A 115,343-nucleotide genomic window follows, 5' to 3' on the forward strand; every position below is an offset into this window, starting at 1 on the left:
TCAGGTCATTACGCCGCCTTTCGTTTTCCTCAAGAGCTTGCGATACCGATCGAGATTTTTCTCTAAGTTGAGCAAGTTTTTCTTCCTCAACAGAAATTTGATCAGTCAGTATTGAAATTGACTTAAGAATATTGAGGTCGTTTTCTTGAGTTATTCCCGGCTTATTTCTCGCTTCATTGAGTTCATTAATCCGGCGGTTCAGGCTGGTTACACTTTTTTCCTGTTCTGTAATCAACCTTTTTTGTTCTTCCAGTGCGGCGACAGTCTGACTACGGTTGCTGTCCAACTCAGGAAGAGACATTTTCGATGTCTTCTCTTTGATCTCGTCAATCTGGTTTGCATATTCGCGGGCAGATTGTCGGGCCTGTTCCTGATTCTGGTACATGGTGTACCAGGCACCAGCGCCCAGCATCAGTAATCCAGGTAGACCACCAACCAGTGAAAGCAGCCCTGTTGCTCCACTTTTGACAAGTCCCATCACAGAGGTCGCAGAGTTAAGAGCCTGCTGTGATGCAGTAACAGCACGGTTAGACTGAACCAGCGCGGCATTTGCCGTGATCATCGCCCGTCTTTTCGCAATAGCGTTCTGCGTTGCTGTTGCCTCTGCATTGGTGTTACGTGCAAGTTCAAGCTCTGTCTGGGCCAGTTGGTAAGATCGTTCTGCTGCAATTGCATCTGCTGCGGCTTTTCGCTGAGACTGTGTTGCTGAACTGGCGCGGGCGGCAGCCAGCGCAATCTCATTTTTACGTACATCGATCAGTTGTGCTGTTTGCCCACTGAGATCACCGAACATACCACCAAGATACCTTGCCCCGCCAATAGCGGCCAGAGCACCAGCGGCAGCAGCTACGGTGTTAATATTATCTGAAATGGTATTGAGAACACCGGTCAGTGCGCTTGTCGCACCGGTCGCTTCATTCGCACCGCCAACCCATGCCATGAAGGCATTTTCAATTTTTGTTGATGCTGCCGCCACTGTCTGCGGCATAGCACTGTATTCTTCGCGAAGTGATCCAAGCTGGCTGATTAGAGCAGGCACCACCTTATCAGCGGTTAATTGCCCCTGATCAGCCATCGCTTTAAGGTCTTTCCTGGCTACTCCCATCCCGGAGGCAAGGGCACGTATTACACGATCGCCATTTTCATTGACAGAGTTAAACTCTTCTCCACGGAGGACGCCTTGCGCCAGCGCCTGGCTGAACTGGGTGATTACTGAACTGGCTTCAGATGTGCTGGCACCAGATAGCTTAAGTCCTGTTGAAATAGCTTCGGTTACTTTCAGAACCGCTTCTGAACTGTAACCATATTCACGCATAGAAGCCGCCGAACGAGCAAACAGGCTGGCGTTATCTGAAAATGCAGTGCCGGTTCGCTGGCTGATATCCATCAGTGCACGCTGTGATTCTTTAAAATCATCAGTCGATTGCGATGCTTGCTTTAACCTGGCATTAACTGAACTCCATTCATCCGCCAGAGAAATCAGGTGGCCAGTGGCATATGCGCCTGCAAAAGCACCAGCCAGACCCATTGCAGAGGCTTTTGCTGTATTAAGTTGACTGGTTACCTCGGCAAGCGCCTTCTGTGTCTCTCTCGATGCTGCCGCAGCCTGGCGACCGCCATTCTGCATAGTGCGGTAATAATCCTGCCCCGTACGAGATGCCCGCGCGATCTCCGTCTGGAAAGACTGAGAGTTAGCCGAAATTTTAATAATAAGTTCGCGGAGAGTCGCCATATTTCACCCAATAAAAAACCCGCCTTTTTAGGCGGGTGTCTTTAATTCGAGAGTTTACTTAAAAAGCTGTAGGTGAGAATCTGAAATCGCCGTTAGCCCCGTATCCAACCCGGTATATTAGTACCTTATCTTTTACTACTTCAGCCCCCACCTCAACCATGCCACCAGCACACCAGCCATGAGGTGTTGCACTTAAAACATGCCGACCTGGATTTGGGTAGAAGATCACTTTTTCCCTTGAATCAATATCTGCAATTGGATTGCCATCAATATAAATACTGATAAGGCACGCACTACCCATTAGTCCGGAATCTCTTTTGACGATAACTGTCCCGGTATCAGCAGAATTTTTAACGATTTTTTTATCCCAAATTCTGTCAGCAGAAACACTTCTTGCTTGTTCTGTAGAAACGGGCTGCGTAGAACATCCAGATAATAGAGCGATAGCAACAACCAGAAGTAATTTATTCATATCCCTATTCCATATTTAGAAGGCAATAAATATTAATGTGGAATGATTATAATGTCACTGGGTTACTGCGGTTAATGCAGCCTCAAGGTTTGCAAACGGGTCCTTTCCTTCATTCTGTTCATCACTCCCCCAGCGCAAAATTGCATCGTCCAGCGGTACCTTTCCACCTTGTGAACCATAAATTGCAGACACAATTTGCGCAGCCTGTATATCAGCGCGAATATCACCAACAGGACTTTGTCTGTCGAACTCGATCCACATAAGCAACTCGCTGGCCGTCATGCTCTGCCTGAGTTCCGAGAGCGTGCGCCCCATCCGGAGCGCGAGCGCCATCAGAAACCTTACTCCGGGGGCGGCTACTTTGCCTTTGCATCTTCCGCTGATGTGATGAGATCAAGTGCCTGTTTCAGCAGGCGAGAATGAACAGGGCCGTAAATTTCACGAACCTGCTCTTCATCTTCCTGACTGAAAACCGGCTGCTTATCAGCATCACACAGCACGTCAATGAACAGAGCAACGTCAGCACACAAGCTACGGTGTGCCTTTTCAGATACTGATACTTCCTCTTCATCGGTACCGGCTTTTGCAATTTCCTGCCAACGCAGCCAGCCTTCGCCAGAAGGTTCACGCAGGACCACTTTCACCCCGCCCCACTCTGGAACAGGAATGATTTTATGTCTAAATCCTGACATTTTAGCCAGCGCAAGTTCCTTGATTGATTTCATCGGTTACTCCTTAAGAGCCAGGATCAATTTTTGTTGGTTTTCCCTTCAGCCGCAGCGAGAAAGTTGCAGCCACAACGCTGTTTGTACCGGATGACCAGGTGTGCTGGCGAACTTCAGCCAGGAACTGGAAGCCGATCCCAGAAGGGAAAATGATTTTGAAACCGTATGTGGTGTCGTTGTCGTATGCTTCACGCAGAGCATCCTGCGCCGGGTTGGAGTAGAAATTACCCGATAGTGAAATTTCTGACTGCGCGCCCAGTCCATTGATGTTTTCCTGCTCAGTAGAGCACAGAGTCGTAACGTCGATGTCCTGCTTTTGCCCACCAGTAAATTGCACTTCTTTGATCGTGCAATGGAGGTCAAGAAAGGTTGCATCGTCGACAGTCTCTGACGTTACAGGGGCAGAGGTAATCTGAATCTTTGTGCCCTGAGATTTTTCATAAAGTGAGGACATAACTGTCTCCTGGATAAAAAGAAACCCGCCGGAGCGGGTCTGTATGGTTACTGATGAATCAGGCGACGACCTGAAATTCTAGCGAGGCTCGGTAATAACGATTTTCTGGTTCATAGCCAGGGATTTTGGATACATTAGCTGGATTAAGAGGCATAACAGCCTGCAATGCCATATCCCTAATGGTGCGTGCCTCTATAATATCCAGCGAATAAACATCAATCTGGACAGAAACACGGGACTCAGCCTGCCCACATAAAACATCAGAGGACACGTCAGAAATAATGGAAAAAACCACCCACGGCGGCGTAAGGGATGGTTCCCCATTGCTGGTTAAAGGTGCAACGTAAGGATAAACCTGCCCTCCGGCGAGATGTTCCAGCAAAGGGGAAATGTCATCTTCCGTCATTTGCTCAATACCTCATCGATAGCCTGATTCATTCGTTTCAAAGCAACCTGTGCCGCCAGTTCCTCTTTGGTGTCAAAAGCGGAACGAACAAAAGGATGTGGCGGCATGTTAATCGTCCCTATCTCGACAAATCGCCAGTAGAAAGCATTTCGTCTGTCGCTGGACTTCATCGAGTTATCGCTGTTTCCGGTTCGCATATTTCGACCACGAATATGAACGCCGGAAGAGATTTCTCCCCGTCTCCGTGAACGTTGCGTCTGACCTGCTCCCCGTTGATTAGTACACCCCGATGTTAGTAATGTCTTCATAAGCCACATGAGGACATCCCCATGAAGAAGCGTTTTTCCGACGAACAGATCATCAGTATTCTCCGCGAAGCCGAAGCTGGGGTACCCGCCCGTGAACTCTGCCGCAAGCATGCCATTTCCGATGCCACGTTTTACATCTGGCGTAAGAAGTATGGCGGTATGGAGGTGCCTGAAGTTAAGCGCCTGAAGTCGCTTGAGGAAGAGAACGCCAGACTCAAGAAGCTGCTTGCCGAAGCCATGCTGGATAAAGAGGCGCTTCAGGTGGCTCTTGGGCGAAAGTACTGACGACAGACCAGAAGCGGGAAGCCGTGATGTTGATGTGTGATGCGACCGGTCTGTCGCAACGTCGTGCCTGCAGGCTTACAGGTTTATCCCTGTCGACCTGCCGCTATGAGGCTCACCGTCCGGCTGCTGATGCGCATTTATCAGGGCGCATCACTGAGCTGGCACTGGAGCGCAGGCGTTTTGGCTACCGTCGTATTTGGCAGTTGCTGCGCCGTGAAGGGCTTCATGTTAATCATAAGCGCGTGTACCGGCTTTATCACCTCAGTGGCCTGGGCGTAAAACGCAGAAGACGTCGTAAAGGGCTGGCAACAGAACGTCTGCCGCTGCTCCGTCCGGCGGCGCCCAATCTGACCTGGTCGATGGATTTCGTCATGGACGCACTTTCCACCGGTCGCAGGATCAAGTGTCTTACCTGCGTCGATGATTTCACAAAGGAATGCCTGACGGTCACTGTTGCCTTTGGGATTTCAGGCGTTCAGGTCACGCGTATTCTGGACAGCATTGCACTGTTTCGAGGCTATCCGGCGACGATAAGAACTGACCAGGGGCCGGAGTTCACTTGCCGTGCACTGGATCAATGGGCCTTTGAGCATGGTGTTGAGTTGCGCTTAATCCAGCCGGGCAAGCCAACGCAGAACGGATTTATTGAGAGCTTTAACGGACGATTTCGCGATGAATGTTTGAATGAGCACTGGTTCAGCGATATCGTTCATGCCAGGAAAATTATTAATGACTGGCGGCAGGATTATAACGAATGCCGCCCGCACTCCACGCTGAATTATCAGACACCGTCTGAATTTGCAGCGGGCTGGAGAAAGGGTCATTCTGAGAATGAAGATTCCGACGTTACTAACTGAGTGTTGTATCTAATCGTGGGGGCAGGTCACGTCAGCACAACAACGTTTTTTTTCAGTTTCCCGGTTCGCTCCGGTGCTCTGGCAACAACTTCCTCTTTCAACACCTCGGCTCCGGCGCGAGTGGCATCGCGCAGAACCTTGTTATTCTCAGCGCGGCTGAGCAATTCCAGATCGCGGGAAATGTCTTCAAGCCCGGAAAAATCAAGATTAATATCAATCACTTTTCAGCCCCCAGTTTGCACAAGACCTCAAGTCGATCCCCGTTTTCATCTGGAATAGGAGGGCCGATAACATTAAGGGTTTTTCCTTTGTAGGGCCCACTTAACACTGTGACTCTGGAGGCGGCGGTTATATTCGCCCCTGACTTCCCCCTAACCCATATTCTTATATCTGCCTGGGCAGTTTCGGCGCCAGATAACATTTTCTCCCGTCCGCTTCTTCCCCTGACATCCGCACGAATAGAACCTTTATCCTCCCATGTTTCAATGGGTTGGCCTGATGGACTCCGACTATAAACAGGGTTTTGTATAGAAATAACCTGTATAAGCTTTCCTGCTGAGATCGCCATTTTTTTTTCGCCTCAGACAATGGTTGGGCAACGGAGGTCATGAATTAAAAACGACACAGAAAATGGAAGCTCTCCATGAAGTAAATCTTCCTTGTCAGCCAGATCAGGGTTTCGGTACAGCATGCCCACCAGACGCATCGTGGCGGACTTCATCCGGCTTAGCGCTTCACCTTCTATTAACTTTCCTGTCTCATCAACGACCTTGTCCCGGCTTCCCTGTATAAAAGCCAGTAACACCGAGCTGGCTTCCTGTATTTTTTCCTTAAGCGGTCCGTCGTCAGCATCATGATCAATGTGCAGGTGCTCCTTGATCTCCTTCAGAGTGACAAGCTCAATCACGTTTTATCCCTCCCATCACGACCGCGCTTGGCGGCCAGCGTCCAGCCTTTAGAGCCTGTTTCACCTGGCTTATCCTGTGTCTGTTCGTCACAGTGCCAGAGAGAACCGCCCCACGTCACCGTGTCACCAGGCAGATATTCATCGCCAGATTTGAATACGCCCCGGTACACCATAACCGGCACATCGAAAGCTTTTTTCTCAATGGCGCCACTGGAGCGGTTAACGGTGACAGTGAAGTTGCGCATCCCTTCCATGCTGACTTCAACACCAGCAATACCATCAACAACGCATTCCCAGCCACGCATGCCGTGAGTTTTCTCATAGGCCCGCCAGAGCCCGCCGTTATGGGTGGCATAGGAACCACGGGGATAACTTTTTGACTCATCAATAAAAGGCAATAATTCCAGCGCAAGGGCATCGCGACCGTCTTCACCGTTTTTACCCGGTTCCGGCGCGGGAAGATCGGCAACCGCTTCGCTGACGAGAGATTTAACATCAGGAATTTCCGGCATCGCAGCCGTAATGAGTTCCTGCAACACCGGCCTGACGTCCTCCACCGTCACGCTTTTACCGTCCTGCGGTGCGGGAATTTCCGCTACGGCTTCACTGACGGCATCGTCAACGGCCTGCCTGAGTATCGCCGGATCGTAGTCTTTGCCGTCTTTCGGCACGGGTATTTCAGCAACTGCCTTGCTGACCAGTTCCTCCAGAACAGGGCGAATCTCCTCCACCGTCACGCTTTTACCGTCCTGCGGTACAGGCATGGCGACCACCGCCTCGCTGACCATAGCGCCAATATCCGGCAATTCAGGAGCCTCAGGAACCGGAAGGGATGCCACTGCATCAGCCAGCAGCGTGGTAAAGTCAGGTGCCGGGGTATCCTTCAGGGACGCAACCTCAAGAGAGAGCCTGGTCAGGTGCTCTTCCGTTGTCTGCTGATAGTCACTGAGGCTTTTTCTGAAAGACTCACGAAGCTCGCCAAGCGCAAGGGAAAATTCCTCCCCAAGAGCCCTGATAAGGGAAAGTTCACGTTCATTCATTTGGTTAACAATCCTCTCAGCATGGCTTTTGCCGCTGTCAGTTCAGATTCCGACATGGATTTCCCGTTCGCATCGTCAGATGTGGTACGGCTGCCGGCGCCGGATTTGGCAAACGGATCATCAGAAGCATCACGCCGCGCCAGCGCTTCAAGACTGAAGTTCTGCTGCTGAAGATACAGTGCATCGCCACCGGGTAAGGGCGGAAGGTTTTCACTCCGTCGCGCCTCATTTGGCGTCAGAATGGTATTTTTCACACCCTCGCCGAGTGATTTGATACGGCGTTCGCTGTCCATACGCAGCAGCGCATTCACATCAAATTCAGTACCGGAATCCCCTTCAAGCCCGAAGGCCTCATCCAGCAGCAGCTCTATCGACTCAATGAGCGACTGAAGACACTGTGAGTAATACTGCTGATCCTGAGCCTCGATATTGTCATGAGAGGGAAGATCGCCAATACCGACTTTATAAGCCGGGATATGAAACACAGAGCAAATGATCTGCGCCGTCATGCTTAACTGCTCAACTGTCTGCGCATCAACGGCCGATACCGTTGTCGGGTTATACTTCGCGCCATTGCTCAGAATGGCGGTTTTTCCTGCATTCTCACCGGAATAGCCGGAGTCCCAGTTGTCTTTAATTTTTCTGGCGTTCTCTTCAGTCAGGGAACCGGGCACTTCAATCACGCCGCTCGGCTTACCGCCGTTGCGGAAAAAAAAGGCCGAGTTTTCCTGAATGTGATGACCCTGCATTGCCGCCAGACCAGCAGCGTAAATGGGAGACAAACCGATGAGCGGATGGAAAAGGCAGTTGAAGCGATCGTGTATTACTTCCCGCGCCGGGACTGTAACCGACGATTCAATTCCGGCCATATTGTCAGGGTTTATCTGGTAGAAGACAGAACCATCATCCGCCACCAGCGGAGTAACCTTGTTCCAGTCAAGCAGCCTGAGTTCGGTAATTTTTCCGGCGTTATTGCGTATTTTTAACGCCACCGTATTTCCGTGGCATAACTTCGAGTTCAGCCAGTGTTCAAAAAACTGAATCCTGTTCTGAAAGGCATTTGGCCTTTTGTACAGTGCCGGAACATCCCCTGTTTTGACCTCCTGCATGACCCCTTTTGAGTCACGACGCATCAGCCGTGGCGGCATCTTGGCGATATCACTCGCAATCAGTGAGATGCAGGCGAACACAGCATAATAAGAAAGAACGGTGTCCTGATTGATTTCAAGGTTACGCTGCCATGCCCCGGCGAATGGCTCACGCATAAAACCGAATAATGGCGTCCAGCCGCCACGGCTGACAGGCTGCTGCAGGGCTTTTTCGTTTCCCTGTTTTCTCCGGAAAGGATTCCACATTAGCCGTTCTCCGCTTTTCGCTTGTTCTTTTTGCCACCAGTACGCGCGCCGGTGAAATATTCGGCCCTGCCAAGCAGCACCAGCACCCTTGCGCACCGATCGTCCACGGATTTTACGTCTCCCGGAACCGAATCATGGGTACGTTGCAGATATCTGATTTTTGCCATGCATTATGGCGGGGTTTCCCCCGCCCTCCTTCCGCCGTTTAGCTGCCCTGGTTAGAGCTGTAGTTCACACCAGAAATAACCGCTACCGCAGCTGTGCGGCGGCGTTTCCAGTTGATCCAGCGTTCAGCACGGATAGCCACGCTGTTGGTCTGGAACATGGAAACCAGTTCAGTCCCGGTTGGGGTGATGCTGTCGCCGGTTGGTTCGCTTTCCATTTCCAGAGAGGCTTCACGCGACATATCCACCGCCACGCCGCCATCATCAGCCAGGTAGATATCCGGTGCGTTAAGCAGCGTCAGGTTAGTGCCTGCGTACTGGGAAACGATGGCCGGAAGGCCCTGGAAGGTGCCGCCAAGCAGGGTCATTTCCGGGTACATTTTCTGCCCCAGGGCGTTTTTCTTCATGGACAACGCCAGCGCGTTGGTGCTGGACATGATCCACACACCGCCCGTCGGTTGCAGGTTGTTCGAAACAAACTGGGCGAAGGCCGCTTCAGCATCAGCATCCGGGTCGCCGGTAGACGGAACGGCCACAATGCCGTTGGTTACTGAGGCCGGAGAGACGTTAGCAACTTCAGCTTTTGCAGGGTTGATAAAGTCCGTATCCAGACGGGCAATAACCGCTTCAGCCAGGGCGTTACGCACCAGCGCATCGGCTGCCGGATTGGAGAAACGGATCAGCTCATCGGTCAGTACCGCGATAGCCGCCACTTTGGCAAAACTGAACGTGATCGACTCAAAGTCGAACTTGGTCAGTGGCTTGGCCTTGCCCTGTCCGACCCAGTTCGCTGAGCCGCCGGAAGTTTGCGCCGGGATACGGATATTGAACGGAACCTGACGCAGGGCCGGGATGCCACCCTGTCCGAAACGGCCGATAATGGTTTGCGGGCGGAGGAATTCAACAAAATCCAGTGCATATTCCTGATATTCAACCAGCGCACCTGCCCACTGAGGATCGGTGGTAGTACCGGCGCCCACGGCGGCTTTCAGTACATGATGAAGCTTGGCGTCGTCTGGATACTGTTTACGGGCGATCTCCAGCGCTTCGGAACGACTGCCGTTAGCGGCGGCCAGCGCTTTCGCAAAGCGGGCAAAGGCAATACCCTTTTCCAGCTTCTGTTCGACGCGGATGATGCCTGGCGCACCAGCCTTAACGGTAGTGACTTCGCCGTTAGCGGCTTTTGCTACCGGTTTCGCGGTCGATGCCATATTGCTTTCCATATCGCGCAGGCGTTTCAGATGCTCATCAACCGCCTTAATTTCGGTAGACGTGTTGTCGTAACTTTCGGTTTCTTCTGCGTCAAGCGTACGGCCTTCATCAGCAGCTTTACTCATGATGTCGCTCAGTGAGGCTGCCAGCGCTGCACGCTTCGCTTCGAAGCTCTTGATTTGTTCTGCGATATTCATCGAATTGGTTCCTTTTTTGGTATTGGTTGCTGTAGCGCCAGCTGAAAGGGATGATTTAACGACGGTTTTCTTATTGCCGGACGCGGCAAGAAACTTGCGATCTATTGATTTAACCGACTGAATGGAGCAATCACCGTTGGCAGGAACGGTTACAGCAGAAAGCTCGTACCACTCCCACGAAATAAACCGGATGCCGCCATCGTCAATAAAGCTGTACTCAATGGGCTTAAAGCCGATAGAAAGCCCGCGGACAAGACCCGTTTTGATAGATGCCCACGCTTCATCAAGCCTGGCGACCAGTTGCGATGGCATATCCGCACCAGGTTTTACCAGCTTTGCTTTAATCTCGATGCCGGTGTCGGTGACTTTTGCTTCTGTCACCTGGCCTATTGGCTCGTCATGCCAGTGTTGCCACAGCAGAGGTAACGGAAGAGTAAATTTCACACCGGCAGGGTCTACAATGTCGCCATAGCGATCAGGTTCAGGGGTACTGGCAATGCCGGTAATCTCCCGAGAATCCTCATTGACCGCCTTTACCTGCATCAGGCTATAGGCGCGATTATTCATTTGCTGTCCTCCAGAAACGAAAAAACCCGCCTGTGCGGGTCATTAACTGACGTGTTAGTTATACGAAAAATACCTGGTAATCTTTTTTCGCAGGTTCAGGGTTAAGGGCCATAAGAGAAACTGCGTTGAACAGCGCCATCAGCGGATCAATCTTGCCCTTGCCGCTGGCCTGCTTGGTTATAAGAATGGCGTTGCCTTTCGGCTCAACCCTCGCATTACCGACACACCACGCCATCATCGGCTGACCACCATGTATCAATACGCCCTCGGCAAGCTTTCTCTCGGTGGTTTTAATCGCTCCGCCAAGGCGCCAGCCCTGGCTGACACCAACCACCGCATCAGCAGGAATTCCCGCCTCAATAAGCGCATCGAGTATTTGTCCGACTCCGGAAGGGTCAATGCCGATCTTGTCGAGCAACTCCGCAACATAGATTCGACTGACGTATTCGGCTACCTCTTCCGTATCCTGTCCGACGCACTTCACGATGGTCAGGTCACCGGCTCTCACGAAGTCGTGAAAGCGGGATTCTTCACTTTTACGCCGTCGGATCGCTATCTCATGTGCCCATGCATGGCACCAGCAGAGCCATTCTCGTGTTTCAGCGTCACGCCCGACCGCAGAAACCCCCAGCAAATCATCAAGGCCACCGCCGTCTATCCCGACGGTGATCACCTCTGAACGCCGTAGTAAATCTTCAAAACTGACACGCCGGGCCTGCAACTCCCAGAAATCGACGCCCGCCCAGCGATCGGTTCGCAGGTTTAGTCCAATTTCAATATTGAGGTGCTTAGCCAGGAACTGCTGCAATGTACCATCGGTTTTTGCCTGGTTCTTACGGAGCTGGTCTACTATCCATTCAGCGCTGACCGAGAGCCCGATATTCGGATTGGTAATGTAGAAATTATCCTGGTCGAGATAGGCCTTTCTTTCAACCATGCTTTGCGGAAATTCATAGAGAATTCCCAGCGTTTTGGGATCGTTGATTTTTCCGTCGCGCACATCGCGCCAGTAATCAAGGCGTTCTTTGAATACGCCAGCAGGCGGCTCATCGCTTTGTGTGGTGAGGTAGATAACCCACCCTTCATTACGGGATACCTGTCCGCCCGTCGCCTCCATAAACATCGCTTCGGCATTAGCGCGCTTGCCAAAAAGCCACAGTTCGTCGACAAGAATCCGGCCGGACTTTTTACCGGACACCGTATCCGTATCAGCAGCCACGACTTTCAGTGTGTTACGCGTCACCCGGTGTGTGATAGTACGGATATGATCCTGTATCTGGAACATGTCGGTGAGTTCTTCATCAGCGCGTATCATCCCGGCGGCTGGTTTAAAGCTGTTGTCGGCTACCTCTTTGGTCGGTGCCAGAATCAGGTGTTCTTCGTCCTCTCGCCAGCACAGGATAAGCGCGGTCAGCATAATGCCCGCCGCAATTGTCGATTTGGTGTTCTTCTTCGATATCAGAAGTCCATATTCGCGAATCAGCTGATTTCCTGTCTCTGCGTCATACCCGCCGAAGATGACTTTTACGAAATCGAACACCCATTCTTCAGAACACTCACCGAATGTAGGCTTGCCCGGCAGGTCAGAAACCCGCAGTTCGCGAAAGATACTCAGTGCCTGTGCCGCCTGGTCAGGAAAAATGGGCGGAGGAATGATGGACTCACCCGCGACCAGACGCTCTTCCCAGTCCGCACAGGCTGTAGACCACTGCGCCATACATCACCCCTTATTATTATTCACAACCAGTTTTGGTGGTGCCATTGAACCGAACTTGCTGGCGCCAGCGGCCACTTTTGCCGCAGCGTGTCGCGCATCTTTTTTCCCTGTTTCCCCCTTTTTGGGGTGGATATAGGGAAGCATGGCCTTCGCCGCATCCTTTCTGACGTCAATTTCTTCAGTTGAATCGTTCATTACCGCCATAAGAAATTTGAGCGGATCATCAAAAGCCCCGGCAACAGGTGGTGCCTCTGGCGGTGTTACCGGAGCCTTATTTTTTTCGGGGGTGTTTACCGCTGGGGTGTAAACATTTCGACGGTACGTCGGTACGTCGTCTGTTTCTATTACTTCCTTTTTTTACGTCCAATAAACGCGATGACCTCCGGGTCTTTTGCAAGTTGCGAACCCTTTGACCGTGCGGATTTCTCAGAATATCCCGCCTTTATTGCCGCATCCTTTTGAGACATACCGGACATCAGCGCGACAGCGAATTTCCGCTTCTGCGCTGTTAACATGTTTATACCCTCCAGAGGGGAATTTTTTCTGTGCGTGAGAGGGGGGCGGTGTCCAGGGCTATCGAGGTTAACACCCAACCCTCCCCCCCCCTATCGGTTCTTGGGTGGCGGTAAGACTTCGTCAGTTTCACCTTCGGGTTTCACCGGCTGGTACCCTCCACCTGGTAGCCTGCAATCAATTTTCTTTGGCGTTCCGTATTTGATTCTTCTGTCCCGACAGTGCATCCATGTTGGCTTTGCACCATCACTCAGTTTCATCAGAAGAAGCACCAAAGCGACAATGAAGATCAACGTCAACCACACCATACTCACCTCAGATAATCGTTATTGAATCGTCGCCATTGGTCGTCAGGATATGCTTCATGGCTTCCTCATCTGGCTGGCCCGTCGAGGCTTCACGCGCTGACTTGCCTGAGTGACAATCGATACAAAGCGTCCACAGATTGGACTCATCGTTATCACCGCCAAACTGTAACGCCACACGGTGATCCAGTTCGCTGTCATGCAGGTCAACTACGCGATTGCACATACAGCAGTGACCGCCATCACGGACATAGATACGCCGCTTCAGCCCTACCCTTGCGCTGCCGCTAATGCGTCGATTCTCACCATACACTGGCTTTATTCGCCGGGTGTCGATAGCTTTCAGCCTGGGCTGCAATGTCTTCAATCTAGCCATGTAACCTCCAGGCTCTGCGGCGTTCAGTCCGGGATGAACCATCAGGGTGACGCTCTACTGGTTCACCGTCGGCATGGTCTACCAATGAGTAACACGGATATAAAACATTCCATCCCCATGCATCACCCACCGCATAATCAGCAGGTTTGCTACTATCCCATCGCGCCAGAACATGCTTGATTGATTGAGGCGGTACGCTGTAGCAGACGCCGTGAATCAGCCGCGGCAACGTTACGTAATCATTGCGGTGTTTGTCAGCCATAATTAGTCGCTCAGCTATTTGCTGCTGATACTGGGGTGGTCGGCCAGTGCCAAGATAAAAGCTCAAGAGCGCCTCAGGAAAGCGGTCAGCCCACTGGCACACTAACTCAGTAAAGCTAGGCACGGGCAGCGCGTCATCTTCAAGCACAACAACCCGGCATGATTGCCCTGCGGCCCATTCAAGCGCGCGACGATGATTCCAGTTCGCTCCATTGTCACCGCTATCAATTAACAGGACGGCGCCGAGAGATTCAGCCAGGCACAATGCCTGCTTATATCGTGAGTGGTGGCCGACAACCACAAACTTCACTTGTGTTTCCACCATGCGGCCTCCTTACCGATACCATCAGTTTTGAAAACGGTATGTACCAGAGGGCCGGTGACCAGCCTGTCAGCGAATGACTGCGCGACAATACTGAACGCCAGCATGTCACCCACCGCGGCGCCAGCCTGTTCTTTCTTCCAGAAACGATAACTCTCGATCCGGTAGTAAAGACGGATGATGCCGTGAGCGAACGCCATTACATCAGCGCGTGTGCCCCCCAGCAGACCAGCGTTAAGCATCACATCGCCGCGGTGCGCTTCAATGAATTCCTGATAGATACGCTCAGGATGATTCTGTTTCGCCCAGGAGTCGGCGTAGGTCTTCGGTTCAGAACCGACATACACCTTCCCGGGTTCCATTTCTTCCCACGGCGCGCGAAGCATTTCGACATCGGTACCATCAGTACACCAGACGAACCGGTATTCAGGGTTATTTCGCAGGTGCTGCCAGATGTGCAGCCAGCGACGAAAGTAGACATTCATCTTCACGTCAGGTACGAGATACAGCTCAACATCTGCCGGGGCCGTCAGTAATTCATCCACCAGCGCAATACGTCCACAATTCCGAAGCGAGGCCGCCCATTTGCTCAGCATGTCAGGTGAGGCTGCCATTTTCGTACCGCGCTGAGGGTCAGGCTGGCTGGTCAGTAACGTAGTGATTACCACGTCCCGTTGCCGCCGGTACTCTACATACCCGGTAAACCCGGTATCGCGCCGTTCGTTGTGGATTTTAACGTTACGTTCCACCAGCGCCTGCCGGTCTGGTTTCGGTACCGAACGCTCCACTGCTTCATGCTCATCGAGAGAGTGAATCAGCTTTTCTGAACCGACGACATCAGCGTAAGCCCAGGTAGTCAGTCCAGCGTTATGGATGCGCAGGGCAAGGTCGCTGTGTTCATACATGCCACGACCGTAAACCGGATCGAATCCGCCCACCTTCTCGATGGCGCTGCGGTGGTAATACAGCATCACGCCGCGCTGCCCGGTATACGCCACATGCTGATCGTCACGGTAAAGCACCGAAAGGTCATTCAACTTATTGCGGCCAGCCAGATCGAGAAACTGGTAAGCCAGATGTGGCTCGGGTGATTCGATGTAGGGAAGATGCCAGTTATCGGCGATGGGCCAGGCATCATCATCCCAAAGAAAAAGATGCTCGCACCCGGCATCCATAAGCGCTGACAGGCTGGCGTTCTTCGAAGCAACAATGCCGAGTGATGTTTCATGGCGAAGCAGCCGCACGCCGTCGGGAACTACCGCTGCAGGTTTGGAGCCATCATCGACAACCACCACCAGCGCGCCGGCGGGAAGATGCTTCATGTGCTGTTCGAGTGCTCGCTTTAAAACGTCTGCGCGCTGATGCGTCGAAATGACAATACCGATCCGTGATGAAACGACGCTGGCGGGAGCGTATGGGACACCATCAATAGTGACCTGCATAAAACCTCCCGTCAGAATCCACGTCGTAAGCAATCCCAGATTGTGCCACCGGGCTGAATATTCTTTTTCAATTCCGCTGACACAACATCAGAAATCGCTTTTACCATTTCAGGGGATAGCTTCACGCCGGTCTTAATTTCGGGACAGATGTCAACATTGATGGCATAGCCTTTTCGTGGGTCGTTCTCTATCCGGCCAAACTGAATATTTACAGAGCCACCAATATAACCACCAGCAGGAACACCAAAGCGCGTATCTGCTAGGTGCTTAATGGCAAACTCCTGCCCTTCAGCGGTCAGGAAGGTGAAGTGGTTTTCTTTCTGGTATTCCGTCGCTGTATGTCTGGTTTCAGCAAAACCCAGTTCGCGTAGTTCGGCGGCACCCGACTTGGACGGCAGGTCACCAGATAGCAATGCACCACGGTAAAATAGCGCATAGAGCACGTCAGTAGCAGCGCCAGATAGCGTAATGATTTTGTTACTCATGGGATATTTCCTTTTAGACGTGAGCCTGTCGCACGATAAATCCGCCAAAAGGTAACGGTTTACCCAGGCTCACTACTGAAAGACTCTCTTTGATGTGCGCGTGCGATGCGCTTGGAAGGGCTGCTTTGGCTGTCTGTTTTTAAATCAGGATTCATTACCTGACTGTTTGCGAGTAAAGTTCGTAGTGCGCTGATCGTGCAATATGATTTTTCTGGGGAACAGATCGCAACTCTTTCCCATAAAAACCTGAATATTTCCATCTATTCCATATCCAGCGCATTGACCATCTGGAAACTGAAGGGAGATTCCATCATCCCTTAGAAAGATCACCATCTCTTTTGTTTCATTTTGCATATAGCTACCTGGAGTGTTCGTATGCGATGTTGGTCAGTTCATCAGACAGTTCACTGATGGTGTAGGCTATAGCCATTTTCTGTTCTCTGCTGAACGATGGCCACAACTGACGCAAAGGATCGCTTAGGTGGGTTTGCCAGTGTTCACCAGCACTAAGCTCCTCCCAACCAGTGGGCAGCAGGCAAAGACCGCGTCCATATTTTTCTTCATCCGGTGTTAGAGGTGGCAATGGATTTGCCGCCGCACTGGTGTCGTTACCCCATGCACCAACGACAACACGCCCACCGCCCGCAAGGTGAACCGTTACGCCCTTTTCACCAATTTCAACAGCGTTATTCATCAGTAGCCTCCAGGAGTCATGCGTTATCGCAGGTACTCAGTCAATGCCTGCTGTAATGCCGCTAGTCGTCGAGTTGCAACACACCGTGCTCAAGTGACTCTGAGTAGGCGATCAGCCCTTTATATTCAGGGATAATCTCGCCATCTTCCGCTTCGAATTCCGGGATTGTCCCAGTGGTGATGGTGTATTGAGGCGCACCGTCTTCTTTCGCGAAGACAGCCAAGTCTTCAATCTGCTTAGCTGTAAGAACTACTGTCATGCTCATTCCTCATTTGTTAAAAAGCCCCGCTATTGCGAGGCCTGGGGTTATTTGTATCGCGACCCACTACCTGTGAATGACAAACAGCGATTTACATTTAGGGCAAAGTAACGCCTGTTGCTGACGTACTTTCGTGGTCGAGTGTGTGGATTTATGTCCACATATCGGGCACATGACAGTCATATTGGCTACAAGCCCAACACGCTGCATTGCATAATCGAAAAATGACATGGTGGTTAACCTTTCAATGAATGGGGCTTATTATACCATACATAGCTCAATTATTAATCAATCATCATCGCATGCTTGATACCATTTAGCTTTGTCACAGGCACTCAGTGAATGCCTGCGCCCCTCTAAAACGGAATATTGCTACGTCCGCGTAACCTTCCCTTTCCCGGTTTCTGCCAGCACATAACCAATTAACCCATTTGCATCCTCAACAAGAGCTTTGATTTTTGAGATATGTGCAGCCTTAACGCCCTTCCACTCATTCAGGCCTGTGCCGAACAGACTGGCGATCCCTTTATCGCGCTTCATTTCCATGCACGCCTGATTCAGTTCTTCCATCACGCTAGACTTACGCGGATTAACCACGACGCCTTTCGTCCAGTATTCATAGAGAACATCGTCGCATTCTTTCTGGTACTGGATAACCTTACCGCGGATTTCTGGCTTTACTTTGTTTGGGCTAATGGTATGGAGCCAGCCAGCGAGTTTACGCAGTGGAAGGCAAATCATTTCTCGACGCTGGTCATCACCTGGAAGCTGCATTGTGATTTTCACAATGGAGGTCTTAAAGCGCTGTTTTAGCTTAGTGAACTGTGAGGCCCAATCCATGCCCATGCCGTCAATGATCGGCTTCATTGGGGTATACGGCTCACCATTGCGATTCACAACATAGAGTGCATTTCCGTGGAACGGGACGGTAATTGTATTCATAGCGTTTTGCCTTACTTTGAGATGAACCTTTGCCGCACAGGAGATCAGCCCGTCGAGGCTCGCCAGCACTAACTGACTCCTCAAAGGCTCATTCCAAAGGGTTGGGTTCGACGTGGTTGAATGCGCTGCGGTGCGCGGTGAAATTCAGACGTAAAAAAACCCCGCACGATCGCGAGGTTTGATGCTGCTCTTTTCCAGAGCGAGATATTAAGAGCGGATGCTAGTGTGACAGCATGGCCTATTTATATTGCTCATTGGCTCATTAGTCAACATTTAAGCAGTTAGCCTTCCACGATTTGTTGTGCGCCAGCACATCACGCTTCGTTTGCTTGTCCATCACAGAAATATCGTGGTCGGTAAGATAAATTGGCTTAACCCAGTCACACGCCGTATCAACGACCACCGGGACGCTTCCACGATTCCCACAGCTCGCGATCGACATCGTCATCAGGAAGATGATTAACAGTCTGCTGTACATCCCTGGCTCCTTTTGTTGTCTCCACCCGGCGTTCTGCAACGGCTTTAGTAGCTGCTGCGCGTTCTTCAGTGCGTTGCTGGTCCGCTTTTGTCTCAGCGATGTTAGTACCGCGTGATTTACCCAGACCAAAAGCACCTGCAATTGCAGCCAACACAGCAACCGCCAGGCCGATAATCATTTCAAGTCCCATATGACCTCACACCAGTGCAACTTTAGCTTTGGCATAACGTTCACGACGGTCTTGAATGCCGTTCTGCCCGCCGTTGATAATTTGCGTGACGCGTTCCACATCCCCCGAATGCAGGAGACAACCGCATAAAGTGAAATACCACGCCGCCGAACGGGCCGAATGTCGCTCTTGAGTCAAAAGTTCTGGCGTACTGACAAGGTCAAGCTTCAGCGCCGAACCACATTTGGTGTAGTTCTCACGTCCAGTGATTTGCAGCAGGCCGCGACCGCGATATTTCCAGCCATCACCCGGGTTGTTATTACCCATGCGGTCACCGTAAACCAGATTGGCGATTTGCGGCTGGTGAGCGACCTGCTTACCATCAACGCGCCCCAGCATTTCGCACTGATACGGCGTCAGGCGCTTACCAAATGTTTTCTTCAGCCCGTTTACCGAGTAGTTGAAGCTCTCTACCAGAGAGGTAAAACCAGCAGATTCATGCCCGACTTGTGCAATGAACATGGCCTGATCATTAATTGCTGTGATGCCAAACTCTTTCATTGCTGCATCGATGTGCGGAAACCAGCGCGCAGCTAATCCGGCGCTTATACCAGCCGCCTGCTGAAATTGTGATTGTTTCATGTGATTAATCCTAAATTGAGGCAGGACAAAACTCAAATCAAAGGATGTGATGTAATACCCGCGAAACAGAGTTTGACTAAAGTCGACACTCCACCTCATTAAAACAACACAAAGCCTCGAATTTTCAGGGAAGCGGAGATGTCGCGCTTCCCTTTTTTTATTTCTGAAGAATGTTAATTAAGCGTGCTAGGTTACCCCGTGCGCGAAGCACGATGGCACAGATTATCAGATTGACGATGACCACCATCCAGTGTGATTCCTGATAGAGACCAAACAGATACCTGAACGGGATGCTGGCGTATACCAGCACAACGAAGTAGGCCAGCATGGACACCATCGGACGATGTCTTGCCCCGTCACGTTGGTAGAACATCAGAACAAGAACGATGACCGCGCAGATTAACGCATTGATCATCGCTGAAGGATCATTTGTTACCATTGCCGGTCCCTCCTCCGCGTAAACGAGAGAGAATGCCAAACAGGCTACCCAAATCCTGACTGTTGACGAATGTCAGCAACTTAATAGCAATTGCTGCAACGATTACCGCGCCCAGTGCATCAAGCGGCCTGTCGTTGTAACCAGTCCATTTTGAGAAGTACGAGCCCAACAGAGGTGCGCCGATAACGCCAAAGATGAAAGAAGTGATGAAGTAACCCACCAGCTTAAAGCGGCTGATGTTCACCGCCGTCGCAACGTAGAATACTGCACCAGCAAAGGCACCAAACACTACGCCGTAATCAATGCCGGTTGCCAGGCCGAACATGCTGGCCCCCATCAGCCCACCAGCCGCTACCGTAGTGCCAGAAACAGGATCGGACATTTAGCCCCCTCTTATTGCTGTGAGTCCTCTCAGAAATGAGGGGAAAGAGAATCAGGCTTCACGGGCTGGATTTAACAACGAAGCACAAAGTTATTGATTCCCGTCAAGCCTGAAATGAAAAAGGCCACGCAAATGCGCAGCCCTTAAATCCAGATAGTAACTAATGGTTTATTTTCTCTGAAAGAGAGATTAACATCTCGTTGTAGGTTGTGAGTAAAGAACCTACGGATCTTTATTCATTTAAGTAGATACTTTATTTATTGCCCGCGCCCATGATGCGGGCTTTTTTTTTGCCTGAAAAGTGTTGCGGCGCCGGGTGCCTCCCGGTGAGCCTTTGGACAGCCTCCGTGGCTCGCTAGGTGACTTATAATTAAATCGCTGTTTACGCCCCTCCGCACAGGGGGATTCACCACGAAGACAACATACCTTCTCAAGGCTACCTGAGTCAAAAATATTGACATAGCTTTGTACATTTTCCCCATGCCAGTATCTACTGGGTGTACTATGGGGATATTAGAGAATCTAGCGATAAGGAGGCAATATGCTTTTTCAGGATGTGACATCATCAAAAATAAAAACCATTGGTTACTATCCGTCAGAGAAAATACTGGAGATAGTGTTTATTGCTTCCGGAACCTACCAGTACGTTGGCGTTTCAGCAAAAACTCACAAAGCTTTTCTGGAAGCTAAATCCAAAGGGCGTTTTTTTGATGGTGTGATCAAAGATAAATATCTTTGCCGAAAAATTGGGTGAGTCAGTATTAAGTACCGCTATAGATTACGATATACCACCTTCAGAAAAACAAAAATCCCGCCGGGTGGCAGGGCTGTAAATGATGTAGTGATGACCGGTGCTGATCTACGACTCAGGTTGAGTTCTCTGTCTTAACAACCACGGCGCAATTCCGCGCCTCAGCCTGTGGATTCACTATAGCAGGAGAAAGTTTAGCACCGGAGCAGAACCGACAACCTCAGGAAGACTTGCTCCTGATGAATGTTATGGCCGCTCTGAGATTTTCACTAACACCACCCTGCTCTGAATGCCGTTTATGCTCCAGAACATCAACGATGTTACCGACTGTTACCCGCCTGCCACTCTGAAGCAAAATAATAACTGCCTCACCAATGATGGTAGTAATAGTCTGGTCAGTTGTGGGTTTCAATATCTACACCCTTTACATGGTTATGGAGGGCCATGTTTACATCAACCCCACGCCAGAAGCAAATCATATCGGCATAAGGCAAAAACCCCGCCGAGTGGCAGGGTTCATAATCAGTTTCATTTGGATGTACGTATCCATGATTAGAAGCATACAGGACAACTTCGGACAAAATCAAGTCCTATGTCGTGAAAATACTAAAATTTGTTCGCATCATCATTAAAACTGGTCGCTTTCTGAAAAGCAGCATCAGCCTTGCGCTCTTCCTGGTAACAAATGTCCACCAGCGACTCAAGAAACGGCTTCCAGTTGCGCGTCCATGTCCTTACATGCAGATCAGGCAAGCGCCTGAGAATCGCTTTATGTACAGCCGTAGAGGGTACCGATGAAAAACCGTTTCCAGAGCAACGCTCACAGGTTTTGAATACAGGCGCACCACGTTCTTTTGTAGCAATACGATCGAGCACTTCGCCTTTTCCACCACAACGGCAGCGGGCTTCCAGTTTCCCCTTACCGTTACAGGCGGTACAGAGACGCTTAACCTGTTCACATTCTATTTTTGGCGCAACAATTTCATCACCATCGATGTTGTAGAGTCCTGGATACTTAACCACGTACTCATACCCTTCAATAAGTCCGGTTCCGTTGCAGGCGTGACACGTCACGCTGGTGGCCGCAGAACGGGAATATTCCGCAAAGGCAAACTGCGCCAGTACCAGCATGCACCAGCCAAATTCACCACCAGCGGCTTTGCGCACATTTTTCGGTGCAACGTCCATCGCGTGACGCGCCAGCGCCTGAACCGCCAGTTGCTCATCCGTCTTACTGATCCCCGCCTTACCGAAGAAAGCAGCCAGTCCGAACCGTGCGCGGCTGCTGGTCGTGCCGATGGCCGCCATGACATCAGTGCCGGTTATCCGATCCGGGGAAGTTCCTTTCACACTGTCGCTGATGTGCATACCCTGAGGGCTGAAATGTTTTAGCGATGCTTCCAGTTTCATTATGCGGCCCTCTCGATCGAAGAAATTAAAATCTGCCCGGTTTCGCCCCAGACCTTAGTGACGCGAAAGTCCCAGATATGCGCATCATCAGCGAATAAGGCATCCATCAGCGCTTTGATCATGTTGTCGGCGTCTGGTTTATGCTGGTGGGCCTGCCCTTTCATGGTGGCGCGTTTCTTCTGGCTCCAGCTTTTTGGCATTGGCAGAACGAATGTGATGTGGCTACCCGCTTCCGGCATAACAACCTTGTTCAGCCTAACCTCATCGCAGAACGCCCGGTAACGCATAACTGCTGGTCGCGTTTTCCATTTGTCGGCGCGGGTTTGTCGTGGCTTACCCATTGGGGTAATATTAAAAATCTGCATGGCCAGTCTGATTACCTTTTGAATAGCGTCGTGGTTGTGATTTAGGCATCGGTGCTGATTTTCGTTTTGCTTCTTCCTGGTCGATCGGCAGGAAATGCCCGTTGTAGAAGCGCCGATATACCGTGCCAAGAACACCATTTCGCTGCTTGGTGATGTTGATTTCCGCAATCCCCTTTGCCGGAGATTCCGGGTTATACACTTCGTCGCGATAGAGCATCATGATAATGTCAGCGTCAGCCTCGATTTCACCGGAGTTTTTCAGGTCTGAGTTCATGGGACGTTTGTTCTGACGGGATTCAACACCACGTGAAAGTTGACTCAAAGCCAACACAGGTGTCCGGTTTGTTTTGGCGAGTCGCTTTAGCCCCTTCGACAACTCACCTACAGCCAGGTCATAACGCGCTGCACTCTGGATTTTAATAAGTAACAGGTAATCAATAACCACCAGCGCAGTTTCAGGATGGGCTATCTGATGGCTGGTTGCCGTTTGCTGGATCTGCTCAAGCGTCAGATCTGTGGCATCTACCATCCACACACTTCGGCCCGTCAGGCGACCAACACCGGTTGAAAGTCGTGCCCAGTCTTCATCCTGGAATTTTGCTACCTCCTTGAGTCGGGATACCGACATACCACCAGCTGCTGACACCATGCGCTCACCAATCTGGATATTTGCCATTTCCATGCTGAAAAACAGTACACCGTGTCCCTGCTCTGAAACCTTGTCGATAATATCCAGCGCCAGTTCTGTTTTTCCCATCGATGGCCGTGCGGCAATGAAGACCAGATCGGTTTGCTCAATCCCTCCGGTTTTCGCGTCCAGCTCGTCAATCCCGGTAAGCAAGATTTTTGCTACATCCAACCCCTGGTGTCTGGCATCTGCGCGTTCGACGACGGCCGTGAGTACCTCGTCGATATGTACGGGCTGAACGGTATCGGGAGTAAGAGAAATTGCGGCCATGGCATCCTGGGCGCTTTTCAGGGCCTCAACAGCGTTATCACCGTTGGACGCATTGCGGATCCCTGCCAGTGCCTTTTCAACCACCATCTCAGCATCGCGGATAGCGGCATTACGCTCCAGTGTGGAAACGTAATAATCCAGAGCTGACTTCGCCCAGGTGATACGACTGGATTCAAGAATGGTTGCGCTGTGCTCTGGCATGGTTTCGCAAAGCAGCAATGGATCTATCACTCCGATCCCACGAGCCTGTCGACAGATGCCGGAATAAATTTCACGATACTGCCGGACTGAGAATGCACTCGCCGGCAGGCGGGAAAGAATGCCCAGAACCTCAGGATCGGTATTGCGCAGAAAAATAGCGCCAATTACCGCACCTTCCAGATCATCGTTTCTCCATACCGGAGTCATCATGCTGCCACTCCACCAGCAATCGCACGATAGCTTTCCCAACCAAATGCCAGGCGGTTACGTCCACCATCGGTAACACGATCTACGATACGTTCGCCAATTGACTCTTTGAGTTGCTCAAAGGTCAGGTTACTTATCAGGATTGTAGGGAGTACGCTCTCATATCGGGCGTTGACAACCTCCTGCAGTATGGTCATTTCAGTCGGACTACCAAACTGAACGCCCACCTCATCGATAATCAGCAGATCCAGAGATGAGAAACGTTCAATTACTTCATCCTCGGTACTTTCTGCGCTGTGGCGCCATGTGTTTTTCACGGCTCGAGTCAGTCGCATAACGTCGGTGATTTCCACACTTGCAAGGTGATTGCGGATGATGCTTTTTGCCATGGATATGGCCAGATGATTTTTCCCGGTGCCGCAATTTCCCGTCATGACGAGCCCGGTTCCAGCCTTCAGGCGATCTGGCCAACTGGTGGTGTAACGCTGACATGCCGCGAGATTTTTGGCAGCATCCTGATTGACAGCCTGGTAGTTAGCGAATTCACATGCTTCAAAGCGTCGGGCGATCCCCGCATTGTCCATCAAATCTGCCACACGTAATTCACGCAAACCAGATTCGATGTCAGCAAGCTCCTCTTTCACGCAGTCCGGACACTGGGAATGTTTAACATTTTCGGCGCCACGAAACGCTTTTCCAGTTAGCGACATACGCTCATAGTCACCATGTTTTTCGCAGGAGACGACGTGAACTTCGCCTGACTCCCAGTTTCCCCACTGCCACGGTTTTTTATGTTCTACAGAAAAAGCCAGTTCTTCACGAAGACCTTCACGTTTCGTCAGCAGCGAATCCCTTTCCTCGCGTTGTTTGATGTTCAGCATTGTGTTTCCCCTTGTTACCAGTTGCAGTCTGATTGGCCGTAATCCTGTTCGCTGAAGCCAGATACCGGAAGCGCACTGCGACGCCCACCACCGGGAGCGGATGGAGTTTGCCAGGCTTCTTCGAAATGGCGATCAGGTCCAAAGAACGTTGCCGCCTGCTTGACGTATTGCGTGCCAACGCTACCAGTGGTGCGCACGTAGGCTGCATAGCGCTTAACGCCTGCCAGCATGTCTTCAGGTTTAACCCCGTCTTTCAGCCGAGCTTTCCAGGCCTTGAAGGCTGCTGCTTTTGAATTTCCACCAGCACGTTTGGGGTATGCCTGCCAGGCCTGCTCGAACTCGTTGGAATAGTTCTCTTTGGAAGAGCGATGTTCAGAAGATGCTTTGCCACACACGCCAATATCTTGTGATTCTTGTTTTGAATTTACTTGTGGATCATGTTTTGAATTTACTTGTGGATCTGGGGTCAGATTCTGACGGGTGAAAACGCCATTTTTGTCAGAATCTGACGGGTGAAAACCGCTTGAACGTCCTGAATCTGACGGTTCAGATTTTGAAGGTTCAGAATCTGACGGGTGAAAACCACTGGCCCGACGTTGCTGCTTCAGTGCTGTAACCTTGTCTTTCTCAACACGCGCCAGAGCCTCAAGGCGATCGGCATCCAGGTGATAAAGATTGGACGTATTGCGGTTACCTTTGCGGCGGGATTCACGGCGCAACCATCCGGCAGACTCCAGTTCTGCAATAGCTGTTCTGACAGTACTCTCCCCCAGCCCCAACTGGCGACAAATGGTTTCCACGCTCGGGTAACACATACCATCGTCGTTCGAGTAGTCAGCCAGGCGTGCCATAATCACAAGTTTGGCTCCCTTAATATCATGCGCTGCGCACGCGTCCCAGACGTTACCGAGAATTTTGCTACTCATACAAACTCCTGAACTGGCGTGATTGTGTAGCCGCGAGCTGGCTCAAGACGAACTGCAAGCCCGGTATCGAGAGCACCAATTTTTCTCACTTTCAGGAAACCTGCACGTTCAAGGGCCTTGATCTCCTTAAACATTGCCTGCTTTGAGCAGCAACAGAATTCGTAAAGTACCTGATGATCGATTACTCGCTCCCCTTCTCCATCCATGGATCCGCCCATCAAAATGCGAAGCATGACCAACCGCTGAAGTGGGTTATCGAATGAATATTTACGTACGAAGTCAGAGTGATTCATGATTCCTCCAGCATGCCGTGACATGTCACACCCCATTACCCGGGGGCGGGAAAAGCTTTGGCTTATCGGGTCTCAACTCATGAGCGGGAATCCCAGTCAAAGCTGCAACATCAGGGACATGATCCACCCCAACAACACCAACCTTCCTCCAGCGAGAAACAGATGGTTGTTTGATACCGATTGCGCGGGCTAAAGCATTAACCCCGCCAGCAGCATCAATAGCTCTCTCGATTGCTGATTTCATTTTTTTACCCATTTCATTTGATTGCTATCGACAAATAATAGCAATTGCTATTTGAATGAGCAATAGACTTGTTTATCATGCGAGGCTAAAATGTGATAGCGGAGGCTATAAAAATGCAAGAGAGTAAACTTAAGACACTAGCTGACAGACTTAACTACGCAATGAGTGAGATGGGTATGAGCCAAGGGCAATTAGCCAAAGCAGCTGATATGGCGCAACCAACCATATGGCGCATAACATCAGGCAATGCCAGAGGAACAACAAAAATAGTTGAAATAGCGAATGCTTTGGGTGTTCGCTCGGAGTGGTTGTCAAACGGAACTGGGCCGATGAGAGCCGATGCCCAACAACCGACCTCCGTAATTACCAACAAAACAGACCCAAACATCTTCAGAGTTGACGTACTTGACCTCACGGTTAGTGCAGGGCCTGGAATAATTAACAGCGAATTCGTGGAGGTGTTACGCTCCGTGGAATACTCGGTTGAAGATGCGCGCCAAATGTTTAATGGCCGAAAACAGGAACAGATACGCATCATCAACGTTCGTGGAGATAGCATGTCTGGAACAATTGAGCCTGGAGATCTACTTTTCGTCGATATAAGCGTTCAGCACTTTGACGGTGACGGCATTTACGCGTTCATATACGACGATACGTCGCATGTTAAGCGTTTGCAAAAGATGAAAGATAAGCTATTGGTTATCTCTGACAACCATACCTATCGCCCATGGGACCCGATCGAGAAAGAAGAGATGAACAAAATATTCATATTTGGAAAGGTGATCGGCAGCATGCCACAGACGTACAGAAAGCATGGGTAATCCAGCGGAAGGGCAATGAATCTTCCAGTGAATAGTTTCCAACCCGGCCACCGTTCCGGGTTTTATTTACCTCCCTCGCAGTCTCTCCGGCATCCCATAGTTATTGTTTTGAATGATATGACCAATAGTTCTGGGCGTGGAATCCAGACAACTTATAATCGCATCATTACCCTCTCTTTGGTTGTCAGGATTAATCCCAGTACTTTCACAGCATTGTGCGCACATTGCAATTCACAAGGGACTAATAGCTGTTTTTTTATTTTCATATCAATAACATAAAAAATAATAGCATCACAAATAGAATTACCTATTGCAATAACCAATAGCACCCTCTATCATTCAACTATCAAGTTAACGTAGAGGTGATAGAAAATGGTTGAACCGATAAAAACATTTAAGGGGTTGTCCATCCGCCCATGCGATGCTTTCAAGAATATATCCTTAATCACTGAAACTGCTAGCTTGCTATCTGCTGTTGACGATGATGGGTATCGTGAAATCAGCGACGTTCTCTTTGCGTTTGTTTGCAATTATGCAGATGAGGCCCGCAAGAACGAATCGGAGAAACTCAAATGAAAACTCCATTAGAAATGCTTAATGACATTGCCGCTCAGATTTCCGAAGGCAGTACTCTTCTGGAAATGATTTATAAAAACACCGAAGAAATGAATGAGGAAACTGATTGCGGCTTAGCCTGCCTCATTCGCTCTTTCGATAAAACCCGTGAAACAGCTTACACATATATCGAAGAGTTAGCAAAAGGCGAAAAGGCAGTTCAGCCCCCCATCGGGAATAGCGATGATATTGCCGATGATATTTTTTATGCCACAGTCAGCGCTGCAAAACTCAGGGAACTGGCTCACGTATATAACGAATCATATTTTTCAGGAAAAGACAGTGATGACGCCGATTGCCTGATGGCATCACTTATTTTCGATAATACGATTAAAGTACATGACTTACTGAAAAGCATCGAAACAAAATTAAATTAATTAATAAGTAGTTTAAATCACACCATCCCTGGTGGGGATACGTGCAACCAAATTTCAGCGAGGTGATATTTATGTTATTCGTTAAGGATAAAGCAGCACACAAGACTGCGCGGTTAATTGCCTCTTACGGTGGTAGCTATCTGCATATTGCCAACCTCTTTCTGCGCAAAGCATATGGGAGGTAAATATGTGGGACCCATCAACAGATGACAGCATTGAAGATGTAGCTAATTCATCCAGAAATCTTAATGAACTATTGGACCTGATGCATCTTTGTTTTAAGGAAATGAACCCTCTCCAGACTGAGCAGTTGCTTGGTCTTGCTTTGAACATCTCATCAGATATCGATATCTGGGTGAAGGCAGAGGAAAAACGACGTGAAAAATAACACCATTGAAATTTATCGCCGTCGCATTGCTATTGCAGCATTAAGCCGAATGAAGCGCAAGACTGGCGGTTATTGCCTGTCCGTTAATATGCCTGATGGAAATATTCAGGTTATCGAGATTAACGAAGAATCAATGTCAAAACTTTTGCAGCGCTTCGAAAAACAGGCGCGGACTGAATTTGCAGCAGAGGCGGAAACCTTTATTCGCCAGACATATATAAAAAGTGTCGATATCAATGGACACGCCGAATATCTGACCGAAACCGGGAAGATGATTGTTGACGAGATTTTTGCGGAATTAATTAAACACGCGAAAGAGAAATACGTATGTGGAGGAATTAACTGATGACCTCACAACAAACAATTATGCACGGGATTCAGATCCCCCCCCCAGTCCTCAACGTGGATCTGCATGTTCTTCCGGACTTCACCGGGCGTGTTGTTCTTTATATCGAAAACGGTCGTGTCACATGCGATCGCCGGCTGCTTGACGACGAACACATTTGCGCTCTGGACACTTTTATCGAAATGGCTCGCGAAATGGAGCTACGCATTGAAGAGGTTACTGGTGGCACTGACAGCAATTCGAATACCTGAACGCGTACACCTGCAGGCAATGCAGGTCCTGTTGCGATACCGGCGAAAGCGAATATATGCGCGACGTATGCGAAGAACCGGATATCTCAGCCTGAAGGTTAATCCGCGCTGGAGGCTGTTATCGAAAGACGATGGCCGGAACTGGGAAGTAATGAGTCATGAAAAATATTCAGGGGAAATAAAACGATGATCGACAACCGTACCGCCAGCACCATTGACCTGGCATTTCAAATTCACCATACGCCTGTGGGCACCCTGTTCGTCGCTATGCGGCATGGACGCATAAAGCGCTGCTTCAGTCGCGATACGGCGATCCGATATCTGGCGTTCTTCATGACCACATGGGCATTCGAGGCGTCGGGCTTTATGTGCCGCCATCCTGACGTAAAGGTGTCTCATCCGGTACACGGAGAAGCATGGGAGCGCGGCGGCGTCACGAAAGAGTATCACTTCGCCCACCAGCGCTGCGTTCGCCGGCTGCGCCGCATCTTTGCCCGTAAGCGCGATATGCAGAAGTGGTGCGAAAAATGGGATGCCATGCATGACCGCTACGTGAAAGAACGCGAAGAACTTCAGTCCAGCAAACCAGCAGAGGTACGTAATGGATCGCACAGCATTTAACCCCGAACCAACGTCAACCGGCATTCGGTTTGGAAATCGCGTGATTGGATATTCCGCAGCTATTCGTCAGCTCGACAACGGTCACTATGACAAAAACATTGCGGAAGGAATGGAACTGCTGGCCTGCATCATGGAGGCGGTAGAAAGCAACTGGATTACGCTCAACATCGATAAGCAAATCATCGTCTGGCGCTGGTTGCTCGCCGCGGTATTCATCGCTGAGGAGCAGGAGAAGAACGGGACAGTCGAAGTTCCGAACGACGAAGGCGGCGTTGATACAGCCGTTATCTATTCCGGCAAGCAAGGTGCAATCAGCGTCTACCCCGGACCGGAACGCTTTGCGCTCGCTAACCATATTGAGGCTGGCGCAATTGAAAAATACGGGCCTGCTGTTGGCCAGCAACTGGCTCTGCGGATGTATCAGGACATGGTTGTTGCTGACGACGAATCCGGTTTCAAGCTGTCCGCTATGGGCCGGGAGGGGTTCAACCTTCTCCACGACAGCTTTATCGAGCAAATCCAGACCGAAGGTATGCCAGACATGCCGATCATGCACTGAGGAAGGACGCAAATGAACACAATAACTATCAACAACAGACAGCTTCCGGCAGTCGAATATCGCGGCCAGCGTGTTGTGACGCTGGCGATGATTGATGAAGTCCACCAGCGGCCAGACGGAACTGCTGGACGCAATTTCCGAGAAAACAAGTCTCGTCTTATTGAAGGAGAAGACTACTTCGAATTAGGTTCCGACGAAATTCGTCGACACCTTCCTGACGGTACTTTCTCCAAATTTGCAGCATCAGGAATTGTACTGGTCGAATCCGGGTATCTGATGTTGGTGAAATCCTTTACCGACGATTTGGCCTGGCAGGTTCAGCGAGAGCTGGTTAACAGCTATTTCCGCACTCACGCGCCGCTGACGGAAATCGAGATGATCGCCGCAATGGCCGCCGATGCCGTTCGCCAGCAGAAGCGCCTGAATCATGTTGAAGAGCAGATCGAAACGGTCACAGAAGCTGTGGAGAACATCAAACGCGGGACCATGCGCGCCGGATATGTCGGTTACCGCCAGGTGGTCGCCAAAAGCGGCATGACTGATGCCAAGTGCAGGAATCTGGTCAATGCTTATCGCATCCCCACCGACACCCACGAATTCATGACACCAGACGGTCTCCTTTCTCGCCGGGCCATTGTGGAGTTTGAGCCGTTCATGAAGGCATTCCGCCAGATGATGTCTGAAGCTGAACCGCGCGGCACACGCTGGTATCACCCAAAGATGGGGCTGTTTCAGGCTATCGGGTGGGAGGTCAGGTAATGGCGCTCATTACGCAAAATTTCCGCCTCAACTCGTTGGCGAACCAGTACGCCTCTGCGCTGTATAACCATATTTCAGCCACCAGCGGTGATCACTTCATGATTAATGCCAATGATCAACAGATACAGGTAAACATCGTTGGTGGGGCTCAAGGCGTAAGGGATTTAATCAACGGCTACGCACTGGAGGCGCTCAGAGACAACTATCCACAGCAGTGGGAAGCGATCGGAATCCAGTTATTGAGCAAGTGTATTCATGGTAACGATCTGACAACACATGGCCGTGAAATCTGGCAAAGCATGGTCAACGACATGAGCGATACGGTAGCGGGGAATATGTGAATGAAAATCCAATACCAGGACTACGGCGCCGCGGCAAACATCGTGATCACCAGTACCGTGTTTGAGTTCCGTAAACATAACCGGGTGGTGGATGCCACCTTGCTCTGCACGCCAGCCATCATTGCAACCCGTAACGGCGTGCTTTTCATGAAGTCGGTTTTATCTGGCAAATCCCGCGACATGTTGCGGGCTAATAAAACCGTACAGCGGGAGGCCAAGCGATGAAACCATTTCTCCTGTCCATGCTGTTTGGCCTGCTGCTGGTGGCCGTCGTTTTCGGCGCGCTGATTGAATATAAGTTTTTGATGAATTACTGAGGTGCGAGATGAGGAAAATTAAAAGCCCGGTTGTGCTTATTCATAAGCGCGAAAACAGTGACACGTACGCCGTTGCAATCACCGATGGCAGCCGGGACTATCACGATTCCGTTCTGATGGCGACCATGGAACCAGACATGACGGGCGATGACGTCGATACCTGGAGCAAAACCGGCTACTACATGGCGGAGGAGATCCAGCGCTTACGCCAGCAATTGAGCGCCCCATTAAGCATCGGGGAGTTAATTCAGCGCCTTGAATCACAGACCGGCGACCGCTGGGAGAGAGTGGTTAACGATGTCACCTCTGGTAAACCGTTGACCATCACCCTTCCCGACGCCAGTTCAAAAGCGTTCTGGAGCGGTACCGGAAAGGGAGAAACATTCCATCCGGAAACATATAAGCGCTGGGTGAAAGAAGCGATCGAGAGAGCATGCGCTATCGCCCGGATCGACGTGGAGGTGAAGTGATGGCGGATATTAGCAATGGTCCTGTATCAACCTTACCTGGTCACTTTTCAGGTGTGCCGGCAGGTACGAAATGTGACGAACACCCCGACAGAGACGCCGTTCGCCGCGTCCAGGGAGAAACCGATTCGTTTGGCTGCGAGTATCACGATATGTGCCAGGAATGCCTGGATGAGTATTATCGGGAATCCCGTGAAGCCGACTATTCGGGAAAGTGCGATTGGTGCCATAAACAAGCGGATCATCTGTATCCCCGCAGGGATATTGAAGAGGGGAGCTACGGACGGGTTTATGAAGTATGCAAACCCTGTATCGATGCCGAACGCCAACGCTGGGAGGAAGAAGATGCACAAGGCATTTGAAATATGGGTGCGCCAGCGGTACGGAAACCGCTACGACCTCTCGAGGGATCAGGAAGGATTCTACTGCCGGGAAGTGGTTAAGCGGATGTTTGAAACGTGGTGCCACTGCCGTGGCCTGAATGTGGTATGAGGTGGGTATGAGTGATATTGAAATGATTAACGAAAAAGAAGTGATGCGAATGATCCGGGTTTCGTCTCGTATGACCATCTGGAAATACACGAAGCATCATAACTTTCCGAAACCGATCCGCACCCACCCCAAGCAATACTTACAATCTGAGGTGGAAGCGTGGATTTTAAACGGCGGAATTAACCAGAAATCTTTTTGATGTGCCAGAATATTTTTTCGGCGTACAGCTCATAGGCAGCTTTCTGTTCGGCGATCCAGTCATGTTTGTTGTAAACAGAAAGCACTCCGCCCAACTCATGCCCTAGCATTTTTTCAATTACGTGCGGGGCTACACCTTCCTCTGATAGCCTCGTCGCCAGAGTGCGTCTGAAATCATGTGCGGAAAATTCACCAATACCCAGTGACGCCTCAATCCTGCCGAGATATCTGTTAGCGCCGGCAATAGTCATGGATTTTTTTAGATCTGGTCCCGGGAAAAGAATATTCCCGTATGTCATTTCCGCCTTCTTAAGCAAATCATCAGCCGCGCCGAATATAGGACGCCGGATAATCCTGTTGGTTTTGCTTTTCTCTGCCGGCACAGTCCAAACACCTTCCTCGCGATCAAACTCATCAGTAACAGCCAGGCGAAGTTCGCTGTTTCTGGCGGCGTAAAGCATCAGCAACTGGTGAAGAAGCTTGTTAGATGTTGATCCCCTACTCCGTTCTATTGCCAGCCATATCTTCGCCAGTTGGTTATAACTGAGAGTGACCTCACCAACCGCAGATTTTATCCCGACATCTTTCGGCTGCAGCATCATAAGCTCAACAGGGCGGATGAACTGCCTTCTGGTGCACCAGCCAATAGCGGAACGAAGCTGCACCAGCAACTGACGCGCACGTCTTGGGTTAATGCGCTCTTCTTCAGTGAAGCGTTCAACCCATAGCCTGACGGGAATATCCTCAATCGGAATGCCAGAGAAGGCATCGCTCATGTGCTTGATGACAGTCGACCTGTAGAGTGCTTGTGTTTTTTCACGAAGTGCGATGTCAACGTAGTTCTTCTCCCAATAGTCGAGGCAGTCTTTTACCGTTGGCTTTTTTTGTGCCTTACTGCCACCGGACAGCGTACGCGGATCAATTCCTTTGTCGACCGACTCCCTTAAATCTGCAACCATGTTGCGGGCATCGCGAAGCATTATTGCCGGATAACGTCCAAGTCCAAGTCGATGCTGCTTCCCGTCCCAGCGGAAACGGAACTGAAAGCTGATAATGCCTTTTGGCGTAATGCGTATACCGAGCCCGTCAGAATCAGTAATTTCAGATGGGCCGGAATATGGTTTACCATAGATGGAGCGAAGCTTAGTGTCACTGATCGCCATTTTAATTTTCTGTACTCAATGATTTTAAGGTTTATGTACTTAATCTGTACTCAATATGTCATGTACGAACATAAACAACAATATCTAATCGTGTACAGTTATAATCAATCAATGACAAATATAGCGATAAAAACACTTTAAATCAGTTACATATAACATCAGGCGTGTACATCAGGTGACAGTTAAAAACGATAGCATACAGAGCACATTCCTCTTCCACGATTACGAAACCTTTGGCATTCATCCGGCGCTCGACAGACCGGCGCAATTTGCCGCCCTGCGTACCGATAGCGAATTCAACGTTATCGGCGAGCCTGAGGTGTTTTACTGCAAACCGGCGGATGACTATTTGCCTCAGCCGGGCGCCGTGATGGTCACCGGGATCACCCCACAGGAAGCACGGGAAAAAGGTGACAATGAAGCTGCGTTTGCCGCGCGGATCCACGCACTGTTTACGGTGCCGAAAACCTGCATTATTGGCTACAACAACGTGCGTTTCGACGATGAGGTCACGCGCAACGTGCTGTACCGCAACTTCTACGATCCCTACGCGTGGAGCTGGCAGCATGATAACTCGCGCTGGGATCTGCTGGACGTCATGCGCGCCTGCTACGCCCTGCGCCCGGAAGGCATCAACTGGCCAGAAAATGACGACGGGCTCCCGAGCTTTCGCCTGGAGCATCTGACGAAAGCGAATGGAATCGAACACAGCAACGCGCACGATGCAATGGCGGACGTCTATGCCACCATTGCCATGGCGCAACTGGTGAAGTCGCGTCAGCCGCGTCTGTTTGAGTATCTCTATACGCACCGCAACAAGCATAAGCTGGCCGCGCTGATTGATGTGCCGCAAATGAAGCCGCTGGTGCATGTTTCCGGCATGTTTGGCGCATGGCGCGGCAACACCAGTTGGGTTGCGCCGCTGGCCTGGCATCCGGATAACCGCAATGCGGTGATTATGGTTGATCTGGCCGGTGATATTTCGCCGTTGTTGGAACTGGACAGCGACACACTGCGCGAGCGTCTGTACACCGCCAAAGCCAGTCTGGGCGATAACGCCGCAGTCCCTCTGAAACTGGTGCACATCAACAAATGTCCGGTGCTGGCGCAGGCGAATACGCTGCGTCCGGAAGATGCTGACCGTCTGGGCATTAATCGCCAGCACTGCCTCGATAATCTGAAAGTACTGCGTGAAAATCCGCAGGTGCGTGACAAAGTGGTCGCTATCTTTGCTGAAGCGGAACCGTTCACGCCGTCTGACAACGTCGATGCCCAGCTCTATAACGGTTTCTTCAGCGATGCTGACCGGGCGGCAATGAAGATTGTGCTGGAAACCGATCCGCAGAATCTGCCGGCACTGGATATCACCTTTGTCGATCCGCGTATTGAAAAACTGTTGTTCAACTATCGGGCGCGTAACTTCCCCGGTACGCTGGATGAAATGGAACAGCAGCGCTGGCTGGAGCACCGTCGCCAGGTCTTTACGCCGGAATATTTACAGCGCTATGCCGATGAGTTGCAGGTGTTGTATCAGGAATATGCGGATGATAAAGAGAAGCAGGCACTGCTGAAGGCGCTGTGGCAGTACGCCGAAGAGATTGTCTGAGATTCGCCCTCCGCGCCACGGCGGAGGGCCTGTTATCACGCTTTCTGTACGGTGATGCTCCAGGCGGCATCGCCAACCTGTTGATAATCCGTAATCGCATGCCCTTCTTGTGCCGCCCACTGTGGGATCGCTTCGGTTGCCTGGGTGCAGTCAAACTCAATCACCAGTTCGTCACCGCTCGCCATTTCAGCCAGCGCGGCTTTTGCTTCAATCAGTGGAAACGGGCAAACCTGCGTGACCACATCCAGTTTTTTAATCGCCATCATTAATCCTTACGCTTAATTTGCCGCATCGGTTGCCAGACGGGCTTTACGCTGCGGTCGTACAAACACAATCCACGACGCGGTCCAGACGCCAAGGATCATAAATACCAGGCCAATCCAGCCCTGCCAGGTCATCATCGCCGTCATCACCAGACCGTTGCCGATAGAACAGCCCCCAGCAATGCTGGCGCCAAAGCCCATCAGGATCCCGCCGAAGCCACTGCGCAGTGTCGTTGCGGCATCAGCAGCGCGTACGCGGAATTCACGGCTGGCTTTCGCTGCAATGAACGAGCCGAGGAAAATCCCCAGCACCAGGAAAACGCCCCAGTTGAGGAATTTACTGTCTCCCGCCACCAGGAACTGCAGGATGTTAGCCGTCGGCGAGGTGATCCCGAGCCCAAACATGCGCCCGGTCGCTTCGCTCAGCGGCCAGGCCAGCAGCGCGATAAGACCAATCAGCACCGCCGTCACGAACGGGTGCCAGCGTTTTTCAAACAAAATATGCGCAAGCCCGGTACGGCGCGGCGGTAAAGTGGCCACCTTCAGCTTTGGCTTTTTCAGCTCTTTGCTGACCACCCAGAGCGTCACCACCAGCAGAACCGCAATCAGCGGCCAGACGGAGAGGTTCAGCGTGTCGGCAATGGAATTGTGCTCCGTGCTGTACGTCTTCAGCGTCTGGTTTAACCCGCTGGCATGAGGCGAACGCATCACCGCGCTCATCACCATGTAGGTTGCCAGCGCAATCCAGCTGCCGATTAGCCCCTCACCCGCACGATACCAGGTTCCGGTGGCACATCCACCCGCATAGACAATCCCAATCCCAAAAATGTAGCCGCCAACAACGGTACCAAGCCACGGGAACGCGCCAGCATCGTAGCGAATCACCCCCGCCTGAATCAGCGCAAAGGCACCGACGCTCTGGACAGAAATCGCGATCAGCAGCGCATAGAACATGCGGTTGTTTTTGGCGACATACATATCGCGGAAACCACCGGTCAGGCAGAATCGACCGCGTTGCATCACAAAACCGAGCAGCGCGCCGCAGATAACCCCGCTTAAAATCATTGAAAACATAAATTAGTTAGCCTGAAGAATATCAATCGGGAAATTATTCCTGACCACGCGGCGGGGAACCAATAACCAAATTCTCTAATTTAGAACAAATGGTTATGAATAATGACGGGAAATAAACCTGTGACATAAAAAAAGCCGGAGTGGTTAACTCCGGCTTCCTGCCCGGCAGCGCTTCGCTTACCGGGTCTGCAGACGTTATGAATTACTGCGCGATATCTTCGTACTGCGGAACCGGGTTGCGGAAGCTTTTGGTCACGCAGGCCAGATACACCAGACCGATACCGGCCCAGATCAGACCCAGAACCATGGAGCTCTCTTCCAGGTTAATCCACAGTGCGCCAACGGTCAGCGCGCCGCATACCGGCAGCACCAGATAGTTGAAGTGGTCTTTCAGCGTCTTGTTGCGTTTTTCGCGGATCCAGAACTGGGAAATCACAGACAGGTTCACGAAGGTAAACGCCACCAGCGCACCGAAGTTGATCAGCGCTGTCGCCGTCACCAGGTCAAATTTAATCGCCAGCAGAGCAATCGCCCCCACCAACAGCACGTTCCACGCCGGAGTACGCCATTTCGGGTGTACATAACCGAAGAAGCGCGTCGGGAATACGCCGTCACGTCCCATCACGTACATCAGACGAGAGACACCTGCATGTGCCGCCATACCGGAAGCCAGAACGGTCACGCTGGAGAAAATCAGCACGCCCCACTGGAAGGTTTTACCCGCCACGTACAGCATGATTTCCGGCTGAGAGGCATCCGGATCCTTAAAGCGAGAGATATCCGGGAAGTACAGCTGCAGGAAGTATGAGGCCCCGATGAACACCAGACCGCCAATCAGCGCCGTCAGGAAGATAGCTTTCGGGATCACGCGCTCCGCATCTTTGGTCTCTTCAGACAGCGAAGAGATACCGTCAAAGCCCAGGAACGAGAAGCACAGAATCGTTGCCCCGGTAATCATCGGCACGACGTGCGCGCCTTCCGACCAGAACGGACGCGTGCTGGTCAGCGTACCGGCACCTTCACCGTTCGAGACACCATAGATGATCAGGCCAACAATCACCGCCACAATGCCCATCTGCAGGATCACAATCAGGGTATTGAAGTTCGCCACGGTCTTGATGCTGCGCAGGTTAGAGATGGTCATAAAGGCCACCAGCGCGACGACAAAGATCCACGACGGCACGGACGGCACCAGCGCTTCAAAGTAAATTTTAGCCAGCAGGATGTTGATCATCGGCATGAACAGGTAGTCCAGCAGGGATGACCAACCCACCATAAAGCCGACGGTCGGGCTAATGGATTTCTGGGCATAGGTATACGCTGAGCCAGCAGACGGGAAACGGCGAACCAGTTTACCGTAGCTCAACGCCGTAAAAAGAATAGCGATCAGCGCAAAGGCATAAGCCGTTGCAACGTGACCGTCAGTGAGGCCTGAAACGATACCAAACGTATCGAACAGCGTCATCGGCTGCATATAGGCAAGACCCATCATGACAACCGGAATCAGCGTAAGCGTTTTACGCAATTCCACGCGAGAGGTTTTTGGAGTAGCGTTATGCGACATGGTCATTCTCCTTTACGGCGAATACCGTCGCGTAAGCAAAAAATTGCCCCATTTTCTGGATTCCTCAGCGACAACAACTGTCGGTTTTTAGTAAATATCTATCCGGTACGAAGCCCGGCCTCTTTGTATGAATGATTGGTTTGATGCAAAAAAATAACCGACGCGTATGAAAACGTCGGTTAATGTCATTTTTTGCAAGCGGCGCATTGTGCACTAAAATGAGGCGAAAACACAAGAGAATGAGAGGCTTGTCGTGAACTATTTTTTCTTAACTGCTTGATTTGTTTGTCTCGCCTTTTGTATAGACTCCAGCAATAGCACTATTTGCTAAAATTGCATCCCGCCACCAGGTGCTGGCGAGTCCTGCGGTCTGCTCATTCCACCCCATCCACACTGGTTCAAAGAGCGTTTGTGTTGCCACTTTTTTCTCGATCAGCGCCCCACTTTCCAGGAAGCGCTGCGCCAGATAGCGTGGAAGATAACCGCATCCCAGACCGCTGATTTGCAGTTCCAGCTTGGTTTTAAAATCGAAGACGGTAATTGCCTCCTGGTCATCAAGCAGTTGCGTCGCGCTTGCAGAAGAGAGAGACGAACTGTCACCCACCACAATCGCGCGATAGCGTTTGATGGTGCTGCGACTCAGCGGCTCCGCCTCCTGAGCCAGAGGATGGTGTGGCGCGACTGCAAAGACCTGCTCCAGTTCGCCCAGACGCGCAACGCTAAAGTCGCTGGAGGAAGGGGGTTCATGCATCGCGCCGACAATGATGTCTGCCCTGCCCTGGGTCAGCGCATCCCACGATCCGCCCAGCACGCCGTTAATGAATTTCAGACGCGTGACGCTGTGATGTTGATAAAAGGATTCAATCAGTGGGGCAAGCAGGGAAAAAGGGAACGTATCGTCTACGCCAATGACCAGTTCGTTCTCCCAACCTTCGTGGAGTTTAATCGCCTGCTTTTCCAGTTCCCGCACGGTATGCAGGACTTCACGTCCTTTCTCCAGCAGCATTTGTCCGGTACGCGTGAACCGGGCGCGATGGCCGCTGCGATCGAGGATCTGAATGTTGAGGTCGCTTTCCAGACGGTGGACGGTATAGCTGAGTGCAGACGGCGTCTTATACAGTTTGGCCGACGCCGCCGCAAAGCTGCCCTCTTTTTCAAGGGCATCGAGAATAATGAGCACATCCAGCAGTGGTTTCATACACGCCCCCTTGCGGTGTATGGCGACTAACTGCTGGAGGTCTGCATTACTCCAACGGCATCACCAGCGGATCGGGATACTGGTATTCAAACCCAAGCTCATTACAGATCCGGCTGCCATCTATAATTTTACCTTTACCGTTATCCGTGGAATTACGGAACTGCGGCGGCTCCATTCCCAGCAGACGCGCCATCTGCGGATAGAATACATTGCGGGCAGGATGCGAAGGCGCACATATATTATAGATGTGTCCCCCCTTCGGTGCCTGTAACAGCAGGGTGATGGCGGCAATGACATCTTCCAGATGGACCAGATTGACGCCATGCTCACCGTCAGGGGCGGTTTTGCCCGCGAAGAAGCGCCCCGGATGACGTCCTGGTCCCACCAGTCCGGCCAGACGCAGGATATCTACCGAGGTACCCGGTAAATTATGCAGCCAGTCTTCCAGTTCTTTTAGCACGCGACCGCTGGCAGTGACCGGATTACGCGCAGTTCCCTCTTTCACCGTCCCCTGCACGTCGCCATAGACGGAGGTCGAACTGGTAAAGATAATGCGCGGAATACGGTAAGCCAGCGCGCTGTCCACCAGCTCCTGCATGGCTTGCAGATAGAACTCTTCGCCGGGACCGCTGCGACGAGCCGGTAAGGTAATCACCAGCGCGTCGACATCCATCAGCGCATCCAGGTCATCTGTTTCACACACCAGCTCAGGCTCGAGCCGAAGCGGATATCCTTCGATCCCGCTCATTCTGGCCGCTTCCACGCCATCCTGGGTGGTTTTGCTCCCCGTCACCCGCCAGCCTCTGGCAGTAAGCGACATCGCCAGCGGCATGCCTAACCATCCTAAACCGACAACTGCGACCTTTTTCATCCGTTTTCTCCTGACTCCAGCACTATGTCTATAAGGCTACGCCAGCGTTTTAAGACTGACAATTCATACTATAAATATGAATTAAAAAAAGCGCTTGCTTTAAGGCGCTAAAGTGGTTTAGGTTAAAAGGCATCAAATGAATAAGCATTCATCGAGAATTTTATGACACGCGTTCAATTTAAACACCACCATCATCACCATCATCCTGACTAGTCTTTCAGGCGATGTGTGCTGGGAGACATTCAGATCTTCCAGTGGTGCATGAACGTATGAGAGAGCCCCCGGAAGATTTCTTCCGGGGGCTTTTTTTTGGTGCGCAATTCAGACAGGTTCAGACAGGATAAAGAGGAAAAGAGAATGTTAGATAACACCCGTTTACGCATAGCGATTCAGAAATCAGGTCGTTTAAGTGATGATTCACGCGAATTACTCGCCCGCTGCGGTATTAAAATTAACTTACACACCCAGCGCCTGATTGCGATGGCAGAGAATATGCCAATTGATATTCTGCGCGTGCGTGACGACGATATCCCCGGTCTGGTGATGGACGGCGTCGTTGACCTGGGCATCATTGGCGAGAACGTTCTGGAAGAGGAACTGCTGAACCGCCGCGCTCAGGGCGAAGACCCGCGCTACTTTACGCTACGTCGCCTCGACTTCGGCGGTTGTCGCCTTTCTCTGGCAACGCCCGTTGATGAAACCTGGGATGGCCCCGCCGCGCTTGATGGCAAACGCATTGCAACCTCTTATCCGCACCTGCTCAAACGTTATCTCGACCAGAAAGGCGTCTCCTTTAAATCCTGTCTGCTGAACGGTTCGGTGGAAGTGGCCCCGCGCGCGGGCCTCGCCGATGCCATCTGCGATCTGGTCTCAACCGGTGCCACGCTTGAAGCCAACGGCCTGCGAGAAGTAGAAGTCATTTATCGCTCTAAAGCCTGCCTGATCCAGCGTGACGGCGAGATGACAGACGCCAAGCAGCAACTGGTCGATAAGCTGCTGACCCGTATTCAGGGCGTTATTCAGGCTCGTGAATCGAAATACATCATGATGCACGCGCCGAGCGATCGTCTGGAAGAGGTGATCGCCCTGTTGCCAGGTGCCGAACGCCCGACCATTCTGCCGCTGGCCGGCGATCAGCAGCGCGTGGCAATGCACATGGTAAGCAGCGAAACCCTGTTCTGGGAAACAATGGAAAAACTGAAAGCGCTCGGTGCCAGTTCGATTCTGGTGCTGCCGATTGAGAAGATGATGGAATAATTGCACGCGACGGCGCCCGGTGGCGCATTCGCTTACCGGGCCTACGGGTCCAGTAGGCCGGATAAGCAAGGCGTCATCCGACATAAAAAGGAAAGTGACATGAGCTTTAGCACAATCATTAACTGGAACACTTGTTCCCCTGAGCAGCAGCGTGAATTACTGATGCGCCCGGCGATTTCCGCGTCTGACAGCATCACGCGTACCGTGAGCGAGATTCTGGATAACGTCAAAGCCCGTGGTGATGACGCCCTACGCGAGTACAGCGCAAAGTTTGATAAAACCGAGGTTGCGGCGCTGAAGGTGACCGCGGAAGAGATGACCGCCGCCAGCGCACGACTGAGCGACGATCTTAAGCAAGCGATGGCCGTCGCGGTGCAAAACATTGAGACCTTCCACAACGCGCAAAAATTACCGACCATTGATGTGGAAACCCAGCCTGGCGTACGCTGCCAGCAGGTGACGCGCCCGGTAGCGTCCGTCGGTTTGTATATTCCCGGCGGATCCGCCCCGCTCTTTTCTACCGTTCTGATGCTCGCCACCCCGGCACGTATTGCGGGTTGTAAAAAGGTGGTGTTGTGTTCCCCGCCGCCGATTGCCGATGAAATTCTCTACGCGGCGCAACTGTGCGGCGTGCAGGATGTCTTTAACGTCGGTGGCGCACAGGCCATAGCGGCGCTGGCGTTCGGCAGCGAATCCGTACCAAAGGTGGACAAAATTTTTGGTCCTGGAAACGCGTTTGTGACCGAAGCAAAACGCCAGGTCAGCCAGCGTCTTGACGGCGCAGCGATTGATATGCCAGCCGGTCCTTCCGAAGTGCTGGTGATTGCTGACAGCGGCGCAACACCCGATTTCGTCGCCTCCGATCTGCTTTCGCAGGCGGAGCACGGCCCGGATTCTCAGGTGATTCTGCTGACCCCGGATGCCGATATCGCCCGTCGCGTTGCCGAAGCCGTTGAACGCCAACTGGCTGAACTCCCGCGCGCAGAAACGGCGCGTCAGGCGCTCAGCGCCAGTCGACTGATCGTGACGAAGGATTTGGCGCAGTGTATTGCCATCTCTAACCTGTATGGTCCCGAGCACTTAATTATCCAGACCCGCAATGCCCGCGAACTGGTTGATGATATCACCAGCGCCGGGTCGGTGTTTCTTGGCGACTGGTCGCCGGAATCGGCGGGCGATTACGCCTCCGGGACTAACCACGTGCTGCCGACCTACGGGTACACGGCCACCTGTTCCAGTCTCGGACTGGCGGATTTCCAGAAGCGTATGACGGTTCAGGAACTGTCTAAAGCGGGATTCTCCGCGCTGGCTTCAACCATTGAGACACTGGCGGCGGCGGAACGCCTGACCGCTCACAAAAATGCCGTCACCCTGCGCGTTAACGCCCTGAAGGAGCAAGCATGAGCACTGAGAACACGTTCAGCGTCACCGACTTAGCCCGTGAAAACGTCCGCAATCTGACGCCGTATCAATCTGCTCGTCGTCTGGGCGGCAACGGCGACGTCTGGCTCAATGCCAACGAATTCCCGACCGCGGTCGACTATCAACTCACCCGGCAAACGCTTAACCGCTACCCGGAATGCCAGCCAAAAGCGGTGATTGAAAATTATGCGCAGTATGCCGGGGTCAAACCGGAGCAGGTGCTGGTCAGTCGTGGCGCAGATGAAGGTATTGAGCTGCTTATTCGCGCCTTCTGCGAACCGGGAAAAGACGCGATTCTCTTCTGCCCGCCCACCTATGGGATGTATAGCGTCAGCGCTGAAACCATCGGCGTCGAATGCCGCACCGTCCCCGCGCTTGCCGACTGGCAACTGGATATGCAGGGCATTTCTGACAACCTGGATGGCGTGAAGGTGGTTTATGTGTGCAGCCCCAATAACCCCACCGGACAGCTGATTAATCCGCTGGATCTGCGCACGCTGCTGGAACTGACGCGCGGCAAAGCCATTGTGGTCGCCGACGAGGCCTATATCGAGTTTTGCCCACAGGCAACGCTGGCGGGCTGGCTTTCTGAGTATCCTAACCTGGCCATTCTGCGCACGCTGTCCAAGGCGTTTGCCCTCGCCGGTCTGCGCTGTGGCTTTACGCTGGCCAACAAAGAGGTGATCAATCTGTTGCTGAAGGTGATCGCCCCTTACCCGCTTTCTACCCCCGTGGCTGACATCGCCGAACAGGCGCTCAGCCCACAGGGCATTAATGCGATGCGCGAACGCGTGGCGCAGATCCTGCTTGAGCGTCAGTACCTGGTGAATGCGCTTAAAGAGATTGCCTGCGTTGAACAGGTTTTTGACTCTGAAACCAACTACATTCTGGCGCGCTTCACCGCCTCCAGCAGCGTATTTAAATCTTTGTGGGATCAGGGCATTATCTTACGAGACCAGAACAAGCAACCTTCTTTAAGCGGCTGTCTGCGTATCACTATTGGTACCCGTGAAGAAAGCCAGCGCGTCATTGACGCTTTACGTGCGGAGCAAGTATGAGCCAGAAGTATCTCTTTATCGATCGTGATGGAACCCTGATTTCCGAACCGCCGAGCGATTTCCAGGTGGATCGCTTTGACAAGCTCGCCTTCGAACCGGACGTCGTGCCGGTGCTGCTGAAGCTGCAAAAAACGGGCTTTAAGCTGGTGATGATCACCAATCAGGACGGTCTGGGAACGCAGAGTTTCCCGCAGGCGGATTTCGATGGCCCGCACAATCTGATGATGCAAATCCTGACCTCTCAGGGCGTGCAGTTCGATGAAGTGCTGATCTGCCCGCATCTGCCTGCAGACGAGTGCGACTGCCGTAAGCCGAAAGTGAAGCTGGTCGAACGCTATCTCGCGGAACAGGCGATGGACAGCGCCAACAGCTACGTCATTGGCGATCGCGCTACCGATATCCAGTTGGCAGAAAACATGGGTATTGCCGGGCTTCGTTACCACCGCGAGACGCTGAACTGGGCGGCGATTGGCGAGCAACTCACCCGACGCGACCGCTACGCCCACGTTGAACGCGTCACCAAAGAAACGCAGATTGACGTCAAGGTGTGGCTGGATCGCGAAGGCGGCAGCAAAATTAACACCGGCGTCGGCTTCTTCGACCATATGCTCGATCAGATTGCGACGCACGGCGGCTTCCGGATGGAAATTACCGTCAAAGGCGATCTCTATATCGACGATCACCACACTGTGGAAGATACCGGTCTGGCGCTGGGCGAAGCGTTAAAACTGGCACTCGGTGATAAACGTGGCATCAACCGCTTTGGCTTCGTGCTGCCGATGGACGAATGCCTGGCGCGCTGTGCACTGGATATCTCCGGGCGTCCGCACCTCGAATACCGTGCCGAGTTCACCTATCAGCGCGTCGGCGATCTCAGCACCGAGATGATCGAACACTTCTTCCGTTCACTCTCCTACACCATGGGCGTGACGCTGCATCTGAAGACTAAAGGCAAAAACGACCATCACCGTGTGGAAAGCCTGTTCAAAGCCTTCGGCCGTACTCTGCGTCAGGCCATTCGCGTTGAGGGCGATACCCTTCCCTCCTCCAAAGGAGTGCTGTGATGAACGTGGTGATCCTCGACACCGGCTGCGCCAACCTGAACTCGGTGAAATCTGCCGTCGCGCGCCATGGTTATGATCCGATGGTCAGTCGTGACCCGGATGTGGTTTTACGCGCAGATAAACTGTTTCTTCCCGGCGTCGGCACGGCGCAGGCGGCAATGGATCAGTTACGCGAGCGCGAACTGATCGATCTGATTAAAGCCTGTACCCAACCGGTGCTGGGCATCTGCCTGGGCATGCAGCTGCTTGGTCGCCACAGCGAAGAGACCCACGGCGTCGATATGCTCGGCATCATCGAGCAGGATGTGCCTAAGATGACCGACTTTGGTCTGCCATTGCCGCATATGGGCTGGAATCGTGTGTATCCCAAAGCGGGCGATCGTCTGTTCCGTGGCATTGAAGACGGGGCATATTTTTACTTCGTCCATAGCTATGCGATGCCGGTCAATGCCTACACCACCGCCCAGTGCCACTACGGCGAACCGTTCACCGCCGCCGTGCAAAAAGATAACTTCTTCGGCGTGCAGTTCCACCCGGAGCGATCCGGTGCCGCTGGCGCGCAGTTGCTGAAAAACTTTCTGGAGATGTGATGATTATTCCGGCTTTAGATTTGATCGACGGCACCGTCGTGCGTCTCCATCAGGGCGATTATGCACAACAGCGTGATTACGGCAGCGACCCGCTACCGCGTTTGCAGGATTACGCGGCACAGGGTGCCGAAGTGTTACATCTGGTTGATTTAACGGGTGCGAAAGATCCGGCGAAACGGCAGATCCCACTGATTAAAACCCTGGTCGCGGGCGTGAACGTGCCGGTTCAGGTGGGCGGTGGCGTACGCACCGAAGACGACGTTGCGGCGCTGCTGGCTGCGGGTGTGGCTCGCGTGGTGGTCGGTTCCACGGCGGTAAAGTCGCCGGAGAAAGTGAAAGGCTGGTTCGAGCGTTTTGGTGCCGATGCGCTGGTCCTCGCGCTGGATGTCCGCATTGATGAGCAGGGAAACAAGCAGGTGGCCGTGAGTGGTTGGCAGGAGAACTCCGGCGTTTCGCTCGAACAACTGGTGGAAACCTATCTACCGGTGGGTCTGAAGCATGTGCTCTGTACGGATATTTCTCGCGACGGCACGCTGGCGGGCTCAAACGTCTCTTTGTATGAAGAGGTGTGCAAAAAGTATCCACAGGTGGCCTTTCAGTCCTCTGGCGGGATCGGTGATATCAACGACGTCGCCGCATTGCGCGCAACCGGCGTGCGCGGCGTGATCGTCGGACGTGCGCTGCTGGAAGGTAAATTCACCGTTAAGGAGGCGATCCAATGCTGGCAAAACGTATAATCCCGTGCCTTGACGTTCGCGACGGTCAGGTCGTAAAAGGCGTGCAGTTTCGCAATCACGAAATCATCGGCGACATCGTCCCGCTGGCGAAACGCTATGCCGATGAAGGCGCTGATGAACTGGTGTTCTACGATATTACTGCATCCAGCGACGGTCGGGTGGTTGATAAAAGCTGGGTTTCGCGTGTCGCGGAAGTGATCGACATTCCTTTCTGCGTGGCGGGTGGGATTAAGTCGGTCGACGACGCTGCCAAAATTCTCTCGTTTGGTGCAGACAAAATCTCCATCAACTCGCCGGCGCTGGCAGATCCGACGCTGATTACCCGCCTGGCGGATCGTTTTGGCGTGCAGTGTATCGTGGTCGGTATTGATACCTGGTATGACGCTGAAAGCGGAAAATATCATGTTAATCAGTATACCGGCGACGAAAGCCGCACTCGCGTCACCACCTGGGAAACCCTCGACTGGGTGCAGGAAGTGCAAAAGCGCGGTGCCGGCGAAATCGTCCTTAATATGATGAACCAGGACGGCGTGCGAAACGGCTACGACCTGGAGCAGTTGAAAAAAGTGCGCGCAGTATGCCGCGTACCGCTGATCGCCTCCGGCGGCGCGGGCACCATGGAACACTTCCTTGAGGCCTTTCGCGATGCCGATGTCGACGGCGCGCTTGCCGCCTCCGTCTTCCACAAACAAATCATTAATATTGGTGAATTAAAAGCGTACCTGGCAGCACAGGGCGTGGAGATCAGGATATGTTAACAGAGCAACAACGCAACCAACTGGACTGGGAAAAAACCGACGGACTGATGCCTGTCGTCGTGCAGCACGCGGTGTCCGGTGAAGTGTTGATGCTGGGATATATGAACCCAGACGCGCTGGATAAAACCCTTGCAACCGGCAAAGTCACCTTCTTCTCACGCACCAAACAGCGCCTGTGGACCAAAGGCGAGACGTCAGGAAACTTTCTGAACGTGGTCAGCATTGCGCCAGACTGTGATAACGATACCCTGCTGGTGCTGGCGAATCCGATCGGCCCCACCTGCCATAAAGGCACCAGTAGCTGCTTTGGCGACACCAGCCACCAGTGGCTGTTCCTGTATCAGCTTGAACAGCTGCTAGCCGAGCGCAAAATGGCCGACCCGGCAAGTTCCTATACCGCGAAACTGTACGCCAGCGGCACCAAGCGTATCGCGCAGAAAGTCGGTGAAGAAGGTGTCGAAACCGCACTGGCAGCCACAGTGCATGATCGCTTCGAACTGACCAATGAAGCGTCGGATTTGATGTATCACCTGCTGGTCCTGTTGCAGGATCAGAATCTCGACCTGACGACGGTCATTGAGAATCTGCGCAAGCGCCATCAGTGATCTTAAGGCGTAAAAAAACCGGGCGGGGCCCGGTTTTTATTGCATGAATCAGGTTACTGCGCTTTTGGTTTGTAGTTACGCAGCGCGTTACGTCCCAGCACTATGCTTGCACCAATTATGGCCCCAAGTAGAGTCGCGAGAACCAGCGTGATCGATTTCTTCGGGCTATCGCGATAAACAGGTAACGTTGGCTTCATCACATAGCGATAAGCATGAATGCTATCCGTATCAACCTTCAGTGCCTTAACCGCTAAAAGATTCTGGCGGGTCAGGTAGTAATCATCGGAGAAGGTTAACGGGCGAGTCGCTTCATTATTCACCATCGATGAAAGCGCATCGCTACCCAGCATAAACATCGTGTCCTGAGAAACCTGATCCGCCTGTTGGATCTGCGGCAGTTTGATCTTTGATTGCTCAGCCACTTTCAGGGCCTGATTGATTTGCGCGAGCCGCAGTGATTTTTGCTCTTTTGCCACCTTTTCCTGGGCTTCAAGCGAATGCTCTAAATCAGACGCGCGGGTTTTAATACTCATCGCGAGGTCGGTATTGATTTCCCTGGAGACCGCTTCGTCAACCTGCTGGATATACTGGGACAACGTTTTTTGCGCAGATTCGGCAGTTGTAGCCTGGTAGGTAACTTTCAGCGGAAGAGATTGACCTTTCACAGACGCGCTAATGGTCAGTTTTTCTGGCTGTTCCTGGTTATCAAGCGTTTCAGAAAGCGCGGCGAATGCCGAGTTGAAACGACCTATCACACTGGACTGAACATCGTACACCTTTGGCGCATCCTGACCATAAAGGATACTCATGGCATTGGTATAGGTCGCTAACTGACCGGCGTCCGGTTGAGTGATTATCGCCGTCGAGGTCCATTTCTCTTTCGCGACCGCCAGGTAACCTGCAGCCAGGATGATAGCCACAATAATGCAGAAGATCACTGTCACTTTACCGCGCCATACCTGAATCACTAAATCAATCAAATCAATCTGTTCCGGTTCGTGGCTACGCCCGGACATGTTGTTATTTTCCACTGTCATCACTACCCTAAATAAGAAAAGGCCTAAACTCGCCACAGTTTAGCGATAAACGTAATTTATGCCATAGGAAATTTGACAAGATCTTGAAAATTCTGATGGGCTTTTAGCCCCTTGTCAGGGGCTTCCTTCCCATTTAACTTAACGTTCAATCGCTGCCAAAGAGGTCTCGGGTATAGACTTTCTCAGAGACATCTTTGAGTTCCTCAGCCATACGGTTAGAGATGATCACGTCAGCCTGTTGTTTAAACTGCGTCAAATCGCGCACGATACGCGAGTTGAAAAACGTCTCTTCCTGCATCACCGGTTCATAGATCACTACTTCCACACCTTTGGCTTTAATACGTTTCATGATCCCCTGAATGGAGGATGCGCGAAAATTATCTGAGCCGCTTTTCATGATCAAACGATAAATCCCGACTACCTTTGGTTTTCTGGCGAGAATGGCCTCAGCGATAAAGTCCTTGCGAGTGCGGTTAGCATCAACGATCGCGGAAATAATATTATTCGGTACTGACTGATAATTAGCCAGAAGTTGCTTAGTATCTTTTGGCAGGCAATAGCCGCCATAGCCAAATGAGGGATTGTTATAGTGGTTACCAATGCGTGGATCCAGGCAAACCCCTTCGATGATCTGACGGGTATTTAAACCTAAACTTTCAGCGTAGCTATCAAGTTCGTTAAAATAGGCAACGCGCATCGCCAGATAGGTGTTGGCAAAAAGTTTGATCGCCTCCGCTTCGGTAGAATCCGTAAACAGCGTTGGGATATCTTGCTTCACCGCCCCTTCCTGAAGTAATGCAGCAAAACGCTCAGCTCGTTCAGAACGCTCGCCGATGACAATACGAGACGGATGCAGGTTGTCATAAAGCGCCTTACCTTCACGCAAAAACTCGGGAGAAAAAATAATATTTTGCGTTTTAAACTTCTTACCCATCGCCGCGGTAAATCCAACCGGAACGGTAGATTTAATAATCATCACGGCATCGGGATTAATTGCGATGACATCCTGAATGACGGATTCTACGCTTGAAGTATTAAAGTAATTGGTTTTCGGATCATAATCGGTCGGTGTTGCAATAATAACGTAATCCGCATTTCGATAGGCACTCTGTTTATCCAATGTAGCCTTAAACTTAATTTTCTCCGATTTTAAGAACTGTTGAATTTCTTTATCGACAATCGGAGATATCCGATCATTCAACATTTCGACACGAGAGGGGATGATGTCTAGCGCGACAACATCATGATGCTGCGCGATTAGCAGACCGTTGGACAGTCCAACATACCCGGTACCGGAGATGGTAATTTTCATTGCATGCTCTCAGAATTAACTTAATTAGACATCATGATGTATTTGCATCCTGACAAGTTATTATTGTTTTAGCGCCTGAGCGAATAATGTGTCAATGAAGCCTAATACAATTAGGATTTTCTTTATCATCCTAAATGGTCAATATTAAGTTAATATTAAGCAATGAAGATTATGCAATAAGAATCAAGATAAAAAAAAGCCCGGTCTTAACCGGGCTTTTTGACAAACAATGTGATTAATCCATCCATTCGGTATGGAAAACACCTTCTTTATCAGTACGCTTATAGGTATGCGCCCCAAAGTAATCACGCTGTGCCTGGATCAGGTTAGCCGGTAGTACTGCGGCACGGTAGCTGTCGTAGTAGGCCACGGCGGCAGAAAATGTCGGTACCGGGATGCCATTCTGAACAGCGTAAGCAACGACATCACGCAGCGCCTGCTGATATTCATCAGCAATGTTCTTGAAGTACGGATCCAGCAGCAAATTGGCAATATCCGCATTCTTCGCGTAGGCATCAGTGATCTTCTGCAGGAACTGCGCACGAATAATGCAGCCTGCGCGGAAAATCTTCGCGATCTCACCGTAATTCAGATCCCAGTTGTACTCGTCAGACGCTGCACGTAGCTGAGAGAAGCCCTGCGCATAGGAAACGATTTTACCGAGGTACAGCGCACGGCGCACTTTCTCAATAAACTCAACGTTATCACCCGCAGGCTGCGCTTTCGGACCGGACAGGACTTTAGAAGCAGCAACACGCTGATCTTTCAGTGATGAGATGTAACGTGCAAAGACCGATTCAGTAATCAAAGACAGCGGTTCACCGAGATCCAGAGAGCTTTGGCTGGTCCACTTACCGGTACCTTTGTTAGCCGCTTCGTCCAGAATGACATCAACGAGGTATTTACCCTCTTCATCTTTTTTGGTGAAAATGTCTTTGGTGATGTCAATCAGGTAGCTGCTCAGCTCACCGTTGTTCCACTCAGTAAAAGTGCTGGCCAGTTCTTCATTTGAGAGATTCAGGCCACCTTTCAGCAGAGAATAGGCTTCAGCGATAAGCTGCATGTCGCCATATTCAATACCGTTGTGAACCATTTTCACGTAATGACCAGCGCCATCTGCACCGATGTAGGTCACGCAAGGCTCGCCATCTTCAGCGACAGCCGCGATCTTCGTCAGAATCGGCGCTACCAGTTCGTAGGCTTCTTTCTGACCGCCAGGCATGATAGACGGTCCTTTCAGCGCGCCCTCTTCACCACCGGACACACCCGTACCGATGAAGTTAAAGCCTTCAGCAGAAAGTTCGCGGTTACGACGAATGGTGTCCTGGAAGATAGTATTGCCGCCATCAATGATGATGTCGCCTTTATCCAGATACGGTTTCAAAGAATCAATGGCAGCATCGGTACCCGCGCCCGCTTTCACCATTAACAGGATACGACGAGGCGTTTCGAGAGATTCAACAAACTCTTTCACCGTGTAGTAAGGCACCAGTTTCTTGCCTGGGTTCTCGGCAATCACTTCTTCGGTCTTTTCACGGGAGCGGTTGAACACGGAGACGGTGTAACCTCGGCTCTCGATGTTGAGCGCCAGGTTGCGCCCCATCACTGCCATGCCGACGACGCCGATCTGTTGCTTAGACATTACATACTCCTGTCAGGTGTGGTCACCACGCGACGTATGCGCGGCTTGAATGTATTGCAGATGTTAACTTAGTTTAAGGCTTTGGGGATAGCGGAAGATGCTCCAGACTATCAATGGTCAAGTGACATGATAAGAAGCGAAGATCAATTACTGATATTGTTATTTTTCGATAAGAAACATTAATTACCAGTCTGGAAAGACCTTGGCATAATTCGAGTCAAACGGACCTTCCTTAACTTCCATCATCAGTGCTTGTTCAGATATACACTCCACACTATGTATATCTCCCGGAGAGATTTCAACAACAGAAGTATCCGCATTGTCGCCAGCAACAAACTCACTCACGACCGCTCCCGATTGATTGTAAAGACAGACCTTTATCTTGCCTTCCATTACAATAAACATTTCCCACTGATGGGGCAATTCATGAAAATGGGGTTCAACATAGCTACCTTTAATCAGGCCAATAAGCAGGCGCTGAACTTTGTCATCATGACTGGAATGCAAAAGTGAATGTGCACGCAGCCTTTCCGATTTTCGGGCATTATCATATAACTCATGCAACTCGGTACGAGTGATGACACGCATAATCCGTCTCCAGTCTCTGTTCAATTGACTGCGCAGCAGCAGTTACCGAAAATTGCTCATGTAGCAAAGAATTAGCTCCATCGCCGAGCTTCCTACGTAACTCTGGCTCTAATAACAAACGTTTAGCCGAATGGAGCAGTTTGTCATCTTCCCCATTAATATGAATAAATCCGGCTCCACTGTCATTTACCAAATCCGCAAGGTCGTTACCCGCATTGACACTTCCCAAAATAGGAATAGATTGCACCATATATCCTAATAGCTTTCCGGGAAAGTTATGTGACGAGTGTCTTGCAGAAAGTGAGAACAAGCCAACATCAATTTCCGAAAGGAGAGTTTTAAACTCACTCTGATTAATAGATGCTAAATAAGTAAAATTGGTTAATCCCCAATCGCTTGCAAGAGAATTTATCAGCCCTACCTCATCCCCTTGCCCAACAAAAAGGAAATGGGCTTGCTCGAAAGAACGCATATTGCGTGCCAAACGCATTAAATTTGCCATATCCTGAGCGTGTCCAATATTCCCTCCATAGAAAAAGATAAATTTTTCCTGAAGGGATAAGCGCGCTCTAAATCCCGATGTAAGAATGTCTTCATTTTTCATCACAGGCGTCATGCTGGCCCAGTTTCTCAGGATCTCACAGCGATATCCCACATTACTGGACTGAAAAACCTCACGATTCTTCTCGGACATAAGGCCAATGCAATTAGCCTGCTGATAAGAATATTTCTCAAAAAACCTGAAATATCTCTCTATCAAAGAACCTTCTTTTATCATCCCGGCATCAACCACCCATCTTGGGAATAGATCCCGGAGTACCAGATACGCTGGACAGTTACAGCGCATCTTGATTTTTTTAACCAGACCTCCCCAAAAAATAGTTGGAGAATAGTAGATTACACCATCAAAAGTAGACGCCGATATCAAACTCTGAACTGCCTTCCAGGCTTTCAATGACAAGAATGTCTCATTCATTGCCCGCAGGATATGACTAACATCTTTTAGAGGACCACTTCTGAATCTCCAAATTGTTATCCCGTCTATTTTTTCTACACGTAGAGAAGTATTCTGTTGACAATTGGGAGTAATAACAGTGATGACATGTCCGCGAGATTGCAATTCAAGGGCCAACTCATGAAACATTTTTGCGCCTACCCGAGTACTGTCAGGTAAATAATCATCAATGATTAGCACCAATTTCAAAGCGACTTTCTCCATATAACACGATTAACGTAATCCGTATAACTCAGTATTATCCGAAGAACTTTGTCTGAAACATTAGGTGCTATATAGTCGTTAACTTTATTAATTAGCCTCGTGCTACCACGAGGTTGGTTCTCAAGAATATTAATAGCTTGCAAAATTCTATCAATACTCATCCCTGTGAACATCGCTGCTCCCTCTTCGAAACCTTCAGGTCGTTCCTGAGCTTCCCTAATATTTAGAGCAGGGAAATTTAAAATAGAAGATTCCTCAGTAATGGTTCCGCTATCACTTAATACAACTTTTGCATCCATCTGTAGGCGTACATAATCACTAAATCCTAGTGGCTTTAAAAGATTCACTAGAGGATGAAATTGTAAGTTTAGCGCTTCGATTTTCTTTCTTGTTCTTGGATGTGTAGAAACAATGATCGGATATCCGTATTTTTCAGCCAGCTCATTTAGCACTTGTACATAGCTATGGATATTTTTATCAGAATCAACATTTTCTTCACGATGAACACTAACCAAAAAATATTCTTTCGCTGTCAAAGATAAATATTGAACAATGGTAGATGCCTTAATTTTATCATGATAATAATTTAACACCTCATCCATTGGGCTCCCCGTTTTAATTATTAAATCTGGTCTGAGCCCTTCTCTGATAAGATATTCTCGTGCAATGTCACTATAAGGCATGTTAACATCTGCGATATGATCAACGATTTTTCTATTAATTTCTTCTGGTACACGCAGGTCAAAGCAGCGGTTACCAGCTTCCATATGAAAAATAGGAATTTTTTTACGCTTGGCTGTTATAGCTGCTAAAGCACTATTTGTATCACCAAGAATTAATAAAGCATCAGGTTGGAATTTTACAAATACTTCTTCTGATTTACTGATGACTTGTGCCATAGTTTCAGCAGCACTACTCCCAGCACATTCTAAAAAAACATCAGGTGTACGAATACCTAGATCATCAAAAAAAATTTGATTAAGTTCATAATCATAATTTTGACCAGTATGTACTAAAGTATGTTCACAATAAGCATCAAGTTTTGCAATAGTACGTGATAGCCTGATAATTTCAGGTCGTGTGCCGACAATAGTCATCACTTTCAATTTTTGCATGGAGAATACCTCGTAACATAGTCATTAAACATAAACTTAATCAACTCATACCACGTTGGTGGAATAAATCCAGTTGCTTCTCTCAATCTTGTTGAATCAAGCGAGCGATCAATTATCAACGTCTCGGATTTATTTATTTTAATAGATTTACCATATATCTCTGAAACCAATGAGATCAATGTGCATTTATCTATTGGCTCGGCCGAGAGATGATATAACCCCTTTAAGCTATCATTGACTATAATTTTCTCAGCCAAAAGTTTAGCAATATAACAAGTGGGTAGACCAGAAAATATCGCCTTTGAATAGCCATTCACTTCAGTAGATTGACTTAAGAACCAGTCAACTAAGCTAACGGAGGAATTAAGCTCATGGCCAATGATAGATGTTCTTAGGGTTAAGTGTTTGCCGTAATTGACCTCACCAAGACATTTCGACTTACCATATAGGTCCGTCGAATTAGGTATATCTGACTCACGGTATAACCCTATTTTTCCATCGAATACACAATCTGTAGAGAATTGAATAAGCCTGGCATTGTGTTTATTGCATAAATCCGCTAATTGATGAGGTAATAAAGCATTAATTTTAATAGCATCAACATGTTGCTTGGAGATTTCATGCTGTTTAATTAGACCAATGCAATTTATAACAATATCAGGGTTAACTGATTTCATCGCATTGTCGATGCTATCGATATCGGTAGCGTCGACATCAAGAATAATATTCTTTGCTTGTGGATTAAAATATTGCTCTTTCCCAAGAAGATTGCGTGCTGTGCCAGTTATATTCAGGTTTTTATAGTCATTTAGATTGGCATAAAGACTATAACCAAGCATCCCTGTAACACCTAAGATCATGACATTCAACATTATACTCCTTCCGGAATAAAGAGATGACCATTTTCAATCTCACGGATAAAATCAAGTTTTCGCAGAAGTGTCTTCATACCTTCAATATCTAATTGATGCGTATTATGAGAATTATAATCCTCCACTAAGCTAAGATTCTTATCACCATGTTCAAAATACTTGGAATAATTAAGATCACGGTTATCTGCGGGCACTCGATAATAGTTCCCTTCCTCTTGCGCAACAAACATCTCTTCACGACTACAAAGTGCTTCATATTGTTTTTCGCCATGACGAGTACCAATAACATTGATTGGATGTTTTGGCTTATGCATGATATCTAATAATGCCTTAACTAAAATATCTATAGTCGCTGCTGGTGCCTTTTGTACGAATATATCGCCATTCCGTCCATGTTCAAAGGCATATAAGACAAGATCAACCGCATCATCTAATGTCATCATGAAGCGGGTCATATTAGGGTCTGTAATAGTGATAGCATCATCATTAACAACCTGTCTGATAAACAGTGGAATCACAGATCCTCTGGAAGCCATGACATTGCCATAACGAGTGCAGCAGATAGTTGTGTTTGTATGAGTTAAATTGCGACTTTTGGCAACGATGACTTTTTCCATCATTGCTTTAGAAATCCCCATTGCATTGATTGGGTATACGGCTTTATCAGTACTTAGGCATACTACTCTTTTTACTCCATGAGTGATGGCGGCCTCTAAAACATTCTCTGTACCTAATACGTTTGTCTTAACCGCTTCCAAGGGATAGAACTCGCACGATGGTACTTGTTTTAAAGCAGCGGCATGGTATATATAGTCAACACCGCGCATAGCATTTGAAACACTCTGATAATCGCGCACATCACCAATATAGAATTTCAATTTATCTGATTTGAAATGCTTACGCATGTCATCTTGCTTTTTTTCATCTCGAGAAAAAATTCTAATCTCATTTATTTCTGTATTTAAAAACCGTTGGAGAACAGCGTTCCCAAATGAACCAGTGCCACCTGTTATTAAAAGTGTTTTATTCTTAAACATTTTTGTCTCCAATTATATCAAGGTATTCCCAAGTTTTAAGCGCTGTTTTTTTCCACATATAGTCTTCTCTCAAGGAGATAGATTTTTTACTCATTTCGTTCAGCTCTGCTGGATTATTCAAAACTAAATTTATTTTATGTGCAATATCATCAGAATCTTTTTCATCGAAATATAGTGCCGAATCTTTCGCAAACTCTGGCATAGGTTCAGTTTTAGATGCAATAACAGGAAGTCCGCATCCGATGGCTTCTAGTAGAATATTAGGGCAATTCTCACACGAAGAAGGATAAACAAATAGTGCCGCAGACTTATACACAGAGGGGAGTTCCTCATAGGCTACTTTCCCTTTGAAAATAACCTGTTCTTGAAGGTTATTTTCTTCAACAAAGTGTAAGCAATCGGAGTAAGCGGGCTCCATCGGTTCACCAACAAGAATCAGATGATAATTTTTTTTCAGGTAATCAGGTAAGGATGCATATGCCTTTAATAAATTCAAATGGTTCTTATATGGTTCAAATCGGGATACGTAGAGAATGTACTTTGTCTCACCTTGACTTAAAGCTAAATCAGTCACTATGTTAGGAGTAAAATGATCAGATATTCCATGAGGTATGACCTGATAAGATTTTATTTCTATCATGTCTTTAATTTTATTTCTGGCATAATTAGAAATAAAAATGACACTATCAGCTGTCTTCATAGTACGTGACATCAAAGTTTTTAATATTATATTTTTTATCTTCAATTTTCGACCAGGAAGCTCACTTAGAGCTTTCGAATCAAAAGGCAGCATGTTTCTAAACATTGTCACTTTGGGTATCCCAAAAGTGAAAACGGTGAAATCCATGCCGCCAGGAACAAATAGTATATTCCTACGAAGAATCAACAGTAAGAATGGAAGATAGAAAAACTCCCACAACATCCTGAAAAATATATTATGGCTGGCGAACTTAGTTTCTAAATATTTAATTCTTTTATCATTTGGAATTATTAACTTATCAGGACAGGTAATGTAAATCTCACACTCTTGATCAGGTATATTAGTTAGTAAGTTGCTGATATAGGTTTTGCCTCCTCCAACCTTAGCTGATAGCGCATTAATAAAAATTCGGTGCATAGTTAATCTCCAACCAAACTCAAATACTGATCACCAATGGAGGAAAGAGTTTTTCCAGTTAGTATTTCGTCGACAATTTCTCTTGATAAATTCTTATTAACATTGTCAATAATGAATTTCTCTATCTGCGAGGAGTGTGTATTTCTATCTATATTAAGAACAAGGGGATAATTATTGAAGCTTGACAATCCTGTTGAGCTAAGGAAATTTAATATTGGCTTACCTGTCGCCATGCACTCGTAAATTTTACTTGGCGTCATGGGACATGACTCATTTTCAACGTTGATTATTATATCAAATGACTTCATTAAATGTAATGCTTCATGTCGCTCAACAACTCCATGATATATTAATCTTCCTGAATCAGATAAGCTAGTTCCATTCAACGGGCCGTAAAAATCAAATTGACACTTTGCAGCAAACAGGTCCGGTAAGCCAAGAATCTTTTCTACTACTAGATCCGGTTCCCTGATACCTTTGTGAAAGGCCCCAACATATCCGACCTTGTATTTCTCACCAAATTTAGGTTCAGAATTGGTATAGAAATCATCAATATTGACCAGATGAGGTATTACTTCAAATTTGCTAATATCTGAATGTGCACTTTTATATAGATTGTAAGTTTTCTCATTGGTAAAGGAAATCAGGTCAGCAGCATTAAATATTTTATTCTCGACCCAATGATTTAGCTTTCCATATAAAAAATAATTATTTACTGGCATCTCTGAAGATACGGAGAAAGGATCTCCAAAGTCAACAATGAATCTAACTTGATCATTGATCTTTTTATAAAAATAAGATGCTATTATTGCTGAAAAAGTAGGGCTATATCCCACGACAAGGTCATATTTCACTTTTCGCCTTTTGTAAACCTCATACAACGCAAGCGGAAGCCAGTGCCACAGTCCATCAGGCCAAAAAAACTTTCTGTATAAGTACTTAGAAATCGATATGAATTTTGATTTGAACAAATTTCTTTTTATTGGAATACCTTGAGTAAGACCGATGTCATTTTTCTTGATTGTATATGGGAAATTTACTCTACATATTCCATTCTCTTTATCATTCTCAGAGGCTTGTCCACCACAAATATAATCCACGCTATGATTATGTTTTAAAAAGTAGTCCCGCAGTAATGACCACCTATAAGAGTGTGCTGTTGTGCTTGGAGGATAGTGAAAGTTTATTATCAATATTTTCATATATTATCTTTTTACCAAATTTCAAAGAATACAGCCCAATTAAAATAAGAGCAGGTATTATCAACATAACATATCTAGAATTTATCGTTGGGTTGAGCAGCCAAACTAAGAAGAAAGCGGGTACAATTGCCATAACATATTTTGCTTTTGTTTTCATGAAGAGATTATATCTTACATAAACTCTAATTATCCATGGCGACAAAATGATAAAAATTATGACTTGTGGAATATTTTTTAACTTTGAGACATCGATTCCATATTCATAGGTAAAGTCAAATGAGCTCAAAATACTATATAGCGACTGCGCAAGTCTGACTGGATTAAATAATAGGGACCCTATCCCGTAGTTAATGTTCATTTGATATATAAAGGCACTGAGTCCATCACTTAAAGTGCTTTCATCTATAATGAGACTTTGATATCTACTTATATATCCATTGAAGATTGATATTGACAAATACGCAATAAATAAATTTCTTACTGTTGGTTTAGTATAAATGAAAAACAAATACACACATATTATCGCGGGCAATTGAATTCTTATAAAAAAAGAAAACAAGAAAATAAGAAAAATACCGGTTTTATTGTTATATAGAGCATATTCCATTAACTTAAACAATATAAATATTGTAAAAACATCTTTGTTTATCAACTGCGCAAAGTACCAGAAGCTACAATTGAATACGAACAACCATGTGACTATAGCGTCAAGATTAAGCTTTCGAACTATCCTTTTAAAACTAATGAAACATAAAAAAAAGACAAACAAATTGAGAAACAATGATAATCTTTCAGGAGTTATATCAACTCCCATGAACTCTAATAAGCTAAAATAAACATAATATACAAAAGCGATGCCAATATTATTTATGCCAACAAAATTTACATTCCCGTTTTTTAAATTTTCGTAATTCTCAAGATAGATATAATGATCAATTATATTCGCTGGATAAAAAAAGCCGCGTATTGGCTCATGGCTATCAATGCCAACAGCAACAAACTGGAAATAATAAACAATGCAACATACACTAAAAATAATGAACATATAATATGATATTAAATGTTTAAGCACTGCATTTGCCTGGAATCTATTCATGCTATTCTCTATATTAAATTATCATATTACCAAGAATTATTATTAGTAATGCGCACAGGGTATATAAAACACATCTGGAATATTTAAAATGATACGCTTTTTCAGAAAAATAATATGTTGCAAGTAATAATACTATTGTCCCAACTACCGTAGACTCAAGAACATTGTTTATGCTTTTGGAAAACAACATCAGTGAAATAGTCACGGCTACTGATAAGAAATAGGCATGTGATATGTATTTTGTTTTCCCCGATAATCTTACTCCGGTTTCTAATATATCTTTTGTAATTAATAATCCAGATGGGAGTATGGCGATAAATATTAATGATTTCACCTCTTTATAATCACTTTGAAAATATTTATCTAGTATCCAATAACTACCATAATGAAGTGCTGCGGCGCTAAGCAGCACAAACGATAATAGCAATTTTAAAATTTTGTTAATCTTAGATTCTAAACTATCATTTGCTTCATTTTTATACAAATAAGGATTCCAGGCCATTGTAAAAGCGATATATAATAACTGAAATGGAGCGGCAAATTTGACTGAAAGTCCAAGCAGTGCAACTGTTGCGGAACCAAAATATGATAAAACTATAAATCTGTTTCCAAATTGAATGAAGAAACTACCAATTCTAGCTGGAATTTGTGGTAATGCGAAATTTATTGATAATTTTAATATGGAAAAATCTGGTTTGATTTCCCTGATGCATTTTCTTTTACTCCATAGAATGGAGGCCACACTTAATAAAAACACCACCAACCAGCCGGAAAATATTCCTACAACATAGCCAAAATTTGCCAACTTCTCAACAACGACCAACAGATAAGTAACAATTGATGTTACAAGCACTTGTGATAATGTAATTATATAAAATACTTTTTCCTGTTCAGAATATCTGAAATAGATCATTAAAATCGAGGACAAATTATAGAAGACACAACTCAAAGCTATGATTCTTATATTTGTGGACTCGATGTCTGAGTCAAACAATGAAAATGATATTTTCTTTGACAAAATCGCCGTTAAAAAAAATATAATGATAGAAAAAGAAAATGTTGCGATTAGTATGGTGTATGTATAGTTTAATTTATCTTCTACTTTATACATGTACCGCTGAATTGCTGTTTCAAGCTGTAATGAACCGAGTATAATTATAAAATTAAATAATGCGACAAGTACCTCTATACGCCCATAATCCTCTATGGGCATAGCAGAAAGATAAAATGGCAACAGTAATATAGGGAGCATCCGCGATGCACCTGTAACTCCACCATAAATTAGTATGTTTTTTAAGAGACTATTATTTAACATCTAATGTGCTTATATACCAGGGCATAGATTCTCTAATACCATCTAAGATATCATGTGTTGGGACATACCCTAATAAGCGCTTTGCTTTGTCTATGTTAGCTTGAGAGTGGCGAACGTCCCCAGCTCTAAAGTCCTGATAGACTGGATTCTTTTCATAAATAACATTATTATCTTTCAACGTATCTTTAAGTGCTTTAAACAGTTGATTAAGCGTCGTACGATCGCCAACTGCAACGTTATAAACCTGATCTCTTGCAGACGCATCAGACTGTGCCGCAAGAATATTCATTTGCACAACATTCTTAATAAAGCAAAAGTCTCGACTTGTTTCGCCATCACCATTGATAAATAGTGGTTCGTCATTGATCATTGCAGCAGTCCACTTAGGTATCACTGCAGCATATGCCCCATTAGGATCTTGACGTTTCCCGAATACATTGAAATATCTTAACCCAATAGATTTGAATCCATAGGTTTTCGCAAATACTTGCGCATATAGTTCATTTACATACTTTGTCACTGCGTATGGAGATAACGGATTGCCTATATTCTCTTCAACTTTAGGTAATGCGGGGTGATCTCCATAAGTAGAGCTACTTGCAGCATACGTGAAGCTTCTGACATTGGCATCTTTAGCTGCAACTAACATATTAATAAAGCCCGATATATTTGTATTATTTGTAGTGATTGGGTCTTTAATTGAACGAGGTACAGAACCTAATGCAGCCTGATGAAGAACGTGGTCTACTCCTTTAACAACTTCCACACACGTTTCTGGATCGCGTATATCTCCTTCAACAAAAGTAAAAGCAGACCATTGCTCGGTTGAAACCGAGTTTCTGACCTCATCAAGATTTTCTTGATGTCCAGTTGCAAAATTATCTAAGCCAATTACTTTTTGATTGAGTTTTAATAAGGTTTCTAATAAATTTGAACCTATAAATCCTGCAACACCTGTAATCAACCAGCTTTCAGGTTTAGAAGACAAGATATCTTCAATTTTCTTAAATTTCACAGAGCATCCTCACTGACATGCAGCATCAAATTATCTTAAAGACGAATATCTACCAGGTTAGGATCGATGATATATTTCAAATCATAAACAACGCCATCATCTCTGATTAGCCCTTTAACGTCTTCTTTACTCATGTTTTTAAATTGAGAGTGTGCAACAGCAAAGATTACGCCGTCATACTTCTTATCAGACAATGTGTTTAATACGTTAATTCCATACTCATGGTAGGCTTCTTCGACATTTACCCATGGATCATATATATCAACGGCCACATTATATTCTTTCAACTCGGAGAAGATATCGACAACTTTTGTATTACGAAGATCTGGGCAATTTTCTTTAAAGGTTAGTCCCATAATGAGGACATTAGCACCTTCAATCTGTAATTTTTTCTTAAGCATTGCTTTAATAAGTTGCGATGCTACATACCGACTCATGCCATCATTTATTCTGCGACCAGCCAGGATGACTTCTGGATGATAACCTATCGCTTGTGCTTTATGAGTTAAATAGTAAGGATCAACACCAATGCAATGTCCCCCAACTAAGCCTGGTCGAAATGGTAAGAAGTTCCATTTAGTACCTGCGGCCTTTAATACTTCTTCTGTATCAATACCTAGCTTATTAAAAATCATTGCAAGTTCGTTAATCAGTGCAATATTCAGATCGCGCTGAGTGTTCTCAATCACTTTTGCCGCTTCGGCCACACGTATCGAAGATGCTTTATGGGTTCCTGCTGTGATGATGGTTCCATATAACTTATCGACAACCTCAGCGATTTCAGGTGTTGAACCCGAGGTTACTTTTTTGATCGTTGTCACGCGGTGTTCTTTGTCACCAGGGTTGATGCGCTCCGGACTGTAACCGGCAAAGAAGTCCGTATTAAATGTCAGGCCAGAGATCTTCTCAATAACAGGGATACATACTTCTTCTGTTGCACCTGGATAGACGGTTGATTCGTAGATGACAATGTCATCTTTTTTAATAATTTTTCCGAGTGTTTCCGAGGCTTTAACGAGAGGTGTTAAATCAGGTTGTTTATATTCATCAATTGGCGTTGGTACCGTTACGATGAATACATTGCATGTTGCTAATTCTTTATGATCGCATGAATATTGAAGAGAGTGCGCTTGTGTCAGTTCGTCAGAAGTACATTCTAACGTAAAGTCATTACCAGCAGACAATTCTTTAATTCGTTTCTCATTGATATCAAAACCAAGCGTCTTTATTTTTTTGCCAAATTCAACAGCTAAAGGTAAACCAACATAACCCAGCCCAATAATTCCTATTTTATAATTTTCAAGATTAAAGCTCATTTTACTATTCCTGAGAAGTAACTTTAAAAGATTTAATTGCTAACTCTTTCACCTAACATGCAGCGCTTAAATAGCCAACAATGATGTGATATGCAGTCGTACCGACGTATTAATACAGACACGCTACCGCCCCTGGCTTTACAGCTACCAGTGCACTGCGTACTCTCACAGACGTGTTGAGCTCTGCTTTCTCTTCCGCAAAGCCTCTAAACTCAAACACTAATTGTCTTACCAATTGATGTCAGAAACAAGAAGAAATATTATAAAAAGCAGTGCTAAATTTTGTAGTTAACCTAATGAAAATAGAGATTTTTTCCTGAAAAAGAAAAAACGGCAGCCACATTCCTGGCATACTTACATCATCGCCTGGAATGTTGACTACCGTTATTTATTTTTACGCCCTGAGTTGGGCGTCTATTTTTTAAACTTACTCGCTAAGCAGCTTCTCAATGCCCTTGCGGAACTTCGGCCCTTCTTTCAGGTTACGTAGCCCATACTTCACAAACGCTTGCATGTAGCCCAATTTTTTACCGCAGTCGTAGCTGTCGCCGGTCATCAGCATGGCGTCAACAGACTGTTTTTTCGCCAGTTCTGCAATCGCATCAGTTAGCTGGATACGACCCCAGGCCCCCGGTTCAGTTCTTTCCAGTTCGGCCCAGATATCCGCTGATAGGACATAACGCCCTACCGCCATGAGATCGGAATCCAGCGTCTGCGGCTGATCCGGTTTCTCAATAAACTCGACGATACGGCTTACCTTACCTTCGTTATCCAGCGGATCTTTCGTCTGGATGACGGAGTACTCGGAAAGGTCGCCCGCCATACGTTTCGCCAGCACCTGGCTACGCCCTGTTTCTTCAAAGCGCGCCACCATCGCGGCAAGGTTATAACGCAGTGGATCGGCACTGGCGCTGTCAATGACGATGTCAGGCAATACGACCACAAAAGGGTTATCACCAATTGCCGGACGCGCGCAAAGAATGGAGTGGCCCAACCCCAGTGGCTGCGCCTGGCGCACGTTCATGATGGTGACACCCGGAGGACAAATGGACTGCACTTCCGCCAGCAACTGGCGCTTCACGCGCTGCTCAAGGAGTGACTCTAGTTCATAGGAGGTGTCGAAATGGTTCTCAACGGCGTTTTTAGATGCGTGAGTGACCAGAAGAATCTCTTTAATACCTGCAGCTACAATTTCGTCGACGATATATTGAATCATTGGCTTGTCGACGATCGGTAGCATCTCTTTGGGAATCGCCTTGGTGGCAGGCAACATGTGCATACCCAGACCCGCTACCGGTATAACTGCTTTCAAATTACTCATTATTTCATCCACCTGTAAAATGGTTGCTGAATTATAGCCTTTTGACTCGTTTTAGCCAGCATGAATTAGTTAGAGGAAATCATCGCTGCTTTGTGACTGATGCTACGCCGCTCGGAGTTAAATTGCAGTAGCCATAATCTTAAGTATGGACCAGTTTCGCCAGGAATGGTCGCAAATCACCCCCTCCCCTCCGGTAACCGGAAGTTGATTGCTTCAACATTCACCACATGATGGTTTATCCGGTCAATGTCCACCGAGCTTTGCCCTTTCTCATTCACCGCGTGTACGTTTGCCAGCGACAGCAGCGTGTCGTCTTTCGCCGTGAACTTACCGCGCACATCTTTACGCAGGTCAAAGTGCATTTTCAGCGCTGGACCGGTTACTGATTCCTGCATCACCTTGATATTACGTAAAAAGAGATGCTGGGGCTGATTGTGCAACTCCAGCGTCGCCCGCTTCATCTCAATGTTGGTCAGTGCGACGAAAGAGGTCGCATTACCCGACGAAATTTGAATGCCGCGCAATGTGTATTCAAGCTGCGTGTTATCCAGCGTGATATTATTGAGTTTGAAATTTTGCGGGATAGACAGATATTTTCCTTTGACGACACCGTAACCAATGAGCATCCCGGCACTGTTGACCATGTCGATATTATCAATCACGAAATTATCACAGCCGTAAATAGCGACCGTCGCATTGTCGATGCCCGCCTTCTTACTGAAATCCGGGGTGATGTTCTTCGCTTTAACATTGCGAATAACAAAGTGTTTTCCGTTTTCGACATGCACCAACTGCCGACAATCTGACCCGGTAATGTTAGCAACCACAAAGTTTTTGACCGTTTGCTGCTCGGGATAGGTATTGTCGTAGGTGCTCCCCGCGAGCCCAATGCCAATCCCCCAGTTAATCTTGCCGTTGGTACAGTTAATCCGTTCAATGACGTGGTCGGAAATCAGGATATTGCTGTCGTTAATCGCGACGTTCCATTCGATGGCGTCACCCTGCAAGTCACTGAAGCGACAGTGAGTAATGCGCGCGCCGTCCACCTGATTGTGGAATCCCTGGCGCAGTATCGCGTAGTTGGCCTGAGTCACCGTGAGATTCTCGATGACCAGATTGCGCATCACGCGCGGCTTTTTCCCGCCGATATAAATTTGTGTCACCGGCCCGAAACCGCTCATCGTAAGCCCCGTTATCGCGCAGTCGGAACCGCGGACATCCAGCGTGATATTGTGCAGGCTACCGCCCTTCTCGCCTGTCACCTGACAGGCATCCTGGAGCACAACGCGACCGCGACCGTTGCCGCTCAGACGGCCCAGCACATGCAGCGTTTTTCCCGGCGGGATAAAAATACCGGTATTGATGTTCTCACACACCAGTCCCGTCGGCACCACGACGATCTCTGCGTCGCTGAAGGCCTGTTTAAACGAGGCAATCCAGTCTTTCGCATCGTAATCCTGGATATTGACGGTTTTACGGGACGCAACGGCGCGGGCAAAGGGAGAATGGAGGGCGGGAAGTACGGCAAGCGCGGAGCTTGCCGTCAGGAAGGTACGTCGGGAGAGTGTTTTCTCTGGCATACAACCTCGGTTTACATCGTTTGCAGCAGGCTGGCCAACTGACGGTTAATCACCTGCTGATTAAAATCATGTTCAACTTTTTCACGCGCACGCTGAATAACAGGTTCCAGCGTGTGGTGGTCAATTTGGCTGAACGAGACGAGCTGTTGCGCCAGCGCACTGGCATCGTTTTCCGGCACCAGCCAGCCGGATTTTCCGGCATCCACCAGTTCCGGGATCCCACTGTGAACGGTTGAGACCACCGGGATCCCCACCGCCATCGCTTCCATCAGTGCCACCGGGATCCCTTCCATGTCGCCATCCGCACCGGTAATCGACGGCAGAAGAAAGACATCCGCGTTATCCAGCATCGTTTTCACTTCATGGCTGGGCTTAAAGCCCGGCATATCAATCACATCATCGAGTTGATACTGCTCAATCAGCGTACGTAATCTCCGCTCCCAGGGCCCCATGCCCAGAATGCGATAGCGAAACGCCACGCCCTGCTCCTTCAACTGACGGCAGGCCTCTATCGCCACATGCAGCCCTTTTTTCTCAGTCAGTCGCGCAACAGAGATAATCTCCAGCGGCGTACCGGGTGTTTTCACTGGCCGGTGCGTAAAGCGCGTCATGTCCACGCCCATTCGCGAAACGGCAATCTTCTCGGGAGGACAGCCCATGCTTCTCAGCCTTCCGGCCCAGAGATCGCTAATCGGCAGCATCAGGTCGCCACGGCGGAACAGTTGCTGGTATTCGGGCGTGTAATGATTAAGGACGTCCCGACTGGAAATATCGATACCGTGGAAAATCGTCGCAATCTTGCCCTCAATGACTCCCAGCTCACGCAACTTTGCCGCCGTCACGCCCGCCGGACCAAAATGAGCGATAAAGACATCCGCACGCAGCGGTTTACTTACCTGCGCACAAATCGACGAAAGGATCAGATTGCGTGATTCATCGCCGTAGCGGGTGAAATTGAGTGATTTCCAGGTCGCCGCCCGGCGCAGTCCCGGCAGCGTTTTTATAGCCCGGGAGCGCAGCTTTGCCAGACGTCCCTGCGGCTCATCCTGCAACCAGCGCGTTCTGGTCGCCAGGCCATATTTTTCCCAGGCCGCGTGCGTATTTTGCGTATCGCCTTTCTGCAAGGCGACAATCTCAACGTCAAAGCCCATATCGATAAACGCGGTAATCTGATTGAGGACGAAGGTTTCCGACGACAGCGGGAATTTCAGTAAAAAGAAGCTGACCTTCATTTCCCCTCCCCGATGCGTGTTAACACCGATTCCACCATGCGGTATCCCTGCTCGCGTTCGCGCCGCACCGCCTGCGCAAGACGCTCATTAATCTGCGGTAGTTGTCCCAGCGTATCCGCCACCATCGCTTGCAGACTGCCATCCAGCAGATGACGGATATCTATCGCCATCTCCGGCATCCCCAGTTGCTGCATGATGCCCGCCGATTTGTGTTCGTAATTAATGGCGATGGCAGGCGTTGCGAAGTTCATCGAGATAATCGCGGAATGCAGACGCGTACCGACCGTCAGGTCGCAGGCGCCGAGGATCTTGCCCATCTCCAGGTCGTTCAGTTCATCCATCACCACGTGGTAGCGCGCCGGATCGCTGACGTGCTGGCGCAGATTCAGCGCCACCATGCGGTCATCTTTGTTATAGCTGTCGATGCCAGTACAGGTGGACAGCGCGATAACCTGATACCCCTCGTCCAGAATGCGGTTTACCACGCCGGCGAAAGCCTTCTCATAAGCCTCCTGCGTGGTGCCCAGCCGTTTATCAAACGGCGCCAGTTCGCGCAGGGTAATCGCCACCGTTTTCTGCTGCGTCGCCACATCCAGCCAGTGTCGTACCGCATACCCTGGTTCAAAGTCCGCCTCGTGATGATCCACCAGCCACGCGGTATCCACGCCGTGTTCAACTTTTTCGGTGGTGATTTCACTGCGTTTCATGAGATCCAGACTGACGGACTCACGCAGGAACAGCGCATCACAGTGACCGAAAACATAGTTAGCCAGTTGATTAAATTGCGGATCCTGGAACGGCCCCACGCTGTGGCCTATCATGTACAGCGGTTTTTTCGCCATAAAGGTACACAGCGCGTGTTCAAATTGCGGAACACCGTACAGATCGACGAAGAACGAACCGCCCACCTGAATGATGGCGTCATAGCCCGAGAGCAGACGCACGAAGTCGGTAAAGCCCTGAGCAATCGCGATATTTCGCAGCTTGCCGGTATCGGTAACACGGGAAAGCAGTACCTGATGCTGGTAGCGACGGCGGAGGACTTTTTTCACCCGCCCCACCACGCCTGCCGCGCTGTTGTGCTGTTTCATCTGTAAAAAGAGCGGATCGCCCATCACCGGACGATTCAAAAGCCAGGAAGAACTCACCGGGTAGCGGCTCATGACATCCACTTCCGCGTCCGGTTCGAGGCGGTTAATGGCGTCCAGCAGGCCGCGTAGAATCGCGCTATCGCCACGGTTGCCGCAGGTATGGTTGCCCAGAATCAGTAATTTCATTTCACCCTCGTAAAATCGTTGCCGGATGGCGGCTATCGCCTTATCCGGCCTACAGCGTTATTTCCCGGTCCAATAACCGAAGCGCCATGCGCCCCGTAGGCCTGATAAGCGCAGCGTCATCAGGCATGGTTTGCCGGATGACGGCGGTAAGGTTCAACCTGCGCGAAGCAGGGTTTTCATTTTTTCGCTGCGACAAAACTGGCGCTTCATCTCCACCACCAGCGGGTGGCGCGAGAGCACGATCATTACCGCGAACGCCAGCACACCGGCGATAATCTGTGTCGCCAACAGCACGCTCAGCGACAGATGCCCCTGCAACGCAATGCCCAGCCCATAACTCACCGCCAGCGTTGGCAGTGAGAGATAGAACGGCAGCCACAGGCTCAGAATGTACTGACGATAGCTGGAACCCAGCACCGGTTTAATCATCACGAAATAGCTCAGAACGGTGTTGATGATTTGCACCAGCAGGAAGCCCAGCGTCACGCCGATCGCGCCTGCCATCTGCCCGCCGACAATAATCGCCGGGATGAACAGGAACGTTTTAAACACATTAAATTTAAAGCTGATGTCCACGCGCGCTTTTGCCATCAACAGCGAGCCAATCGGATTACCGACCGAGCGCAGCAGTCCCACCACGCACAGCAGTTGCAGCACGGGGATGATGCTGTTCCACTTCTCGCCAAAGACCAGCGGCACAACATGATTGGCAACCACCATCAGGCCAAGCAGCGCCGGAAAGTTAATGATCCCCACCACGGAAAGCAGCTTGTAAAAGTTCACGCGCAGCTTCTGCGTGTCGTCCTGAATTTTGGCAAATGCCGGGAACAGCACGCGGGTGATGATCGGGTTAAGCTTCATCGGCGGCACCACCGCCACGTTGTACGCCAGGTTATAGCCCCCGGCGACGCCAGCGCCGAGAATGCGCGCCAGCACCAGCGTGGAAAGGTTGGTATTGACATAGTTGATGATGCTGTCCGCCGTCAGCCACGCGCCAAAGCGCAAATTCGAGGAAACGGACGCCAGCGAAAAGTGCAGGCCCGGACGGTAGATCTTGCGACCAAAGTAGCCAAACAGCAGCGTGCGCACCGCGCTGTTGACCAGGTAGCCGAGAATGGCGGTCATCGCCAGCGGCCAGAAATGCGCGCTAACGACGGTAAAGGTAAAGCCCGCCAGCACGGCGCTGGTTTCAATCATCCCAATCTTGTTGAACTCCAGTTCTTTCTGCATCAGGGCGCGAAACTGTTGTCCGTGTGGGATCACCACGAACGCCAGCGACAGCGTTTTAATCAACGGCGCCAGATCCGGGTTATGCAGCACATTGCCAATGACATCGCTAAGCAGGAAGACTGCCACACAGACGACGATTCCCAGCCCAACGTTCAGCCAGTACAGCGTGGTCAGCTCAAGGTGGCTTATCTCCTTGCGTTGAATAATCGAGTTGGCAATACCGAAGTCAGACAGTGTATCGGCCAGCGCAATGATCACCAGCGATACGGTCAGCAGGCCGAACTGGTGGTTATCGACGATCCGCGCCAGCACCGTCATCTGGATAAGCCCCAGACTGATGATGATCACCGTGGCGATAGCCGACCATTTCGCGCCGCTGATGGTTTTTTCACGTAAGCTCATAACCGTTCCTCAGTACGCCGCTTTGTTGACAAAGCCTTTGAACACCGTCAGAAAAACGATCCTGATGTCGAACCACACGCTCCACTCACGGATGTATTCCAGATCGTACTCCACGCGTTTTTCCATTTTCTCCAGCGTGTCGGTCTCACCGCGCCAGCCGTTGATTTGCGCCCAGCCGGTGATCCCCGGCTTGACCTTATGGCGCAGCATGTAGCCTTCAATCAGCTGACGATACTGTTCGTTATGCGCCACCGCATGCGGGCGCGGCCCGACGATGGACATCCCGCCGGTCAGTACATTGATAAACTGCGGCAGCTCATCCAGCGAGGTACGACGCAGGAAGTTACCCACGCGGGTGACGCGCGGATCGTTCTGCGTCGCCTGCGTAACGACCGTGTCGTTCTCCATCACCTTCATTGAGCGGAATTTCCATACCTTGATTGGTTTACCGTCCATGCCATAGCGGGTCTGACGAAAGATAATCGGCCCCGGTGAACTCAGCTTCACCGCCAGCGCAATGCAGCACAGCACCGGGGAGATCAGCAGCAGGATCAGCGTTGCCAGCACAATATCTTCCGCGCGCTTAAGCAGACGGTTAATCCCCGACAGCGGCGTGTCATACAATGGCACCACCGGCACACCGCTCACCTCTTCGATGCGGGAATGCAGAATGTTAAAGGTAAACACGTCCGGGATGAGGATCACCGAACAGGTGGTATCCGCCAGTTCGCGCACCAGTTTTTTCACCCGCGCGCCGTCGCACATCGACATGGCGATATAGACGTTATGAATGCGCGACGCTTTGGCATCTTCAACCAGTTGTTCCAGGTTCCCTGCCCAGTCTGACGTCACGCCACCCGGTTTCGGGTCGTGATAGACGCCGACCACTTCAAAACCCAGCCACGGTTCGTTGCGAAAGCTGTCGAGCAGCGACTGCCCGGCAGGCAGATCGCCCGCAACCGCCACCCGGCGCGTGTTATAGCCACGATGACGTAACCAGCCTGCGCCATAGCGGATAAACGAACGACAAAAGACAAGCCCGACGCTGGTCAGCAGATACCACGCCAGCCAGATGGCAAGGCGGTTGTCGAAATCGGCGTTAAACGCCACCAGACCAGCAGTAAAGACGAGGCTAAGCGTCCAGTTTTGCAGCAGAAGGGTCAGCTCTGTGGCAATTTTGACGCCACGCCATGAGCGATAGAAATCGGTGATGCCGCCCAGCATCTGAAAAACAACCAACGTGATCAGCGCCACCAACAGGTGCATATACAGGAAAGGCAATCCACTGACTTCGCAGACAACCCACAGCCCGCCAAACATGATGGTGATATCTGAAAAGCGTTGCACCATAGAGATTAACGATGCATTGGTTTTAGCCCGTTCGCGCTTTTTTAGATTTGTCATCGTTGTTCCTGTTATTAGCCCCTTACCCGCCAGCGAGTAAGGGAGATCTGACCTTACTGATTCAGTAACGTAAGCAGAGTGCGCGTTCGCGCTTCCATCAGCGGAATATCCCCGCGTGACTCCACGTTCAGGCGAACCACCGGTTCGGTGTTCGAGGAGCGCAGGTTGAAGCGCCAGTCGACAAACGACATGCTGATGCCATCCGTTCTGTCCACCGCCAGCGCCTCGCTGGCGAAGTGCTGTTCCACCCGTGAAATTGCCGCCGCCGCGTCGTCCAGCAGGCTATTGATTTCGCCGCTCGCCGGGAATGCCGCCATCCGGTCACGTACCAACTCACCCAGCGACTGCCCTTTCTGGCACACCAGTTCCGCCACCAGCAGCCACGGGATCATCCCGCTGTCGCAATAGGCAAAATCACGAAAATAGTGGTGGGCGCTCATTTCTCCGCCGTAGATGGCATCTTCACGGCGCATCCGTTCCTTGATGAAGGCATGACCGGTTTTCGACATCACCGGGGTGCCGCCCGCCGCCGTCACCACATCCACCGTGTTCCACGACAGGCGCGGGTCGTGGATGATTCGGGAGCCCGGCTGTTTTTCGAGGAACGCTTCCGCCAGCAGGCCGACAATGTAGTAGCCCTCGATAAACTGACCTTTCTCATCGAACAGGAAGCAGCGGTCGAAATCGCCGTCAAACGCGATACCCATATCGGCACCGTGTTCTATCACCGCATTTCGGGTGTCGGCGCGACATTCCGGCAGCAACGGGTTAGGAATACCGTTCGGGAAATTGCCGTCGGGAAGGTTGTGTACTTTGATAAATTCAACCGGCACGCCCTGCGCCTTAAAGCGCGCTTCGATAGCGTCCACCACCGGGCCTGCTGCACCGTTACCGGAATTAATCACCAGCTTCAGCGGGGTGAGATTTTTCACGTTGATGTAGCCGAACAGGTGGTCGATATAGGCGTCACGCAGGGTTATTTGTTGGTAACTCCCACGCTTTGCGTCGTTCACGGGCGGGAAGTCGTTGGCTTCCGCCAGACGCTGCACGTCTCGCAGACCGGTATCGCCGCTGATGGGGCGAGCCCCTTCGCGCACCAGTTTCATCCCGTTATAGTCCATCGGGTTATGGCTGGCGGTCACTTCAATCCCGCCATCTACGCCGAGGTGGAAGGTGGCGAAATAGATCTCTTCGGTGCCCGACAGGCCGATATCCAGCACGTCAACACCCGCGTCCTGCAACCCTTTCGCCAGCGCCAGCTTCAGCGCTTCGCTGGTCAGACGCACGTCGCCGCCCAGCACAATGGTTTTCGGCTTGAGAAACTCGCCGTACGCACGGCCAATCCGCCATGCAATCTCTTCATTCAGTTCTTCGCCGAGCCTGCCGCGAATGTCGTAGGCTTTGAAACAGGTTAATTTCGTCATGTTTTTACCCTTCTTCAGGCAACAGTTGTCCCTGACCCGTTAATGGCCAAAATTGTTTTGTTGTTTTTTGCCGTAGGCCGGATAAGCAACGCGCCATCCGGCGGTCATTGCCTGATGGCGACGCTTCGCGTCTTATCAGGCCTACACGCTACAGAATCGTAGACCCGGTAAGCGCAGCGTCACCGGGCGCAATAAAGGCGTTACACCCGGCCGTAGCGATCTTTAAACCGCACCACGTCATCCTCTTCGAGGTAAGAACCCGAGCGCACTTCAATCAGATCGAGTGGAATTTTTCCGGGGTTTTCCAGACAGTGGGTGGCCCCCAGCGGAATGTAGACAGACTCGTTTTCACCGAGCAGTTTGATATCACCGTCAATGGTGACTTTGGCAGTACCGGCCACCACCACCCAGTGTTCAGCGCGGTGATGGTGCATCTGTACCGACAGCCCCTCACCCGGTTTCACGGTGATGCGTTTGACCTGATAGCGGTCGCCGGCGTCGATGGAGTCATATTTGCCCCACGGACGGTACACTTCGCGGTGAATATGGTGCTCGTGGCGACCATCGGCTTTGATTTGTTCAACCACTTTCTTCACGTCCTGCACCGCATGACGATCGGCGATCAGTACCGCATCTTTGGTCTGCACCACCACCAGATCTTTGACGCCGACGGTGGTCACCAGACCCGATTCGGCATAGACATAGCTGTTCTCGGTTTTATGGCTGATAACGTCGCCGTGGTGGACGTTTCCCTCGGCAGTATGGGCGCTGATTTCCCACAGCGAGGACCAGGAACCGACATCGCTCCAGCCCGCATCCATCGGCATCACCACCGCATCCGCCGTGCGCTCCATCACCGCGTAATCGACGGATTCTTCCGGGCAGGCCAGGAATGAGGCTTCATCCACGCGGATGAAATCGAGATCCGGATCGACCGCGCTCATCGCGTTTTCGCAGGCTTCCAGAATATCGGGACGGTATTTCTTCAGCTCTTCCAGATAGCGTCCGGCGCGGAACAGGAACATCCCGCTGTTCCAGTAATAATCCCCGCTGGCGACATAAGCCTGAGCCGTTTCCAGATTCGGTTTTTCCACAAACTGCGCAACCTCAAACGCCACGGCATCTTTCTCGCCGGGCGTGACATCGCCGCGACGGATATAGCCGTAGCCGGTTTCCGGTAGATCCGGAACGATACCAAACGTGACCAGCTTTCCGGCTTCGGCATACGGCATGGCGTTTCGCACCGCGTCACGAAAGGCGTCTTCGTTGGCAATCACGTGATCTGCCGCCAGCACCAGCATCAGCGGGTCGCAGTCCGGACGGTGGCGTTTTGCCGCCAGCGCCGCTAAAGCAATCGCCGGCGCGGTATTGCGTCCTGCCGGTTCGAGAATAATGTTCTCAGTCAGTTTGTTGAGCTGGCGCAACTGCTCCGCGACGATAAAACGGTGCTGCTCGTTGCAGATAACGACCGGGCTTTCGCACTCCACGCCGTTCAGACGACAAATGGTCGTTTGCAGCATGGTGAGATCGCCTTTCAGGCACAGAAACTGCTTGGGATAAAGTACGCGGGAAAGCGGCCATAAGCGGCTACCGGAGCCACCGGCCATTACGACCGGATAGAGTGTTGTCTGACTCATAATTAATCCCCGAATCCCCTTCATTCTTCACGTTGCAGGTGTGTTGTCTTTCCTCGTTCACCCCAGTCACTTACTTATGTAAGCTCCTGGGGATTCACTGCGTCGCCGCCTTCCTGCAACTCGAATTATTTTGGGGAAATATCATTCATAAATTGACGTAACACGTTCTCTTTATCGAGCGTGCGTTCGGCATATTCACGTGCCACCGTGTTGTTTTTGGGCATAGCGAGCGCCATCGCGACCCCGGCCACCAGCGCGTCGACCGATTCCGGCTCAACGCAGACCGCGATGCCTGCAACGTTGTCGCAAAGCTGACCGAGTTCCGTCTCCGGTTCTGCGGTAATCACCGCATTACCGCCCACCGCCAGAATGTTGGTCAGTTTGGAGGGCAGAACGGCATCCGCCGCCCCGCGTTTTTGCACGACCAGATGGCAATCGCCCATCTTCAATAGTGCAGGCAGCGCCTCGTACGGTTGCAGCGGGAAAAACAGCACGTTGTGCAGACCGCGCTCGCGGACCATTTTCTCCAGCCGCGCTTTACCGCCGCCCTGACCGACGATGGCGAAAATGAGCGGCTGCTCACGCAGTTGTTCCGCCGCCGCAATCACGTTTTCCAGCCCCTGCTTCTCGCCGATATTGCCGGAGTAAAGAATGATTTTTTTGTCATCCGGCAAACCAAGCTGTTGGCGCAGGGTAATGACCTCGTCATCACTAACGTTTTGAAAACGGGCGACTTCCGACCAGTTAGGGAAGAAGATCACCTTCTCTGCCGCCACCCCTTTCTCCTGCGCTTTATTCATCATTGAGCGGGAGATGGTGGAGACATTGTCGACGTTATGCAGGCCACTGCGCTCGAAAGCGGTCGCCAGTTGCGCCACTTTGCCGCTTTTACCCTTGCCCGCCAGACCGAGGCCCAGCATCGCATCGACCTCGTAGTCCTGAATGTGCAGCACGGTGCGGGCACCGGAGAGTTTTGCCAGCAGGCGCATCCCCGGCGTACAAAACAGCGTGGGCACCACGCCAATAATGCGATCCGGCTTCCAGCGACGCTGCGCCATCAGCGGGAAAAAGCTGCTCAGGGCAAAGCTGCCCAGATGCAGTAATCGTTTCAGTGTTGATGGCTGCTTTGGCACATACAACGGGCAGCGCCAGACGGTGGCGTCGCCCTCTTCCCGGCGATAGCGCCAGGCAGAGTAACGCTCGCCGACTTTCCACTGTGGGTAGTACGGTGGTGCGGTGATGACCCGCACGTCATGGCCTTCACGCGCCATCCACTCCACCATTTCACCGGTGTATTTGCCGATGCCGGTGAGTTCTGGTGAGTAGTTGATGCCATAAACGAGGATTCTCATAATCCCGGCGCCTTAGCCTGACATTCCGGCAAAAAGTACGCCCGACTGTTGTCATGCACGTTGTCGCTCGCCAGCAACGCCGCAGGCGTCAGCCAACGGTAAGCGTTGTGCTGCGCGTCAGGCAGAGACAAATCGCGCGCCTGCACCCGCAGACGGAAACCGAGCACGATGTAATGCGTCGAGAAGTCTTCGCCGGAAAAGTTATCGTCATAGAAATGCTGCCAGACGCCATAAAATTCCCCGGCGGACAGCGGTAAACGTTGTCCCAGTTCGGCTTCGGTCAGGCGTTCGAAGGCCACACTCAGCGGCTCATCTTTTTGCACCCGCCCACCGGGCACAAACCAGTAGCCCTGCGCCGGGCGGTTCAGTCGTTTGCCCAGCAGAAATTCCCCCTGCGCGTTTTCCACGATCAAATCAATGGAGACAAGCGGCGTGGAACGCACGACGGTGGCAAAATCTTCCTGACGTAAAAACATGTTTACCCCCGGAACCGATGCTGATTCTCAAGGAACCACTGGTACGTGCTGGCAAGACCTGCTTCCAGTGAGATCTCGTGATACCAGCCCAGTTGATGCAGACGCGCCACATCCAGCAGTTTTCGCGGCGTACCGTCCGGCTTCGTAGCGTCAAACACCACGCGGCCTTTGTAACCCACAACCTGAGCGATGGTCTGCGCCAGTTCACGAATGGTGCAGTCCACGCCCGTACCGACGTTAATGTGCGACAGCATCGGCTGGGTGTTTTCCTGCCAGACTTCGCTGTCCAGTTCCATCACGTGGATGCTGGCCGCCGCCATATCATCGACGTGCAAGAACTCACGCATCGGCGTCCCGCTTCCCCACACCACCACGTCCGGCGCGTTCTGCACGGTCGCTTCGTGGAAACGACGCAGCAGCGCCGGGATCACATGCGAATTGCTCGGATGGAAGTTGTCATGCGGGCCGTACAGGTTGGTTGGCATCACGGAACGATAATCGCGGCCATACTGGCGGTTATAGGACTCGCACAGCTTGATACCGGCAATCTTGGCAATGGCATACGGCTCGTTGGTCGGTTCCAGCGTGCCCTGCAACAGTTCACTTTCCGCCATCGGCTGTTTCGCCAGTTTGGGATAGATACAGGATGAACCGAGGAACAGCAGCTTATTCACGTTGTGCAGATGTGCAGCGTGAATAATATTGCTTTCCATCATCATGTTTTCAAAGATGAAATCGGCCGGGTACGTGTTGTTAGCAACAATGCCGCCCACCTTCGCCGCCGCCAGATAAACCTGGTCTATCCGTTCGGCGGCAAAGAAATCCTGTACGGCCTTACTGTCCAGCAGGTTCAGCTCATCACGCGTGCGCAGCACCAACTCCACATCGCCGCGCTGCTCAAGCTGGCGGACAATCGCGGAACCCACCATTCCGCGATGACCGGCAATAAAGATACGTTGTTTGCTCATTCTCAGGACTCCAGCGCGATGGCAACCTCGTAGCCGTGAGATTTCAGCAGGGAGTGTTTCTTCGCCGCTTCCAGATCGTTGGCGACCATCTCGGAGACCATCTCCTGCAACGTAATTTCCGGTTTCCAGCCCAGCTTCTCATGCGCTTTGGTTGGGTCGCCCAGCAGGGTTTCCACTTCCGCCGGACGGAAATAACGCGGATCAACGGCGACCATGACATCACCCGGTTTCACGCCCGGCGCGTCATGACCGGTGACCGAAACCACTATCCCTTTCTCTTCCACGCCTTCGCCTTCAAAGCGCAGTTTGATCCCCAGTTGAGCCGCCGCCATTTCGACGAACTGACGCACGGAGTACTGCACGCCGGTGGCGATAACGAAGTCTTCCGGCTGTTCCTGTTGCAGCATCATCCACTGCATTTTGACGTAGTCTTTCGCATGACCCCAGTCACGCAGGGAATCCATGTTGCCGAGGTACAGGCAAGACTCCAGACCCTGAGCGATGTTGGCAATCGCGCGGGTGATTTTACGGGTGACGAAGGTTTCGCCACGACGCGGCGATTCGTGGTTAAACAGAATGCCGTTACAGGCGTAGATACCGTAGGATTCACGGTAGTTGACGGTTATCCAGTAGGCGTAAAGTTTAGCGACCGCGTACGGTGAGCGCGGGTAGAACGGCGTGGTCTCTTTCTGCGGAATTTCCTGCACCAGACCGTACAGTTCGGAAGTTGATGCCTGATAGAAACGGGTTTTCTTTTCAAGGCCCAGGAAGCGGATGGCTTCCAGCAGGCGCAGTGTCCCCATCGCATCGACATCGGCCGTGTATTCCGGCGATTCGAAGGAGACCGCTACGTGGCTCATGGCACCCAGGTTGTAGACCTCATCCGGCTGTACTTCTTGCAGGATACGCGTCAGGTTAGAGGAGTCCGTCAGGTCACCGTAGTGCAGATGGAATTTCGGGTTACCCGCATGAGGATCCTGATAGATGTGATCCACGCGCTCGGTGTTAAATGAAGAAGCACGACGCTTAATCCCGTGAACTTCATACCCTTTTTCCAGCAGAAGTTCTGTCAGGTAAGAACCGTCCTGCCCGGTTACACCGGTGATGAGAGCGACTTTTGACATTTTATTACCTCTTAATTGATCCCATTAGGGTGTAACGTTGTAACGCGTTCACGCGTTGCCACTGCGGGATTGCCACGGCAAATCGTATTTGCCGGTAGCGACTTAAAAACACTGCTGCGCGCACCGACGACGGTGCCATCGCCTATCGTGACGCCTGGCGCCACGAACACATCCGTTGCCAGCCAGCATTTCTCACCAATCACAATCGGGGTGGCATTAATATCAAAATGCGCACTTGCGTGATCGTGACTGCCGGTACACAAATAACTTTTCTGCGAAACCACCGCATGGGCGCCAATCGTAATATCACCCAGCGTATATAAATTGACGTCATCACCCACCCAGGCATAATCGCCAATGGTTAATTTCCACGGATAGGTAATTTTCACCGATGGTCTAATCACTACGTTTTTTCCTATTTTTGCGCCAAACAGACGGAGCAAAAAAGCGCGCCAGCGATACAACACCTGCGGCGACCAGGAAAATAATGTTGCCTGTACCGCCCACCACAACTGGACTTTAATTGCATTACCACCCCGAAAACCTTTCGGTACGGAGAAACCACTTAAATCCTGCATATTGCATCCTTATATTTCAGACTTTGTTATATAAGGCTTTCGTTTTACCGGTTGTGCGCAACCGTAATAGTTTCGACAATTCAGCCCAGAAACCCGGCACGCGTAATATCTGACGCTGCACTTTTTTCGCGTCTTCGCATAGTTCCAGATTATTCGTCGTTGACACGCCGCCCATTGAAAACTCAGACACCAGACCGTCCAGTTTTTTAAAGTCATAGCCTTCTTTATACAATCTGGCGGCCAGCGCATAATCGGATGACACTTTATATTGCAGGTCATAGCGCCAGACTTTCAGTCCCGCCAGCGGGAAAAAGATGGCCTGATGACTTGCCGGCAGACTGTGATAAATATACCAACCGGGTTTCGCGCTACGTTTCGTTTTATGACCATCGCCAAAATCAAGCAGCGCGTCACCGGTAATCATCACGTCATCTTTTTGTGTCTTGAGCTGACGGACAACGTGGGTCACATCCGGATGGAAAATATCGCCAGAGTTGAGGAACAGCGCGAACTTTCCACGCGCCATTTCAATGCCCTTGTTCATCGCATCATAGATGCCGTTATCCGGTTCGCTGACAAAGCGTAAGTGATAGTTACCACTGAGGTTTTCCAGAAATTCTTGTGTACCATCCTTCGAACCGCCATCCACTACAATCCACTCAAAGCTGATGTCACTCGCCTTCGCCAGGTGCGCCAGTGACGCATGGGTTTTGGCAATGCCGTCCAGATTGCGAAACGCGACGGTGATAACACTGAGCAGCATAGGATTAACCTCATTATACTTTTGTAATATTCAGCGCTTTGCGCAGAATAAACGGACAAACAATTAAAAATGCATATTCCGGACTAAATATCGAACCGGTAAAAAACAGCGACACCGGCGTAAAAAGATAAAGTTGCACCCGAAAATTCTGATTATCGCCAAATGCGTTTAACGTCATTTTAAAGATTTTCCACAGGTACCACAGCGTCATTAACACCGCGAACCAGGAAAAATAAATAATCAGCAGATACAAACCATTGTCTATTGTTTTTCCGACATCTGCACCGTTAAAGATTCCGAATGATGCGACATATTCATAAAGTGAGCCAAATCTGACTACGCCATCAATATGGGTCAACGAATAACCGACCATCACTAACGGACCCACAATGCGATAATAAGAAGACGATCCTTCCGTGCCTAAATCTCCCAGACGCGTAGAGATATAAGGGAATGCAAATATCACCCCTACTAAAAATACGGCTAATGAGATTATCGCCAGCGGTAACTTTTTCTTTATCGCATCCTTATTCAGATACTGAAACGCCCATTCCAGCAGGTAAAACAGGATAAATGTCATTACCCCTGAAAACGATCCTGATAATATTATCCCTGCCAGAATCATAGCATCGGTTTTAGGTGTTTTGATACCAAACTGTTTGATACTGAGCCAAATTGAGATTAACGCCAGAGCAAAAAATGCCGGTTCAAAATAGAGTGCGGTCGTTCGCTTGCCACCAAATTTAATAAAGTTCAGTACATAGCTATTACTGTAAATAAGATACTTCGAAATTCCTTCCATCAGGCTACTGCCGCCGGTCAGGATAATTTGCGCCATTTCCGCCGCGGCCAGCATCACCACCAGCGCCACCACCAGATAGAAAAAGCGCAGGATCTTACGGTAGTTATGCGGGGAAATGGTTTTGAAGCGAATGCTCCAGACCATGCCGATAATGATCACGATATAGACAAACAGCATCGTCGACGTGACGTACTTGCTGGCGTCCAGCGACTGACCGAACAGATAGTTAAACGCCGTAAGCCCTGCCCCAATCCCTAACGCAATCATCAGCTTTTTAATGCTGATTCGCTCAACGAACAGCAACAAAAAGACGGGTAAAAAAGTGACGATGGTGATGGGGAAACTTTCGCCCAGTTGGGCAATTTTGACGTTGACCAGCAGGTAGATCAGCGGCAGCAGCAGATAGCTACAGATTCTGATAGAACGAGACATATTCCTCCAGCATCTGTTGACCACTGTATGCCGCGCGACTGCGCTCACGAAACGCGCTGAGCGTGGTGCCAAAAACGGTCTGTGCGATCCCCGCCTTGTCCATCTGTACCAGTTGCAGCACCTCTTGCGCCGCAAACGTTTTTCCACCCGATTTGTGCAGCACTTCCTGCGCCGCATCGCTGTGGGTGGCGATCACCGGTACGCCTATCGACAACGCTTCGCATAAAATCAGCGGGTAATTGTCCACGCGGGAACTGAACACCAGTGCGTCCATCTGATTGAGCGCGCTCATCAGCTTACGTTTGTCGGTTTCGAAGCCGTGATTCACCACGTTCGCCCCGTCAAACGGCGAGAATTTGCCAAAGGTATGCAGCTCAATCTTATCGCCCAGCGCCATCATGTCTCGCACCAGGCGCTGATTGGTTTTACCGTCGTAGCGCAGATCGTGGGCAACAATCGCAATCTTCGGTTTCCCTTGCGTCTCATTGACCGGGGACAATTCCGCCAGAATCGCTTCGGTTGCCACATCAATACCGTTATTAATAATGCGGCAGCGCCCCGCGCCGTACAGACTGTTAAACGCGTCGGCAACGTGTTGACTCGGCGAGATAAACTGACAGCCCAGCGCCAGCATCTGGCGGAACAGTTGACGTTTTCCGTCGACCAGCGCATGCGCACGGTCAACCTTCACCGGCGGGTAATTATTCAGCGTCGGGCATTTCTGACAGCCGGATTTCCACCCCTCACAGCCGTCGGTAAAGGCGCAACGCCCGGTCACACTCCAGTGGTCATGCAGCGTCCAGACCAGCGTGACGTCCGGCTTGTGATTTTTCACCTTTTCGCAGAACGCCACCACGTCAGCCAGATTCAGCCAGTAGCTGTGCAGAACGTGAAAATGCAGTACCAGTGGCCCAGGTGTGCGGGTCACGGTACGGTAGAGCGTATTCAGATTGCCAAACAGATCGCGATTGAACAGACGAAACAGGGCGATATTGGCCACCGACGTCAGACGTGGCGTCTGCTTGATGACATGGGAATAGTGGCGATGGCTGACGCTCTTTTTCCCTCCCTTGCCGTAGCCGTAGATAAATTGCGAAGCCAGCCCTTTTTGCAGCGCACGCTGATGCAGATCTAATGCCACTCCAGCCGCACCGCCTTCCGCCAGTCGCACATTAAATTGCAGAATATTCATTTAATTACCTTAACCCGGGCCTTCTCACCCACCACCAGCGCATTGTCCGGGATGCTGTCGAGCACCACGCTGCCTGCGCCAACGGTCACGTTATTTCCAATGCGGATGTCACCCAGCAGGACAACGTTGGCCCCCAGTTCCACGCCGTTGCCAATCACCGGACAGGCCAGGCTGTCCGCCCCGCGATTGCCGATAGTGACGCCATGACGAACCGTGAAATCATCACCGGCCACCACGTTTTTGTTGATCACCAGGGCGTAACCATGATGAATGGTGAAACGCCGTCCGATGGTGGCCGCCGCCTGAATTTCATAGCCGAACAGGCATTCGGTAATCAGCCGATACAGCACCAGCACCGGCGCGGCCCACAGATTGTTCAGCACGTTTTTTTTGCGCCAGACGGAGCAGAAATGGGCCACCCGATAAGCCAGCACCATGCAGCACGGGCGCAGACTCCCGCTGTTCGCGCGGATATCTTCCAGCATGCTTAACGTCCTCGCAGTCCGTCCGCCAGACGCTTGCCGTTACGCAGTGACAACAGCGTCAGCAGCGTGCGCCAGGTCATGCGCTTGTTGCGGATCTGGTAGAGCGTAAACAGCTGATATTTCTTGCTGGCGCGGTCGAATTTGTCTTTGTGCTTGCGGTAAAAATGGAAGTAGCCAGAGAATTTCTTCGGCGACGAGGTGATCTGCATTTCGCCGTGATTGATGTGCAGGATCTGCGTCGCCTCCTCCACCTTCCACGGCTCGCCATACTCCACCACCATTCGCAGAAAGATGTCGTAATCCTGCGCGGCTTTCAGTTCGGTATCAAACAGACACTCTTTGAAACGCCACGCCCAGGTAAAGACCTGATTACCAATGATGTTGCGTTTGTAGAACAGGTGTCGCGAGTAAGGGGATTTCGGATACAGCGGCAGGCTCGCCGGCTGCGAGTAGACCTCGCCTTCGCAGACATAATCGTTAGCGTACAAAAATGCGTGGGTCACCAGTTGATGCTTGTGCGCAAGAAACACGCTCAGACGGTTTGGCGTCCACTCATCATCATCATCAATACCGGTGATGTAATGCCCTTGCGCCTGGACGATGGCCTGATTACGCACCGCGCAGGCGCCGGAGTTGATCTCATTATGGGTGTAGCGTACGCGCGGGTCGTTCAGTCCCTCAACAAACTGCTGTAGCTGCTCATAGGAGGAGGAGCAATCATCAACGATGATCATCTCCCAGTGGGGATAGTCCTGACGCAGCACCGATTTAATCGCCCGAATGGCGAGTTGCTGTCGGTTCCAGGTTGGCATATAAATGGAAATCAATGGCTTGTCTGTTTTCATCTTCATTTCCCAGGAAGTATTACCTGATGGCGCAGCGTGTAGGCCGGATAAGGCGTTTACGCCGCCATCCGGCAGCGATGCCTGATGGCGCTTTGCTTATCAGGCCTACTCAGGCCATTCACGATTCTTTATTTTGTGTCTGACTTGTATTCGTACTCGTAGTACCCGTAATCCTGGTACCCGGTGGCGCGGCGGAAGATAGAGTTGAGGATCACCCCTTTCACCTGAATGCCGTTTTGCTCAAAGCGGCCCAGGCTGGTTTCCACCTCTTTCAGGGTGTTGACGGCATAGCGGGCGACCATCAACGTCGTACCTGCATGGCGTCCGACAATCGCGGCGTCAGTGACGGCCAGGATGGGCGGGGTATCTATCAGCACCAGATCGTAGTGGCTGCTCGCCCAGCGCAACAGCTCACCTAAGCGATCGCTCATGAGCAGTTCAGACGGATTTGGCGGCACCTGACCGCGCGGTACGAGGTCAAAGTTGGCAATGGAGGTGGGTTTCGCGCAGGAGGCAATGTCCCCTTTACCGATCAGAATCTCAGACAGGCCGTTGACGTTGTTGGTGCCGAGCAGTTCATGGGTATAGCCTTTACGCATGTCGCAGTCGATCAACAGCACACGCTTGTTGGTCTGGCTGATCACCGCCGCAAGGTTGGCGCAGACAAAGGTTTTCCCGATGGACGGGCTGACCCCGGTGAGCATCAGCACATTGTTTTGCGCCTGCATCATGGCGAAGTGGAGGCTGGTACGCAGGCTGCGCACCGCTTCGATGGCCAGATCGGTCGGATTGCCCACCGCCAGCAGTTGGCTCTGTTTGTAACGCTTGACGCCCTTCACGGTCTTGACGTTATCCCGCGCTTTCTGCCATTCCGACAGCGGAATGCTGGCGTACACGCTGATGCCATTCTCTTCCAGCACCTGCGGGCTTTCGATACCACGGTTGAGCAGTGAACGCAGCAGCACGCCGACAATGGAGAGCATCAGGCCCAGAATGATGCTGCCGAGAATGATCAGCGCTTTCTTCGGCTTCAGCACGCCAGGCTGGGCAATGGCCGGGTCAACGATCCGCACGTCACCCACGGTGCTGGCCTCGGTTATCTTCAGCTCCTGCTGTTTGTTCAGCAACTGCATGTAAACCTGCTGACCAGACTCAACGTCACGCGTCAGGCGTACAATCTCCTGCTGCGTTTTCGGCATCGCCGTCACACGTCCGTTCAGTTTGGCTTTTTCATCTTCCAGCGCCTGACGTTTTTCCAGCAGCGTGCGGTACGCCGGGTGTGCTTTGGTGAAAAGCTTGGAAATTTCCGCCTCTTTAAAGGTCAGTTCGTTGAGCTGCGCGTCGATGTTAACCATCGAGTCCAGCACCGCTTTGGCTTCCAGCGGTAAGTCGACGGAGTCTTTATCCTGACGGAAGGCATTGAGTTTATTTTCCGCCACGTCCAGATGGTTTCGCACCTCCGGCAACTGTTTCGCCAGGAAGGCCAGACTTTTCGCCGCCTCTGCCGATTTACGCTCTACGTTTTGTTCCAGATAGTTGCGGGTGATGCTGTTGAGGATGTCACGGATCTGTTCGCGATCTTCACCGGTAAAGCTCAGGCTGAGCACGCCGGTATCCTTGCCGTTTTCCGCCACTGTCAGGTTGTTTTGCAGGTTATTGATCATCCCCAGCGTGGAGAATTTAGTGACGGCAAATTCGGTATCCGGACGGGCGTGAATTTCACTGACCATCATCGTGACGCCGTCTTTACTTAACGTCTGACCAGACTGTCCGTGCGCGCTAAAACCACCGTCGCTGTAAAGTTCGTAGCGTTTATCGTCCAGTACCTTGAGGGTGAAAGTCTGCTCGTTCATCCCTTTCGGCAGGGTAAACGTCGTGACTTTCACCGATTCATTCTGGCGTCCCATCAGCCGTTCCCAGCCTGTGCCAAACAGCGGGAACGTGTTTTTGGTGACCGAAATATCCAGATCCAGATCGTCCACCGTTTTGCCTAATACCAGACGCGACTGGATCAGCTGAATTTCCGCTTCGGAGGCGGGCGGTTTATTGGATAGCGCAGAACCGATGTCCTGCACCAGCGAGTTGCCGGTGTTTTGTTCAATCTGTACCAGCGCATCCGCGCTGTAGATAGGCGTTGCGAAGAGCGTGTAAATCACCGCGCATAGCGCAAACACCGCCGTAATGCCCAGCACCCACCAGCGTGCTTCAATGACGGTTCCCACCAGGCGACCAATGTCGATCTCATCGTTGCCCGTTACCGGAGCGGCAGACTGTTTTACTTTTTCTGTCATTATTTTACCTGCTCTGCGTTCAGTGCCTGCGCCCACTGGCGGGCAGACCGTTCAAGTAAGGCGTACACCGCTTCAAACGCCTCGTGGCTTTTGCGATAAGGATCGGGAATGTCGCGCTCGTTGTCCCAGTGACCGAAAAGCATGACTTTGCCGCGCATCTCGGGCGCCAGTTCGTGCAGAGAGGCGATATGCTTTTTTTCCATCGCCAGGATCAGGTCATAGTCCCGGCACAGTCGTCCGGTGACCTGCCGCGCGCAGTGCCCTTCGAGAGAGAGCGCATGACCGGCTGCGACACGCATCGCCGAGGCGTCAGCGCCTTTTCCCACCAGCGCCCCCAGACCGGCGGATTCCACCGTAATCTGCGGGTGATACTGTTTGAGCAGGCGCTCTGCCGTCGGGGAACGGCAAATGTTCCCCACGCAAACCACTAATATTTTGTTAAACATGACGATTACCAGTTGTGAAGGTCGCTGGCCGTATCCGTCATGTAACGGACACCGCTGATGGTCGGCAGCAACTGATTGATCAGACGGTTCCAGCGCGCAACCGGCGCCGTCGTGACATACACCACGTCATACGGCTGCAAACGGAATTCCGTCGCCATGACCAGTGAGGTCGCATCAGACATATCGAGCTGATAGATGTTGGCAATCTTGCCGCCCGGGCCTTTGCCTTTCAGCGGACGGATCACGAAGATGCCGCTGGCGTTGGAGGAGGTCAGATCGATACCTTCAGCATTACCCAGTGCTTCGGTCAGCGTCATGCCGCTGAAGTCCATTTTGAGGGTGCTCTGTTTTTTCACTTCACCCATCACGAACACTTTCAGGTCGTCGTTACGCGGCACATAGAGGATGTCACCCGGATAAAGCAAACGGTTCTGGCTGAGATCGCCGTTCTGCATCAGCGCCTGCAGCGAAATACGTTGTTCTTTGCCCTCGTGCGTCAGCACCACGTTGCGCCAGTCAGCCACTTCCGTCAGACCGCCGGCGGCGTTAATCGCGTCCAGCACGGTCAACGGCACGTTGGTGATCGCCTGCTGGCCGGATTTATTCACTTGTCCGGAGATGTACGCTTTTTGCGAGCGGAAAGCGGCGATATTAACGTCCACCTGCGGGTCAGCAATGTACTTCGCTAAGCGCCCGGTAATATCACTGCGGATTTCTGCCAACGTTTTTCCGACCACACTGACCTTGCCGATGTAGGGATAAAACATGGTGCCATCGGGCTGAACCCAGTTGCCGGTGTCGCTGGAGCTACGGTATTGCCCCGCAGGTGTGGTGAGTTCCGGGTGATCCCAGACGGTCACGCTCAGCACATCTCCCGCGCCGACGCGGTACTGATAGCTGGCGAGCTCCTGGTCCAGCGACATATTCGGTTGGGCGACATTGGGACGAGGACGTAATTGCTCAACCAGTCGCGGGGTGAGTGGATACACATTCACCATCCGGTCGAGATCAAAATCAGCGTCTTGCTGTTTAATCACGTCTTTACCCATCGTAGACATATTGCTGCCCGGAAGTACTGTGCAACCGCTTATCAAGGTTACCGACACCAATAATGGCATCAATTTCATTTTGGATTTCATCATTGATTATTTATCACTTTGGCAGAGTAATTATCCTGTGCAATTTAAATAGCGACTTCACCGTTCACATTTACATTGCAGTCAATTGAAAAGAAATTTAACTGGCATCAGTCCTAAAAAAATTGAATTCATCCGTAGGCTATTGACAGAATAATGCAGACTCATCATCAGGCGCTCAGGCACGCTACCGCCCCTGGCTTTTTAGCTACCAATACACTGATTAGGTTATGTTTTTGCAAGCCTCGTCATTTCGCGCCCTGCCGCAACAGAGAAATACGTAAGGCATTCTGAATGTCAGTCATTAATGAAACGGGATCCAACTTAATATATTTACTCTTCCATCATTAACGCTGGAAGAATTGTTACAGCTAACGTAATAGCAGGCAAGGTAACAAGCCTGCTATTCTCTGTTTTTAAGATTAATATTAAGCGATATATTGACCTGTTTTTAGGAATTACTTGATGTTGACAGAATCTATTTTCTCAATTCAGCCTGCGATATTTCCTAAATAGTTTTTGTCTTATTTAATTATTCCCGACAGAAACTTTATGGTTATTTTCAGTGCAGTCAGTAAGGTGAAAACGCGATAAATCCCTTCTCGCCATTGCATTTTCCGTCCGCTTTATCCATGATCGAATTGTGACAATTGTCATATAACGAAAGGTTTTACGTTTACTATGGAATGGATCGCCGATCCGTCAATCTGGGCGGGGCTGGTCACGCTGGTCGTGATCGAATTAGTCCTCGGCATTGATAATTTAGTCTTTATTGCCATCCTCGCAGAAAAACTGCCCCCTGCGCAGCGCGACCGTGCGCGTGTCACCGGGCTTATCCTGGCAATGCTGATGCGCTTGCTGCTGCTGGCATCGATCTCGTGGCTGGTCACGCTGACAAAACCGTTGTTCAACGTGCAGGGGCTGAGCTTCAGCGCCCGCGATTTGATCATGCTGTTTGGTGGCTTCTTCTTGTTGTTTAAAGCCACAATGGAGTTGAACGAACGACTCGAAGGGAAGGACAGCGATAACCCCACCCAGCGCAAAGGGGCAAAATTCTGGGGCGTTGTAGCGCAAATTGTGGTGCTGGACGCCATCTTCTCGCTCGACTCCGTGATCACCGCTGTTGGTATGGTGGATCACCTGGCGGTGATGATGGCGGCGGTGATTATTGCCATCAGCCTGATGCTGCTGGCAAGTAAGTCACTCACCCGCTTTGTGAACAGCCACCCGACCATTGTCATCCTCTGTCTTAGTTTCCTGTTGATGATAGGCTTCAGCCTGGTGGCAGAAGGCTTTGGCTTTCGGATCCCGAAAGGGTATCTGTATGCCGCCATTGGCTTCTCGGTGATGATCGAAGCGCTGAACCAGTTGGCTATCTTTAACCGTCGTCGTTTCCTGTCGGCCAATCACACCCTGCGTCAGCGTACGACCGAGGCGGTAATGCGCCTGTTGAGCGGGCAGAAAGAAGAAGCCGAACTGGATGCAGAAACGGCCTCGATGCTGGTTGACCATGACGACAGCCAGATTTTCAACCCGCAAGAACGGCGGATGATTGAGCGCGTACTCAACCTCAATCAGCGCACCGTCAGCAGTATTATGACCTCGCGTCACGACATTGAGCATATTGACCTTACCGCACCGGAAGAGGAGATTCGCGCGCTGCTGGAAAAAAACCAGCATACGCGTCTGGTGGTCACCGGCGGTCACGATGAAGAAGATCTGCTCGGCGTGGTGCACGTCATTGACCTGCTGCAACAGTCGCTGCGCGGTGAACCGCTCAACCTGCGGCTATTGATTCGCCAGCCGCTGGTGTTCCCGGAGACGCTGCCGCTGCTTCCGGCGCTGGAGCAGTTCCGCAATGCGCGGACGCACTTTGCCTTTGTTGTGGATGAATTTGGTTCGGTAGAGGGGATCGTGACGCTCAGTGACGTCACGGAAACCATCGCCGGTAATCTGCCGAACGAGGCAGAGGAGATCGATGCCCGCCATGACATCCAGAAAAACCCGGATGGGTCGTGGACCGCAAACGGCCATATGCCGCTGGAAGACCTTGTGCAATATGTCCCGCTGCCGCTCGATGACAAACGGGAATACCACACCATTGCGGGCCTGCTGATGGAAGAATTGCAGCGCGTGCCAAAGCCGGGGGAAGAAGTCCAGGTGGGCGATTATCTGCTCAAGACGTTACAGGTAGAAAGCCATCGCGTGCAGAAAGTGCAGTTAATTCCCTTGCACAACGATGATGAGATGGATTACGAGGTTTAACGTTAAACGATGCCGGGTGACGAATGCGCCGCCCGGCATCGGGTCATTGTCAGTTTGTCGGTCGGAAAATACGCAGAGCGTCGCCATCCGGCATCGGGTCATTATCAGTTTGTAGGCCGGATAAGACGCACAGCGTCGCCATCCGGCACACACGTCCTGCCGAATCAGAGTTTATCCAGCAGCTTCTTCACGTCTTTGCCGTCGCGGGAATCTTTATTGCGATCCGCCCAGTCGTTCAGGCGACGCTTCGCTTCATCCTGCATATGTTTACGCAGTAACTGATCAACCTGCAGATTGTAATTCAGCGCCTGCCAGTTGCCGTAGACCCGCAGCGGAACCGGGGTCGCCTTCAGGAAATCGATCAGCCTCCCCTCGCCCTTCCAGCCGTCCAGCACCCGCACGTTAAACTGCGTGTCACAGGTTTGTCCGACCAGGTCGAGCGTCCCCTGACCCGTCAGCGCCAGTAGCGCGGATTCCCCTTCCATGTTATCCAGCGTCAGTTTGCCGCTATCGAGCGTCAGGTCCGTCACAAAGCGCGTCAGACGGGTCGCGTTATCGAAGTTTTGCATCGACTGTACATCGCCGCCGCTGCGTTCCACGGCCTGCTGAATTAACTGCTGGAAGTTCATGCCGTCCATCCGCGTGTCGCGCATGTCAACATGGGCTTTCCCCTGCCAGCTATGGCGGAATGACTGCGCATCAATATCCGCACCGGAGAAATCCCCCGCCAGCGACATCTTGCCGGTCAGGGCAATTGGGTAGTTGAATGCCTTGAGGATCGTGCCGATTTCAACCTCGTCCAGACGCGGCTGGAACACTATTTGCGGGGTTTGCGCACGCGTATCCAGCGTTCCTGGCAGCGATATCGTTCCGCCATCAAGCTTGCCTTGCAGTTCAGCGATCGTCAGCACGTCGGACTGATTTGTCATACGGCTGCTGACGTCGGTAAAATTCATCCCACGCCAGGTAACGGCATCCGCTTTCAGCGCGATATCCGCACTAAAGCCCTTCAGCCCCTGATAAGCGGGTTCATCCACACGACTTGAAATTACCGGACGCGCCAGCGGCGGCTGACTTCCCCCTTGCTCTGCCGTACCGTTGGTACTGCTGGCGTTTTCTGGTGGGGCTAACAGGTTATCCAGATTCAACCGGGCAAATTGCAGATTGACGAGCCACGCCGGTTGTTCCTTCAGCGTCACCTGCACGTTTCCGGTTAGCGAGCTGTCGTTCGCCGTCACATTGAGCTGGCTGAAGGTGAGCGCTTTTTTCTCTTCCTGCCACTGCGCCTGCAGTTGTCCCTGCCCCTGGATGCCCTGTTTCGGCAGATCGGCACCCTGCAATTGCCAGCTTAGCTGCTGAATGCTGGCGGTTAAATTATGTGGGTAGTCGGAGGCGTCAACGGTGCCGTTGAAGGCAAGAGTAAGGTCGCGCTGGTCGCGATTCACGCGGCCGGAAAATTCGAAGGAACCGCGATGCTGCGCGTCCTGCTCCATCTCCAGGCGAATATCGCGAACGGTGACCTGTTCATCATTTTCATGCTGAAAGACCAGCACGCTGTCCGCCACGCGCAGACTGGCAACATCAAACGACCAGCCTCGATCTTCGGCAACATCCGGCAAGGTGTTGTCTCTCGGGGCCACCGGGGCGTTTTCGCGGCGTACCGCTTCCGTTTGCGGCGTCAGCTGAATCACCGCGCCTTTAAGCATCACTTGTTTGACGCTGAGCTGATGGCTCAGCAGCGGCCACAGTGCGACGTCCAGGCGCATGTTATCCGCGCGAATCAACGGCTCACTGGCCCCCTCTGCCGTTAACACCATGCGCCCGGAGAGAATGCTGAGCTGCGGCCAGACGTGCCAACGCAGCGGGCCGTCCAGTTGCAGTTGATAACCGCTTCGCGCGGCGACCTGCTGCACCATATAGGCACGAAAATCATTCGGATTGACTAGCAATACTAACGCAGAAAAGCCGGCCACCAGCACGACCAGCAATATCATCAGCGTCGTCAGAAATCGTCTCATGCTATCCTCAATGGATTAGACTCAGTCTTTATCAATCCGGCTGGCGACAGCACCCTGCTGATCGCGATACTTCGCATCTTCACGACGGTTGTACGGTCGAAGCGCAGGCCCCGAAAGCGGCTCGAAGCTCAACGCGCCGATCAGCATTCCCGGGCGCAGAGCCAACGGTAATTTACCGGAATTATAAAATTCCAGCACAATACAGCCAGACCAGCCCGGATCGATACGATGCGCGGTCACGTGAACCATCAAACCGAGGCGCGCCAGTGAAGAGCGTCCGTCCAGCCAACCCACCAGATCTGCCGGCAAGGTCACCGACTCATAGGTCACCGCCAGCGCCAGTTCACCCGGATGCAGGTAAAATGCGTCACCTTCAGCCAGTACTATCTCGTCGCTCATCACGCGATCCAGCGCGGCGCTCACTTCTGCTTTTGGCCCGCTGAGATCGATAAAGGCAGCGGTATGTCCACTAAATGTACGAAATTTATTGCCCAGGCGCACATCCACGGTCGCGCCATTAATGCGCTCAACGGGCGGACGCGGGTTGATCGACAAACGGCCTTCATCAAGCCAGGCTTCAATATCTCGGTCACACAGACGCATGGCACTTTCTCCTTTCGTGCATCGGGCGCTTAACGCATTGTGCATTAAGGGCAAACCAGGTTATCACTGAACGGTACACAATTCGCCGGGCTTATTCAAAGAACTGACTGATTTTCGCTTTAAGAATATCGATAGCAATGCGATTTTTCCCACCGCGCGGCACGATAATATCAGCGTACTGTTTAGACGGTTCAATAAATTGCAGGAACATCGGACGCACGGTCTTCTGATACTGCGCCATCACGGAATCCATCGAACGGCCGCGTTCATTCACATCACGCTTGATACGGCGCATCAGACAGATATCGAGCGGGGTATCGACAAAAATGGAGAAGTTCATCTCTTCACGCAACCGTGCGTCGGTCAGTAGCAAAATCCCTTCAAGAATGATGACTTTCTTGGGTTCAACGCGAACCGTCTCTTTCATGCGGGTGTGTTCGACATAACTGTAAACCGGCAACTCGATCGCCGAACCCCGTTTAAGAGCCTGCAGGTGCTGAAACAGCAGACTATGATCCATCGCGTTCGGATGGTCGTAGTTGGTTTTAACGCGCTCTTCCATCGACAGATGGCTTTGATCTTTGTAATAGCTGTCTTCGGGAATAACGCCGATATGTTCGTCACCGACTTGTTCACGCAACTCACGATAAAGGGTACTGGCAATAAGACTCTTGCCGGAAGCCGATGCGCCAGCAATACCGATAATGACGCACTGATGAGACTGATCAGTCATAAATTTTGCGACCTGAATAACCTGGTTAGGAAGGACGACGCCGCACGGGCGTCAAACGCGGCAATTATAGGGATTTCAGACGTGCGATACCAGTCGAGATAGCAGGGAGTGTATTTGGCGCCCAATGATTCCCTGTCGCAAATTTATTTGTTCAGATTTAGAGCAACCCGCGGAATTAAGCCAGTTTCGCAGTAATTAATCGCCTTATAATGTCAAATTATGCGCAACCGGGATATAAATTGTAAATTGTTTGTACTAGCATAAACAGAGATTACTACGATGCGTCCGGGCGTTCCGCGACGTTCCGGCCACTCGGATACAAGGTAATGAGTAAACCATCCCAACATGTTTTAGTTACCTTGCCGCATCCTCTGCTGCGCTTCGTCAGTTTAGGGCTGACGGCTTTTATTTTTACCCTTTTCTCGCTGGAATTATCACAGTTTGGAACCCAACTTGCCCCGCTCTGGTTCCCAACGTCGATCATGATGGTGGCCTTTTACCGTCACGCCGGGCGCATGTGGCCGGGGATTGCGCTTGTCTGCTCGCTGGGGAGCATTGGTGCATCGCTAATCCTGTTTCCGTCAGGCGAACTGAATTTTACCTACACCGCGATCAACATCATTGAAGCCGCCGTCGGCGCAATGTTATTGCGTAAGCTGTTACCCTGGTACAACCCGCTACAGAATCTCAATGACTGGATACGTCTCGCCTTCGGCAGTGCGGTGATCCCGCCGCTGTTGGGCGGGATTCTGGTCTGGATGTTGTCGCCACAGGAAACGCCGCTGAAAGCGTTTCTGATTTGGGTACTGTCGGAATCCATTGGCGCCCTGGCGCTGGTGCCGTTGGGCTTATTGTTCAAACCGCACTACCTGCTGCGCCACCGCGATCCGCGCCTGCTCCTTGAGACGCTACTGACGCTGACGGTGACCTTAGTTCTGAGCTGGTTCGCCATGAAGTATGTTCCGTGGCCTTTCACCTTAGTGATCGTGTTACTGATGTGGAGCGCCGTGCGCTTACCGCGGATGGAAGCCTTTCTCATCTTCCTCGCCACCATCATGATGGTGTCACTGATGATGGCATCTGATCCATCGCTGCTGACCACGCCCAAAGTGCATGTGATGAACAACCTGCCGTGGCTGCCGTTCTTAATGATTCTCTTACCGGCGAATATCATGACCATGGTGATGTATGCGTTTCGCGCCGAGCGTAAGCACATTACGGAAAGCGAAGAACGTTTTCGCAATGCGATGGAGTATTCGGCGATCGGCATGGCGCTGGTCGGTACGGAAGGGCAATGGCTACAGGCCAACAAAGCGTTATGCCAGTTTCTTGGCTATAACCAGGATGAGTTACGCGCGCTGACCTTTCAGCAACTCACCTGGCCGGAAGATCTGAATAAAGATCTGGAACAACTCACGATGCTGGTGTGCGGCGATATTAATAGCTATTCAATGGAGAAACGCTATTACACCCGCGCGGGCGAGGTCGTCTGGGCGCTGCTGGCCGTCTCGCTGGTCCGCCATCCTGATGGCACGCCGCTTTACTTTATTGCGCAAATTGAAGACATCAACGATCTCAAACATACCGAATGGGTCAACAAACGGCTGATGGAACGCATCACGCTGGCAAATGAAGCCGGCGGCATCGGGATCTGGGAGTGGGAACTGCAACCCGACGTCATCAGTTGGGATAAGCGTATGTTCGAACTGTATGAAGTCCCTGCCCATGTTAAGCCCACCTGGTCGGTCTGGTACAACTGCGTGATCCCGGAAGATCGCGAGTATGCGGAAAAAGTGATTCGCGACTCCTTAGCCGCGCGCCTTCCCTTTAAGCTGGAATTTCGGATTGCGGCGAAAGGTGGCATCCGTCATATCCGCTCGCTGGCGAATCGGGTGTTAAATAAAGACGGCGAAGTCGAACGACTGCTCGGCATCAATATGGACATGACGGAAGTGAAGCAGCTGAATGAAGCGCTGTTTCAGGAAAAAGAACGTCTGCACATTACGCTGGACTCCATCGGGGAAGCGGTGGTGTGTATTGATGTCGACATGAAGGTTACCTTTATGAACCCGGTCGCTGAGAAGATGAGCGGCTGGCAGCAAGAGAGTGCCATTGGCGTACCGCTGTTGACCGTGTTGCGAATCACCTTTGGCGATAACGGCCCGTTGATGGAGAATATCTACAGCGCCGATATGTCCCGTTCCGCCATTGAACAGGATGTGGTTCTCCATTGCCGCAACGGCGGCAGTTACGATATTCACTACAGCATTACCCCTCTCAGCACTCTGGATGGCGGCAATATCGGTTCGGTACTGGTGATTCAGGATGTCACCGAGTCGCGCAAGATGCTGCGTCAACTGAGCTACAGCGCGACCCATGACGCCCTCACCCATCTCACCAACCGGGCAAGTTTTGAAAACAAACTGAAGCAGTTACTGCAAACCGAGCGCCATTCGCATCAGCGTCACGCGCTGGTCTTTATCGATCTTGATCGCTTTAAAGCGGTGAACGACAGCGCGGGTCACGCGGCGGGCGATGCGCTGCTGCGCGAACTGGCGCAACTGATGCTCAGCATGTTGCGCGCAAGCGACGTGCTGGCGCGACTGGGCGGCGATGAGTTCGGTCTGCTGCTGCCGGAATGTAATATTGAAAGCGCGCGCTTTATCGCCACGCGGATCATTAACGCCATCAACGATTACCACTTTATGTGGGAGGGCCGCCTGCACCGCATTGGCGCCAGCGCCGGAATTACGCTTATCGACGAGCACAACTGTCAGGCGGTTGAGGTGATGTCACAGGCGGATATCGCCTGCTATGCCTCAAAAAATGGCGGGCGCGGTCAGGTGACCGTGTATGAACCACAGCAGGAACTGGCGCATCACGAGCGCGCGATGATGTCGCTGGATGAACAGTGGCGGATGATTAAAGATAACCATTTGCTGATGGTCGCCCGCGGCGTGGCGTCCCCGCGCATTCCCGAAGCGCGTAATTTCTGGCTGATCTCGCTGCGCCTGTGGACCAGCGAAGGGGAAGTCATGGAAGAGCAAGCTTTCCGGGCAAGCTTAGCCGATCCGGCGCTCAACCATGCGTTGGATCGCCGTGTACTCCATGAGTTTTTCCATCATGCGGCGCCGGCGGTTGCCAGTAAAGGGCTCAGCGTCGCCCTGCCCCTTTCCGTTGCCGGGTTGACCAGCGCCACGCTCATCGATGAACTCCTGAATCAACTGGAGCAGAGCACCCTGCCGGGACGCCTGCTGCACCTGATTGTGCCCGCAGAAGCGCTGTTACTGCATCCGCAAGAGAGCACCGCGGCACTCCAGAAATTACGTCAGGCAGGTTGTCACATCATTGTGAGCCAGATTGGCCGCGATCTGCAGATCTTCAATCTGATGACCAAAAGCATGGCGGATTACCTGCTGCTCGACAGTGAGCTGAGCACCAGCATTCACGGCAACATGATGGATGAAATGCTGGTGTCGATTATTCAGGGTCACGCCCAGCGTCTGGGGATTAAAACCCTCGCCGGGCCGGTGCAAACGCCGATCGTCATGGATACGCTATCGGGTATTGGTGTTGACCAGATTTATGGCGACATCATTGCCGAAGCACAGCCGCTGGATCTGCTACTCAATACCAGTTATTTCGCGATCAACTGACGGCTGCCACCCCTCGGTATACCAGATGTGTAATAACGCATAGGAACGCCAGGGTTTCCAGCGCTCCGCATAGCGACGGATCTGCGCAGGGGTCATCCCTGGAAAACGCTGCTTGATCAGGTAGTCGTCAGGCAAGAACACATCCTTGGCCTGCCAGCCGCGCAGGGCAAAATAGTTTGCCGTCCAGCGACCGATTCCCGGAAATCCTTGTAACGTTTTAATCCCTTGTTCAATATCTTCCGGCGGCTGGGTCATCAGTGTCCCATCCCGCGCGGCCTGCGCCAGATGGATGAGCGCGTTGGCGCGCATCATCGGCATGCCCAACGTTTTCAGCTCCAGCGGATCGGCGGCGGCTAACTGTTCAGGGGTCGGGAAACAGACGTATTCCGGTGCGTCCTCCAACACGTCGCCATACAAACGTGCGACTTTTGACGTCAGTTTTGCCGCCATCGCCACACTCACCAGTTGGCCCAGAATCGCCCGAACACCCTGCTCAAAAGCGTCCACCGAACCTGGCAGGCGCAGCCCCGGACGCGCCGCACCCAGTTCACCTAAAACATGGCTAATCTGCTGCGGTTTACACCGCAGGTCGAACAATCGTTCCATTTTTTCAAGACAGATATCCGCAACCGACAGCAGCCCTTCACTCAGTGTCACCTGAAGCGTGTAAGTCTCCGTATCGGGGACGACGGTGATGATACCCGTGTGTTGACCTATTGCCAGACTCCGCGTGTAGCGTAACGCCTCTACCGTTTCCACGCCGCTGACCGCACGAGCGGCAAGAAAACCTAAAATCCATGACCAGTCATACGGCGGTTGCCAGCTCAGGGTAAACATCCTCTTCTCCTTTTTCTGCAAACCTTCAGCATAAACGCTATTCAGGCGTTGCGCTTTGCTTTCATATTCCAGTTGTCGCGACGACAACATTTCGCTAAAGTCACGCCCCTTCTTCACTGGCATGGGGATTTTTAAGGTGTTTATTGGATTTGATTACGGTACCGCTAACTGCTCTGTCGCCGTCATGCGCGACGGCAAGCCGCAACTGCTGAAAATGGAAAACGGCAGCACGCTGCTGCCTTCCATGCTTTGCGCGCCGACACGTGAATCGGTGAGCGAATGGCTCTACCGCCATCATGATGTTCCGACACCGGACGATGAAACGCAGGCGCTGCTGCGCCGGGCCATTCGCTTTAATCGCGACGAGGACATCGACGTTCACGCCGGCAGCGTACAGTTTGGCCTGTCATCGCTTGGACACTATATTGACGACCCGGAAGAGGTGTACTTCGTTAAATCACCGAAATCCTTCCTCGGCGCCAGCGGGCTAAAGCCGCAACAGGTCGCGCTGTTTGAAGATTTAGTCTGCGCAATGATGCTGCACATCCGCCAGCAGGCACAAAACCAGCTCCCTGAAACCATCACCCAGGCGGTCATTGGGCGTCCCATTAACTTCCAGGGATTAGGCGGTGATGAAGCGAACCGCCAGGCGCAGGGCATTCTGGAGCGGGCGGCAAAACGGGCGGGATTTCAGGATGTCGTTTTCCAGTATGAGCCCGTCGCGGCGGGGCTGGACTACGAAGCGACATTGCAGGAGGAGAAACGCGTCCTGGTGGTGGACATCGGCGGTGGTACCACCGACTGTTCATTACTGCTGATGGGGCCGCAGTGGCATCACCGCGCCGACCGTGAGTCCAGTCTGCTCGGGCACAGCGGCTGTCGCGTAGGCGGGAACGATCTGGATATCGCGCTGGCATTTAAACACCTGATGCCGCTGCTCGGTATGGGGGGCGAAACAGAGAAAGGGATCGCCCTGCCAGTGCTGCCATGGTGGAATGCGGTGGCTATCAACGATGTCCCGGCGCAAAGTGATTTCTACAGCAGCGCCACGGGCCGCCTGCTGAACGACCTGGTGCGCGATGCCCGCGAACCGGAGCAGGTCGCACTGCTGCGGAAAGTCTGGCGTCAACGCCTCGGCTATCGCCTGGTCCGCAGCGCTGAAGAGGGCAAAATTGCACTGTCAGCACAGCCCGAGATTAACGCGACACTCCCGTTTATCCGTGACGATCTGGCGACCGTGATTAGCCAACAAGGGCTGGAAAGTGCGCTGGATCAGCCGCTCACCCGAATTCTGGAACAGGTGCAACTGGCGCTGGATAACGCCCAGGAAAAACCGGAGGTCATCTATCTGACCGGTGGCAGCGCCCGCTCGCCGCTAATCAAAAAAGCGCTGACCGCCAAACTGCCGGGTATTCCTGTTGCCGGGGGCGATGACTTCGGTTCTGTTACCGCCGGTCTGGCCCGCTGGGCTGAGGTGGTATTCCGCTAAACGCCTCGCAAGCTGAAAGCGGATGGATTGACATTAAGGTTCATGTGGCTTAGTTTCAGGAGTGAGGGTTAGGGAGAGTTTCCCCTCCCCCTGGTGTCTTAGTAAGCCGGTAAGCTAATGACTAAGAGTATCACCAGTATGATGACTAGCCTCATCATAACCCTTTCCTTATTTTGGCCCCTTCCTCGGGAGGGGCTTTCCCGTTCCAGCATCCCGCTGAAATCCGTGGCTTACCTCCTTTTTGCCGTGCCGCCACTGTAGCGCACAATTCCTTATGAGCCTTATTCGACGATGATTGTTGCGTAACGCCTCGCAAAGCGCGCCGCCATTCGGATGAATCCGTACAGGGTTTCATAATTCCTCCATTTTTCTCCCTTGATGGCTGGCTAAACTAGTATCATTCCGTGAAACGTTTCAGGATGAGAAACTCATAACGATGAAAGGCAGCAACAAATCCCGTTGGACGATCGCCATTGTGGTGGTGATCGCCGCCATCGCCGCATTCTGGTTCTGGCAGAGCCGTAATGAACCGCAGGGCACAGCGCCCGGCGCAACCGGGCAAGCAAAGCCAACGGCTGGCACAGGTCGTCGCGGTATGCGTTCAGGCCCACTCGCGCCGGTTCAGGCCGCGACCGCCACGGAGCAGGCTGTTCCACGCTATCTCACCGGACTGGGCACGATGACTGCCGCCAACACCGTTATCGTGCGTAGCCGCGTGGATGGACAACTGCTGGCGCTGCATTTTCAGGAAGGACAACAGGTTAAAGCCGGCGACCTGCTGGCGGAGATCGATCCCAGCCAGTTTAAAGTAGCGCTGGCACAGGCGCAGGGAGTCCTGGCGAAAGACAAAGCCACCCTCGCCAACGCGCGGCGCGATCTGGCCCGTTACCAGCAACTGGTCAAAAGCAATTTAGTCTCCCGCCAGGAGCTCGATGCCCAGCAGGCGCTGGTGAGCGAATCCGAAGGCACGATTAAGGCCGATGAGGCCAGTGTCGCCAGCGCGCAACTGCAACTCGACTGGAGCCGCATCACCGCGCCGGTCGACGGGCGCGTCGGTCTGAAACAGGTCGATGTCGGCAATCAGATTTCCAGTGGCGATACCACCGGCATTGTGGTGATTACTCAGACACATCCCATCGACCTGGTGTTCACCCTGCCGGAAAGCGATATCGCTACCGTGGTGCAGGCACAAAAAAGCGGACAGCCGCTGGTCGTTGAAGCCTGGGATCGGACCAATTCGAAAAAGCTCAGTTCAGGTGTGCTGCTGAGTCTGGACAACCAGATCGATGCCACCACCGGAACGATTAAAGTGAAGGCTCGCTTTGATAATCAGGATGACGCGCTGTTCCCGAACCAGTTTGTCAATGCCCGGATGCTGGTCGACACCGAACAAAACGCCGTGGTGATCCCAACTGCCGCCCTGCAAATGGGCAACGAAGGTCACTTCGTCTGGGTACTGAACGATGAAAACAAGGTCAGTAAGCATCTGGTTAAAACAGGCATTCAGGACAGCCAGAGAGTGGTGATCAGCGCCGGGATTTCGGCAGGTGACCGCGTCGTCACCGATGGGATTGACCGCCTGACGGAAGGGGCGAAAGTGGAAGTGGTGGAAGCGCAAGCCGCCACCACAACCGATACGAAAGCCACCAACCGCGAATACGGCACGAAAGGAGCGCGCTCCTGATGCAGGTGTTACCTCCGAGCAGCACAGGCGGCCCGTCGCGCCTGTTTATTATGCGTCCTGTCGCCACCACGCTGCTGATGGTGGCGATTCTTCTCGCCGGGATCATTGGCTATCGTTTCCTGCCCGTCTCTGCACTGCCAGAGGTGGACTATCCCACCATTCAGGTCGTCACCCTGTATCCTGGCGCCAGTCCGGATGTGATGACCTCTGCGGTCACCGCGCCGCTGGAGCGACAGTTTGGTCAGATGTCTGGTCTGAAACAGATGTCGTCACAAAGTTCCGGCGGCGCATCGGTAGTGACCCTCCAGTTCCAGTTGACTCTGCCGCTGGATGTGGCCGAACAGGAAGTTCAGGCGGCCATTAACGCCGCCACCAACCTGCTGCCGAGCGACCTGCCGAACCCACCGGTCTACAGTAAGGTCAACCCTGCCGATCCGCCGATCATGACGCTGGCGGTAACGTCCACCGCCATGCCAATGACGCAGGTGGAAGACATGGTAGAAACCCGTGTAGCGCAGAAGATCTCTCAGGTCTCCGGCGTCGGGTTAGTGACACTATCCGGCGGTCAACGCCCGGCGGTCCGCGTGAAGCTCAATGCGCAGGCCATTGCCGCGCTGGGCCTGACCAGTGAAACCGTCCGCACGGCGATTACCGGGGCGAACGTCAACTCCGCCAAAGGTAGCCTTGATGGTCCCACCCGTGCGGTGACGCTCTCGGCAAACGATCAGATGCAGTCTGCCGACGAATACCGCCAGCTTATTATTGCTTATCAGAACGGTGCGCCGGTTCGTCTGGGCGATGTCGCCACCGTTGAACAAGGGGCGGAAAACAGCTGGCTTGGCGCATGGGCAAATAAAGAACAGGCCATTGTGATGAACGTCCAGCGTCAGCCTGGCGCTAACATCATCTCAACGGCAGACAGCATTCATCAGATGCTGCCACAGCTCAAAGAGAGCCTGCCGAAGTCGGTGAACGTGACGGTATTGTCCGATCGCACCACCAATATCCGCGCCTCGGTGAGCGACACCCAGTTCGAGTTAATGCTGGCCATCGCGCTGGTCGTGATGATCATTTATCTGTTCCTGCGCAATATTCCCGCCACTATTATTCCTGGCGTCGCCGTCCCACTGTCGCTGATTGGGACCTTTGCGGTGATGGTGTTCCTCGATTTCTCCATCAACAATCTGACGCTAATGGCGCTGACCATTGCCACCGGCTTTGTGGTGGATGATGCGATCGTGGTTATCGAAAACATTTCGCGTTATATCGAAAAAGGGGAAAAACCGCTGACAGCCGCGCTGAAAGGCGCCGGAGAAATCGGTTTTACCATTATTTCGTTAACCTTCTCGCTGATTGCGGTCCTGATCCCGCTGCTGTTCATGGGCGATATCGTGGGACGCCTGTTCCGCGAATTTGCCGTGACGCTGGCGGTAGCGATTTTAATCTCCGCTGTGGTGTCGTTAACCCTGACGCCGATGATGTGCGCCAGAATGCTGAGTCAGGAGTCATTGCGTAAGCAAAACCGTTTCTCCCGCGCGTCGGAAAAAATGTTTGACCGCGTGATTGCGGGCTACGGACACTGGCTGGCGAAAGTGCTGAACCATCCGTGGCTGACGCTGAGCGTGGCGCTGGGCACCCTGCTGTTAAGCATCATGCTGTGGGTGTTTATTCCGAAAGGCTTCTTCCCTGTCCAGGATAACGGCATCATTCAGGGCACGCTACAGGCACCGCAGTCCAGTTCCTTTACCAGTATGGCCCAGCGCCAGCGGCAGGTGTCGGACGTAATTTTGAACGATCCGGCGGTTGAGAGCCTGACCTCTTTTGTCGGTGTCGATGGCACCAACCCGTCGCTGAACAGCGCGCGTCTGCAAATCAACCTGAAGCCACTCGACGAGCGTGACGACCGCGTTCAGAAAGTGATCGCCCGTTTGCAGGACGCCGTGGCGAGAGTGCCGGGCGTCGATTTGTATCTGCAACCAACGCAGGATCTGACGATTGATACCCAGGTGAGTCGCACGCAGTATCAGTTCACCCTCCAGGCCACCTCGCTGGATGCCCTCAGCACCTGGGTGCCAAAACTGATGGAAAAGCTGCAGGCGTTACCGCAGCTTTCTGACGTCAGCAGCGACTGGCAGGACCAGGGTCTGGTGGCGTATGTGAATGTCGATCGCGACAGCGCCAGTCGGCTGGGGATCAGCATGGCGGATGTCGATAATGCGCTGTATAACGCCTTCGGCCAGCGCCTGATTTCCACTATCTACACCCAGGCGAATCAGTATCGCGTGGTGCTGGAACACAATACCGAGAACACGCCAGGACTGGCGGCGCTGGATTCAGTCCGTCTGACCAGTAGCGATGGCGGCATGGTACCGCTCAGCGCCATCGCTAAAGTGGAGCAGCGCTTTGCGCCTCTTTCGATCAATCATCTGGATCAGTTCCCGGTCACCACCATCTCGTTTAACGTCCCGGACGGTTATTCGCTGGGTGATGCGGTCCAGTCGATTCTGGACGCCGAAAAAACGCTGAATCTGCCGGTGGATATCACCACTCAGTTCCAGGGCAGCACCCTCGCCTTCCAGGCGGCGCTAAGCAGCACTATCTGGCTGATTGTTGCGGCGGTGGTGGCGATGTATATCGTGCTCGGCGTGCTGTATGAAAGTTTTATTCATCCAATCACCATTCTCTCAACGCTGCCCACGGCGGGAGTCGGGGCGCTGCTGGCGTTGATGATTGCCGGTAGCGAACTGGGTGTGATCGCCATCATCGGCATTATTTTGCTGATCGGCATCGTGAAGAAGAACGCCATCATGATGATCGACTTTGCCCTTGCCGCTGAGCGCGAACAGGGGATGGCGCCGCGCGAGGCGATTTTCCAGGCCTGCCTGCTGCGTTTTCGTCCGATCCTGATGACAACACTGGCGGCGCTGCTGGGCGCGCTGCCGCTGATGCTGAGTACTGGCGTCGGGGCTGAACTGCGCCGTCCGCTGGGGATCGGCATGGTGGGCGGCTTACTGGTGAGCCAGGTTCTGACGCTGTTTACCACCCCGGTTATCTATCTGCTGTTTGACCGTCTGGCGCTGTATATGAAGAAACGCTTCTCTCACCGGGAAGAGGAGGCGTAAATGAAGTTTTTCGCCCTCTTCATTTACCGTCCGGTGGCGACGATTTTAATCTCTCTCGCCATCACCCTGTGCGGCGTACTGGGCTTTCGACTGCTGCCCGTCGCTCCGCTGCCGCAGGTCGATTTTCCGGTGATCATGGTCAGCGCATCACTGCCGGGCGCCTCGCCGGAGACGATGGCGTCATCCGTCGCGACGCCGCTGGAGCGCTCGCTGGGGCGCATTGCCGGGGTCAGTGAGATGACCTCAAGCAGTTCGCTGGGCAGCACGCGCATTATTTTGCAGTTTAACTTCGATCGCGATATCAACGGCGCGGCGCGGGATGTACAAGCGGCGATTAATGCGGCGCAAAGTCTGCTGCCGAGTGGTATGCCAAGCCGACCCACCTATCGCAAGGCGAACCCGTCCGACGCGCCGATTATGATTCTGACGCTGACATCAGAAACGTATTCGCAGGGTGAGCTGTACGACTTTGCCTCGACCCAACTGGCGCAGACCATCGCGCAAATCGACGGCGTCGGCGATGTCGATGTGGGGGGGAGTTCGCTGCCCGCCGTACGCGTCGGGTTAAATCCGCAGGCGCTGTTTAACCAGGGCGTCTCGCTGGATGATGTGCGCACCGCCATCAGCAACGCCAACGTGCGCAAACCACAGGGAGCGCTGGAAGATACCACCCATCGCTGGCAGATCCAGACTAACGACGAACTCAAAACGGCGGCGGAATATCAGCCTCTGATTATTCACTATAACAACGGCGGAGCCGTACGGTTGGGCGATGTCGCCACGGTGACGGATTCGGTGCAGGATGTGCGCAACGCCGGGATGACCAACGCCAAACCGGCGATTTTGCTGATGATCCGCAAGCTGCCGGAAGCCAATATTATCCAGACGGTCGACAGCATTCGGGCCAGACTCCCGGAATTGCAGTCCACCATCCCGGCCTCGATTGATATGCAAATCGCCCAGGATCGTTCACCAACCATCCGTGCCTCACTGGAAGAGGTCGAACAGACACTGATCATTTCTGTGGCGCTGGTCATTCTGGTGGTCTTTTTATTCCTGCGCTCCGGACGCGCCACGCTGATCCCCGCCGTGGCGGTTCCGGTTTCGTTGATTGGCACCTTTGCCGCGATGTACCTGTGTGGGTTCAGTCTCAATAACCTGTCACTGATGGCGCTGACCATCGCCACCGGATTTGTGGTCGATGACGCCATTGTGGTGCTGGAAAATATCTCGCGCCATCTGGAAGCCGGAATGAAACCCTTGCAGGCCGCGCTTCAGGGAACGCGCGAAGTCGGCTTTACCGTGCTGTCCATGAGCCTGTCGCTGGTTGCCGTGTTCCTGCCGCTGCTGCTGATGGGCGGACTGCCGGGGCGATTACTGCGTGAATTTGCCGTCACGCTGTCGGTGGCAATTGGTATTTCACTGCTGGTTTCGCTCACGCTCACCCCGATGATGTGCGGCTGGATGCTGAAATCCAGCCAGCCTCGTGAGCAGAAGCGGCTGCGCGGCTTTGGCCGCATGCTGGTTGCGCTGCAACAGGGTTACGGTAAGTCGCTGAAATGGGTACTCAACCATACGCGACTGGTCGGCGTGGTGCTGCTTGCCACCATTGCGCTGAATATCTGGCTCTACATTTCTATCCCGAAAACCTTCTTCCCGGAGCAGGACACTGGCGTACTGATGGGGGGTATTCAGGCCGATCAGAGCATCTCGTTCCAGGCGATGCGCGGTAAGCTTCAGGACTTTATGAAGATCATTCGCGACGACCCGGCAGTGGATAACGTCACCGGATTTACCGGCGGTTCACGGGTCAACAGCGGGATGATGTTCATCACCCTTAAGTCCCGCGACGAACGTCGGGAGACCGCGCAACAGGTGATCGACCGCCTGCGGGTGAAACTGGCAAAAGAGCCGGGTGCCAATCTGTTCCTGATGGCGGTACAGGATATTCGCGTCGGCGGGCGCCAGTCCAATGCCAGCTATCAGTACACGCTGCTGTCCGACGATCTGGCCGCGCTGCGCGAATGGGAACCGAAGATTCGTAAAGCCCTGGCCGCACTCCCCCAACTGGCGGATGTCAACTCCGATCAGCAGGACAACGGGGCGGAGATGAATCTCATCTACGATCGTGAAACCATGTCACGGCTGGGCATTGACGTGCAAGCAGCTAACAGCCTGTTGAACAACGCCTTTGGTCAGCGGCAGATCTCCACCATCTACCAGCCGATGAACCAGTATAAAGTAGTGATGGAAGTCGATCCGCGCTACACCCAGGACATCAGCGCGCTGGAAAAAATGTACGTTATTAACAGCGATGGCAAAGCGATTCCGCTCTCCTGGTTTGCCAAATGGCAACCGGCGAACGCGCCGCTGTCGGTGAATCATCAGGGCTTGTCGGCAGCGTCCACCGTCTCCTTCAACCTGCCAACGGGTTCCTCGTTGTCAGAAGCCAGTGACGCCATTCATCGGGCGATGACCCAGCTTGGCGTACCGTCCACCGTGCGCGGCAGTTTTGCCGGGACCGCACAGGTCTTCCAGGAAACGATGAATTCCCAGGTGATCCTGATTATTGCCGCGATCGCCACGGTCTATATTGTGCTCGGCATGCTGTACGAAAGTTACGTTCATCCGCTGACCATCCTCTCCACCCTTCCCTCGGCAGGAGTGGGCGCGCTGCTGGCGCTGGAGATTTTCGATGCCCCGTTCAGCCTAATCGCCCTGATAGGGATCATGCTATTAATTGGCATCGTGAAGAAAAACGCCATCATGATGGTCGACTTTGCGCTGGAAGCGCAGAGGCATGGCAACCTCACCCCGGAGCAGGCGATTTTCCAGGCCTGCCTGCTGCGTTTTCGTCCGATTATGATGACCACGCTGGCCGCGCTGTTTGGCGCGCTGCCGCTGGTGCTTTCCGGCGGCGACGGTTCTGAACTGCGCCAGCCGCTGGGGATTACCATCGTCGGCGGTCTGGTGATGAGCCAGTTGTTAACGCTCTACACCACCCCGGTGGTGTACCTCTTTTTCGACCGTCTGCGGCTGCGTTTTTCGCGTAAACACCGTAAACCGATAACAGAGACATGACAGAACTACCCAACAGCACCCGCTGGCAACTGTGGATTGTGGCATTCGGTTTCTTTATGCAGTCGCTGGATACCACCATCGTCAATACCGCGCTTCCCTCGATGGCGAAAAGCCTCGGGGAAAGCCCGTTGCATATGCACATGGTCGTGGTCTCGTATGTGCTGACCGTGGCGGTCATGCTGCCTGCCAGCGGTTGGCTGGCGGACAAAATCGGCGTGCGGAACATTTTCTTTACTGCCATTGTGCTGTTTACCCTGGGTTCGCTGTTTTGCGCTGGTTCCGGCACGCTGAATGAACTGGTCATGGCGCGGGTGTTGCAAGGCATCGGCGGAGCCATGATGGTGCCGGTCGGCAGGCTGACGGTGATGAAGATTGTCCCGCGCGAGCAGTACATGGCGGCGATGACGTTTGTCACGCTGCCTGGCCAGATTGGCCCGCTGCTCGGCCCGGCACTGGGCGGGATCCTCGTGGAATATGCCTCCTGGCACTGGATTTTCCTGATCAATCTCCCGGTCGGTATTATTGGTGCTATCGCCACGCTGATGCTGATGCCCAACTACACCATGCAAACCCGACGCTTTGATCTCTCGGGTTTTCTGCTGCTGGCAGCCGGGATGGCGGTTCTGACCCTCGCGCTGGACGGCAGCAAAGGGATGGGAATTTCACCACTCGCCCTCGGCGCGCTGGTGGTGTGTGGCGTGGCGGCCATTTTACTCTACCTGAAACACGCCAAAGGTAACCCGCGGGCGCTGTTCAGCCTCCACCTGTTTCGCACGCCGACTTTCTCGCTGGGGCTGTTCGGCAGCTTCGCCGGACGCATCGGAAGCGGCATGTTGCCCTTTATGACGCCGGTCTTTTTGCAGATTGGTCTCGGCTTTTCCCCGTTTCACGCCGGTCTGATGATGATCCCCATGGTGCTCGGCAGTATGGGCATGAAACGCATCGTCGTGCAGGTAGTTAATCGCTTTGGCTATCGGCGGGTGCTGGTCACCACCACGCTCGGACTGTCGGTGGTGACCCTGCTGTTTATGTCCACCGCCCTGCTTGGCTGGTATTACGTGCTGCCGCTGGTGCTGTTTATTCAGGGCATGGTCAACTCGACGCGTTTCTCCTCCATGAACACCCTGACCCTGAAAGATCTGCCGGATGAGTTGGCCAGCAGCGGGAACAGCCTGTTGTCGATGATTATGCAGCTCTCGATGAGTATCGGCGTCACCGTCGCCGGGTTGCTGCTGGGGATGTTCGGACAGCAGCACATGACTGTCGATAGTGGAACATCACATAGCGTCTTTATGTACACCTGGCTGTGTATGGCTTTTATCATCGCCTTACCTGCCGTGATCTTTGCCCGCGTCCCGAATGATACCCACAAAAATGTCGTCATTGCGCGACGCAAAAGGAGAACCTGATGAAGCTCTGGCGACCCGGTATTACCGGCAAACTGTTTCTGGCGATTTTCGCCACCTGCATCGTGCTGTTGATCAGTATGCATTGGGCGGTGCGCGTCAGCTTCGAGCGAGGGTTCATTGATTACATTAAGAACGGCAACGAACAGCGCCTGACCATGCTCAGCGATGCGTTAGGCGAGCAGTACCAGTTGCACGGCAACTGGCGTTTTCTGCGCAATAACGATCGCTTTGTGTTCCAGATACTCCGTTCATTTGAGCATGATAAAGACGATGACAGATCAGGTCCCGGCATGCCGCCGCACGGCTGGCGCACCCAGTTCTGGGTGGTGGACCAGGATGCCCATGTGATGGTCGGCCCGCGCGGCCCGGTTCCCGCAGACGGCACGCGGCGGCCCATTCTGGTGAACGGCCTTGAGGTCGGTGCGGTGATCGCCTCGCCTGTCGAACGCCTGACGCGTAATACGGACATCAATTTTGATAAGCAGCAGCGGCGCACCAGTTGGCTTATCGTCGCGCTGTCGACCCTGTTGGCGGCGCTGGCGACCTTCCCACTCGCGCGCGGACTGCTGGCCCCGGTCAAACGTCTGGTCGAAGGTACGCACAAACTGGCTGCGGGAGATTTCACTACCCGCGTCACCGCCACCAGCGCCGATGAACTGGGCAAACTGGCACAGGACTTCAACCAGCTCGCCAGTACGCTGGAAAAGAATCAGCAGATGCGCCGGGACTTTATGGCCGATATCTCGCATGAGCTGCGCACGCCGCTGGCAGTGCTGCGCGGTGAACTGGAAGCGATTCAGGATGGGGTGCGAAAATTCACGCCGGAGTCGGTGGCCTCGTTACAGGCGGAAGTCGGTACGCTGACCAAACTGGTCGACGATCTGCACCAGCTTTCGATGTCTGACGAAGGCGCGCTGGCCTATCAAAAAACCGCGGTTGATTTGATCCCGCTACTGGAAGTGGCGGGCGGCGCATTCCGTGAACGTTTCGCCAGTCGCGGCCTGACGTTACAGTTTTCCCTGCCCGATAGCGTGACCGTGTTCGGCGATCGCGATCGCCTGATGCAGTTGTTCAACAACCTGCTGGAAAACAGCCTTCGTTACACTGACAGCGGCGGCGGATTGCGTATCAGCGCAGCGCTGCGCGACAAACGCGTGCTGATCACCTTTGCCGACTCCGCGCCGGGGGTCAGTGACGATCAGCTTCAGAGACTGTTCGAGCGATTCTACCGCACCGAAGGTTCACGCAACCGCGCCAGCGGAGGTTCCGGTCTGGGGCTGGCGATTTGTGTCAACATCGTCGACGCACATAATGGTCACATCCACGCTGCCCATTCGCCTTTTGGTGGGGTTAGCATTACAGTAGAGTTACCGCTGGAACGCGATTTACAGAGAGACGTATGACTGAGTTACCCATTGATGAAAACACACCACGCATCCTGATTGTGGAAGATGAACCCAAGCTGGGACAGTTACTTATCGATTATCTGCGCGCCGCAAGCTATGCCCCGACGCTGATTAGCCATGGTGACCAGGTGCTGCCCTATGTGCGCCAGACGCCGCCGGATCTGATCCTGCTGGATTTGATGCTGCCGGGTACCGACGGTCTGACCCTGTGTCGGGAAATCCGCCGCTTCTCCGAGGTGCCCATTGTGATGGTCACCGCCAAAATTGAGGAGATCGACCGCCTGCTGGGTCTGGAAATTGGCGCGGATGATTACATCTGCAAGCCTTACAGTCCGCGTGAAGTGGTCGCTCGCGTGAAGACCATTCTGCGCCGCTGCAAGCCGCAGCGTGAACTGCAGCAACTGGACGCCGAAAGCCCGCTTGTCGTCGATGAAAGCCGTTTTCAGGCCTCCTGGCGCGGTAAAATGCTTGACCTGACGCCTGCGGAATTCCGCTTGCTCAAAACCCTGTCTCACGAGCCGGGAAAAGTGTTTTCCCGCGAACAGTTGCTGAACCATCTCTACGATGACTACCGCGTGGTGACCGATCGCACCATCGACAGCCACATCAAAAACCTGCGTCGCAAGCTGGAAGCGCTCGACGAAGAGCCGTCATTTATCCGCGCGGTGTATGGCGTCGGGTATCGCTGGGAAGCAGATGCATGCCGGATTGCCTGACGCGCTAACACAAATTACGGCCCGATAACGCGACACGTATCGGGCCTGGCGTTTTCCTTTACCTCCCTGCCCCGCAGCGCTACAATGCCCGCCCTTAAAGTGAGGACTCTCCTCTAGCCGCTTCATCAGGTGAAGCGGATCTGACCTGTCATCAGAACGAGAAAATTATGTTTAAACCGGAACTCCTTTCCCCGGCGGGAACGCTGAAAAACATGCGTTACGCTTTCGCCTATGGCGCAGATGCCGTCTATGCGGGCCAGCCGCGTTACTCTCTGCGCGTGCGCAATAACGAATTCAATCACGAGAATCTACAGCTCGGCATTAATGAAGCCCATGAGCTGGGTAAAAAATTCTACGTGGTAGTGAACATCGCGCCGCATAACGCGAAGCTGAAAACCTTTATCCGCGATTTGAAGCCAGTGGTGGAAATGGGTCCGGATGCCCTGATCATGTCCGATCCGGGGCTTATCATGCTGGTGCGTGAAAACTTCCCGGAGATGCCGATTCACCTCTCCGTCCAGGCCAACGCCGTAAACTGGGCCACGGTAAAATTCTGGCACTCGATGGGGCTGACCCGCGTGATTCTGTCTCGCGAGCTGTCGCTGGAAGAGATTGAAGAGATTCGCAATCAGGTGCCGGAGATGGAGATTGAGATCTTCGTTCACGGCGCGCTGTGCATGGCCTACTCTGGCCGCTGCCTGCTCTCTGGCTACATCAATAAGCGCGACCCGAATCAGGGCACCTGCACCAATGCCTGCCGTTGGGAATACAACGTACAGGAAGGCAAAGAAGATGTGGTCGGCAATATCGTTCACAAATACGAGCCGATCCCGGTACAAAATGTGGAGCCAACGCTGGGTATCGGTGCGCCAACCGATAAAGTGTTTATGATTGAAGAGGCTCAGCGTCCGGGCGAATACATGACCGCGTTCGAAGACGAACACGGCACCTACATCATGAACTCGAAAGATCTGCGCGCCATCGCCCACGTTGAACGTCTGACGCAGATGGGCGTGCACTCGCTGAAAATCGAAGGCCGCACCAAATCCTTCTACTACTGCGCGCGTACCGCACAGGTTTATCGTAAAGCGATTGACGACGCCGCTGCAGGCAAGCCGTTTGACCCACAACTGCTGGAAACGCTGGAAGGCCTGGCACACCGTGGCTACACCGAAGGTTTCCTGCGTCGCCACACCCATGACGATTATCAAAACTACGAATACGGATACTCGGTTTCCGAGCGTCAACAGTTCGTGGGCGAGTTCACCGGTGAACGCAAAGGCGACCTTGCAGCCGTGGCGGTGAAAAATAAATTCTCCGTCGGCGACAGCCTGGAACTGATGACCCCGCAGGGCAACGTCAACTTCACGTTAGCGCAGATGGAAAACGCCAAAGGCGAGCCGATGCCGGTGGCGCCAGGAGACGGTTATACCGTATGGATCCCTGTTCCGCAGGATCTGACGCTGGATTATGCGCTGTTAATGCGCAATTTTTCCGGCGAATCGACGCGTAATCCGCATGCTAAATAGTTAATCAGGGTTATTTTTTCACGCCAGGAGGAATCTTAGAAACCGATCACATACCGCTTCGATCTTTAAGGGTATTATCCATCTCGCTGAAAAACATAACCCATAAATGCTAGCTGTACCAGGAACCACCTCCTTAGCCTGCGTAATCTCCCTTACGCAGGCTTATTTTTTTTGCGGCCTAAATCGCGGTACTGATGCGTTGGCTGCACTCACTCACCCTGGCCACATAGTAATTCTATACTCCCAGGGATTCGTTCATTTGCCGCCTTTCTGTACCGCGATTTAGTTTGCAAAAATAGTATATTGTGTGCGTATTTTAGTCCTGTTCTGACCTCCCTTTTTCGTTTCTGCTATACACTTTCTTCAGGTCTTTCAAAAACAAACGGGCAAAGAAGGAATGGATCATTTCCCCTCCAGCGTATTGATTCTGAATGGTAAAAGTGCAGATAACCCCGTACTGCGGGAAGCCATTGGGCTGCTCCGCGACGAAGGCGTTGAAATTCACGTTCGCGTCACCTGGGAAAAAGGCGATGCAGAACGTTATGTCGAAGAGGCCCGCCGTCTGGGCGTTGAAACGGTGATCGCAGGCGGCGGTGACGGCACGATTAACGAAGTGTCGACGGCCCTGATTCACTGTGAGGGTCCTGATATTCCGGCGCTCGGCATCCTGCCGCTGGGCACCGCCAATGATTTTGCCACCAGCGTCGGGATCCCTGTTGAGCTGGATAAGGCGCTGAAGCTGGCGATTGTCGGCAACGCCATTGAGATTGATATGGCGCAGGTCAACGATAAGACCTGTTTTATCAATATGGCGACCGGCGGCTTTGGCACACGCATCACCACTGAAACACCGGAAAAACTGAAAGCCGCGCTGGGCGGCGTGTCATACATCATTCACGGCCTGATGCGCATGGATACGCTAAAGCCGGACCGCTGCGAAATCCGTGGCGAAAACTTCCACTGGCAGGGTGATGCGCTGGTGATTGGAATTGGTAATGGACGTCAGGCCGGCGGTGGACAGCAGTTGTGCCCGAATGCGTTGATCAACGACGGTCTACTGCAACTACGGATTTTCACCGGGGAAGAGATCCTGCCCGCGCTGTTTTCCACCCTGAAGCCGCAGGAGGAAAACCCCAACATCATCGACGGTGCCTCCGCCTGGTTTACTATCCAGGCACCGCATGACATTACCTTTAATCTGGACGGTGAACCGTTGAGCGGACAGGAGTTTCATATCGAAATCCTGCCCGCCGCCTTGCGGTGTCGGTTGCCGCCGGATTGTCCGCTATTGCGTTAGGCAATCGTCACTTTGCTATTGAGATAGACATCCTGCACGACGTTGATCAGCTTCACGCCGCCCAGCGCAACAGCGTATGGCAGAGAAAGCAACCCTGCCCCTACCTGAAATAGATTTTAAAGTGATGGTGGCGTGGTAAAAAATAACATAACAAGAGATTTTAAAAATGCAGGATGTCGTTAAATACAATCGCAAAGTGAATATCAAAAACAAAAGTATCCAGACAAAAAATATATTGAACAATATGCAACCAGTGCTTAGTAAATATTCTGCCTGTTGACTCGCCCCATTGATATCAGTCAAAAAAAATAATGCAAAAAGGGAGTATTTCGTTTCATGCAGTAATCATGCTTATCATTTTTCCGGAATTACGCGATCGGCCTGCTTTCTCCTCCGTCACATTACCGGTTCCCATAAGATAAGTTTTATCTGTACCAGGGAGGTACCCGTGTCTTTAAAAGGACTGCGTTTTACACTGGAAGTTGACGGACTGATGGAAATGGCCACCGCGGTGGTGAGCTTCCGTCTGGCTCAGCATTACTCAGCCCCCTTTCTGCTTAAGGTGGATATCGCCAGCGGCCTTCCTGACCTGGTGGCGACCGATTTTCTCGAAAAAAATGCCGTACTGACTGTCTGGCAGGGCTCCGTGGCACAGCGTTATGTCAGTGGCATCGTCAGTGAAGTCATCCTCGGTGAAAATAACCACTGGCAGATGCGCTACCATCTCACCATCGTCCCTCCACTCTGGCGCGGTGGCCTGCGCCAGAACTTCCGCATCTTCCAGCAGCAGGATATCCGGACTATCTCCTCCACCCTGCTCACTGAAAACGGCATCACTGAATGGACCCCGGTGTTTTATGAGCCCCATCCGGCGCGTGAGTTCTGCGTCCAGTACGGTGAAACCGACCTCGCATTTCTGACCCGCCTGTGGTCAGAGGAAGGTATCTTCTTTTTTGACTGGCACGCGCCGGAAGGGCCGGAGCAAAAACTCGTGCTGTGCGACGATGTCGCCGGAGTGTCTCCGGCAGGAGAGATGCCGTTCAACCCGAACACCACAACAGAGGTCTCCACAGAATGCATCAGCCAGTTCCGC

General features: G+C 51.5%; 118 protein-coding genes, 5 pseudogenes and 1 other annotated feature (2 of these 124 cut by a window edge). Of the genes and pseudogenes, 39 read left to right on the top strand and 84 right to left on the bottom strand.

Going from position 1 to position 115,343, the window contains the following annotated elements; all coding sequences use genetic code 11:
- The 7 genes and pseudogenes from F384_RS10585 to F384_RS10615 form a co-directional block, all read right to left on the bottom strand.
- Positions 1-1,732, bottom strand: partial view of a phage tail tape measure protein gene (locus F384_RS10585; protein ID WP_046481427.1) — the 5' portion only. 1,598 nt of this gene lie to the left of the window's left edge; 1,732 of the gene's 3,330 nt are visible here — the first part of the coding sequence; the start codon lies at positions 1,730-1,732; its stop codon lies beyond the left edge, outside the window.
- Positions 1,733-1,790: 58 nt separating this feature from the next.
- Positions 1,791-2,204, bottom strand: a complete 414-nt coding sequence (locus tag F384_RS10590; RefSeq protein ID WP_046481428.1) for a lipoprotein — start codon at positions 2,202-2,204, stop codon at positions 1,791-1,793.
- A 54-nt stretch (positions 2,205-2,258) separates the two neighbouring features.
- Entirely contained in the window at positions 2,259-2,537 is a 279-nt protein-coding gene (locus tag F384_RS10595; RefSeq protein ID WP_046481429.1) for a DUF4035 domain-containing protein, read from the bottom strand.
- Positions 2,538-2,560: 23 nt separating this feature from the next.
- Entirely contained in the window at positions 2,561-2,929 is a 369-nt protein-coding gene (locus tag F384_RS10600; RefSeq protein WP_046481430.1) for a phage tail assembly chaperone, read from the bottom strand.
- A 34-nt stretch (positions 2,930-2,963) separates the two neighbouring features.
- A pseudogene (locus tag F384_RS10605) lies at positions 2,964-3,383 on the bottom strand (phage tail protein); the annotation flags it as partial.
- 58 nt (positions 3,384-3,441) lie between these two features.
- Positions 3,442-3,789 (bottom strand): tail completion protein gp17, encoded by a 348-nt coding sequence (locus F384_RS10610; RefSeq protein ID WP_046481432.1) that lies wholly within the window; start codon positions 3,787-3,789, stop codon positions 3,442-3,444.
- Positions 3,786-4,046: pseudogene (locus tag F384_RS10615) on the bottom strand (HK97-gp10 family putative phage morphogenesis protein); the annotation flags it as partial. The gene F384_RS10610 and the pseudogene F384_RS10615, both read right to left, overlap by 4 nt.
- 72 nt (positions 4,047-4,118) lie before the next feature.
- Between F384_RS10615 and F384_RS10625 the strand changes: the two are divergent.
- Positions 4,119-5,239, top strand: a protein-coding gene (locus F384_RS10625) for an IS3-like element ISSen4 family transposase (RefSeq protein WP_096147877.1) whose coding sequence is annotated in 2 segments (ribosomal slippage) — positions 4,119-4,377 and positions 4,377-5,239 — 1,122 coding nt in all. Because the reading frame shifts where the segments join, the coding sequence is not laid out codon by codon here.
- Between the two features lie 29 nt (positions 5,240-5,268).
- Here F384_RS10625 and F384_RS10630 read toward each other — a convergent pair.
- From F384_RS10630 to F384_RS10730, 23 genes and pseudogenes are all read right to left on the bottom strand, one after another.
- Positions 5,269-5,460 (bottom strand): annotated as a pseudogene (locus tag F384_RS10630) (HK97 gp10 family phage protein); the annotation flags it as partial.
- Positions 5,457-5,807 (bottom strand): phage head closure protein, encoded by a 351-nt coding sequence (locus F384_RS10635; protein WP_046481433.1) that lies wholly within the window; start codon positions 5,805-5,807, stop codon positions 5,457-5,459. The pseudogene F384_RS10630 and the gene F384_RS10635, both read right to left, overlap by 4 nt.
- A 12-nt stretch (positions 5,808-5,819) precedes the next feature.
- Entirely contained in the window at positions 5,820-6,146 is a 327-nt protein-coding gene (locus F384_RS10640; RefSeq protein WP_046481434.1) for a head-tail connector protein, read from the bottom strand.
- Entirely contained in the window at positions 6,143-7,186 is a 1,044-nt protein-coding gene (locus F384_RS30355; RefSeq protein ID WP_046481435.1) for a phage portal protein, read from the bottom strand. Before F384_RS30355 ends, F384_RS10640 begins: the two co-directional genes overlap by 4 nt.
- A complete protein-coding gene (locus F384_RS30360) occupies positions 7,183-8,541 on the bottom strand; it encodes a phage portal protein (protein WP_046481436.1) in 1,359 nt (452 codons plus the stop codon). Before F384_RS30360 ends, F384_RS30355 begins: the two co-directional genes overlap by 4 nt.
- On the bottom strand, positions 8,541-8,708 hold the full coding sequence (locus F384_RS30175) for a hypothetical protein (protein WP_167337381.1): 168 nt from the start codon (positions 8,706-8,708) through the stop codon (positions 8,541-8,543). Before F384_RS30175 ends, F384_RS30360 begins: the two co-directional genes overlap by 1 nt.
- 38 nt (positions 8,709-8,746) lie before the next feature.
- Positions 8,747-10,681: a phage major capsid protein gene (locus tag F384_RS10655; RefSeq protein ID WP_046481437.1), complete on the bottom strand. Its 1,935-nt coding sequence runs from the start codon at positions 10,679-10,681 to the stop codon at positions 8,747-8,749.
- A gap of 58 nt (positions 10,682-10,739) precedes the next feature.
- Positions 10,740-12,398 carry a terminase large subunit gene (locus F384_RS10660; RefSeq protein WP_046481438.1) on the bottom strand — a complete coding sequence of 553 codons (1,659 nt, stop codon included), beginning with the start codon at positions 12,396-12,398 and terminating at the stop codon, positions 10,740-10,742.
- A 3-nt stretch (positions 12,399-12,401) separates the two neighbouring features.
- Positions 12,402-12,913: pseudogene (locus F384_RS10665) on the bottom strand (terminase small subunit).
- A 313-nt stretch (positions 12,914-13,226) separates the two neighbouring features.
- A complete protein-coding gene (locus tag F384_RS10675; protein ID WP_046481440.1) occupies positions 13,227-13,592 on the bottom strand; it encodes an HNH endonuclease in 366 nt (121 codons plus the stop codon).
- A complete protein-coding gene (locus F384_RS10680; RefSeq protein ID WP_046481441.1) occupies positions 13,585-14,178 on the bottom strand; it encodes a hypothetical protein in 594 nt (197 codons plus the stop codon). The genes F384_RS10675 and F384_RS10680 overlap by 8 nt, the downstream gene beginning before the upstream one ends.
- The gene (locus F384_RS10685; protein WP_046481442.1) at positions 14,160-15,617 is read right to left on the bottom strand and encodes a glycosyltransferase family 2 protein; all 1,458 of its coding nucleotides are present in this window, start codon (positions 15,615-15,617) and stop codon (positions 14,160-14,162) included. Before F384_RS10685 ends, F384_RS10680 begins: the two co-directional genes overlap by 19 nt.
- An 11-nt stretch (positions 15,618-15,628) precedes the next feature.
- Positions 15,629-16,102 carry a hypothetical protein gene (locus F384_RS10690; protein WP_046481443.1) on the bottom strand — a complete coding sequence of 158 codons (474 nt, stop codon included), beginning with the start codon at positions 16,100-16,102 and terminating at the stop codon, positions 15,629-15,631.
- Positions 16,103-16,246: 144 nt separating this feature from the next.
- The gene (locus F384_RS10695; RefSeq protein WP_046481444.1) at positions 16,247-16,456 is read right to left on the bottom strand and encodes a hypothetical protein; all 210 of its coding nucleotides are present in this window, start codon (positions 16,454-16,456) and stop codon (positions 16,247-16,249) included.
- 4 nt (positions 16,457-16,460) lie between these two features.
- On the bottom strand, positions 16,461-16,796 hold the full coding sequence (locus tag F384_RS10700) for a hypothetical protein (RefSeq protein ID WP_046481445.1): 336 nt from the start codon (positions 16,794-16,796) through the stop codon (positions 16,461-16,463).
- A gap of 61 nt (positions 16,797-16,857) precedes the next feature.
- A complete protein-coding gene (locus F384_RS10705) occupies positions 16,858-17,055 on the bottom strand; it encodes a hypothetical protein (RefSeq protein WP_046481446.1) in 198 nt (65 codons plus the stop codon).
- A gap of 66 nt (positions 17,056-17,121) precedes the next feature.
- A complete protein-coding gene (locus F384_RS30365; RefSeq protein ID WP_220132971.1) occupies positions 17,122-17,286 on the bottom strand; it encodes a YnfU family zinc-binding protein in 165 nt (54 codons plus the stop codon).
- 141 nt (positions 17,287-17,427) lie between these two features.
- Positions 17,428-17,997 (bottom strand): phage antirepressor N-terminal domain-containing protein, encoded by a 570-nt coding sequence (locus tag F384_RS10710; protein ID WP_046481447.1) that lies wholly within the window; start codon positions 17,995-17,997, stop codon positions 17,428-17,430.
- Positions 17,998-18,259: 262 nt separating this feature from the next.
- Positions 18,260-18,439 (bottom strand): hypothetical protein, encoded by a 180-nt coding sequence (locus F384_RS30370; RefSeq protein WP_046498053.1) that lies wholly within the window; start codon positions 18,437-18,439, stop codon positions 18,260-18,262.
- Complete coding sequence (locus F384_RS28775; protein ID WP_080949924.1) at positions 18,390-18,665, bottom strand: hypothetical protein; 276 nt, start codon at positions 18,663-18,665, stop codon at positions 18,390-18,392. Before F384_RS28775 ends, F384_RS30370 begins: the two co-directional genes overlap by 50 nt.
- A 6-nt stretch (positions 18,666-18,671) precedes the next feature.
- Entirely contained in the window at positions 18,672-19,286 is a 615-nt protein-coding gene (locus tag F384_RS10720) for a glycoside hydrolase family 19 protein (RefSeq protein ID WP_046481448.1), read from the bottom strand.
- 157 nt (positions 19,287-19,443) lie between these two features.
- Positions 19,444-19,725 carry a phage holin family protein gene (locus tag F384_RS10725; RefSeq protein ID WP_046481449.1) on the bottom strand — a complete coding sequence of 94 codons (282 nt, stop codon included), beginning with the start codon at positions 19,723-19,725 and terminating at the stop codon, positions 19,444-19,446.
- Positions 19,712-20,107, bottom strand: coding sequence for a phage holin family protein (locus F384_RS10730; RefSeq protein WP_046481450.1), 396 nt, complete (start codon positions 20,105-20,107; stop codon positions 19,712-19,714). Before F384_RS10730 ends, F384_RS10725 begins: the two co-directional genes overlap by 14 nt.
- Before the next feature lie 541 nt (positions 20,108-20,648).
- Between F384_RS10730 and F384_RS10735 the strand changes: the two genes are divergently transcribed.
- Entirely contained in the window at positions 20,649-20,861 is a 213-nt protein-coding gene (locus tag F384_RS10735) for a KTSC domain-containing protein (protein WP_046481451.1), read from the top strand.
- A 603-nt stretch (positions 20,862-21,464) separates the two neighbouring features.
- Here the strand turns inward: F384_RS10735 and F384_RS10740 are convergent.
- The 7 genes from F384_RS10740 to F384_RS10770 are packed head-to-tail and all read right to left on the bottom strand — an operon-like array spanning position 21,465 to position 26,343.
- A complete protein-coding gene (locus tag F384_RS10740; protein ID WP_046481452.1) occupies positions 21,465-22,268 on the bottom strand; it encodes an antitermination protein in 804 nt (267 codons plus the stop codon).
- Positions 22,268-22,633, bottom strand: a complete 366-nt coding sequence (locus F384_RS10745; RefSeq protein ID WP_046481453.1) for a RusA family crossover junction endodeoxyribonuclease — start codon at positions 22,631-22,633, stop codon at positions 22,268-22,270. The genes F384_RS10740 and F384_RS10745 overlap by 1 nt, the downstream gene beginning before the upstream one ends.
- Positions 22,620-24,002 (bottom strand): replicative DNA helicase, encoded by a 1,383-nt coding sequence (locus F384_RS10750; RefSeq protein WP_046481454.1) that lies wholly within the window; start codon positions 24,000-24,002, stop codon positions 22,620-22,622. The genes F384_RS10745 and F384_RS10750 overlap by 14 nt, the downstream gene beginning before the upstream one ends.
- Entirely contained in the window at positions 23,999-24,880 is an 882-nt protein-coding gene (locus tag F384_RS10755) for an ATP-binding protein (RefSeq protein WP_046481455.1), read from the bottom strand. Before F384_RS10755 ends, F384_RS10750 begins: the two co-directional genes overlap by 4 nt.
- Before the next feature lie 14 nt (positions 24,881-24,894).
- Positions 24,895-25,806, bottom strand: coding sequence for a helix-turn-helix domain-containing protein (locus F384_RS10760; protein WP_046481456.1), 912 nt, complete (start codon positions 25,804-25,806; stop codon positions 24,895-24,897).
- Positions 25,803-26,099 (bottom strand): hypothetical protein, encoded by a 297-nt coding sequence (locus F384_RS10765; protein ID WP_032635108.1) that lies wholly within the window; start codon positions 26,097-26,099, stop codon positions 25,803-25,805. Before F384_RS10765 ends, F384_RS10760 begins: the two co-directional genes overlap by 4 nt.
- 25 nt (positions 26,100-26,124) lie before the next feature.
- Positions 26,125-26,343, bottom strand: coding sequence for a transcriptional regulator (locus tag F384_RS10770; RefSeq protein WP_046481457.1), 219 nt, complete (start codon positions 26,341-26,343; stop codon positions 26,125-26,127).
- A 113-nt stretch (positions 26,344-26,456) separates the two neighbouring features.
- Here F384_RS10770 and F384_RS10775 point away from each other — a divergent pair, with 113 nt between their 5' ends.
- The 15 genes and pseudogenes from F384_RS10775 to F384_RS10840 all read left to right on the top strand — a co-directional run bounded on the left by F384_RS10775 (position 26,457) and on the right by F384_RS10840 (position 32,896).
- Positions 26,457-27,164, top strand: a complete 708-nt coding sequence (locus F384_RS10775) for an XRE family transcriptional regulator (RefSeq protein WP_046481458.1) — start codon at positions 26,457-26,459, stop codon at positions 27,162-27,164.
- Between the two features lie 372 nt (positions 27,165-27,536).
- The gene (locus tag F384_RS10780; protein WP_046481459.1) at positions 27,537-27,740 is read left to right on the top strand and encodes a hypothetical protein; all 204 of its coding nucleotides are present in this window, start codon (positions 27,537-27,539) and stop codon (positions 27,738-27,740) included.
- Positions 27,737-28,156: a hypothetical protein gene (locus F384_RS10785; protein WP_046481460.1), complete on the top strand. Its 420-nt coding sequence runs from the start codon at positions 27,737-27,739 to the stop codon at positions 28,154-28,156. Before F384_RS10780 ends, F384_RS10785 begins: the two co-directional genes overlap by 4 nt.
- Before the next feature lie 187 nt (positions 28,157-28,343).
- Positions 28,344-28,544, top strand: a complete 201-nt coding sequence (locus F384_RS10790) for a hypothetical protein (protein ID WP_046481461.1) — start codon at positions 28,344-28,346, stop codon at positions 28,542-28,544.
- Positions 28,534-28,890 carry a hypothetical protein gene (locus F384_RS10795; RefSeq protein WP_046481462.1) on the top strand — a complete coding sequence of 119 codons (357 nt, stop codon included), beginning with the start codon at positions 28,534-28,536 and terminating at the stop codon, positions 28,888-28,890. Before F384_RS10790 ends, F384_RS10795 begins: the two co-directional genes overlap by 11 nt.
- On the top strand, positions 28,890-29,141 hold the full coding sequence (locus F384_RS10800) for a hypothetical protein (RefSeq protein ID WP_046481463.1): 252 nt from the start codon (positions 28,890-28,892) through the stop codon (positions 29,139-29,141). The genes F384_RS10795 and F384_RS10800 overlap by 1 nt, the downstream gene beginning before the upstream one ends.
- A complete protein-coding gene (locus F384_RS30375) occupies positions 29,113-29,331 on the top strand; it encodes a hypothetical protein (RefSeq protein ID WP_136397979.1) in 219 nt (72 codons plus the stop codon). Before F384_RS10800 ends, F384_RS30375 begins: the two co-directional genes overlap by 29 nt.
- Complete coding sequence (locus tag F384_RS10805; protein ID WP_046481464.1) at positions 29,328-29,762, top strand: hypothetical protein; 435 nt, start codon at positions 29,328-29,330, stop codon at positions 29,760-29,762. Before F384_RS30375 ends, F384_RS10805 begins: the two co-directional genes overlap by 4 nt.
- Positions 29,763-29,802: 40 nt before the next feature.
- The gene (locus F384_RS10810; RefSeq protein WP_046498055.1) at positions 29,803-30,321 is read left to right on the top strand and encodes a hypothetical protein; all 519 of its coding nucleotides are present in this window, start codon (positions 29,803-29,805) and stop codon (positions 30,319-30,321) included.
- A 12-nt stretch (positions 30,322-30,333) separates the two neighbouring features.
- The gene (locus F384_RS10815) at positions 30,334-31,080 is read left to right on the top strand and encodes an ORF6N domain-containing protein (protein ID WP_046481465.1); all 747 of its coding nucleotides are present in this window, start codon (positions 30,334-30,336) and stop codon (positions 31,078-31,080) included.
- Complete coding sequence (locus F384_RS10820) at positions 31,080-31,421, top strand: hypothetical protein (RefSeq protein WP_046481466.1); 342 nt, start codon at positions 31,080-31,082, stop codon at positions 31,419-31,421. The genes F384_RS10815 and F384_RS10820 overlap by 1 nt, the downstream gene beginning before the upstream one ends.
- Positions 31,422-31,646 (top strand): hypothetical protein, encoded by a 225-nt coding sequence (locus F384_RS10825; RefSeq protein ID WP_046481467.1) that lies wholly within the window; start codon positions 31,422-31,424, stop codon positions 31,644-31,646.
- A gap of 385 nt (positions 31,647-32,031) precedes the next feature.
- A pseudogene (locus F384_RS30380) lies at positions 32,032-32,208 on the top strand (ATPase); the annotation flags it as partial.
- Entirely contained in the window at positions 32,208-32,567 is a 360-nt protein-coding gene (locus F384_RS27935) for a hypothetical protein (RefSeq protein WP_155403991.1), read from the top strand. The pseudogene F384_RS30380 and the gene F384_RS27935, both read left to right, overlap by 1 nt.
- A gap of 137 nt (positions 32,568-32,704) precedes the next feature.
- A complete protein-coding gene (locus F384_RS10840; RefSeq protein WP_044257011.1) occupies positions 32,705-32,896 on the top strand; it encodes a helix-turn-helix transcriptional regulator in 192 nt (63 codons plus the stop codon).
- Here F384_RS10840 and F384_RS10845 read toward each other — a convergent pair.
- Entirely contained in the window at positions 32,877-34,058 is a 1,182-nt protein-coding gene (locus F384_RS10845; RefSeq protein WP_044257009.1) for a tyrosine-type recombinase/integrase, read from the bottom strand. The two genes, F384_RS10840 and F384_RS10845, sit on opposite strands and share 20 nt — an antisense overlap.
- Before the next feature lie 175 nt (positions 34,059-34,233).
- Here F384_RS10845 and sbcB point away from each other — a divergent pair, with 175 nt between their 5' ends.
- Positions 34,234-35,664, top strand: coding sequence for an exodeoxyribonuclease I (sbcB, locus tag F384_RS10850; protein WP_046481469.1), 1,431 nt, complete (start codon positions 34,234-34,236; stop codon positions 35,662-35,664).
- 35 nt (positions 35,665-35,699) lie between these two features.
- Here sbcB and tsuB read toward each other — a convergent pair whose 3' ends face one another.
- The 6 genes from tsuB to F384_RS10875 form a co-directional block, all read right to left on the bottom strand.
- Positions 35,700-35,927 (bottom strand): thiosulfate utilization sulfurtransferase TsuB/YeeD, encoded by a 228-nt coding sequence (gene tsuB / locus F384_RS10855; protein WP_046481470.1) that lies wholly within the window; start codon positions 35,925-35,927, stop codon positions 35,700-35,702.
- Positions 35,928-35,942: 15 nt separating this feature from the next.
- Positions 35,943-37,001, bottom strand: coding sequence for a thiosulfate utilization transporter TsuA/YeeE (gene tsuA, locus F384_RS10860; RefSeq protein WP_046481471.1), 1,059 nt, complete (start codon positions 36,999-37,001; stop codon positions 35,943-35,945).
- A 202-nt stretch (positions 37,002-37,203) separates the two neighbouring features.
- Positions 37,204-38,565, bottom strand: coding sequence for an APC family permease (locus F384_RS10865; protein ID WP_046481472.1), 1,362 nt, complete (start codon positions 38,563-38,565; stop codon positions 37,204-37,206).
- Entirely contained in the window at positions 38,555-38,617 is a 63-nt protein-coding gene (gene yoeI, locus F384_RS29850; protein WP_102025864.1) for a membrane protein YoeI, read from the bottom strand. Before yoeI ends, F384_RS10865 begins: the two co-directional genes overlap by 11 nt.
- A 216-nt stretch (positions 38,618-38,833) precedes the next feature.
- Positions 38,834-39,763, bottom strand: coding sequence for a LysR substrate-binding domain-containing protein (locus F384_RS10870; protein WP_046481473.1), 930 nt, complete (start codon positions 39,761-39,763; stop codon positions 38,834-38,836).
- Between the two features lie 46 nt (positions 39,764-39,809).
- Entirely contained in the window at positions 39,810-40,634 is an 825-nt protein-coding gene (locus F384_RS10875) for an SDR family oxidoreductase (RefSeq protein ID WP_046481474.1), read from the bottom strand.
- Positions 40,635-40,796: 162 nt separating this feature from the next.
- Between F384_RS10875 and hisL the strand changes: the two genes are divergently transcribed.
- The 9 genes from hisL to hisIE all read left to right on the top strand — a co-directional run bounded on the left by hisL (position 40,797) and on the right by hisIE (position 48,125).
- Complete coding sequence (gene hisL, locus F384_RS29855; RefSeq protein ID WP_001364200.1) at positions 40,797-40,847, top strand: his operon leader peptide; 51 nt, start codon at positions 40,797-40,799, stop codon at positions 40,845-40,847.
- Positions 40,823-40,945, top strand: a sequence feature (His leader region). It overlaps the preceding gene by 25 nt.
- A 46-nt stretch (positions 40,946-40,991) precedes the next feature.
- On the top strand, positions 40,992-41,891 hold the full coding sequence (hisG, locus tag F384_RS10880; protein WP_046481475.1) for an ATP phosphoribosyltransferase: 900 nt from the start codon (positions 40,992-40,994) through the stop codon (positions 41,889-41,891).
- Between the two features lie 99 nt (positions 41,892-41,990).
- Positions 41,991-43,295, top strand: a complete 1,305-nt coding sequence (gene hisD / locus F384_RS10885) for a histidinol dehydrogenase (protein ID WP_046481476.1) — start codon at positions 41,991-41,993, stop codon at positions 43,293-43,295.
- Entirely contained in the window at positions 43,292-44,371 is a 1,080-nt protein-coding gene (gene hisC, locus F384_RS10890) for a histidinol-phosphate transaminase (RefSeq protein ID WP_046481477.1), read from the top strand. Before hisD ends, hisC begins: the two co-directional genes overlap by 4 nt.
- Positions 44,368-45,435, top strand: a complete 1,068-nt coding sequence (gene hisB / locus F384_RS10895; protein WP_046481478.1) for a bifunctional histidinol-phosphatase/imidazoleglycerol-phosphate dehydratase HisB — start codon at positions 44,368-44,370, stop codon at positions 45,433-45,435. The genes hisC and hisB overlap by 4 nt, the downstream gene beginning before the upstream one ends.
- On the top strand, positions 45,435-46,025 hold the full coding sequence (hisH, locus tag F384_RS10900; RefSeq protein ID WP_046481479.1) for an imidazole glycerol phosphate synthase subunit HisH: 591 nt from the start codon (positions 45,435-45,437) through the stop codon (positions 46,023-46,025). The genes hisB and hisH overlap by 1 nt, the downstream gene beginning before the upstream one ends.
- Positions 46,025-46,762 carry a 1-(5-phosphoribosyl)-5-[(5-phosphoribosylamino)methylideneamino]imidazole-4-carboxamide isomerase gene (gene hisA / locus F384_RS10905; RefSeq protein WP_046481480.1) on the top strand — a complete coding sequence of 246 codons (738 nt, stop codon included), beginning with the start codon at positions 46,025-46,027 and terminating at the stop codon, positions 46,760-46,762. Before hisH ends, hisA begins: the two co-directional genes overlap by 1 nt.
- Positions 46,744-47,520: an imidazole glycerol phosphate synthase subunit HisF gene (gene hisF / locus F384_RS10910; protein WP_046481481.1), complete on the top strand. Its 777-nt coding sequence runs from the start codon at positions 46,744-46,746 to the stop codon at positions 47,518-47,520. Before hisA ends, hisF begins: the two co-directional genes overlap by 19 nt.
- A complete protein-coding gene (gene hisIE, locus F384_RS10915) occupies positions 47,514-48,125 on the top strand; it encodes a bifunctional phosphoribosyl-AMP cyclohydrolase/phosphoribosyl-ATP diphosphatase HisIE (protein WP_046481482.1) in 612 nt (203 codons plus the stop codon). Before hisF ends, hisIE begins: the two co-directional genes overlap by 7 nt.
- Before the next feature lie 53 nt (positions 48,126-48,178).
- Here the strand turns inward: hisIE and wzzB are convergent, their stop codons facing one another.
- The 35 genes from wzzB to F384_RS11090 form a co-directional block, all read right to left on the bottom strand.
- Complete coding sequence (gene wzzB, locus F384_RS10920) at positions 48,179-49,162, bottom strand: LPS O-antigen chain length determinant protein WzzB (RefSeq protein WP_046481483.1); 984 nt, start codon at positions 49,160-49,162, stop codon at positions 48,179-48,181.
- A gap of 145 nt (positions 49,163-49,307) precedes the next feature.
- Entirely contained in the window at positions 49,308-50,474 is a 1,167-nt protein-coding gene (gene ugd / locus F384_RS10925; RefSeq protein ID WP_046481484.1) for a UDP-glucose 6-dehydrogenase, read from the bottom strand.
- 235 nt (positions 50,475-50,709) lie between these two features.
- The gene (gndA, locus tag F384_RS10930) at positions 50,710-52,116 is read right to left on the bottom strand and encodes an NADP-dependent phosphogluconate dehydrogenase (protein ID WP_046481485.1); all 1,407 of its coding nucleotides are present in this window, start codon (positions 52,114-52,116) and stop codon (positions 50,710-50,712) included.
- Positions 52,117-52,299: 183 nt separating this feature from the next.
- Positions 52,300-52,704 (bottom strand): WbuC family cupin fold metalloprotein, encoded by a 405-nt coding sequence (locus F384_RS10935; RefSeq protein WP_046481486.1) that lies wholly within the window; start codon positions 52,702-52,704, stop codon positions 52,300-52,302.
- Entirely contained in the window at positions 52,673-53,908 is a 1,236-nt protein-coding gene (locus F384_RS10940) for a glycosyltransferase family 4 protein (RefSeq protein ID WP_046498059.1), read from the bottom strand. Before F384_RS10940 ends, F384_RS10935 begins: the two co-directional genes overlap by 32 nt.
- Positions 53,905-55,038 carry a non-hydrolyzing UDP-N-acetylglucosamine 2-epimerase gene (gene wecB, locus F384_RS10945; protein ID WP_046481487.1) on the bottom strand — a complete coding sequence of 378 codons (1,134 nt, stop codon included), beginning with the start codon at positions 55,036-55,038 and terminating at the stop codon, positions 53,905-53,907. The genes F384_RS10940 and wecB overlap by 4 nt, the downstream gene beginning before the upstream one ends.
- Positions 55,026-55,910 (bottom strand): dTDP-4-dehydrorhamnose reductase family protein, encoded by an 885-nt coding sequence (locus F384_RS10950; protein ID WP_226991643.1) that lies wholly within the window; start codon positions 55,908-55,910, stop codon positions 55,026-55,028. Before F384_RS10950 ends, wecB begins: the two co-directional genes overlap by 13 nt.
- Entirely contained in the window at positions 55,910-56,947 is a 1,038-nt protein-coding gene (locus tag F384_RS10955) for a polysaccharide biosynthesis protein (RefSeq protein WP_046481488.1), read from the bottom strand. Before F384_RS10955 ends, F384_RS10950 begins: the two co-directional genes overlap by 1 nt.
- The gene (locus tag F384_RS10960) at positions 56,940-58,064 is read right to left on the bottom strand and encodes a glycosyltransferase family 4 protein (RefSeq protein ID WP_046481489.1); all 1,125 of its coding nucleotides are present in this window, start codon (positions 58,062-58,064) and stop codon (positions 56,940-56,942) included. Before F384_RS10960 ends, F384_RS10955 begins: the two co-directional genes overlap by 8 nt.
- A 2-nt stretch (positions 58,065-58,066) precedes the next feature.
- Positions 58,067-59,266 carry a glycosyl transferase gene (locus F384_RS10965; RefSeq protein ID WP_226991644.1) on the bottom strand — a complete coding sequence of 400 codons (1,200 nt, stop codon included), beginning with the start codon at positions 59,264-59,266 and terminating at the stop codon, positions 58,067-58,069.
- On the bottom strand, positions 59,208-60,362 hold the full coding sequence (locus F384_RS30125) for a hypothetical protein (protein WP_046481490.1): 1,155 nt from the start codon (positions 60,360-60,362) through the stop codon (positions 59,208-59,210). Before F384_RS30125 ends, F384_RS10965 begins: the two co-directional genes overlap by 59 nt.
- 13 nt (positions 60,363-60,375) lie before the next feature.
- Positions 60,376-61,677 (bottom strand): lipopolysaccharide biosynthesis protein, encoded by a 1,302-nt coding sequence (locus F384_RS10975; RefSeq protein WP_080949926.1) that lies wholly within the window; start codon positions 61,675-61,677, stop codon positions 60,376-60,378.
- Entirely contained in the window at positions 61,667-62,692 is a 1,026-nt protein-coding gene (locus tag F384_RS10980; protein ID WP_046481492.1) for an SDR family oxidoreductase, read from the bottom strand. The genes F384_RS10975 and F384_RS10980 overlap by 11 nt, the downstream gene beginning before the upstream one ends.
- Positions 62,693-62,727: 35 nt before the next feature.
- The gene (gene tviB / locus F384_RS10985) at positions 62,728-64,008 is read right to left on the bottom strand and encodes a Vi polysaccharide biosynthesis UDP-N-acetylglucosamine C-6 dehydrogenase TviB (RefSeq protein ID WP_046481493.1); all 1,281 of its coding nucleotides are present in this window, start codon (positions 64,006-64,008) and stop codon (positions 62,728-62,730) included.
- Between the two features lie 427 nt (positions 64,009-64,435).
- Positions 64,436-65,329: a UTP--glucose-1-phosphate uridylyltransferase GalF gene (gene galF / locus F384_RS10990; protein ID WP_046481494.1), complete on the bottom strand. Its 894-nt coding sequence runs from the start codon at positions 65,327-65,329 to the stop codon at positions 64,436-64,438.
- 176 nt (positions 65,330-65,505) lie between these two features.
- Positions 65,506-66,909, bottom strand: coding sequence for a colanic acid biosynthesis protein WcaM (gene wcaM / locus F384_RS10995; RefSeq protein WP_046481495.1), 1,404 nt, complete (start codon positions 66,907-66,909; stop codon positions 65,506-65,508).
- 11 nt (positions 66,910-66,920) lie between these two features.
- Positions 66,921-68,141, bottom strand: a complete 1,221-nt coding sequence (wcaL, locus tag F384_RS11000) for a colanic acid biosynthesis glycosyltransferase WcaL (protein WP_046481496.1) — start codon at positions 68,139-68,141, stop codon at positions 66,921-66,923.
- Positions 68,138-69,418 carry a colanic acid biosynthesis pyruvyl transferase WcaK gene (gene wcaK / locus F384_RS11005; protein WP_046481497.1) on the bottom strand — a complete coding sequence of 427 codons (1,281 nt, stop codon included), beginning with the start codon at positions 69,416-69,418 and terminating at the stop codon, positions 68,138-68,140. The genes wcaL and wcaK overlap by 4 nt, the downstream gene beginning before the upstream one ends.
- A gap of 153 nt (positions 69,419-69,571) precedes the next feature.
- Positions 69,572-71,050: a colanic acid undecaprenyl disphosphate flippase WzxC gene (gene wzxC / locus F384_RS11010; RefSeq protein ID WP_046481498.1), complete on the bottom strand. Its 1,479-nt coding sequence runs from the start codon at positions 71,048-71,050 to the stop codon at positions 69,572-69,574.
- Positions 71,051-71,059: 9 nt separating this feature from the next.
- A complete protein-coding gene (gene wcaJ / locus F384_RS11015; RefSeq protein WP_046481499.1) occupies positions 71,060-72,454 on the bottom strand; it encodes an undecaprenyl-phosphate glucose phosphotransferase in 1,395 nt (464 codons plus the stop codon).
- A gap of 53 nt (positions 72,455-72,507) precedes the next feature.
- Positions 72,508-73,878 (bottom strand): colanic acid biosynthesis phosphomannomutase CpsG, encoded by a 1,371-nt coding sequence (cpsG, locus tag F384_RS11020; protein ID WP_046481500.1) that lies wholly within the window; start codon positions 73,876-73,878, stop codon positions 72,508-72,510.
- Between the two features lie 200 nt (positions 73,879-74,078).
- On the bottom strand, positions 74,079-75,515 hold the full coding sequence (cpsB, locus tag F384_RS11025) for a mannose-1-phosphate guanyltransferase (protein ID WP_046481501.1): 1,437 nt from the start codon (positions 75,513-75,515) through the stop codon (positions 74,079-74,081).
- 125 nt (positions 75,516-75,640) lie between these two features.
- The gene (gene wcaI / locus F384_RS11030) at positions 75,641-76,867 is read right to left on the bottom strand and encodes a colanic acid biosynthesis fucosyltransferase WcaI (RefSeq protein ID WP_046481502.1); all 1,227 of its coding nucleotides are present in this window, start codon (positions 76,865-76,867) and stop codon (positions 75,641-75,643) included.
- Positions 76,864-77,343: a GDP-mannose mannosyl hydrolase gene (locus tag F384_RS11035; protein ID WP_046481503.1), complete on the bottom strand. Its 480-nt coding sequence runs from the start codon at positions 77,341-77,343 to the stop codon at positions 76,864-76,866. The genes wcaI and F384_RS11035 overlap by 4 nt, the downstream gene beginning before the upstream one ends.
- 2 nt (positions 77,344-77,345) lie before the next feature.
- Entirely contained in the window at positions 77,346-78,311 is a 966-nt protein-coding gene (fcl, locus tag F384_RS11040) for a GDP-L-fucose synthase (protein WP_046481504.1), read from the bottom strand.
- 2 nt (positions 78,312-78,313) lie between these two features.
- Positions 78,314-79,435 (bottom strand): GDP-mannose 4,6-dehydratase, encoded by a 1,122-nt coding sequence (gene gmd, locus F384_RS11045; RefSeq protein ID WP_046481505.1) that lies wholly within the window; start codon positions 79,433-79,435, stop codon positions 78,314-78,316.
- Positions 79,436-79,446: 11 nt separating this feature from the next.
- Positions 79,447-80,013 carry a colanic acid biosynthesis acetyltransferase WcaF gene (gene wcaF, locus F384_RS11050; protein WP_046481506.1) on the bottom strand — a complete coding sequence of 189 codons (567 nt, stop codon included), beginning with the start codon at positions 80,011-80,013 and terminating at the stop codon, positions 79,447-79,449.
- Between the two features lie 16 nt (positions 80,014-80,029).
- The gene (gene wcaE, locus F384_RS11055) at positions 80,030-80,776 is read right to left on the bottom strand and encodes a colanic acid biosynthesis glycosyltransferase WcaE (protein WP_046481507.1); all 747 of its coding nucleotides are present in this window, start codon (positions 80,774-80,776) and stop codon (positions 80,030-80,032) included.
- A 13-nt stretch (positions 80,777-80,789) separates the two neighbouring features.
- A complete protein-coding gene (gene wcaD, locus F384_RS11060) occupies positions 80,790-82,010 on the bottom strand; it encodes a colanic acid polymerase WcaD (RefSeq protein ID WP_046481508.1) in 1,221 nt (406 codons plus the stop codon).
- Positions 81,985-83,202 (bottom strand): colanic acid biosynthesis glycosyltransferase WcaC, encoded by a 1,218-nt coding sequence (wcaC, locus tag F384_RS11065; RefSeq protein ID WP_046481509.1) that lies wholly within the window; start codon positions 83,200-83,202, stop codon positions 81,985-81,987. The genes wcaD and wcaC overlap by 26 nt, the downstream gene beginning before the upstream one ends.
- Positions 83,199-83,687 carry a colanic acid biosynthesis acetyltransferase WcaB gene (wcaB, locus tag F384_RS11070; protein ID WP_046481510.1) on the bottom strand — a complete coding sequence of 163 codons (489 nt, stop codon included), beginning with the start codon at positions 83,685-83,687 and terminating at the stop codon, positions 83,199-83,201. Before wcaB ends, wcaC begins: the two co-directional genes overlap by 4 nt.
- 2 nt (positions 83,688-83,689) lie before the next feature.
- A complete protein-coding gene (gene wcaA / locus F384_RS11075) occupies positions 83,690-84,532 on the bottom strand; it encodes a colanic acid biosynthesis glycosyltransferase WcaA (protein WP_046481512.1) in 843 nt (280 codons plus the stop codon).
- 128 nt (positions 84,533-84,660) lie between these two features.
- Positions 84,661-86,823, bottom strand: a complete 2,163-nt coding sequence (wzc, locus tag F384_RS11080) for a tyrosine-protein kinase Wzc (RefSeq protein WP_046481514.1) — start codon at positions 86,821-86,823, stop codon at positions 84,661-84,663.
- Positions 86,823-87,269 carry a low molecular weight protein-tyrosine-phosphatase Wzb gene (gene wzb, locus F384_RS11085; RefSeq protein ID WP_046481515.1) on the bottom strand — a complete coding sequence of 149 codons (447 nt, stop codon included), beginning with the start codon at positions 87,267-87,269 and terminating at the stop codon, positions 86,823-86,825. Before wzb ends, wzc begins: the two co-directional genes overlap by 1 nt.
- 5 nt (positions 87,270-87,274) lie before the next feature.
- Entirely contained in the window at positions 87,275-88,411 is a 1,137-nt protein-coding gene (locus F384_RS11090; protein WP_046481516.1) for a polysaccharide export protein, read from the bottom strand.
- Between the two features lie 675 nt (positions 88,412-89,086).
- Between F384_RS11090 and F384_RS11095 the strand changes: the two genes are divergently transcribed.
- Entirely contained in the window at positions 89,087-90,670 is a 1,584-nt protein-coding gene (locus F384_RS11095) for a TerC family protein (protein ID WP_046481517.1), read from the top strand.
- Between the two features lie 164 nt (positions 90,671-90,834).
- Here F384_RS11095 and asmA read toward each other — a convergent pair whose 3' ends face one another.
- The 3 genes from asmA to udk form a co-directional block, all read right to left on the bottom strand.
- Entirely contained in the window at positions 90,835-92,688 is a 1,854-nt protein-coding gene (asmA, locus tag F384_RS11100) for an outer membrane assembly protein AsmA (protein ID WP_046481518.1), read from the bottom strand.
- Between the two features lie 21 nt (positions 92,689-92,709).
- Positions 92,710-93,291: a dCTP deaminase gene (gene dcd, locus F384_RS11105; RefSeq protein ID WP_043000174.1), complete on the bottom strand. Its 582-nt coding sequence runs from the start codon at positions 93,289-93,291 to the stop codon at positions 92,710-92,712.
- Positions 93,292-93,382: 91 nt separating this feature from the next.
- Complete coding sequence (gene udk / locus F384_RS11110) at positions 93,383-94,024, bottom strand: uridine kinase (protein ID WP_042318055.1); 642 nt, start codon at positions 94,022-94,024, stop codon at positions 93,383-93,385.
- A gap of 326 nt (positions 94,025-94,350) precedes the next feature.
- Between udk and F384_RS11115 the strand changes: the two genes are divergently transcribed.
- On the top strand, positions 94,351-97,680 hold the full coding sequence (locus tag F384_RS11115) for a diguanylate cyclase (RefSeq protein ID WP_046481519.1): 3,330 nt from the start codon (positions 94,351-94,353) through the stop codon (positions 97,678-97,680).
- Here the strand turns inward: F384_RS11115 and alkA are convergent.
- Complete coding sequence (gene alkA / locus F384_RS11120) at positions 97,648-98,517, bottom strand: DNA-3-methyladenine glycosylase 2 (RefSeq protein ID WP_046481520.1); 870 nt, start codon at positions 98,515-98,517, stop codon at positions 97,648-97,650. The genes F384_RS11115 and alkA overlap by 33 nt on opposite strands.
- Before the next feature lie 136 nt (positions 98,518-98,653).
- Here alkA and yegD point away from each other — a divergent pair, with 136 nt between their 5' ends.
- Positions 98,654-100,006: a molecular chaperone gene (gene yegD / locus F384_RS11125; RefSeq protein ID WP_046481521.1), complete on the top strand. Its 1,353-nt coding sequence runs from the start codon at positions 98,654-98,656 to the stop codon at positions 100,004-100,006.
- A gap of 98 nt (positions 100,007-100,104) precedes the next feature.
- Here the strand turns inward: yegD and F384_RS30760 are convergent, their stop codons facing one another.
- On the bottom strand, positions 100,105-100,218 hold the full coding sequence (locus F384_RS30760; protein ID WP_155403992.1) for a type I toxin-antitoxin system Ibs family toxin: 114 nt from the start codon (positions 100,216-100,218) through the stop codon (positions 100,105-100,107).
- A gap of 224 nt (positions 100,219-100,442) precedes the next feature.
- Between F384_RS30760 and F384_RS11130 the strand changes: the two genes are divergently transcribed.
- The 9 genes from F384_RS11130 to tssI all read left to right on the top strand — a co-directional run.
- Positions 100,443-101,690: an MdtA/MuxA family multidrug efflux RND transporter periplasmic adaptor subunit gene (locus tag F384_RS11130; protein ID WP_046481523.1), complete on the top strand. Its 1,248-nt coding sequence runs from the start codon at positions 100,443-100,445 to the stop codon at positions 101,688-101,690.
- Complete coding sequence (gene mdtB / locus F384_RS11135) at positions 101,690-104,812, top strand: multidrug efflux RND transporter permease subunit MdtB (RefSeq protein ID WP_046481524.1); 3,123 nt, start codon at positions 101,690-101,692, stop codon at positions 104,810-104,812. Before F384_RS11130 ends, mdtB begins: the two co-directional genes overlap by 1 nt.
- Positions 104,813-107,893 carry a multidrug efflux RND transporter permease subunit MdtC gene (gene mdtC / locus F384_RS11140; protein ID WP_046481525.1) on the top strand — a complete coding sequence of 1,027 codons (3,081 nt, stop codon included), beginning with the start codon at positions 104,813-104,815 and terminating at the stop codon, positions 107,891-107,893.
- Complete coding sequence (locus F384_RS11145; RefSeq protein ID WP_046481526.1) at positions 107,890-109,302, top strand: MFS transporter; 1,413 nt, start codon at positions 107,890-107,892, stop codon at positions 109,300-109,302. Before mdtC ends, F384_RS11145 begins: the two co-directional genes overlap by 4 nt.
- Complete coding sequence (gene baeS, locus F384_RS11150) at positions 109,302-110,705, top strand: two-component system sensor histidine kinase BaeS (RefSeq protein ID WP_046481527.1); 1,404 nt, start codon at positions 109,302-109,304, stop codon at positions 110,703-110,705. Before F384_RS11145 ends, baeS begins: the two co-directional genes overlap by 1 nt.
- Positions 110,702-111,424: a two-component system response regulator BaeR gene (gene baeR / locus F384_RS11155; protein ID WP_046481528.1), complete on the top strand. Its 723-nt coding sequence runs from the start codon at positions 110,702-110,704 to the stop codon at positions 111,422-111,424. The genes baeS and baeR overlap by 4 nt, the downstream gene beginning before the upstream one ends.
- A 167-nt stretch (positions 111,425-111,591) precedes the next feature.
- Positions 111,592-112,953, top strand: coding sequence for a tRNA 5-hydroxyuridine modification protein YegQ (yegQ, locus tag F384_RS11160; RefSeq protein WP_042318041.1), 1,362 nt, complete (start codon positions 111,592-111,594; stop codon positions 112,951-112,953).
- Between the two features lie 397 nt (positions 112,954-113,350).
- Complete coding sequence (gene yegS / locus F384_RS11165; protein ID WP_046481530.1) at positions 113,351-114,250, top strand: lipid kinase YegS; 900 nt, start codon at positions 113,351-113,353, stop codon at positions 114,248-114,250.
- Between the two features lie 448 nt (positions 114,251-114,698).
- Positions 114,699-115,343: the 5' end (the start) of a type VI secretion system tip protein VgrG gene (gene tssI / locus F384_RS11170; protein WP_080949927.1), read on the top strand. The gene runs 1,560 nt beyond the window's last position; the window shows 645 of its 2,205 coding nt (coding positions 1-645); it begins with the start codon at positions 114,699-114,701; its stop codon lies beyond the right edge, outside the window.

This window comes from Citrobacter amalonaticus Y19 (genome assembly GCF_000981805.1).
Taxonomy (GTDB): domain Bacteria; phylum Pseudomonadota; class Gammaproteobacteria; order Enterobacterales; family Enterobacteriaceae; genus Citrobacter_A; species Citrobacter_A amalonaticus_C.

Bases quoted from the DNA above. Each gene is read 5' to 3' on its own strand.
- hisA (WP_046481480.1), top strand. From the start codon at position 46,025: ATGATTATTCCGGCTTTAGATTTGATCGACGGCACCGTCGTGCGTCTC.
- cpsB (WP_046481501.1), bottom strand. From the start codon at position 75,515: ATGAGTCAGACAACACTCTATCCGGTCGTAATGGCCGGTGGCTCCGGT.
- wcaB (WP_046481510.1), bottom strand. From the start codon at position 83,687: ATGCTGGAAGATATCCGCGCGAACAGCGGGAGTCTGCGCCCGTGCTGC.
- F384_RS10660 (WP_046481438.1), bottom strand. From the start codon at position 12,398: ATGGCGCAGTGGTCTACAGCCTGTGCGGACTGGGAAGAGCGTCTGGTC.
- F384_RS10655 (WP_046481437.1), bottom strand. From the start codon at position 10,681: ATGAATAATCGCGCCTATAGCCTGATGCAGGTAAAGGCGGTCAATGAG.
- F384_RS27935 (WP_155403991.1), top strand. From the start codon at position 32,208: ATGGCGGATATTAGCAATGGTCCTGTATCAACCTTACCTGGTCACTTT.
- F384_RS11115 (WP_046481519.1), top strand. From the start codon at position 94,351: ATGAGTAAACCATCCCAACATGTTTTAGTTACCTTGCCGCATCCTCTG.
- wcaM (WP_046481495.1), bottom strand. From the start codon at position 66,909: ATGCCAGAGAAAACACTCTCCCGACGTACCTTCCTGACGGCAAGCTCC.
- hisH (WP_046481479.1), top strand. From the start codon at position 45,435: ATGAACGTGGTGATCCTCGACACCGGCTGCGCCAACCTGAACTCGGTG.
- wzzB (WP_046481483.1), bottom strand. From the start codon at position 49,162: ATGACAGTGGAAAATAACAACATGTCCGGGCGTAGCCACGAACCGGAA.
- wecB (WP_046481487.1), bottom strand. From the start codon at position 55,038: ATGCAAAAATTGAAAGTGATGACTATTGTCGGCACACGACCTGAAATT.
- gndA (WP_046481485.1), bottom strand. From the start codon at position 52,116: ATGTCTAAGCAACAGATCGGCGTCGTCGGCATGGCAGTGATGGGGCGC.
- wcaJ (WP_046481499.1), bottom strand. From the start codon at position 72,454: ATGACAAATCTAAAAAAGCGCGAACGGGCTAAAACCAATGCATCGTTA.
- F384_RS10865 (WP_046481472.1), bottom strand. From the start codon at position 38,565: ATGTCGCATAACGCTACTCCAAAAACCTCTCGCGTGGAATTGCGTAAA.
- F384_RS10870 (WP_046481473.1), bottom strand. From the start codon at position 39,763: ATGAAACCACTGCTGGATGTGCTCATTATTCTCGATGCCCTTGAAAAA.
- F384_RS10875 (WP_046481474.1), bottom strand. From the start codon at position 40,634: ATGAAAAAGGTCGCAGTTGTCGGTTTAGGATGGTTAGGCATGCCGCTG.
- F384_RS10590 (WP_046481428.1), bottom strand. From the start codon at position 2,204: ATGAATAAATTACTTCTGGTTGTTGCTATCGCTCTATTATCTGGATGT.
- F384_RS10845 (WP_044257009.1), bottom strand. From the start codon at position 34,058: ATGGCGATCAGTGACACTAAGCTTCGCTCCATCTATGGTAAACCATAT.
- F384_RS30175 (WP_167337381.1), bottom strand. From the start codon at position 8,708: ATGGCAAAAATCAGATATCTGCAACGTACCCATGATTCGGTTCCGGGA.
- F384_RS10695 (WP_046481444.1), bottom strand. From the start codon at position 16,456: ATGCAAAATGAAACAAAAGAGATGGTGATCTTTCTAAGGGATGATGGA.
- F384_RS11130 (WP_046481523.1), top strand. From the start codon at position 100,443: ATGAAAGGCAGCAACAAATCCCGTTGGACGATCGCCATTGTGGTGGTG.
- wcaC (WP_046481509.1), bottom strand. From the start codon at position 83,202: ATGAATATTCTGCAATTTAATGTGCGACTGGCGGAAGGCGGTGCGGCT.
- wcaF (WP_046481506.1), bottom strand. From the start codon at position 80,013: ATGCAGGATTTAAGTGGTTTCTCCGTACCGAAAGGTTTTCGGGGTGGT.
- F384_RS10965 (WP_226991644.1), bottom strand. From the start codon at position 59,266: ATGAAAATATTGATAATAAACTTTCACTATCCTCCAAGCACAACAGCA.
- F384_RS11095 (WP_046481517.1), top strand. From the start codon at position 89,087: ATGGAATGGATCGCCGATCCGTCAATCTGGGCGGGGCTGGTCACGCTG.
- hisB (WP_046481478.1), top strand. From the start codon at position 44,368: ATGAGCCAGAAGTATCTCTTTATCGATCGTGATGGAACCCTGATTTCC.
- wcaE (WP_046481507.1), bottom strand. From the start codon at position 80,776: ATGCTGCTCAGTGTTATCACCGTCGCGTTTCGCAATCTGGACGGCATT.
- F384_RS10770 (WP_046481457.1), bottom strand. From the start codon at position 26,343: ATGAAATCAGCAATCGAGAGAGCTATTGATGCTGCTGGCGGGGTTAAT.
- gmd (WP_046481505.1), bottom strand. From the start codon at position 79,435: ATGTCAAAAGTCGCTCTCATCACCGGTGTAACCGGGCAGGACGGTTCT.
- fcl (WP_046481504.1), bottom strand. From the start codon at position 78,311: ATGAGCAAACAACGTATCTTTATTGCCGGTCATCGCGGAATGGTGGGT.
- F384_RS10720 (WP_046481448.1), bottom strand. From the start codon at position 19,286: ATGAAACAATCACAATTTCAGCAGGCGGCTGGTATAAGCGCCGGATTA.
- F384_RS10775 (WP_046481458.1), top strand. From the start codon at position 26,457: ATGCAAGAGAGTAAACTTAAGACACTAGCTGACAGACTTAACTACGCA.
- yegQ (WP_042318041.1), top strand. From the start codon at position 111,592: ATGTTTAAACCGGAACTCCTTTCCCCGGCGGGAACGCTGAAAAACATG.
- F384_RS10790 (WP_046481461.1), top strand. From the start codon at position 28,344: ATGTGGGACCCATCAACAGATGACAGCATTGAAGATGTAGCTAATTCA.
- F384_RS30355 (WP_046481435.1), bottom strand. From the start codon at position 7,186: ATGAATGAACGTGAACTTTCCCTTATCAGGGCTCTTGGGGAGGAATTT.
- F384_RS10680 (WP_046481441.1), bottom strand. From the start codon at position 14,178: ATGGTGGAAACACAAGTGAAGTTTGTGGTTGTCGGCCACCACTCACGA.
- mdtB (WP_046481524.1), top strand. From the start codon at position 101,690: ATGCAGGTGTTACCTCCGAGCAGCACAGGCGGCCCGTCGCGCCTGTTT.
- F384_RS10735 (WP_046481451.1), top strand. From the start codon at position 20,649: ATGCTTTTTCAGGATGTGACATCATCAAAAATAAAAACCATTGGTTAC.
- F384_RS10935 (WP_046481486.1), bottom strand. From the start codon at position 52,704: ATGCGTGTCATCACTCGTACCGAGTTGCATGAGTTATATGATAATGCC.
- F384_RS10600 (WP_046481430.1), bottom strand. From the start codon at position 2,929: ATGAAATCAATCAAGGAACTTGCGCTGGCTAAAATGTCAGGATTTAGA.
- F384_RS10705 (WP_046481446.1), bottom strand. From the start codon at position 17,055: ATGACAGTAGTTCTTACAGCTAAGCAGATTGAAGACTTGGCTGTCTTC.
- asmA (WP_046481518.1), bottom strand. From the start codon at position 92,688: ATGAGACGATTTCTGACGACGCTGATGATATTGCTGGTCGTGCTGGTG.
- F384_RS10685 (WP_046481442.1), bottom strand. From the start codon at position 15,617: ATGCAGGTCACTATTGATGGTGTCCCATACGCTCCCGCCAGCGTCGTT.
- F384_RS10815 (WP_046481465.1), top strand. From the start codon at position 30,334: ATGAACACAATAACTATCAACAACAGACAGCTTCCGGCAGTCGAATAT.
- galF (WP_046481494.1), bottom strand. From the start codon at position 65,329: ATGAGTAATTTGAAAGCAGTTATACCGGTAGCGGGTCTGGGTATGCAC.
- mdtC (WP_046481525.1), top strand. From the start codon at position 104,813: ATGAAGTTTTTCGCCCTCTTCATTTACCGTCCGGTGGCGACGATTTTA.
- tviB (WP_046481493.1), bottom strand. From the start codon at position 64,008: ATGAGCTTTAATCTTGAAAATTATAAAATAGGAATTATTGGGCTGGGT.
- F384_RS10960 (WP_046481489.1), bottom strand. From the start codon at position 58,064: ATGCACCGAATTTTTATTAATGCGCTATCAGCTAAGGTTGGAGGAGGC.
- F384_RS10635 (WP_046481433.1), bottom strand. From the start codon at position 5,807: ATGGCGATCTCAGCAGGAAAGCTTATACAGGTTATTTCTATACAAAAC.
- hisF (WP_046481481.1), top strand. From the start codon at position 46,744: ATGCTGGCAAAACGTATAATCCCGTGCCTTGACGTTCGCGACGGTCAG.
- F384_RS10955 (WP_046481488.1), bottom strand. From the start codon at position 56,947: ATGTTTAAGAATAAAACACTTTTAATAACAGGTGGCACTGGTTCATTT.
- wzxC (WP_046481498.1), bottom strand. From the start codon at position 71,050: ATGAGCTTACGTGAAAAAACCATCAGCGGCGCGAAATGGTCGGCTATC.
- F384_RS10745 (WP_046481453.1), bottom strand. From the start codon at position 22,633: ATGCAGATTTTTAATATTACCCCAATGGGTAAGCCACGACAAACCCGC.
- cpsG (WP_046481500.1), bottom strand. From the start codon at position 73,878: ATGACGAAATTAACCTGTTTCAAAGCCTACGACATTCGCGGCAGGCTC.
- F384_RS10710 (WP_046481447.1), bottom strand. From the start codon at position 17,997: ATGAATACAATTACCGTCCCGTTCCACGGAAATGCACTCTATGTTGTG.
- F384_RS10730 (WP_046481450.1), bottom strand. From the start codon at position 20,107: ATGTCCGATCCTGTTTCTGGCACTACGGTAGCGGCTGGTGGGCTGATG.
- F384_RS10780 (WP_046481459.1), top strand. From the start codon at position 27,537: ATGGTTGAACCGATAAAAACATTTAAGGGGTTGTCCATCCGCCCATGC.
- F384_RS10610 (WP_046481432.1), bottom strand. From the start codon at position 3,789: ATGACGGAAGATGACATTTCCCCTTTGCTGGAACATCTCGCCGGAGGG.
- F384_RS30360 (WP_046481436.1), bottom strand. From the start codon at position 8,541: ATGTGGAATCCTTTCCGGAGAAAACAGGGAAACGAAAAAGCCCTGCAG.
- F384_RS30365 (WP_220132971.1), bottom strand. From the start codon at position 17,286: ATGTCATTTTTCGATTATGCAATGCAGCGTGTTGGGCTTGTAGCCAAT.
- ugd (WP_046481484.1), bottom strand. From the start codon at position 50,474: ATGAAAATTACCATCTCCGGTACCGGGTATGTTGGACTGTCCAACGGT.
- wcaD (WP_046481508.1), bottom strand. From the start codon at position 82,010: ATGTCTCGTTCTATCAGAATCTGTAGCTATCTGCTGCTGCCGCTGATC.
- F384_RS10805 (WP_046481464.1), top strand. From the start codon at position 29,328: ATGATCGACAACCGTACCGCCAGCACCATTGACCTGGCATTTCAAATT.
- F384_RS10740 (WP_046481452.1), bottom strand. From the start codon at position 22,268: ATGAAACTGGAAGCATCGCTAAAACATTTCAGCCCTCAGGGTATGCAC.
- F384_RS10690 (WP_046481443.1), bottom strand. From the start codon at position 16,102: ATGAGTAACAAAATCATTACGCTATCTGGCGCTGCTACTGACGTGCTC.
- F384_RS11090 (WP_046481516.1), bottom strand. From the start codon at position 88,411: ATGATGAAATCCAAAATGAAATTGATGCCATTATTGGTGTCGGTAACC.
- F384_RS11035 (WP_046481503.1), bottom strand. From the start codon at position 77,343: ATGTTTTTACGTCAGGAAGATTTTGCCACCGTCGTGCGTTCCACGCCG.
- dcd (WP_043000174.1), bottom strand. From the start codon at position 93,291: ATGCGTCTGTGTGACCGAGATATTGAAGCCTGGCTTGATGAAGGCCGT.
- baeS (WP_046481527.1), top strand. From the start codon at position 109,302: ATGAAGCTCTGGCGACCCGGTATTACCGGCAAACTGTTTCTGGCGATT.
- F384_RS30370 (WP_046498053.1), bottom strand. From the start codon at position 18,439: ATGTCGATCGCGAGCTGTGGGAATCGTGGAAGCGTCCCGGTGGTCGTT.
- F384_RS10760 (WP_046481456.1), bottom strand. From the start codon at position 25,806: ATGAGTAGCAAAATTCTCGGTAACGTCTGGGACGCGTGCGCAGCGCAT.
- baeR (WP_046481528.1), top strand. From the start codon at position 110,702: ATGACTGAGTTACCCATTGATGAAAACACACCACGCATCCTGATTGTG.
- F384_RS10595 (WP_046481429.1), bottom strand. From the start codon at position 2,537: ATGGCGCTCGCGCTCCGGATGGGGCGCACGCTCTCGGAACTCAGGCAG.
- wcaA (WP_046481512.1), bottom strand. From the start codon at position 84,532: ATGAAAACAGACAAGCCATTGATTTCCATTTATATGCCAACCTGGAAC.
- hisC (WP_046481477.1), top strand. From the start codon at position 43,292: ATGAGCACTGAGAACACGTTCAGCGTCACCGACTTAGCCCGTGAAAAC.
- F384_RS10785 (WP_046481460.1), top strand. From the start codon at position 27,737: ATGAAAACTCCATTAGAAATGCTTAATGACATTGCCGCTCAGATTTCC.
- F384_RS10725 (WP_046481449.1), bottom strand. From the start codon at position 19,725: ATGGTAACAAATGATCCTTCAGCGATGATCAATGCGTTAATCTGCGCG.
- F384_RS10840 (WP_044257011.1), top strand. From the start codon at position 32,705: ATGAGTGATATTGAAATGATTAACGAAAAAGAAGTGATGCGAATGATC.
- F384_RS30125 (WP_046481490.1), bottom strand. From the start codon at position 60,362: ATGAATAGATTCCAGGCAAATGCAGTGCTTAAACATTTAATATCATAT.
- F384_RS10950 (WP_226991643.1), bottom strand. From the start codon at position 55,910: ATGTTGAATGTCATGATCTTAGGTGTTACAGGGATGCTTGGTTATAGT.
- tsuB (WP_046481470.1), bottom strand. From the start codon at position 35,927: ATGGCGATTAAAAAACTGGATGTGGTCACGCAGGTTTGCCCGTTTCCA.
- F384_RS10820 (WP_046481466.1), top strand. From the start codon at position 31,080: ATGGCGCTCATTACGCAAAATTTCCGCCTCAACTCGTTGGCGAACCAG.
- F384_RS10700 (WP_046481445.1), bottom strand. From the start codon at position 16,796: ATGAATAACGCTGTTGAAATTGGTGAAAAGGGCGTAACGGTTCACCTT.
- alkA (WP_046481520.1), bottom strand. From the start codon at position 98,517: ATGTTTACCCTGAGCTGGCAACCGCCGTATGACTGGTCATGGATTTTA.
- wcaI (WP_046481502.1), bottom strand. From the start codon at position 76,867: ATGAGAATCCTCGTTTATGGCATCAACTACTCACCAGAACTCACCGGC.
- F384_RS10675 (WP_046481440.1), bottom strand. From the start codon at position 13,592: ATGGCTAGATTGAAGACATTGCAGCCCAGGCTGAAAGCTATCGACACC.
- tsuA (WP_046481471.1), bottom strand. From the start codon at position 37,001: ATGTTTTCAATGATTTTAAGCGGGGTTATCTGCGGCGCGCTGCTCGGT.
- wzb (WP_046481515.1), bottom strand. From the start codon at position 87,269: ATGTTTAACAAAATATTAGTGGTTTGCGTGGGGAACATTTGCCGTTCC.
- F384_RS10765 (WP_032635108.1), bottom strand. From the start codon at position 26,099: ATGAATCACTCTGACTTCGTACGTAAATATTCATTCGATAACCCACTT.
- yegS (WP_046481530.1), top strand. From the start codon at position 113,351: ATGGATCATTTCCCCTCCAGCGTATTGATTCTGAATGGTAAAAGTGCA.
- F384_RS10800 (WP_046481463.1), top strand. From the start codon at position 28,890: ATGACCTCACAACAAACAATTATGCACGGGATTCAGATCCCCCCCCCA.
- F384_RS10975 (WP_080949926.1), bottom strand. From the start codon at position 61,677: ATGTTAAATAATAGTCTCTTAAAAAACATACTAATTTATGGTGGAGTT.
- wcaK (WP_046481497.1), bottom strand. From the start codon at position 69,418: ATGAAATTACTGATTCTGGGCAACCATACCTGCGGCAACCGTGGCGAT.
- hisD (WP_046481476.1), top strand. From the start codon at position 41,991: ATGAGCTTTAGCACAATCATTAACTGGAACACTTGTTCCCCTGAGCAG.
- F384_RS11145 (WP_046481526.1), top strand. From the start codon at position 107,890: ATGACAGAACTACCCAACAGCACCCGCTGGCAACTGTGGATTGTGGCA.
- udk (WP_042318055.1), bottom strand. From the start codon at position 94,024: ATGACTGATCAGTCTCATCAGTGCGTCATTATCGGTATTGCTGGCGCA.
- F384_RS10755 (WP_046481455.1), bottom strand. From the start codon at position 24,880: ATGCTGAACATCAAACAACGCGAGGAAAGGGATTCGCTGCTGACGAAA.
- F384_RS30760 (WP_155403992.1), bottom strand. From the start codon at position 100,218: ATGCTGGAACGGGAAAGCCCCTCCCGAGGAAGGGGCCAAAATAAGGAA.
- F384_RS28775 (WP_080949924.1), bottom strand. From the start codon at position 18,665: ATGGGACTTGAAATGATTATCGGCCTGGCGGTTGCTGTGTTGGCTGCA.
- F384_RS10825 (WP_046481467.1), top strand. From the start codon at position 31,422: ATGAAAATCCAATACCAGGACTACGGCGCCGCGGCAAACATCGTGATC.
- wzc (WP_046481514.1), bottom strand. From the start codon at position 86,823: ATGACAGAAAAAGTAAAACAGTCTGCCGCTCCGGTAACGGGCAACGAT.
- hisG (WP_046481475.1), top strand. From the start codon at position 40,992: ATGTTAGATAACACCCGTTTACGCATAGCGATTCAGAAATCAGGTCGT.
- wcaL (WP_046481496.1), bottom strand. From the start codon at position 68,141: ATGAAGGTCAGCTTCTTTTTACTGAAATTCCCGCTGTCGTCGGAAACC.
- hisIE (WP_046481482.1), top strand. From the start codon at position 47,514: ATGTTAACAGAGCAACAACGCAACCAACTGGACTGGGAAAAAACCGAC.
- F384_RS10750 (WP_046481454.1), bottom strand. From the start codon at position 24,002: ATGATGACTCCGGTATGGAGAAACGATGATCTGGAAGGTGCGGTAATT.